Source organism: Rhizorhabdus sp. GW822-FHT03C02 (assembly GCF_058801765.1).
The window spans coordinates 407,961-522,648 of the sequence record NZ_JBXANN010000002.1 but is presented as its reverse complement, the minus strand read 5'-3'; the positions used below and the strand labels follow the sequence as shown (position 1 = coordinate 522,648).

The window sequence follows — 114,688 nt, the reverse complement described above, 5'->3', positions numbered from 1 at the left end:
ACGCCGGCCAAGCGCGAGAATATTGGCGGCCTGGGTGTTCCTCAGATTGCTGAGTTCCTCGACGTCGCGCTTCTCGATCGCCGAGAGCATCTGGGCACCGAAGGACTGGACGGCGGCCGTATATTGGCGTGCCTTTTCGACCAGGAACAGGAAGCGGTAGGGCGGAAGGTCGCCATTGCCGGCGCCGAGCACCTCCTCGATCGAAAGGCCTTCGGCGCGCGCACGCACGAGCAGGCGCGGATCGATCACCGGCGCGAACAAGGCGAGGTCGCGGCGCTGGCCCGCGATGTCGAGACAGTGGCGGATCTTGTAGAGCCGGTCTTCGATCAGCGCGCGCAATGCTGCAAGGTCCGGGTTCGGCGGAACGCAGAAAGCCGCGCCGATCTGCACTACCACGCCCAGGCCAAGCGTGCCGGCCGCGGACGCACCGCTCGCGAGTGGCGAGCCATTGGCGCGGCCCGGCTTCATCGAGCCTTTGCCCGTCTGCCATCCGGCGCCCCGCGTGCGCCGCCAGTCGAGCGCGCCGGTGAGGGGCCTGTCCCTGCGCTGCATGCTGTCGAGCAGTGTTGCTACGGCCGCCGGCACGCCATCGTCGCGGCGGTTGCCGGCTGTCGCGGCAACCGCCGCCGCCGTTCGCCCGGTCGTAGGATCGATCACCGTCGGCGTGTCGAAGAGATGCGTTCCTTTCCGCATCGTCGATCGTTGCGCCGAGATGCCGCTGCGGCGATACTCGACGAAGCGGTTCGCCTGAGCCGACCCAACCTTCCCCCGGGGCGGCCGGGCCGCCCAGTATCGGCTCTCGAGTTCGATCAGAAATTCCGAGCCCTTGTCACTCCCCGCCGACAGCGATGCGAAGGTCGGTGCCTTCGTCTCCTCGCCGCCGCACGGGCCGACCTGTGCGGGACGCGGCCCGAGGATCTGTTCCGCCATCACATAGAGCAAAGTGGCTTCGTTGACGGTCTCGGTGGTGAACTGCTGGAACAGGCTGTCACCCCAGTCGACAAGATTGGTCACATATTTCGTGACGATCGCCTTCTGATAGGCCGACAGGCGGAGCCGGGCGATCGCGTGCGGGTTGAAGGGATCGAGGCGGTAGGCCTCGATCGCCTGATCGTCGGTCAGGATGTCCCGGAGACTCTCGGGTGAGAGCCCGCGAAACCGCGCGAAGCGCCATACCCGGTCGCGTTCCGCCTGTCGCGCGGCTGCGGCGTCGGCCGGTGGGGCGGCTTCGGGAGCGGGCGGCGCGGTGGGGTCGAAGATATAATGATACCAATCCTGGGCGGCGGCGAATTTCTGCCGGCTGCTCAGATGGTCGGCGATCAGGAAGGGAATCTGGAAGAATATCTCGTTGAAATAGACCCCAAGCGCACCGGTGAAATCGACTGGGGTCGACTGAAGGCCTGTGCCTGCCTTCACCTCGGCCGCGGTGCGCAGCAGCGGCCGGTCCTCGCGCAATGCGATCTGGGTGGCGGTATCGAGCAGCGCGTCGACGCCCCCGGCGAACAGCGTGCTCGCCAGCGTCCGCGACAGGGTCGTCCCGAGCCGGCACGATGTGATGCCGGAGGCCACCGGCATCACGAAGGCGCTGTCGCGGTCGTTCTGGAGAATGAGGCCGCCGGCCTCCCAACCCGCATTCACCGGCCCCGCCGCGATCGCGGCGCCGTTGAGCCGCCCGACCGGCTCGCCGCGCTGATTTGGGTCGAGGCCGGCGAGGGTCGCGAAGTAGGAGACGGCCTGCGGTGCGGCGCCGTCGCCCGTCACGAAATCGGCGAATGTGGTTTCGTCGGCAACGACCGCCTGCAAGGCGAAATCGCCCGCCACCACATCGGAGAGGTTGCCCGGCACCTGGGGCAGATAGAGCGACCGCCCCCCACCGTCGGCCGCCACATGCAGCAGCGCCTGTGGGTTGGTCCGGGTGAAGGCGAGGGCGGACTTGAGGTCGGGCGAGAGGGCGATCTGGGTCCGCGCGAACAGGTCGACCTCGTTCAGCGTCTGGAGCCCGGGCGAGGCCATCACCAGCGTGGCGCCGAGCGAGAGCGGGAACACCCGGTTCCAGGCCGGGCCCGTCAGCATATAGTCGTCGCGCGGCGCCGCGTGCGTTTCCTTGACGGCCGCCAGCATCGGCGCCTGATCGACCGTGCTGAAATCGGTCAGCCGGTCGATCGCGACGAGGCCCGGGAGGACGAAGGCGCCGCCGAGCATGGCAAGCGTCTGCGGCGCCGTCCACGACCCGTCGAGCCGCAGCGTGGTGAACTTGGTGGTGATGCGGTGCTTATAGCCCGTGAAGGTCGATGCGCCATTTTCGAGCTGGCTGGTCGGCTGGGTGGCCGACTCCACCCAGAAGAGGTGGAGGCGGCTCTGATGGACGACCGGCGAGACAACGCGGACCGGAATCGCGACATCGATCGGGCGTCGCGCGGAAAAGGTCCTGAGCCGCGCGGGGTCCTCAGCGCCGCCCGCGAAATTCTGGATCGTCCAATAATGATAGTGGGGCGGATCGGCGGTCGTGCAGCCGAAAAGATGGACAACGTCGATATCGGTTCCGAGCTCGTGATAGACCCCGGCGATCCTGAGCCCCGCCACTTCCTCGAAACCGCTGAGATAGTCGCCATAGGCGTCGAGGACATTTTGCGGGTCGAGATCGCGTTGCAGCAGCTTGTCCTCGAGCGTCGCGAACAAGGGCGTCTTGTCGTCGCGCAGTTCGGGCTCGAGATAGTTTTCGGGCCACAGGAACACCTTGCGATTCGCTTCCCAGACCCGGTAGCTGCCACGCCACGACCATTCGGCGACGGGGATCCGCGACGGCGAGACCTGGACATGGTCGAGATCGTCGCCGTCCCGGCGATCCTGTTCGAGGTTCAGCAGGACCCGGGTGACATAGGTCTGCAGCGAGGCCGTCGCCGACACCAGCAGCGAGGTTCGGGCGCAGCCCTCCATCTGCGGATCGATGAGATAATAGGCGTAGAGATCGTCGAGCGTGGTGAAGCGGCCGCCACTTTGGCGGATGACATGATCCGCGAGCGCATCGCGCCGCAGACCGCGGAGCCGGTCCTCGCACGGACCGAGCTGGGCGTCGAACGCCGCGTCGTCTGGATATCGCCGGCGCAGGGTCGCCACCAGCGCTTCCGCCCCCTGGCCGAGCATGGCGGCGTCGTCGCTGGTCAGGAGGGCGAAGGTCTCGGCGCCCAGACCGATCGTCGCCAGGCTTCGCCCGAGGCGCTCCAGCCGGTCGAGCGCGACGATCGCGACCGGCTCGTCCGCGACGAGCCGGTCGAGAAGCGCCGCCGATGCTGCGGCCTGGCCCATCGCCAGGCCGAGCTGTTCATCGGGCAGCACACCGAACCGACTGGCGCCATCATATGCCGTCAGCGCCGCATCGATCGCCGCCGCGGCACCGGGATGAACCGCCTCCGCGCGCCGGACGAGTCCGGCATAGATGGAGACGAGACGTATCGTGGCCGGCCCCGGCAGGCGCGGATCACCGAGTGCGAACAAGGCGGGGTGCGCCGCGACGAAGGCGAGGCGATCGGCGGTGATCGCCTCGTCGCGATACGCGACGGCGAGCCGTGCCATCACCGCCACGACGGCGGACAGCGGGTCCGGCGCCGCCCCCTGCACGGCATCGACGATGGACGGGTCGGCAAGATCGATGCCCGCAAGCGTGAGCAGCGCCGCGACCTTGCGCTCGTCGATGCCAAGCTTTGCTGCCAGCAAGGGAGGCACGAGCCGCGCGACGTGATAGGGCGCGATGACGCCCTGCAATTGCGCGGGCGCGACAGCGAGGCCTGCGGGAATCTCCAGCGACGGCATGGGCGGCGTTCCGGGGCGGAGCCGGAACCGGTCGAGCGGTCGCGCCTCGAACAGCGCCGCATTGGCCGCGACTAGCGCGATCGACATCGCCTCGGTGACGCCGGGCACGAACGCGAACAGCGTTGGCGCGAATTCGAGCGTGCCAGCGCCCGCTATGGTGTCGACGATTCCGGCGGCGACCGCGGCTGGCGTCGCGCCCGCAACCGTCGGCGGCGAGATCCCCGTGGCGATCTCGATGGCGTCGAGCATCAGACCGCTGGTCTGTACCCAGTCATGGGTCGCCAGCAGCGCGGAGAGTGCGGCCAGCGATGCGACGCCGCCCTCGGGCAATTGGGCGAGGCGCGCCAGCAGCAGCAAATCGTCGGCGGATCGCCCCAGCAAGGCCATGAGCCGTGCATGACGATAGAGCAGCGCGAGATTGGCGGCGTCGAGGGCGAAGCCGCGCTTCTGCTCGTCGGCCGCGCCAAGGTCCGCGCCGAGCGCCGGCGCAAGCGCGGCGATCAGGCCGGCCAGGCCGTCTTCGGTCAACTGCGTGCCGAGCATCAGCCGCTGCAGCATGTTGTTCGCGGGCGGCGGCGCGTCCGGCATGCGAAAGGCGGGGTGGACGAATATGAAGCCCGGTTGGGGCAGCAACCCTTCGGTCAGCGCATAGGGACGGCTGTTGAAACGGCGGTCGAACAGCGATGGCTCGCCTGCGGCGTTCGGATCGACCGGAATTGCGCCCCATAGGGCCACGGCCTCGTCGATCGTCAGGCCGAAGCGGCGCGCGATCTGCGCCACCACCGCGACGTCCGCCAGGGCATCCGAGTCGAGACGGGGCGGCTGAGGAAGCGCGCGCTCCGACAATGCCACGTCGAGCGCCGCGGTCGACCAGCCGAGCGCGCGTCGGAGGCGGGTGAACCGGTGCATGAGGTCGAGCGCGGCCGCGCTGAGTCCGGTTGCGCGTTCGATGTCGTTCTGGATGCTTTCCTTGCTGCTCTTGGCCGCCATGATGACGATCGGCTGCGGCACGTTCGCGGAAACGAGCCGGCTGCGCGCGAGCGCGAGCAGTTCGTCATGGTCGAGGCCGATCGACGCCAGCAGCGGCCCGGTTTCGATCGGGGCAAGCTTGTCGCCCTGGGCCGCGCCGAAATCGAGCCCGTAAAGACGGCCGAGATAGGATAGCGAAAGATTGGGTGTCGCCACGATTCCATGCTCGGCGAGCAACAGCCCGAGCGTGGCGGCCACCGGGCCAGGTCCGGTCAAGCCGGTCCAGGCCAGCAGATCAGCGCGCCGCACCCCGAACAGGCCGAGATAGGCATCGACCTGCGCCAGCGACAGGAGGAACGGCGCCTTGAACGAAGCCGTATCCTGGACAAGTGCCTTGCCGTAGACTTCGGCGAGCACCGCGGCCCGGTTGCCAATGTCCAGTCCGGGGTGGCTTCGCAACGCCGTCGCGTTTTCGAGGATCGCGTTGACGATCTCCAGCGTCGGGACGAGCGTTTCGGCGCTCGCGCAGCTCAGCGGGACGGTCCACAGATCGGGTCGTCGAACCTTGAGGTTCAACGCGTGCGCGGCCCGGCTTCCGGCAAAATCCTTGCTCGTGACCATCTTGTCCACGAAGCTCATCAGGTCGACGAAATAGGCGGCCGGCCCCAGGATCGATCGGCAATGGGCGCAGTCGCAGGCGCCGGATTCTCCGAAGAGCTCGGCATAACCCGAAATGGCGCGAAGCCCGTCCGATACATCCTCGAACAGTCCGCCCAGGCCGATCGCGCCGCCCGGGACCGTCAGGTCGATCAGCGATCCCGCCGTCGCGACGACCGTCGCGAGCATGTCCTGCGCCGACGCGAACGCGGTTTTGGCGAGGTCGGGGGCGATCCCGCTGCGCAGCGTGAAGGTCTCGCTCCCTTCCGCAGCCACCGTGATCGCCGAGTGATAGCCTTGTGCGATCAGCGTAGCGGCGACGCCGGCATCGCCGGCCAGCGCGAACATGCGCTGCCGGGCCTTGAGGGTCGTGAGCAGGGCGACGCGGTCCTCGGGGGCAAGCGACGCGTCGATCTCGATCATGTCGGAAGCGTCGGCAGCGGCAAGGTCCGCGCGCAAAGTGTGCAGATCGGGATCGCGGGCCACCACCGCGTCCAGCGGGGCGAGCCGCGCCATGATCGCGCGCGCGACGCGCTCGGGATCGGCGTCCGGTGAAAACAGGGGTTCGAACGCGAAGCCGGGAAAGCTGTTCACCAGCGCCTTCGCCGCCGCGATCGCCGCGGTCGAGTCCGCGTCGTGCGTCGCGGCATCGGGCGTAGAGATGTCGCCTGTCGGCAGGCCCTTGTCCCTGTGTGATAGTGGCAAAACCGTCCGAAGCATCGCCGCCAGCGCATCGGGCGACATCGGCATGGCGAGACGCTGCATCGCCTCGGCCGGAAAACGGCGGCGCAGCCGGACGACGATGACCCCCGCCAGAATGTCGCCCCCCGGTCCAAGCACGCGCGCGATCTGCGCCTCCGGCACCTTCAGCAGGTCGCGGACCGAGCCGATCGTTCCACCGACCGTGTCGAACCGGGCCGCCGCGAGCACGGCCGCCGCGCGGTCGTCGCCATCGGCGAGATGGAACAGCCCGACGGCCAGTCCCATCCTTTGGCCCGCAGCCTCTCCGATCGCACCGGACGCGACCATGCGCCCGAGCATAGCATCGTCGATGTCATCCGCGCGCGTTTCCGCGAACGCGCGCACCGCTTCGTCCGGCAGGCCCGCCGCGGCTGCCAGCGCGGCGGTCGTCCGCCGGCCTATCGCCGAGAGGACCGCGGGATCGAGCGCGACCGGCCGGGAATCGTCCGCGGCCGAAGCGCGCAGCACCGGTGCGATCAGTTCGATCGCGGTCTGCTGGTCGGGCAAGGGCAGCCCGCTATCCGCCATCATGCGGCGCAACGCGATGGTCGGATCCCCGGGCGGCAGCGCGTCGAGATCGAGACGCGCGAGCGCTTCGCGGACGTGCGCCGGGGCCCCGGCCAGGAGGCCGGCGACGCGGGCTGCGCGTGCCTGGGCGGACGCGCGGCGCAAGGCGGCGGCCGCATCCGCGTCGCGGGCCTCGAACTCGCTCGGGCGCAGGGCGCCATTGTCGATGATCGCACGCAGCAGCTGTTCGTCCATGAGCGTCCTCAGGTCGGGGGGACCGGCTGGTCCCATGTCGGCGGGTCGGGCAGGTGGATATGGTCCGCGACCCATGACAGGGCCGAGCGGGCGCCGCGGTAAAGGCCGTAGCCGTAGAGAAGCAGCCCGGGTGAGGCCCAGCGCACGGCCTGGTAGCCGAGCACCGGATTGTTGGGATAGGCCGCGAGAACCGAGGAAAAGGCGTCGAGTGGCGCGACCAGCACATGGAGGAAGCGCCCCGAGAAAATCCGGCCCGTGGCATAGGCACCGGTTTCTTCGGCCCATAAGGCGATCGAGAAGATCGGCAGATTGCCCTTGGTGCGATAGTCCGCCAGCGCAGTCATGAAACCCAGGAACTTGTACACGAAGCGGTGCACATGCTCGTGGAAGAAGGCATCGATGCGATCGAGAACCGAATTGCCGGGCTTGATCGCATAGGTCGTGGCGCGCGACGGCCACCAGCGATTATGGGACCCGCCGGCGACCGGGCGGGTGACCCCGCCGGCCTCTTCGGTCCAGACATTCCAATATTTCGCCCAACGGCTCGTCGGCGTCGCGAGCTCACCGCCGCCACGGCGCATCATGATCCCGCCCGGCGTCAGCCGGCCCATCGCCCAGGCGGTGGCCGCGGTCCGCCCGCCGATCGTCTTGAGCGAGACGACGGTCTTCACCGCATGTGCGAGGAATTTGCGGGTGGCGGCCAGGATCGACTTGATCCCCGCCGACCCACCGAGGCTCGCATAGGTCAGCGCGAGTTCCGCCGCGACCATCACCAGATAGAGGATCTGGCCCAGACTGCCGCGATGATCGCCGAAGCCGCCCGGCATTCCGCCCGAGACGCCGGCGGGATCCTTGCTGCGCTCGAACTGGGTGTAGCCGGCGATCTTCACCGCCTGGTCGAGCGCGGTCATCTTGCCACGCGCCCCCGACTCCGGCTTGGCGCGCTTGGCGGCTTCGTCGCCATGGCCCGCCGCCCCGGCCTTGCCGGCTTCCGGGTTGGCCGCGCCATCGGCGCCAGGGGCCGGAACACCGGGTGGGGCGGCGCGCGATGCTTCGCCGCCCGCGCCCGCGCCGCCCGCGCCAGCAGGGGCCGAACCGGCTGCGCCCGTGGGGCCGCCGGCCGCGGGTCCACCACCCGGGGGCGGTCCGCCTGGTGCGGCGCCGCCGCCGCCCGGAACGGATCCGGACCCATTCATCGCCCCCGAGCCCGCCGGACGCGAGCCACCGTCGCCGGAACCCGCTCCGGCGCCGCCGGGGCCCGCCGATCCCACGCCGCCGGATCCGGTGCCACCCGCGCCCGCGCCGTCGCCGGCACCGCTGCCGGCACCGCTTCCACCGCCGGCATCGGCGGTGCCGCCGCCACCGCTGCCATGCCCGGTCGCGCCTTGGCCCGGGCCGGTCCCGCCGTCGCCACCCGCGCCCTGCGGTGTGTCGCTCGCGGGTGGGATCACCCCTGCCGCTCCGGTCAGACCGGCGCCGGGCGCCTGCTCTTTGGCGCCACCGTCGCCGGGATGGACATCGCCGGCGCCGGGGTCGCCCCCGGTTCCGGTGCCCTTGGCGTCGGCGGAGCCGCCGCCCGCCGCCTTCGCACCGCCGTCGCGACCATCCTGGCCCTGGGCGGGGTCACCGGTCTTCGGCGCGGACCTCGCCGGCGGCGGCCCCGTCGGCGGATGCCGACGCGCGTCGGACGGCCGTGCCCGACCGGGCCCCGTACCGCCCTTGACCGGCCGCGCGCCCGGCGCCGGTCGCTCGCTTCCCGCCCAGGCCTGGAGGTTGATCCCCCCGTTCAGCGCCGCTTCGCGCAGCGGCAGGACCTCGGCGAGCGTACCGATATGGACCTTGCCGGCGCCGCGGTCATAATACCAATGGAGGTCGTGGCGCGCGCGCAGGCTGGCGATCCGGTCGCGGTTCGCCGGACTGGCGAACGCATCCCGCACGGCCTGCGGGATTGCGCCGAAGGTGGCGGTCTCCTCGCCGCGCCGGCCGCTGGTCTGCAGGCCGTCGGGATCATGATAGGTGATCGGATTGTCGTGGACGTAGAGATAGCGATTCCATCCGTCGGCGTCGCCGGCGGGATCCGCGCTGATCCAGCGGCACAGCCAGCTGGCATAATAGCGATGGCCGAAATGGGAGAGGCCGGTGACGTCGTCGCGTTCCTTGCCGGCGAAGCGATAGACCGCGCGGTCGACCTCGCGCAGGTCGTCGGCGGCGATGAACGCGGTGCCGCCATAAGGCAGATATTCGTCATAGGAGATCACCCGTCCCGCGCCGTCGAGCAACAGCTGGGCCGATCCCAGATGGTCAGGCAGGCTGTAGCGGATGCGCGCGGCACCGGGATCGTCGGTCTCCCGCCCCGTGCTGTCGAGCGTCCAGCGATCGATCGTGGCGATCCGCTCGCCCGGCGCCGACACCAGGGCGGTGCGGCGCTCCAGTACGGGCGTGCTGCCGCGCAGGACCGAGCGAATCTCGCAGCCATCCAGATAGAGGGTATCGGTCGCCTCGACGACGCCCGAACCCGACAGCCGTTCCGAGCGCTTACGCACCCTGGTCCCAGACGCATCATAGAGATAATATTCGGCATCGTCCGGCTGTCCGGTGTCGCTGCGATCGATGACCACGGCGCGACGCACGGCGCCTCGCCAGTCCCAGCGAACTGACCGCAGATGCGAGAAGCGGATCATGTTGCCGCCGCCATCGAACGCCGCCTGCGGATCGGCGACGGCCGCCCCGTCGGCATCGATCGCCGGCAGCGACCGGTTCGAGTGATCCGATACCCAGAAGTCGTTCGTCCATGCCGCGCTGGTCCCGACGCGGCGTAGCCGGGTCATGTTGCCCGACAGGTCATAGTCGTAACGCTCGACATAGCGTTCGAGCTGGCCGCCATCGTTGAGCGAAAGACGCCGCGTACCCTTGATGGTCCCGGGCGCTGCGACATCGGTGCGATAGTCGCCGGGCAGCAGCGCCTTGTGCAGCCGTCCGCTTGCCTCGCGCAGACGGTAGAAGCCATCGTAGCGGAAGTGCCGCTCGGCCGGAGTCGTGGCGCCGGCGATGAGCGGCGAGGCGGCGCCCGGCTGGTGCACCCGGTCGACGCTGAAGATGACGTTGCCGACCGGATCATAGTCGAACGCGAGATCCTGTAGGAGCGCAGGTGCATCGCCGCCCCGCTCGCTGCGGATGGACCGCACGCGCCCGGTCTGCGGATCGATCTCGCGGGTCACGGTCACGCCATTGCCGAGCCGGAGCTGTTCGCGCTCGCCGCGGGCATCGAACCGCGCCCCCGCGACCACGAGCAGGTCCGCGACCTTTCCGTCTTCGCTGCTGGCCCGGATCTCGTCGAGCGTTCCACCCGTGCCATAGCTTGTGCTCACGGTGGTTCCGTCCGCCAGGCGGTGCGACAGGATTCGGCCGGCGCCATCATAGCGGGTCCGAGTCTCAAAGCCGAACAGCAGCGACGGCGCGGTCGGCGCGGTCGGCGCGGCCCAGTCGACCGAGGCGGTGATGTCGCCCAGGACTTCGCGCGTGGCCTCGAGCGGCTGGCCGGCAGGATTGCACCGTCGCAGCCGGATCACGCCGGATTCGTCGCGCGCCGCGACCGCCTGGCCGACCAGGTTGCGCGCGGCGGCATCCGGCAGCGCATCGCCATAGTCGATCGACCGTACCCGCCGGGCGGTGGCGCCGGGCTCGGTCATGTCGACATGGACCGGACGGTCGAGCCGGTCGAAGGCCTGGCGGACATGGACGGCCCGCGCGTCCCAGCAATCGACAGGGCGGTCGAGGGCGTCGAGAAACTGGCGCAATTCGCCCGCGTCGCAATGTTCGCTCCCGAGCTCGCGGCCGAGCATGTCCCGCGCAGAACGGCGGGTTACGATCCCGCGCGGGTCGGTGACCGCCGCGACGCCGCCGTCCACCGCATGACGCGTCCGGATCGTCCGGACATGGCCTTCGCCATCAGCTTCCTCGGTGAGGATCGTGCGCCCCGCGGGATCGCAGTGCGAGACCAGCGGCGTGCCGGCATGGGGCGCCGCGCTGTCGACTCCACGACGGGCGGGGTCGCCAGGGGGCAGTGCCGAGCGGAGCAATTGATAGGCGGATCCCTCGACGCTGTCATTGGCGTCATAGGCCGAATGGCTCCAGGCGCCGAACCGGCTCGCCTGCACGCTGCCGTCGGGCGCGTCGGTACGGATATGGCGCCCGGCGGCATCATAGCCAAGGTGCCAGGCGGTGCCGAGCGCGGCGAGTTCGGGCTCGGACTCGTAGCGCCAACGATCCGAGAAGAAGGGCTGATGGCGGCGCACCATCTGCTGCTTGGCATTGAAGACGATATGGCCGGACACGCGCCATCGCACCCCGGTCTCGGCCAGTTCCGGTTCGCCGGACGCGTCGGTCACCAGCTTGCCGTCGCCGTCGCGCGCGATCGCCGGCCCCGCGCCGACCAGCATCTTCTCCTGCAGCGGGCGACCGAAGCCGTCGAGATGGACGACGGCGATGGCGGGCACGCCCGACGAAGGCTTGCCGCCCTCGCCATCGTCGCACAGCGTCTCGCGCGCCAGCGTCGCGATCAATGGCGGCTCGCCGCGAATCCGCCAGCGATCGACGTCGTAGAGCAGGACTGTAGCCGCCTGCTGCACATAGGCCTGCGGCGCTGCCAGCGCGGCGTCGGGACTGGTGTCGGCGGGCGGCGCGAAGGCGTCCAGCGGCGCGAAACCATATGGCCGGACGATACCGGCATCATCGAGCACGCTGCCATGGTTCGATTGCGCGACCGCGATCCCGAGCGGATCATAAAGCGTTTCGGCGACCGTTCCGTTCGGATCGGTCGTGCGCGACGGCGCCATTAGCCGATAGTCGGTTTCGGCCCGACTCACATTGCCCAGCGCGTCCTCGCTCTCGACGACGACGAAGGATCCCTCGTCATATCTTAACAGGCTTGTCCCCCCGTCCATCCGCCGCACCCCGGACAATCGGTGGAAATGCTCGGGACCGTCGTGGATCATCGTCTCGCCGACCTGCCACCAATGGCCGTCGGCGAAGTGATATCCGGTCTCACCCAGCCTCGACGGATCGAGCAACTTGCCGAACAGTCGGTCGAGCAGCGCCGGCGTGAATGCGGCCCGCTCGCCATGATGGATCAGCGTCGGCGCGCCCACCTGCCCGAGGGACAATGCGCTGCCATCGGCCGCGCAATAGTAGTTGCGGGTAAGCCCGAGCCGCTGCGCGACGCCTGCGGCCGGCACGACTGCGTCGAAAGCTGTCGGTGTCGCGAGGGCCGCATCGACCAGCGCAAGCATGACGCCTGGTACGAAGACCCCGGACGAAGGCGCCACGACGCCGGCAAGGTCGAACGTCTCGCTTTCCGTCTCGATCGCCAGTTCGAGGCGGTCGGGACTGTCGATATGGACCAGCGTCCGCCGCATGACGGCGATCGTGAGCCGTCGCTGAAGCGGATCGATCGCCGGCACATCCTCGCGTCGGGGATAGGCGATGTCGCAGCTGATCGAGGGAACACCATAGCCGTCGAGAACAAGCGCCATATGGTGTGCGGCCCGCGGATCCTGCGCATCGCCTTCATAGATCGCCGACAGGCTTTCGCGCATGAAAACCGCGAACGCGGCGCGGGCGCCGGGCAGGGCGGGCTGCAAGCGGCGGATCAGCAGTCCCGACTGTTCGACCGACAACGGCACCGGTGCCAGTTTATCCGCGGCACCGACCGCAAAAACCTCGCTTCGGACGACGCGCCCGCTGCACGCGTCGAGCCCGTCGGCGGCCTCGGCGGGCGTCAGCGCGTCACCGGTCTCGAACGCCTGGGCGGGGCAGCCCAGCGCATGATCGTCGCCGCGCCACATATGCTCGCGCGCCGCGATGCCTTCGCTGCCGAGATGGTACCAGATGCGGGTGCAGCCGGGCGCGGCCAGCGCGATGTCGTCGTCCGGACCGAGCCGCTCGCTGTCGAAGCTTTCGACGAAGCCGAAGCCGCGCATCCGCCGTTCGGTGCGGTCGTAACAGCCGTCATGGTACAAGTAGCGCAACTCGGAGACGCCGCCGCCGATCGCGTCGGAGCGGCGGATGCGTTCGACGACGACGACGTGGCGCGACAGGCGGGTCGACCACGGCCGGCCTTCCCTGGCGTCCCGAAGATAATGGCCGGCTGACGATCCATAGGCGATCTCGGTGCGCATCCCCATGCCGTTGTCGACCGCCTCAATGAGGCCGGGACGGATGCCGTCGGTCAGGCGCAGATATTGCAGCGGTGCGGCGGCGCCGGCGGCATGGGTCGACCAGGCGAGGCACATCCCGTCACCAAGCAGGTCGAGAATGACGGCGGAGGCATGTTGGTCGATGATCGGCAGACCCGCTATCGAACTGCCGGGCAGCAGCATGTTGCCGCAAGCGTTGGTCCAGATTCCGATCTCGCCGTCGCCGAGATAGAGGATGTCGGCGGTGCCGCTTCCGTCCAGGTCGGCGAAGCGGAGCCGGGCAGCATCGAACTGTCCATCTGGCGCGAAGCGCGGTGCCCCGTCCATGACGACGGCTTCGCCGAACCGGCCATGGCCCAGGCCCGGCCAATAGACGACCTGGCCATTGCGCACCAGCAGCTGGTCGACGAGGCCGTCACCGGTCATGTCGATCAGGAAGAAGTCGAGCATCGGGGCGTCGGCCCATGGCACCGTCGTCCCGTCGCCACCGGGACGAATGTCGGCGCCGGCGGCAAAGCCATCGCGTCCGAGCGAGCGGAAGCTTGTCAGCAGATCGGGTCCTCCGATCACCAGCTCGGCGCGTCCGTCGCCATCGAGGTCGATCAGCCGGGCACGCTGCACCGCGTCGAGATGCGGCATTGCCGGAAAGGCACGGAAATCCGCCCAGCAATCTCGGAGCGCGTCGAAGGCATAATAACCCGCGGATCGACCGCCCAGCACGACCAGCGCCGTCCCGCCATCACCGTCGAGATCCTGGAGCGAGACTTGCGCGACGGCATGCGAAGGCCGCTCGACGACGAGCCGGGGCCCGCCAAATCGACCGCCACCTTCGTTGGACCGATAATACCAGGCGTCGGCGGATTCGATCAGAAGGCCCGGCAATCCCTCGCCGTACAGGTCAACGAGACGATAGCGGGGTCCGTCGATGCCATGCGGGACGGTATCAGCTGCAGTTTCGACGGCTTCGAAGGCCGCACCGGGTCGCGGGCGGCTATAATCGAACGTCAGGGGCGGACGTTCACGCGATCGTCCGTCGCGATAGCCGATCCGCCGCAGCGCCCTGAGAATGGTACCCTCCGGCGCCGGGTCATGGTCGAGCACATGCGCCTGGACGAGCACCGGTTCCGGGCCGAGTGCCGCGAAGCGGTGAAACATCAGCAAACGCCGGCACAGCCGCCAGCTGCGGACTTCGAAGCCGGCCGCATAGGACGAGAAGGGGTCGGACCGCGCGGGCCAGGGCCGGTCGGCCGCTGGCCACGGAGCGACAGGGTCATGATCGCCATAGTCGACGACCAGTTCGAAGCTCCAGCTTTGCCCCGGCGGATCGAGCTCGGCCGCGGTGACCGGCACGGCATTTCCCCAGCGCACCCGCTTGAGGTAACGCTGCGCCATCGGCAGCCCCGCCCGCACGCGGCCCGCTTCCTGCGGCGACGTCCGGTCGACCCCGTCGAGGGTCTCTGCGAGATAGTCGTAGCGGATCGCGTTGCCGCGGGCGTCGATCCGCAGGTCCGGCAGCCAGCTCATCACCCGTGCCGTGTCGGCAGGGTCGGCGATGCGTGAAAGGCCGCTTTCTGGCAGGCCGTAGATCGTCAGTCCGCCCTGCGCATCGCGTACGCGCCAGTGGGTGCGGCCCGTTTGCGGGTCAGCAAACTGCTCGATTCGGGCATAGCCGGCTTCGAGCCGCGCCCGGAACCGTCGTACTCGCCACCCATCGCGTTCGACCCAGGCGCCGACCGGATGATCCGCATCGGCATAGGGGATCAGGTCGCCGACGCCGTCGAGCGCGAATTCGTCATGTAGATCGTAGAGCGGCAACCGCCGGCTCATGTTGAGCGATACGCACCCCAGCCCCGCGAGTGCCCAACCCCGACCGAACAGGCCGTTGGAAGCATTCGAGCGAAACACCAACGAAAGATGCGGTGCCGATCCGGCCCGGCCCGTCGCCGTCTCGATCGGGATGCTGAGATTGAGCTGGCCGCTGAAAGGATCTGCGGACAGTTCATGCGCAATGCTGAGCGAGGCGGGAGAAATGCCGGGCGGACCGTTCATGGCAAGTACTCCCGCTTACTTGCGAACCGCACCGTTGAGTCGAGGTTAGTTTTACTTAAGTTCATGGTCAACAGGGACGAATCCATTATTGGCACACCCAGTCGCGACCATTCGGCTTCGCATCGCGGACAAAGTCATGCCCGGCTCCGAGCCCCGTTCTTCGAGAGAGGGCCGACACCGCCGTGCTCTGGCGATCGGCGGGCACATCGGTTCGCGTTGGGTAGGCAGGCTTTAACCGACCAGTTCAAGCCATCTCTCGGTCGAGGCTTGAACATCCGCTCACTCCGGGACCCGTCCTTCGCGTGCAATCCAGCAGCCGGACGGCTGCATGCCGCAAATTTGGGTGACCAAGCCGCAATAGGTGGCGTGCGCTCGTAGGGTGTCGCAAGATGCCGTTCTCATACGGAGGCGATCATGGCTCTAACACGACGTTGGCTTTTGGGATTACTGGCGGTGTCGCCTTTCGCGGGGCGCGCCGCAGCACAGCAGGTGCCCGTCCCGGCCGCCGACGGTGCCCCCGAGACGATTGAACCCTCGCCGCTCGCCAAAGCCAACGTTGCGACTCTGCGTCGCTATATGGCGGCGATGAACAGCGGAGACATTCCGGCAGCCGTCGCCTTCTTCGCGCCGGATACGCGCAATCACGGCAAACCTGTCGGCAAACCGGGTCTGACGCGCGTGCTCACCGATCTGCGAACCATGTTCCCGGATTACCGCCACGAAGCGATGGAGATGACAGCGACGGGAGAGGTGGTCGTCGCGCGCAACAAGGTATCGGGCACTCACAAAGGTGTGGGCAAGATTCCGGTCGAAGGAGGTATGCTCGTAGGCGTCGCGCCGACGAACAAGAGCTTCGTCGTCCAGCACATCCATTGGTGGCGCTTCCGAGACGGGCTGATCGTCGAGCATTACGCGACGCGCGACGATCTCGACATGATGCAGCAACTCGGCCTGCTGCCCAGCCGAGCCAGTTAGTCAGTCTAAATTCCAACGGAGTCGAGCCAATGCTCTTGCGACATGTGACACAGTCCGTGGCAGCAATATTTATCGCAGGGCTCCTGTCACTTTCGGATAGCGCCTCATCGGCACAAGCGCCTGCCAGAGCGCCGGCAGCTTTGGACCACGTCGCGATCTACGTCGCAGATCTCGATCGCAGTGTGGCGTTCTACCGGGATGTGTTTGGCTTTCGCGAGGCACCGGCACCTTTTCCGATCGCAAGATGGATGGTCGCCGGCAATGGCCTGATGCTGCATCTCGTCAAAGGACGCGGCGCGCCCGTTGCCAACTCGAAATGGGATCATATGGCGTTTGCCTGGGGCCCAATGTCGGAGACGATCGCGACGCTTGATGCGAAGAAGATCGTCTGGTCGGACATCCAGGGGCGCCACGAGCCACAGGTTCGTCCGGACGGTGTGAAGCAGATTTTCGTCCAGGATCCTGATGGCTATTGGATCGAGATCAACGATTCGTTGAAGAGATAACGGCGGCATTTTTCGGCTGGCGCCGCTCGTGGCTAGCACCGGCTAGGGTTGCGATGATGGCGCAGCGACGGCCGCGCCGCGCCCACGGCAATCAGGGTTCCGCCCAACTCTCGGATCGAGTCATTGGGCCAATCGCCGCGCCCAGGTAGGGGCAGTCGGTATACCCGTCGGTGCCCCCTAAGGCATGACTTAAATTGAATGTCCGTTGTTTCGCTGGAAGCCGTCATTCCCGCGATGAGCGGTGTATGTCCGAAAAGTCCCAAAACCTGCCATCATCAGCGTGTTACGCAGAATCCGTTGCAAGCAGCGCGCGATAGCCGCCCGCCACCATTCGCCGCCCTTCGCGCACGAGCCGTTGAATCTTAAGCCGCAAATGGTCCGACGCGCCACGCCACTCCATAGCCACCATGGCTCCACCGTACAGCACGGTCGCCAGCTCACGCAGGCTCACGCCCGCCGCCGCTCCGTCGAATGCCTGAAGCATTTGCGCCCAGCGTTCGGCTCTTTGCTCGCGCGGACGCAGCCCGACAGGAAGCCGGCGCCGGTGGGCCAAACATTCAAGGCGCCGCAGGGTCAATATCTGCGGACGGAGCGCGGTGAAGCACGGGATTAACGCGAGAGGCACGATAGGCCCGGCAAGAATTGTCCCATCAACAACATCGACCCTTACGTGGACTCCGCCGAAGCGCAACAGCGTGCGCTCGGCACCTCCACCGTCCCGTTGAACGAACAGCGGCATTCCCAACGTGGCAAAGTCGATAGCCTGGCCCGGGACGCTGCCAGAATTCCGCGCAACGATCCTAACAACATGCGCATCCGCGGCGTCCGTCCAGAACAGCCGCGCCTCGCCCGCCGGGCAATCAGGGTTCTCGGCGAAAAGACAACCCCCAGGGCGCGATCGTGGGGAAACCGTCAGAGAGGATACGGATGCTCCCCTCGGTACGCTCGGAGACCGTGCCGACCCGCAGAACCGCGGCGCGGTAAGCGGGATCACGCCGCACGAACTCCCAAGCGATACCCGCACGGTCGAGCTCCGTGATGTGGCGATAACGGCTGGTATCTTGCCAGTCGCAGGAGGGTTCGGATTTGGGCATCGCAGTTCCTTTCTGTCGCCCCCAGTCCAATCGATCAGCCACGTCGCGCCTTGTCATTGAAAAGCCTCGATTTTCACGCGACTCCGGTTCCTGTTGCCAACCACATCCCGAGTCGAACACTAGGACTGGCGGGCTTTCGGCAGAATTTGGCGGAAATTGCGCAACTTCCGGCGGGCTTTTCGCAGCACCCTGCCCGATGACCCGAGTCGGTCACACGACACCCGACGCTGCTCCACTACGACGCTGAACCTCACCACCACCGGTGGCGCAACCGATTTGCCCGGATCACCGCCATTGCCTAAGGCTCGGACCGTCGGGCGCCGTGAGATAGGGGCGTAGCTGGAGCCAGGGGACGCGGTCGCAACCGCGTCGGCAGCGCTTCGCCTCCGAAGCAACGGGCCTTGCACAGAGGTTCCAACGCCCGACCCCTCTTGCTCCGGAATCGCCCCTGCGCCAGACTCACCCCGCTGTCGACGCCGGTCGGCGGCAGGGGCGTGGAAACCCCTGTGCAGGACGTCGGATGGCCGCATGGAAACATGCGACCGTCGGGACATGCCCGGTCGCGCCTGCGGCCCGGGCCGCTCGATGATGACAAGGTTCCGCGCAGATGCCCGCCCCTCCCATTTCGGCGGAGGCGCATCATGGCGACGGAGAAGGACGGGAAGCGGGAAGGCGACGATGGCGATGTGCTGGTCCGCCGCAGGCTCGAAGGCCATTATCGCGCGCATGCCGGCTGGCTTGGCCGCATGCTCCGATTCCGCTTCGGCGCCCGGCCCGACGAGGCCGAGGATCTCGTCCAGGAAACCTATATCCGGATGGCGCGCTATGCCGACGGCACCCGCGACGGCCAGCCCCGGCTGCTGCTGCTCACGATCGCCCGCAATCTGGTGCGCGACGCGCGTCGGCGGGCGGAGCATCGCTACCAGGCACCCCATGGCGACGGCTTCGCGCCGGGCGATCTGCTGCCGGTCGAGCCGGATCAGGCCGAGCAGCTTCTGCTCAAGCAGATTGTGCTCGGCATCCCCGAACCCTATCGCGATGCCTTCATCCTCTCACGATACACTGCGATGACCTACGAACAGATCGCCACGCATCTCGGGATCACGGTCAAGGCGGTCGAGTGGCGCCTGGCCAAGGCCCTCGAGCATTGCGCGGCGCAGCTGCGCTATTGAGGCGGACGCACCATGGTCGACCAGCCCCCCGATGAAGAAGCCGAGCGCGCCGCCGCCGAATGGCTCAGCCGCCTCAACGGCACGACCGTGTCGACCGAACTGCTCGAGGAATTCTACGCGTGGCGACGGGTGCCGGCGCATGGCGAGGCGTTCGCGCGGATCGAATATCTGTGGGAGCGATCGGGCGACCTTTATGCCGATCGCGACATCGCCTTCGCGGTGCGCGATGTGCTCGGCAAACGCCCGCGGCGCCGGTTGCTTCCGAACTGGATGACCTCGCGCCGATCGCTGCTGGCGGGTGGCGCCGCGACCGCCGCGATGGCCGGACTCGGCTGGGCGTTCTGGCCGCTGCGCTACGAGACCGGGGTCGGCGAGCGGCGCAGCCTGACGCTCGACGACGGCAGCCGGATCGAGCTCAACACCGACAGCGCGGTGGCGGTGCGGCTGGCGGCCGACGCCCGCCGCATTCGGCTCGAACGCGGCGAAGCCTGGTTCGAGGTCGCGCACGACCGCGCCCGACCCTTCTCGGTCGAGGCCGGCACCGCGATCGCCACCGCGCTCGGCACCGGCTTCTCGGTGCGGCGGATCGGCGACATCGACCGGATCATCCTCGCCGAGGGGGCGCTCAACGTCACGTCCGACGCCGATCGCACGGCCCGCCGGCTCGACGCCGGCCATCAGCTCGATGTCCGCGACGGCGTCGCCGGCCCGACCATGCCGGCACCGCTCGAGACCGCGTTCAGCTGGCGATCGGGCAAGATCGACTTTCGCGACACCCCGCTCGCCGCCGCGGTCGCCGAGGTGAACCGCTACAGCCGCCGCCAGGTCCGGTTCGTCGCCCCGGGGCTTGCCACGGTCCCGGTCACCGGCATCTTCGAAACCGGTGATATCGACAGCTTCCTCCAGGCGGTCACCGCCGTGTTCCCCCTCGCCGCGACCCGCGCCGACGATGGCGCGATCCTCCTCGCCCCGCGCTGACGCACCACGCCCCACAGGCGACGGCAGAAATATTTCGAGCCCCAACAGGGGCAGCCCCACCCTGCCCCGTTTCCTGTCAACCGGGGCTGGCGGCGATTGCCGACCGCCCGTCCCCGGATTCTAGACGGGGGGACCGACGACGATCATGCGACAGGCCAAGGGATCAGGGACAACAACGAAAATCATCGCGCTCATGGCGGCGACGATGCTCACGCCGATGCCGGCGACGGCGGCGACACCGCTCGAGCTGCATCTGCCAGCGGCTCCGCTCGACGAGGCGCTCCACAATTATGCCAGACAGACCGGGCGCCAGATGTTCTATCCGAGCGCGCTGGTAGCGGGCCGCCGCTCACCGGCGCTGTCGGGACGGCTGGACCCCGACGAGGCGCTCCATGCGCTGTTGCGGGGCACGCCGATCGCGGTGGTCCGCGCCGACAGCCACATGGTCGTGCTCGCCGAACGCGCAGCCGCGCCGATCGCGTCCAAGCCGGCAGCCCGGCCGACGCCGCGACCGGCCAAGGCCCCTCGCCCATCGGCGGACGCGACGCCACTGCCCGACAGGGCTGCCGACGACAGCGCGACGATCATCGTCACCGGCAGCAATATCCGCGGCCAGACGGCGATCTCGCCGGTGATGACGCTCGACCGCGATGCGATCGACCGCGGCGGGTTCGGCAGCGTCGCCGAGGCGGTCGCGGCGCTGCCGCAGAATTTCGGCGGGACCGCCACCGAGGACAGTCTCGCCACCGCGACCGACCGGACGATCCAGAACACCGGCTTCGGTTCGGGGGTCAATCTGCGCGGGCTCGGGTCGGACGCGACGCTCGCGCTGATCAACGGCCGGCGCGCGGCGGGCTCGGGCGGCAAGGGCGACTTCACCGACCTGTCGTCGGTGCCGCTCGGCGCGATCGCGCGGATCGAGGTGCTGACCGATGGCGCCTCGGCGATCTACGGGTCCGACGCGGTCGGCGGGGTCGTCAACATGATCCTCAAAAAGGACTTCGACGGGGCCGAGACCCGCGCGCGCCTCGGCAGCGTCACCCGCGGCTCATCGCGCGACATCCAGCTCGGCCAGCTCGCCGGCACCCATTGGGCGACCGGCCATATCCTGGCCTCCTATGAATTTGCGCGCCGGTCGCGGCTGCGCAGCGCCGACCGCCGCTACACCGCGACCTCGGACCTGCGCGGCCTGGGCGGGAGCGACTATCGCACGACCTTCTCGATGCCGGGCACGGTGCTGCGCTTCGATCCGGCGCTCGCCACCTATGTCCCGGCCTTCGCGATCCCGGATGGCCAGGACGGCACCCGGCTGACGCGCGCCTCGTTCACTCCCGGCGCCAATTACACCAACCAGCGCGAAGGCACCGACATCCTGCCGCGCCAGACCCGGCACAATGTCTATGCCTATGCCGAACAGGAGGCGGGCTCGGCGCTGACGCTGTTCGCCGAGGGGCGCTACGCCCATCGCAGCTTCGCGCTCGACAGCCCGGCGGCGGTGACGATCATCCCGGTCTCGCGCGCCAACCCCTATTTCGTCAGCCCGACCGGCGCGGCCTCCGACCTGATCGGCTACAGCCTCGGGCGTGAACTGGGACCGGTGCGCAATATCGGCACGGTCGAGACATGGAGCGCGGCCACCGGCGGAACGCTGCGGGTCGGGGGCGACTGGAACGCCGACCTGTCGCTGTCGCGGGCTTCGGAGACGACCAACCTGCACACCGACCATTTCGCCAACACATCCTATCTCTACGAGGCGGCGGGGGCTTTGCCCGACGACCCGGCGACCGCGTTCAGCACTGCGCGCGACGGCTTCTTCAATCCCTATGGCAGCGGCGGCTCGAACAGTGCGGCGATGCTCGACTTCATCGGCGCGGGCTACACCCAGGAACGCGACCGCAGCCGTCTCGACGACGCCGGACTCAAGATCGACGGCAGCCTTGCCGAACTGCCCGGCGGGCGGCTGCGGCTCGCGGTCGGCGCCAATGTCCGCCATGAGCATTTCGAACGAGCCGGCGAGACCTTCTACGACGGCACCGTGCCCTTGCCGCTGATCCCGACCGACGAGGGTCGCACGGTGACCGCCGCGTTCGCCGAAGTGTCGCTGCCGCTGTTCGGCGACGGCAATGCCCGCCCCGGCCTGCGCCAGCTCCAGCTGACCGCGGCGGTGCGCCGCGAGCATTATAGCGACTTCGGCAACACCACGAACCCCAAGCTCGGGGCGCTGTGGTCGCCGGTCGAAGGGCTCGCGCTGCGCGCCAGCTGGGGGACCTCGTTCCGTGCGCCCGCGATCAAGGAGGTCACCGACCCGCTGCGGGCGAGCACCAGCCAGTTCGTCAACGCCACCGGCGGCCGCACCCCGGTGCTGACCCTGAGCGGCGGCAATCCCGGCCTGGCGCCCGAAAAGGCGCGCTCGTGGAGCGCCGGGATCACATGGTCACCGCCAGCGCTGCCGGTCCGTCTCGAGGCGACCTGGTTCCGGACCAGCTTTCGCGACCGCATCGGCAGGCCGGCCTATGAGGACTTTACCCGGACGCTGACCGATCCGACCTATTCGCCTTTCGTGACGCTGGTCGACCCGGTCAACAATCCCGCCGACCTCGCCTCGCTCCAGGCGCTGCTGGCGACGCCCGGCGCCGCGGTGTCGCTGCTCCAGCCGGTGACGACGCTGCGCGCGATCGTCGACGGTCGCTACGTCAACACCGCCAAGACATTGGTCCAGGGCATCGACCTGCTCGCGACCGGCAGTTTCGATCTCGGTTCGGGCAAGGCCACACTCAGCGCCAATGCCTCGTGGCTGCTCGACTACAAGACCCAGGTGACCCCGACCGCACCGTTGCGCGAACGGGTGGCGACGGTCGGCAATCCGAGCGACCTGCGCGCGCGCTCGAGTCTCAGCTGGGACGGCAAGGTGTTCGGAGCGACGCTGACCGCGAACTATGTCCATGGCTACAAGGACGATATCAGCGTCCCCGCCCACCATGTCGCGGCCTGGACGACGCTCGATGCGCAGCTGCGCTACACCCCGCAAGGATCGGGATGGGCGGACGGGCTGACGCTGTCGCTCAGCGTCACCAATTTGCTCGCCACCGACCCACCCTTCGTCAACAGCGCCTATGGGATCGGCTACGACCCCGCCAATGCCGATCCGCTCGGGCGCTTCGCCGCACTGCAGGTGACCAAGCGCTGGTAGACCGCAGTGCGGCCGGTCCGGATCCATAGCTGGCGCCGCCTGCGCGCCGCCGTCGCCATGGCCACCCTTGCCATAGCGACGGCCGGGGCGATGCCTGCCCCATACAGCGTCGCGCTGATGCTCGGCAGCGAAAGCTATGGCCATGTCTGGACCGACCCCGCCGGCCGCTGGGCGGTGGTGGAGCGGCGCCGGCGCTACGACGGCGCCGGCGACTATGGGCTCGGCCCCTTCACCGACCGCCAGCTGTCCAAGCTGATCCGGATCGATCTGGCCGGCGGCGCCCCCGCAGCGCCGCTGTTCGAGCAGGATCCGGCGGCCGGCTATTGGGCCGAGGGCGTCTCGCCCTCGGGCCGCTTTCTGAGCGTGATGGCGTTGCGCGCCCGCCGGCTCGTCGCGGGCATCGTCGACATGACCACCGGAACGCCGCACTGGCTCGGCATCAACCCCGACCTGCCCTTCTCGGCGCCGGGACCGCTGTGGATCGACGACCGCCATCTGCTCTACGTCACCCTGCCCGCCGGGCGGTTGCCGCTGCTGCTCGATCACAATATCGCCACCGAGCAGCGCCGGACCGAGGGGTGGGCCGACCAGACCGGCGGCCGGGTCGCCAGCGTCGACCGGCTCGCCAGCCGACCGGACGGCGATGACGGCCAGACCGAACGCACGCTGGTGCTGGTCGACAGCGCCGGCGGCACCCCCCGTCCGCTGCTGGCCGGCGCGATCGCCGACGTCGCGCTGTCGGCCGACCATCGCTTCGTCGCCGTGGTGCTGACGGCCGAGTTGCAGCCGCCGCCGTCGGGTCCGGTCGGGCTCGCGGTCCAGCCCCGCCGACGCCGGCTGATCATCGTCGACCTCAGAAACGGCGGCAGCTGGGAGCCGTGCCGGTCCTGCGATGTCGCCCCGAACCTGCTGCGCTGGTCGCCCGCCGGTGCGCGGCTGCTGATCTTCGCACGCGCCCGTGCCCAGATGCGTTGGCACGACGGCACATTGCTCGCGATCGACGCCGACAATCGCCGCGCCCAGTCGCTTACCGCGCGCGGCCCGGCCCCCACGCTCGACGAAGCGCAGGGGCCGTTGATAGTAAAGGCGAGTTGGGCCGGTGCGACCCCGGTGATGCTCGGCCACGCGAACGGTCGCGACGACTGGTATGCGCTAGCGCCGGGGCGGCCGCCGCGCCGGCTGACCGCCGCCTTCGCCGCGGCACCGGCCGACCTCGTGGCGACGAAGCTGGATGCGATCGACCTGCGCGACGGCGACAGGCTGTGGCGCGTCGACCTCGCCGGCCGACGCCGGTGGCTCGCCGACGATGTCGCCGCGATCGGCCCCGACACGCTCGATCCCTATCATTTCGGGACCCGCGGGCTTATCAATTCACCGCCCTACGCACTGCCCGTCCCGGTGATATCGCGGTCCGGCCCGCGGGCGGACGCACTCAACCGAATCGATCCGCCGACGGTGGCGCTCGCACCCGGGGCCCGCCTGCTCGCCTTTGCCGCCGCGACCCGGACCGCGGTGACCCTGGAAACGGCGCCGTCGGGCACGGCCAGCCTCATCGTCGAGCGCGCCGATGGCCGTCATCGAATAGTCGATCGGATCAACCGCGCGTTGGCCGAGGTTCGCCCGGCCCCGGCGATCGCGCTCGCCGCCCGGGCGCCCGACGGCACTCTGGTCACGCACTGGCTGCTGCTGCCCGAGCGCCAGGGATCGGCGCGGCCGCCGCTGGTGGTCCTCCCCTATCCCGGCCAGAGCTATACCACCGACACGCCGCCACCGACCGGGCTCGGCCGGGTCCAGGCCGAGGTCAACGCCCAGCTGCTCGCGACGCATGGCTATGCGGTCCTGCTGCCGAGCCTGCCGCTGGCCGCCGACGCGCGCGAGCCTATGGCGGCGATCATTGCCGCGATCGGCGCGGCCACCGACGCGGCGGTCGCGACCGGCCGGGTCGATCCGCATCGCATCGCCCTGTGGGGCCACAGCTATGGCGGTTATGCCGCGCTGGCCGCGGCGACGGGGCCTCGCCGCTTCGCCGCGATCATCGCCTCGGCGGCCCCCGGCGATCTCTCGGCTCTCCACGGCGCGCTCGATCCGCGCGCCGGTCGCGATGCCGCGCACCTGTTCCTGTCCACCCAGGGCTGGGCCGAGGCCGGCCAAGGCCGGATGGGTGGGCCGCCGTGGCACGATCCCGCGCGCTATGCGCGCAACAGCCCGCTGATGCGGCTCGACGCGATCGACACCCCGCTGCTGCTGATCCACGGCGACCTCGACGTGATCCCGATCGAGCAGTCGGAGCGGATGTTCGCGGCGCTCTACCGCGCCGGCAAGGATGTCGAGCTGCTACGCTATGCCGGCGAGGCGCATATGCTCGCCTCGCCAGCCAATATCACCGACATGTGGACGAGGCTGCTGGCCTGGCTCGACCGGCGGATGCGATCAGGTCCATTGCCTGAGCCACGCCTCGACGCTCGCGTAGAATAAAGGCGCACGCGCCTGGTCGGCCTGCATCAGATGATCCTCGTCGAGGACGGCTTCGAGCGCGCGGGGATCGAGCAGCCCGCGCGCGACCAGCGCACCGCCGAGCAACCAGTCGCGCAGGAAGGGCAGGTTCGCGACCACCGCACGATTATAGTAACGCGCGGTCTCGCCCTTGCCGGTGCGATCGGCGATCGCGGGCGGCAGCCAGGGCCGGAACACGTCACGCGCAAGGCCGCGGTCGCGGCGGTCGGGCGCGAGCACCGGCACCGGGATCGCCAAGCAGGCCTCGAGCACGGGCTGGGCGAGCAGCGGGTGCAGCACGGGGGCGACCCGGCCACGGACCGTCGGCAGGAAGAAGAGCTGCGAGTTGGCGATCGCCTCGAGCTGGAGCCGTTTGGCTGGCGGCAGCCGCTCGGCGGTGCGCAGCCATGGGTGGATGAAATAGGCCGGGTCGAGGCCGGCCGCGACCTCGTCCGCCATCAACCGGCGGTCGTAGATATCGGGTGGGCGGCGTGCCCGCCGGCCGAACCGATCGGCAAGAATCATCGCCCAGATTCGCCAGATCGAGCAACCGGCCCGCTCGGCGGCGATCCACGCCATGGTCCCGGCCGATGCCGATCCACGGCGTTCCCGCGCGGCATCGACCGCTATCTCCGGATAGGCCATCTGAAAGAACACCGAATCGCCGCCCTGGCCGGTCAGGATCGCTCTCGCGCCGACCGCCTCGGCAGCGGCCCCGACCATCCCCTCCTGATGGGTGTCGAGCCCGTAGAGCCGCGGCGCGATCGGGGTCGCCATCGCCGGGAAGCCCGTCAGGTCCATCGCCTCCGGCCGGGCGAGCCGCTCCTCGAGCGCGACCCCGACACGCTCGGCGGCGGCGCGGGCGAGCGCGGCCTCGTCGCCCTCCCGATAGGGGGTGGCGAGATTGATCGCAGCGATTCGCTCGGCCGGAAGGACGTCGGCGATGAGGCCGAGGACGATCGCGGAATCGAGCCCGCCCGAGAGCTGGAGCAGGATCTGCGCCTGCCCGGACGCCAATCCGGTGCAGGCTGCGGTGACTGCATGCCGAATCAGCGCCGGAGCGGCCGCCTCGGCGCCGGTCTGCGCGGCGATCGCGACCGGATCCCAGCAGCGGACCGGCGGCACCGGCGCATCGCCGATCCCGACCAGCATGCCGGGCTCGAGCAACGAGACGCCTTCCAGCAGCGAGCGGTGGGTCGCGACGAGCGGATCGGCGATCAGATGCGCGAGCGCCTTATCGTCGACAGCGAGGTCCGCGCCGATGGCCGCAATCAGCCAGCGCGGCAGCAGCGGCGCCACCAGCGCGACCCCGTCATGCTCGATGAGGTGCGCACCGAGCGCGCCGCTCGGGTCGCGCAGAATCTGCCGGAAGCCGCGCCCGTCCGCGAACAAGGCGAGGTAGCGGCCCCAGCCGGCCGCGACGAGCCCGCGCGCCTTGGCCGCCGGTTCGCGCGAAGGCGCCAGACCGGCGAGCCGCGCGGGCTCGAACCGCTCGCCGGCGCCGTCGAACAGGCTTCCGACCATGACGAGATCGCCGAGCGGCGAAGCGAGACACTCGGTTCGGCCCGTGCGGTGCCAGACGAGCAGGCCGTCGCCACCGACCGCCGCACGAACCAGACCGACGGCGGCACCGCGGCGATCGATGGCGTCGCCCAGCCTTCGTATAGCCGCACCCGCCCGGTCGTCGGGGCGGCAACGGACCACCACCACATATTCGAGTTCTTGCGTGTCGTCAGACCCTGACGATGGGGGTGAACCAGCGGCAATGCTCGAGCGTGTCATCAAGGATCACTCCGTCATGCTCGACCCAGCAATGCGCTTCGAACGGGTGGGTCCGGACCGCGAACACCCACGTCGCCGCGAGTCGCCACCGGCTCAGATAGTTGAGCAGCAACAGCGACCGCACGAGACAGCGTCCCGAGCGCGGAACCAGCGGCCTGAGCCGTGCGAGCTGGCGCGCGCGATCGACGACGGCGTCGTGAGAGCAGGTTTCCGCTTGGCGATTGCGCCTTGCCTGGCGGTCGAGCCATTGCGAAGGCGTCCGCCGGCGCAGGTCGATTCGTGTCTGCGCCGCCGCTCTGCCGAGCGCGCCGAGAGCACGCCAGTCGGCCCGAGGCGCCGCGCCGACACCAAGATCATCATCCGCGCGATCGGATGGCGCGCCCGCCCAGCCGGGCTCACCCGGTGCGCCGGTGGCAAGCAGCCCCGCTTCGATCAGACCGGCGAGAGGTTCGACGTCGTCGGCATTCCGCTCGCTCTCGAGAGCAGCATGCAGATCGGCTCCGAAGCGCCGTGGGACGCAGATATAATCATCGCGACGCGCATCGAGGAAGACAGCATCGCCATCGACAAAGGCGAGATGGACGTCGCCTGCGAGTTTGAGCGCGGACATGGCGCGGCGCGCGACGAGCGGCGGCCGGAGCCGCCGCTCCCCGGATCAGCCGACCTGCCGGTTCATCGGCGACCCGTCGAACTCGGGATTGCCCGGCAGGATGTTGGCCCGGGTATCGGTCCGCACCGACCCCGACCGGGCCACAACGACCTTCTCGCGCTTGGTCATCATTCGTCTCCTTCGATCGCTGCCCTATGCAGCCCGTCGAAGGTTCGGCCAGGGCAGGATATACTCAACATATATTCAGGATATATCCGGGGTGAGCGCGATCTTGATGGTCGCCGCAGCCGCCTCGATCCGGCGGCGAATGTGGCGGGTGGCCAGAGTGAGGAGCCGCCGCCCCTCTCGCCCCGCGAACGCGCTGCAAAACTCGTCGCCGATCTGATGCTCGTCAACGTCAGGCGGAGGTTCGGCGCGGCGATAGGGCAGCAGCAGGTGCTCGGTGCGGCCCCAGGCTTCAGCGAGCATGCGATCCTCAACCAGCACGACCAGGGCCGACAGCAGGTCATCGACAGTTCCATGGTCCGCCAGCCGGTCTCGGCGCCCGTCGGTGGCCGTGCGCTGCAGGACCTCCCCAGCGCCGCGGACGAGCAGCAGCCGCATCCGATAAACCTGGACGAGCTCATGGGCATGAAGCACGGGTACGAAGAAGCCAGCGCGCGAGCGCTCGGTCAAAACCCCCTCGCCGACCAGCTGGGCGAGCGCCTCGCGGACCGGAATCGCGCTGAGACGGCAGCGGCGCGCCAGCTCGACGACCGATACCGGCTGCCCAGCACGCAGCGCGCCCGACAGCAAATCACGCAGCACGAAATCGCGCGCATCGGCCTTTCGTGGCATCGCTGAACCTCCATCGACCCGGTGCGATCGAGGCTAGGCTGCCGTGCCGTAAAATCCGCAAATCCGTCATTCCGGATTCAATCGGGCTCGACATCCGCGAAAAATTGTCGCCTCCTTTCCAAGATTTGCCGGATTTCGGCGAATTTTGTCGGGCCGAGCCCCAGGCCGCTGCGTCGGCCGCGCGCGATTGTGGGCCCCCGAAAAGAAACGCCTCTGCAACGGTCACCGTCGTTGCCCGGGGCGCCGGCCGTGACCGATGCTGGACAGGACCGCCTGGCCGCAATCGGTCGTTTGGAATTGTGTGTCGATGGCAGACCGATGAACGCAGACGATCTCGATAAGGCGGAGGAGCGCGCGCATATCGCGCTTATGGCGAAGGCGATACGCGACATTCGCAAGCGACGGCGGATGAAGCCTTCCGAGGTTGCCGCGGCGATGGGCATGGCAATTCGGACCTACGAGCATTTCGAAGCCGGTACCGGCCGCATCACCTATGCGCGAATCCGCCGCTTCGCCGAAGCCACCGACTCCGACCCCGTGGCGATCCTCAATACGGTCGCACTTCGCTCTTCCGACTTCGCGGTTCGCACGGCCGACAACAAGCTGATGACCATCCTGATCATGATGCTGAACCAACTTGAGGAAGAGCTGTCGAGCGACATGGAATATCTCAATGTCCGCGCGCTGATCGGCGCGGTGGATAAACTCAGCAAGGAACTCGTCGATTTTGTCCGGCGGCGCGACCAGTTCGCGGAACGGTGGCTTGAGGAGAAGACTACCAAGGTCGATGGCGCGACCTTCGGGCGGGGGCGCCTCAAGGATAAATGATGGGCCGCGTCTATCGGGAGCACCTCAGGGCTTCTCGCGGCGCTTCCGCCCGGGCCGCCTTGCGTACATCGCCAGACGGGTCGACTAGACGATCCATGACGACCGCGATGGTGGAAAAGCCATGGATCATCGAGACCAGATACTTCGCCTGAAGGCAGTGCTCGCGCGGACCGGCCTGAGCCGATCGACGTTGTATCGAAAGGTCGAGGCCGGCACCTTCCCCCGCCAGGTCAGGATAGCTGAGCGCTGCGCCGGGTGGCGTGAATCCGCGATCTCGGAATGGATGCGAGATCCTTTGGCCTACCAGGCCAACGACAAGCAGTGAAACAACAATAGTGCTGGAGCGCGGGTCAGGCTGCCAACAACGTCATTGGTTCTGGTAGGCCGCAAGCGATCATGTCCGCCCACACAGCCAGCAGCTTCCGGCGCGGCTTGAAATAGCGGGCCCGATTATACGCCCATTCGGACGCCGACATGCCTTGCGGCACGTGCGCGAGCACCATGTCGATGATCAGGCGGTCGCCGTCCCGCTCGAGCTCGGCGGCCCGCTCGTTCAGGATCGTGGAGAAGCTCGCCCTCCAGCCATGCGGCACCATGCGCCCTTTATAGGCGCCACCGCGCATGCGCTTGTACATGCTGCTGACGGCGGAATCGCTCAGCGGGACCTCCCACTTCTTGAGCCCGGGAAAAAGCAATGACCGGAACCCGGAGACCACGCGGAGCGCCCTCAGCACGGCCACAGCCTGCGGCGACAACGGCACGTCATGGCCGAAAGCCTCGTTGCCCTTGTCCTCCACATCCAACTTCATCCGCTGCGCGGATATTCGCCATATCGCATCAGGTGCGGGCTCATGCGGATCGTCCCAATCAATCCCTTCAAACTCGTCCCAGGTGGCGCCCAGGACGACGCCAATCCGCACGGCAGTCAGCGCGACGAGGCGCGATGCCAGCTTGGTGACGATATGCGACCTAGAACGATCCACGTCGCGCTGAAGTTGGATCAGTTCGGGGACAGTCGAGAGCGCCGGCTGTTTGGAACCGCGTGGCGTCTTTTTGAGGCTTTTGCCGATCCGGACCGCCGGGTTGACCTCCGAATCCAGCAGACACTCGCCGATCGCACGCTCGAAGATCGCCATGACATAGCCACGCACCCGCTTGGCGGTCTCGATCGAGCCGCGCCGTTCGATCTTGCGCAACGCCGTGAGGATCATCTTGCCGTCGATCTCGGCGATCGGCTGACGGCCGAACTCGGGATAGATATCCTTCTCGAGCCGGAATTTCACCCGCTTGGCGTGGCTGGTCGACCAACCGGGAAGCCCGTCTTCGAACCAGGCTTCCGCGATCTTCTTGAACGTCGTCTCGGAGGCCGCGATCAGGCTGCGGCGCAGCTTCTCGGCTTCGACTGTGGGATCCTTGCCCTCACGCAGGATCGCACGCGCGTCATCGCGCAGGCCGCGAGCGGCCGCGAGCGTCACTTCAGGATGGAGGCCGAAGGTGAGCAGCTTCTCTTTCCTGGCATAGCGATATTTGAAGCGCCACGATTTCGTGCCTGTGGTGGTGACGAGGAGATACAGCCCGAGCGAATCGCGAAGCTTGTAATCGCGCTCGCCAGCGGCGGCATTCCTGACGGCAATTGCGGTGAGAGACACGATACCCCCAGCCTCCAAAATACCCCCACCGATACCCCCACATCGCTGGGATGCAGTGGAACAAAGTGGGATCAAGTGAGACTGAATTATAGCAAAAAACCCTGCAAAAACAAGGCTTCAGCACTTTTGGGACGGTATGAAAAGGGCAACTGGTGGGCCCGGCAGGACTCGAACCCGCAACCTAGCCGTTATGAGCGGCCAGCTCTAACCATTGAGCTACAGGCCCCAACCAGCGAATGCGCGATAGCGGAGGGAAGGCGCGGCTGGCAAGACGGTGGCCACGCCGCTGCGCCGCCTTTCACAGATTGAGATTGCCGCCGCTGACCACCGCCGCCTGACGGAGCGGAAGGCTCAGATAGAAACGCTGCGAATCGATATCGAGCATGCCCCCGCACGCGATCGCCAGGTTGCGCACCAGCCGCAGCGCGAACCCCAGTCCCAGCACCGGCGCGTCGGGCCAGGCGCCATCCGGATTATAGCCCGGATCGAGCAGCATCTTCTCGTCGCGACCGGCCAGCGCCTGCGGCCGCACCACCGACAGCAGCATGCGCGCGCCGCGCCGCGGGTCGCGCTGCAGATCGACCGCGATCCGTTCGCCCGGTTCGGACATCGCGATCGTCGCCGCCAGCAGCCGCGACAGCATTCGCTCGACCGTCGGACCGTCCGCCGCCACCGGTGGCAGGTCGGGGTCGATCCGAAAGGCGAGCCCGCTCGCCCGTTCCTTCGCCACGCCCTCGAAATCGCCGTGCAGTCGCATCAGGATCGCGGCGGCATGAACCTCGTCGCCGCTCGCGCCGCCCTGCGCCTCGCGGGCGGCGGCGACCATGTTGAGATCCTCGACCGCGCTCAGCAGCTTGCGGCCCTGCTCCAATATGTCCTGCGCGCGGCTGCGATAGGCGGCCGCGGCCGGTCCCTGCACCTGCGCGTCGATCATCTCCGAAAAACCGATGATGGCGTTCAACGGGGTGCGCAGTTCATGCGCGAGATGGCGCAGCGATTCGGTCGGCAGCGGATCACCGGCATGGGCAGGCTCGCTGGGGGCCGCCTTCGCGGTTTCGTCCGGGCGCGGCCGCCGCGCGGTGCCACGATAGCCCCCGAACCGGCTGTCGCGCGGATCGAAGAAGGGCACCGCCGAAATCCGCCATTCGCCGGCGACTGCGCCATCGCCCGCGATCGTCAGGCGCGCGTCGCGGAACGGCGTCCGGCTGCGATAGGCGCCGGCGGCATGGCCATCGACACCATGATCGGTCTGACGCGCGGCGACCGCGATCGTCTCGCCGATCAACGGTTCGCGCGGGGCGCCATGGACCCAGCAGATCACCCCGTCGACACCGGTTTCGAAACGGAAGGATTCGATCGTCACGAACTCGGCGGGATGGTCGGCCATGGTCGCGTGGTCGATCGGCTCGGGCATATCGGGCGCGCTCGGCGCCACCAGCGGAGCCGGCTTGCGCGCCCGAAAATTCTCGATCCGCGACAGGAGATCGCGAATCTGGCTTTCCGACCGGTCATTGGCGGCCTCGACCGGCGGCGGAGCGGGCGGCGCGGCCACGACCGCAAGCGGCACCGGCGGCAAGGACTCGGCAGCATCGGTGCCGACGGGCCCCGTGGCCGGCACGTCGGCCGCGATCTCGGCGATGACCGCCTCGACCGGCGGGGCGATCGCCTCGGGCGCCGGAAGATCGACCGCCAGCGGCGCGATTTTCGCCTCCGCCACCGGCTCCGGTCCCTGAATCATCAGGTCCGACGATCCGAAATGTTCAAGTGCCTGGTTGACCGCGTCGCCCAGATCGCGGCGGTTGCGCAGCATCGTCCGTGCGGTCGGCGACAGGCGCGGCAGCACCGCGAGCCATTCGGACGCGCTCAGGATCGCGTGACCGAGCATCGGCGCCGCGATATGCGGCAGATCCTCGGCGAACATCAGCACCAGGTCGGGTGGTACCCGGCGGCCCGCCAGCCCTCGCCCCGCCGCCAGCCGCAGATCCACCGGAATTTCGGGGCGTACCGACCGCAGGAAATTATAGGCGTCGGTCGTCCGCGGTGCGTCGGCCAGCGGATCGTCGGCATGGTGGCCACGGCCCTGCGCGAGCACGTCGACGACCTGGCGCCACATCACATGTCGCGTCTCCGCCGTCGGCAGTGGCTGCGCAAGCAATGTCGCAAGCATGTCGTCAAACCGCAAACCCGGTCTCCGCCCCAATTCCGGCGCGAACCCTCGTCGCAAGCCGCCGCCGCCAGCATAATCGCCAAGCCGGCTCTCGCAAAGCGCCTTTGCCCCGACATCTCAAGATGCTTTGTTTGTTGCAGACTGCAGAAATTAAATTATGCTTTCGGCATGAATTGGGAAAGGTTTGTGTGATGGCCGATATATCGCTCGATCAGATCGATCGGACGATCCTGCGCGATCTGCAGGATGACGGCCGGATGACCAATGTCGAACTGGCCCGTCGGGCGGGTCTCACCGCCCCGCCCTGCCTGCGCCGGGTGCGCGCGCTCGAGGAAGCCGGCGTCATCGAAAGCTATCATGCCAAGCTCAGCGCGACCGCGCTCGGCTATGGCATCACCGTCTTCGCGATGGTCTCGCTCAAGAGCCAGGCCGAAGAGGACCTCAAACTGTTCGAGGAACATGTCGGCGCGCTGCCCGAGGTGCGCGAATGCCATATGCTCAACGGCGAGATCGACTTCATCCTCAAGATCGTCGCGCACGACCTGCAGGGCTTTCAGCAATTCCTCACCTCGAAGCTGACGACGGCGCCGAACGTCGCCAGCGTCAAGACCTCGCTGACGATCCGCACCTCCAAGGATATCCCCGGCATCCCCGTCGACGGTATTTGAACCGAGGCCAAAAAGAAGGGCCGGGCACCATCGGTGCCCGGCCCTTCTTTTTTGGGAGCCCGTGAATTACGCGGCCGGGTGGTCGAGCAGAACCTTCCAATAGCCTGCCAGCACCTTCTGCGGGCCGCCTGCGGGAACCGCGTCGAACGCCGCGGCCGCACCGGCCTTGTCGCCGGCCTGCGCCAGCGCCGCGCCGAGGCGCAGATTGGCGGTCGCCTTGTCGGCGTCGGGCCGCGCCGCCGCCAGCTTGTAGAGGTCGGCAGCATTCTTGTAGTCGGCATAGCCGTAGAACAGGTCGGCGTTCGACATGATCGACTTGAAGGTCGCCTTGGGGGCCTGCGACGCGGCGACCGCGCCCTTGAGCGATGCCTTGTCGGTCGCGATCTTGGGCTCCGAGATCGCCAGGATCTCACGGGTGTTCTGGCTGGTCGTCGGATTGAGCTTGCCCGCGGCAATGCCTTCCTTGAGCACCGAAACGGCTTCGTTCGGGTATTTCAGATAGGTCGCGACCGCATAGTCGAGATAGGCGTTCTGGGTTGCCAGCGGCAGCACCCCGGCGGCGCGGGCGAGGCGGAGCTGGTCGAGCTGGGCGTCGCCGGTCAGATTGGCCATCTGGTTGTAGATGAACAGCGAATCGTGCCAGTTCTGCTTGGTCGGATAGACCGAGAGCCACGAGGTGGTGACTTCGGCGAACTTCGGCACATTGTTCGATCGCGACGCGATGTCGGCGCCGCGGGCATACCATTCGGTCGGCACCGGCTGACCTGCGGCCGCCTTGTCGTTGATCACCTTCTGCAGGGTCGCGAGCGAATCCTGCGGCTTGTTGTTGCGGAACTGAACGTCGGCCAGACGCGCATAAACGTCCTGATCGGTCGAGCCCGCCGCGACCGACTGCGCATAAGCGCTTTCGGCCTTCGCATAATTCTTCGCGTCATAGGCCCAGTGACCGGCCTGCGCATAATATTGCGCCTTGTCCTTGTCGGGCACCTTGCCGGTGGCGAGCAGATCGTCGAGCGCCTGCGACTTCTTGGCCTGGTCAGTGCCCTTGAGCGCGACGTTGAGGCCGATCGCGGCCGCCATATATTTGTCGTCCTCGGTCGACGCCGCGGCCTTGGCGGCGGCGATCTGCGAATCCGCGGTCGCGAGGTCGTTCTTGGCCAGCGCATCCTGCGCGGCGGCAAGCGCCTTGCGGACCGGCTCGCTCAGCTTGAGCGCGGGCTGGGCGGCGGCCTCTTCCTTCTTCTTGGCGAGCGCCGGAGCATTGACGCCGACCGTCGCGACACCCAGGCCGAGCGCCGCGATCAGTGCATAGCGGGACACAAGCTTCATCCTTCAAGCCTCCTCAACGCGGCCCAAGGGGGCGGCCGCTCGATAAAACACGCCGGTTGACTAATGGGTCCGACCGGCCGGCACAAGCGCGGGCGGAACGATCCGGCCTCGATCGCCATCGACTGGACGCGGACGGCTGAATGCGGATTGAATGGGCATCGGCCGAATCTGTCGCCCGGGTGCCACTCCGCGAGGCTTGCGACGCATATCCGATTTCAATCCCCGCGCGTTATGCTCTAGGGCTTGCCGCATGATCGCCCTGCTCTCCCCCGCCAAATCGCTCGATTATGCGAGCCCGTTGCCGCCGCTCGCGCCCACCACGCCGCGCTTCGCGCAGGAGGCGATCGAGACCGCCGCCGCCGCCGCAAAGCTCGGACCCAAGAAGCTCGCCAAGCTGATGAGCATCTCGGACAAGCTCGCGAAGCTCAACGACGACCGCTACAAGGGCTTCGTCGAACAGGACGAGCGCCCCGCGCTGTTCGCCTTTGCCGGCGATGTTTATGTCGGGTTCGAGGCTAAGAGCCTCGACGAGCCGGCGATCGCCTTCGCGCAGGACCATGTCCGCATCCTGTCGGGCCTGTACGGCCTGCTGCGCCCGCTCGACCTGATCCGCCCCTATCGGCTCGAAATGGGCACGCGCTGGGCGCCCGGTCGCAAGAAGACCCTCTACCAGCTGTGGGGCAACAAGATCTCCGACGTGATCGCCGCCGATCTCCTCGCCGAGGGATCGGACACGATCGTCAACCTCGCCAGCAAGGAATATTGGCACGCGGTCGAGCAGGCGCCGCCCAAGGGCGTGCGGATCGTCACCATCGATTTCCGCGAGGATGGCCCGAGGGGACTGATCTTCAACAGCTTCGGCGCCAAGCGCGCGCGCGGGATGATGGCCCGCTGGATGTGCGAGCACCGCGTCACCCGGGTCGAAGATCTGAAAGGCTTCGACAGCGACGGCTATCATTTCGTCGCCGACGGTTCCGACGATCTGATCTGGCGCTTCGTTCGCACCATCGCCGCGGACTGAAGGGCCCCGACGAAACGAAGCCTATGAATCGCCCGCCGGAATGCCATGGGGGGCCCTCGCCTCGGCGAAGATCTCCCATACCGCCATGAACAGCGCGGCGACCACCGGCCCGATCACGAAGCCGCTGAAGCCGAACACCTCGATCCCGCCCAGAGTCGAGATCAGCACGACATAATCGGGCATGCGGGTGTCGCGACCGACCAGCAGCGGGCGCAATATATTGTCGACCATGCCGATCACGAACACCCCGACCAGGATCAGCACCACGCCCTGCCAGATGTCGCCGCTGACCAGCAGATAGGCGGCGACCGGGACCCAGACCAGGCCGGTCCCGATCGCCGGCAGCAGCGAAAGAAAGCCCATCGCCACGCCCCACAGCACCGGCGCATGAATTCCCAGCGCCCAGAAGGCGATGCCACCGATCAGTCCCTGGACCACCGCCACCACGACGCTGCCCTTGATCGTCGCGCGCACCACCGTGACGAACTTGCCGACCAGCGCGTCCCAGTGATCGCGCCGCAACGGCACCGCGCGGTCGATCGTGCCGGCGAGCGCCTTGCCGTCGCGGATCAGGAAATAGGTCAGGTAGAGCATGATGCCGATCGCCAGCGTGAAGCCGAAGAAGCTCTGGCCGATCACCACCGCCTTGGCCGCCAGCGACTGGAAGCTGCTGGTGATGCCGCTGACCAGCTTGGCCTGCACCGCCGCGAAATCATTGAGGCCCCAGCGATCGAGCATGCCCGATGCCCAATGCGGCAGGATGCTCTGGAACTGCTGGAAATAATGGGCGAAGTCGATCTGGCCGCTGCGGATCATGCCGTAGACGCTGGTGACCTCCTGCAGCAGGAAGACGATCAGCACGATCGCGGGGATGACGACGATCGCCATGATCGCCAGCAGCGTGACCAGCGCCGCGCGGTTCGACCGACCCGGCCAGCGCCGCAGCAGCCGCTCGTTGAGCGGATCGAACAGGATCGCGCAGACCGCGCCCCACAGGATCGGCCCGAAATAAGGCCCGATCACCCAGAAGAACGCGACCGATACGAGCAGGACCAGCAGGAGGAACGTCTTTTCTTCGAGCGCCTGCATGCGGTCGTCCCCTTCGGTGATTGCTGCCCGATAGTGTGGGGACCGGGCCCTCGATTGGCAACCGGCCCGGAACATCGCCTTGCGCCGCCCGTTGTTCCGGCAGACAATATGGGAGTCACCGCCGTGAACAGTCAGGCGCATCCGACCGATCAGGTAACCGACCAGGACAGGGGCAACGGCGTCCACCTCACCACCGAAGAGGCGCGCGCCGGCGCGACCCCGCATATGGCCCGCAATGCCTTGGGCTGGGGGTTGTTCCTGGTGGTCATCGCCTTCATCGCGGTACTGGCTTATTATAATTTCGGCTGATCGCCGCTGGTCTCGCACGACGCGGCCCCGCCGGGCGGGCCGCGATACATAGGAGACTAGCACTTCCGGTCCGCATCCGTTAGGAGCTTGGGTTCGCCTCGCTATCCGCAGGCGCGACAGCACTGACAGATACGGAAAAGCACAACTTGGCCAGCGCCCCGCCGCCCCTCGAAAACGCCGATATTTCACCGATCTCGATCGTCGATGAGATGAAGTCGAGCTATCTCGACTATGCGATGTCGGTCATCGTCGCCCGCGCGCTCCCCGATGTCCGCGACGGCCTGAAGCCCGTGCATCGGCGCATCCTGTTCGCCTCGCAGGAAGGCGGCTTCGTTCCCGGCCGCCCCTATCGCAAATGCGCGAAGATTGTCGGCGACGTGATGGGCAACTACCATCCGCACGGCGATTCCTCGATCTACGACGCGCTGGCCCGCCTCGCGCAGGATTGGGCGATGCGCGCCACCCTGATCGACGGCCAGGGCAATTTCGGTTCGATGGATCCCGATCCGCCGGCCTCGATGCGGTATACCGAGGCGCGGCTGTCGAAGATCGCGATGACCCTGCTTGAGGATCTCGACAAGGACACGGTCGACTTCACCCCGAACTATGACGGGTCGCGCAGCGAGCCGCAGGTGCTCCCTGCCCGCTTCCCGAACATCCTCGTCAACGGCGCCGGCGGCATCGCGGTCGGCATGGCGACCAATATCCCGCCGCATAATCTCGGCGAGGTGGTCAACGCCTGCAAAGCCTATATCGCCAACCCCGAGATCACGATCGACGAGCTGATCGAGATCGTCCCCGCCCCCGATTTCCCGACCGGTGCCCAGATCCTGGGCCTGTCGGGCGCGCGGCAGGCCTATCATACCGGCCGCGGCTCGATCATCATGCGCTCGCGCTATGTCGTCGAGGAAAGCCGCGGCGACAAGCGCCAGATCGTGCTGACCGAAATCCCCTATCAGGTCGGCAAATCGGGCCTGGTCGAGAAGATCGCCGAGGCCGCGAAGGACAAGCGCATCGAAGGCGTTTCGGACATCCGCGACGAGTCGAGCCGGCTCGGCGTGCGTGTCGTCATCGAGCTCAAGCGCGACGCGACCCCTGAGGTCGTGCTCAACCAGCTCTGGCGCCACACCCCGGCGCAGACCAGCTTCCCGGCCAACATGCTCGCGATCCGCGGCGGCCGGCCCGAGACGCTGACCCTGCGCGACATCGTCGAGGCCTTCGTCAGGTTCCGCGAAGAGGTCATCACCCGCCGATCGAAGTTCGAGCTCGCCAAGGCGCGCGACCGCGCCCACATCCTGCTCGGCCTCGTGATCGCGGTGACCAATCTCGACGAGGTCGTCCGTATCATCCGGGCATCGTCGAGCCCGGCCGCGGCACGCGCCTCGCTGCTCGAGCGCGAATGGCCGCGTCAGGAAATCGAATCCTACATCAAGCTGGTCGAGGCGGTCGATTCGATCGGCGATTCGCCGACCTACCGGCTGAGCGATGTCCAGGTTCGCGCGATCCTCGACCTGCGCCTGCACCGCCTCACCGCGCTCGGCCGCGACGAGATCGGCGAGGAACTCGCCAAGCTGGCGGCCTCGATCGCCGAACTGCTCGAGATCCTCGGAAATCGCGTGAAGCTCTATCAGGTGATGGTCGAGGAATTCGACGCGATCCTGCTCGAATTCGCGACGCCGCGCAAAACCGAGATCGCGCCCGCCGGCGACGATATCGACGACGAGGACCTGATCGAGCGCGAGGACATGGTCGTCACCGTCACCCATGGCGGCTATATCAAGCGCACCCCGCTCGAGGCGTTCCGCGCGCAGAAGCGCGGCGGCAAGGGCCGTTCGGGGATGTCGACCAAGGACGAGGACGTCGTCACCGAACTGTTCGTGACCTCGACCCACACCCCGGTCCTGTTCTTCTCGAACCATGGCAAGGTCTATCGCAAGAAGGTGTGGCGCCTGCCCGAGGGCGCACCCCAGGCACGCGGCCGGCCGATGATCAACCTGCTGCCGCTGGCCAATGGCGAGGCGATCACGACGGTGCTGCCGCTGCCCGAGGATGAGGAGAGCTGGGGGGCGCTCCATGTCGTCTTCGCGACCGCGCACGGCAATATCCGCCGCAACTCGATGGACGCCTTCGCCAATGTGCCGTCGAACGGCAAATTCGCGATGCGGTTCGAGGAGGACGCGACCGATCGCCTGATCGGGGTCGCGCTGCTCACCGAGAGCGACGATGTCCTGCTTGCCACCCGCAACGGCCGTGCGATCCGCTTCGAATCGACCGCGGTCCGCGAGTTCCAGAGCCGCACCTCGACCGGCGTGCGCGGCATCACCCTGAAGGATGGCGACGAGGTGATCTCGCTGTCGATCCTCAAGGGTTTCGACGCCACCACCGATGAACGCGACGCCTATCTGCGCGCCGCGCCCTGGAAGGAAAACGACACCGCGCCGACGCTGAGCGCCGATCGCATGGCAGAGTTCGCCGCCGCGGAGGAGTTCATCCTGACGGTCTGCGCCAATGGCTATGGCAAGCGTTCGTCGGCGTTCGAATATCGCCGCACCGGCCGCGGCGGCCAGGGCATCACCAATATCGACAATCTCGGCCGCAACGGCCCGGTCGTCGCCAGCTTCCCGGCGCATAACGGCGAACAGCTGATCCTGGTCACCGACCAGGCCAAGCTGATCCGCATGTCGGTTGGCGACACCCGCGTGATCGGCCGCAACTCGGCCGGCGTGCGGCTCTTCACCGTGGCCGACAACGAGCATGTCGTCGGCGCCGCGCGGATCGAAGAGAGCGAGGAAGAGGCCGAAGCCGATCTGCGCGAAAGCGCCGATGGCGAGATCGCTCCCGACGACAGCGCGGTCATCGGCGACGACCTGGCCGACGGCGGCGAAGGCGAGGATTCGCCCGAATAACCCGGATCATCGCCCCGGTTCGCCGGGGCGATGATCGGTTCGGGGCTCAGAGCCCCTGCAGAACTTTCTCCATCTGATCGACAGGATGCCCGGTCAGGTCCTTGTCGACCTCGGCGACGATCCGCGCCTGGACATCCTTGTGAAAATGGCGCCGCAGTTCGCCGAGCGTGCGCGGCGGCGCGACGATGATCAGCGCCTCGGTCGCGCCCGACCGGACCTTGCTGTTGAGCAAAGCGGCGGTGTCCGCGGCGAAGCGGTCTTCCTCCTGCTGGTGAAAATCGACCTCCTCCATCGTGCTCTGACGACCGCCGACCTGCGACATCGCCCGGCCCGGCGCATCGGTCTTCATGTCGCGATCCTGAAGATCGGCATGCGCACGCTGATCCTCGACGACGAGGTTGGGATATTCCTCGTCGCCCTCATTGCGAAGGAACAGCGATTTACGGCCGTCGGCGACGAGGACGAGGGTGTCGTGGGAAATGCGCATGGGGTTCTCCTGCTCTTTTGCTTTCGCAATCAAGAACGCCCTGCAGGTCGAGCGGTTGCTCGGGCCACCCCGTGCCCGGCTCGCCTGATGCTCAGTAACGCGGGAAAATCTTCCGGATCAGCTGCCCGCGCCACGGCCGGCCATGATAGTTGAAGAAGAACCAGCCATAGAAGGTCACGAAGAACAGCACTATCGGCGCCATCGGATCCCCCTCGCCGCGCATCCGGCGATAGAGCACCAGGTCGGCCTTGCGGCGGTCGCGCTCGGTACCGCCGCCATAGATGCCATAGGCATTGTCATGCGCACGGCACCCGGCGTTCCGATTATATTTGGACCCGTCCATGAAGATGCAATAGTGCCGTTCGGGTTCAGCCATGACACCGAGTAAGCGCCCCCGATGCCCGCGTTCAAGCGAAAAATCTTCTATCTCAGCGGCTTCGATCCACGCGGCGCACGCTATTATCATCAGCTTTTCGCCGAGCAGGCGCCGCTGTTCGGACAGGTCGCGGATCGCACGGTCAGCGTCGGCAAGCGCCGCCGCCAGCCGCCGCATTCGACCGCCTGGACCATCGAAGGCAAGCCGGCCGATGCGTCGGGCGAGGCCGACACCGTCACCGACTATGTCTTCCTCGGCTGGGACGACGTCGTCCGCCACCACTGGGTCAAGAATCCGGTAGCGCTGATCAAGGCGTCGGTCGCGGCCTATTGGAACTTCACCCGGCTGCTCGACTGGCCGATCGTCAATCGCTTCCCGATCGGGGTGCGCGTCGCCTTCTATTATCCGGGGGTCTCGGCGGTGCTGCTGCCGATCCTGCTCGGGCTGCTGCTCTGGTTTCCGGCGGTCGCGCTGCTCGGCTGGCTGTGGGGGATCGCCGCGGCGCTCGTCATCGCCGTCGCGGTCGCGATGTTCATCGTCCGCAAGATCCAGGGCTTCTGGCTGCTGCGCTTCATCATCTTCAACGACATCCTCGCGGGCGACCGGCTGCCTGCCGATGTCGAGCAGCGCATGGCCGAATTCGCCGACATGGTCGACGCCAGCCTCGACGAGGACTGGGACGAGATATTGCTCGTTACCCACAGCAACGGGTCGATCATGGGGGTGCCGATGATGGCGCGGCTGCTCGACGCCCGCGGCGGGGTGCTGCCCGATCGCTTCAGCTTCGTGACGCTGGGATCATGCATCGCGCTGATCGGCTGCCGCAAGGACAGCCACCGTTTCCATGGCCTGCTCGACCGCGTCGGCCAGGGCGATTTCCGCTGGCTCGACATCGGCTCGATCACCGATGGCGCCTGCATCGCCGGGATCGATCCATGCGTGCGCACCGAGCATAAGCGGACGGCGCGGCTGACCCAGCTCAGCCCGCGCTGGTTCAAATATTGCGATCCCGCGACCTATGACGCGCGCCGCCGCAACAAATATGAGGTCCATTTCGATTATCTGCGCAGCTTCGACCGGCTGTCGCCGCTCGATTATATCGGGGTGAGTTCGGGCCCGAGCCCCCTTGCCGCTTCGATCGCCGCCTTCGAGACCGAAAATGCCTGAAACGCCGCGCTTCACCCCACCCTATCCGGTCCCGCACAAGAGCAAGGCATCGCTGCTCAAGCGCTTCCTGACCGGCTGGAACAGCTGGATCCATACGCTGTTCGAGAAGAGCTATACGATGAAGATGGGCGAGATCCGCCTGCCCAGGCTCGATTTCTACATCGCCAACGATCTCGAGGTCGTCGAGCGGGTGATGGACGATCGCGAGAAGGTCTTTCCCAAGCATGAGTTTCTCAACGACCTGCTCGATCCGCTGATCGGCAACAGCGTGTTCTCGGCCAATGGCGAGGATTGGGAACAGCAGCGCCAGATGGTCAATCCGGCCTTCGCCCATACCAATCTCAAGCGGGTCTATCCGGCGATGCAAAGCGCGGTCGACGACCTGCTCGACCAGATCCGCCTGCTCGACCGGTCGAAGCCGATCGAGGTCGATCCGCTGATGACCCATGTCGCCGCCGACATCATCTACCGGACGATCTTCTCGGTGAAGCTCGATGCCGAGAGCGGCGACAAAATCTATCACAGCTTCCACCGCTATCAGAAGAATGTGCAGCCGAGCGCGATGCTCAAGATCTACGGGCTGCCGCTGCTCGGCTATCGCCGCCGGGCGAAGAAGGCCGCCGCCGAGATCCACGCGGTGTTCGGCCCGATCGTCAGGGCGCGCCACGATGCGTGGCATGGCGGCACCGGCACCGCGCAGGAGGACATCCTCCAGTCGCTGCTGGAAGCGCGCCATCCGGTGACCGGCGAGGCCTTCACCTATGAGAAGATCATGGAGCAGGTCTCGACGATCTTCCTCGCGGGGCACGAGACCGCCGCCTCGACGATGACCTGGGCACTCTATCTGCTCGCCGAATGCCCGCATCTCCAGGAGGCGCTCGACGCCGAAATCGATCGCCGATCGGGCGACGGGCCGATCGCCTTCGAGCATCTGCGCGGCATGGACGGGGTGCGCAACCTGTTCAAGGAGACGCTGCGCCTCTATCCGCCGGTGAGTTTCTTCATCCGCGAGGTCACCGCGCCGACGACGATGCGCGACAAGAAGCTGGCACCGGGTGCGATGGTGGTGATCTCGCCTTGGCTGATCCAGCGCAACAGCGACAACTGGAAATGCCCGCACGCCTTCGAGCCCGACCGGTTCGACGATCCCGAAGAGGCCGCGGCCTGCCGCCACGCCTATATGCCGTTCGGCAAGGGACCCCGTATCTGCATCGGCGCGGGCTTCGCCCAGCAGGAGGGCATATTGACCCTCGCCAGCATCGTCCGCGCCTTCCGGCTACGCTACCCGCCGATCGCCAAGCCCGAGCCGGTCAGCCGGCTGACCCTGCGCCCGAAGAACGCGGTACGGTTGTTCTTCGACGATCGGGAAAAAAGGGCTTAAGCGGCCCGCAGATGGGCGACGAAGGTTTCGGTCGCCAGTTGCAGCCCGCGCGCATCGTTGGCCAGCCGACGTGCCGCATCCTCGACATTGCCGGAAAGCGATCCGGCGGCCTTGACCGAACGGGTGACTTCCTCGATCCGCGCGGCCATGTCGCCGGCATCCTCGGCGGTCCCGCTGGCATGACGGCCGATGTCGTTGAACGCGAGTTGCTGGTCGTCGATCGCAGCGACGATCCCGTCGGTCTGCTCGGCCAGTTCGGCAATCACCGTGCTGACATTGGCGAGCGCGCCCTCGACGGCGTCGGCGCGTTCGTCGACGGTGCGGACCAGATCGGTGATCTTCTTGGTGGCGGCGCCCGCCTGACCCGCGAGATTCTTGACCTCGTCGGCGACCACCGCGAAGCCGCGGCCCGCCTCGCCGGCGCGTGCCGCCTCGATCGAGGCGTTGAGCGCGAGCAGATTGGTCCGTGCGGCGATATCGGCGATGATCCCGACGAACGACACGATGTCGGTGGTGCGTTCGGCGAGGGCGCCGAGCGATTCGTCGCCGGCCTCCGAACTGCGCCGCGCCACCGTCGCCAGTTCGCTCTGCCGCGATGCCGAATCGACGATCTGGCGCACCGCGCGGGTCAGCCCCGACATTTCGGCAGCCACCGAACGTGATCGTTCGGTGAGCCCCTGCGCGGTGATGCTGACCTCGCCGGTCTGATGGCCCGCCTCGATCGCGAGGCGGTTGAGGTCGCCCGATGCCGAAGCGAGTTCGTCCGATGCGTCGAGCACCGAGCGGATGACGCCGGCCACCGAATCCTCGAAACGCTCGGCCAGTTCGATCATGTCGCGGCGACGGCGCTGGTCGGCGGCCTGGGCCATGGCGATCCGCGACTGGCGCTCGGCCTCGGCGGCCCGCTCGGCCTTGCGCTGCGCCTCGAGCGCGACCACCGCTTCGCTGCGCGCCGCCTCGGCGGCGTCGGCGGCGGCGCAGGCGCTCTCGATCAGGCGCTGGCTTTCGACCTGCGCGGCCTGCTGGCTGGCGACCAGCGACTTCAGGCGCTGGGCCGCATAGGACAGGAAACTGAATTGGATCAGCAGGATCGCCGCGTGCAGCAGCACCCGGCCGAAATTGCCTTCGCCTTCGAACACCCATTGCGGGCGCACCAGTTCGATCAGCAGATGATGGATTGCGACGGTGACCGTCGCGGCGGCCAGCGGGCGCCAGTCGCACAGGATCAGCAGCGCCCCCAGCACCGCGAAGAAATACATGTGCATGTCCATCTGCCAGGGGTGGCCGGTGAACACGAACAGATAGAGGGCCGGCTGCAACGCGACCATGACCGCGACCGCGATCTGCGCCGGCATGTCGTAGCGATGCTCCCACGCCATCTTGGCAGGCAGGATATTGATCGCGATCCCCAGGCCGATCGCCAGCCCGAGATCGGGGGCGTCGATCACGAGGCCGCAGATCCCCAGGACGAGCAGGCTCAGCCAGCTGCCCGCAACCAGCAGGCGGATGCCGTTGATCTGGATGCCGGCCAGATCGCTGGCGAGCGTCGCCCCGCGCAGCGAGCGGATCGACGACAGATTGCGATACATCGCCATGATCTTGTGATCGGACATGGCATCGACCTTTGCGCGATCGGCTTAAGAAAGCGTCACCGCCGGAACGAAAGGATAAGCAAGCCGGGCATTTTCAGGCGATCGTCACGAAATTTTGCCTTTCCCGGCGCCGATCCGGTAAGGCGCCGCGATGACCCATCAAATCCATATCATCGGCGGCGGCCTTGCCGGTTCCGAAGCCGCGTGGCAGCTGGCCCAGGCTGGCATCCGCGTGCGTCTTTCGGAAATGCGCGGCGTCGAGGGCACCCCTGCGCATCAGACCGACCATCTCGCCGAGCTCGTCTGTTCGAACAGCTTCCGGTCGGACGATCCGACCAACAATGCGGTCGGCGTGCTCCATGCCGAAATGCGCGCGCTCGGTTCGCTGATCCTCCAGTGCGCCGATACCCACCGCGTCCCCGCCGGATCGGCGCTCGCGGTCGATCGCGACGGCTATTCGGCCGCGGTCACCGCCGCGATCGCCACCCACCCGCTGATCGAACTGGTCCGCGAACGGGTCGACGCGCTCCCCGACGGCCCGGTGATCGTCGCCACCGGCCCGCTCACCGCGGCCTCGCTCGCGGCCGGGATCGCCGACGCGACCGGTGCCGACGCGCTGGCCTTCTTCGACGCGATCGCACCGATCGTCCATCACCACTCGATCGACATGGACGTCGCCTGGATGGCGTCGCGCTGGGATAAGGGCGAGACCAAGGATTATATCAACTGCCCGATGACCAAGGACGAATATCTCGCCTTTCATCAGGGACTGATCGACGGCGAGAAGGGCGAGTTCCGCGACTGGGAAAAGGACACGCCCTATTTCGACGGCTGCATGCCGATCGAGGTGATGGCGGACCGCGGCGTCGACACGCTGCGGTATGGCCCGATGAAGCCGGTCGGGCTCGACAATCCGCGCACCGGCCGCTGGCCCTATGCGGTGGTCCAGTTGCGGCAGGACAATGCGCTGGGAACCTTGTGGAACATGGTCGGCTTCCAGACCAAGCTCAAACATGCCGAGCAGGTCCGCCTGTTCCGCACCATCCCCGGGCTGGAAAAGGCCGAGTTCGCGCGGCTCGGCGGGCTCCACCGCAACACCTTCATCCAGTCGCCCAAGCTGCTCGACGGCACACTGCGGCTGAAGTCGCGACCGCATATCCGCTTCGCCGGCCAGATCACCGGCTGCGAGGGCTATGTCGAAAGCGCGGCGATCGGCCTGATCGCGGGCCGCTTCGCCGCGGCCGAATTGCTCGGGCGCCCGCTCGCCGCCCCGCCGATCACGACGGCGCTGGGCGCGCTGCTCGGCCATATCACCGGTGGCGCCGATGCCACGACCTATCAGCCGATGAACGTCAATTTCGGCCTGTTCCCGCCGCTCGAGGGTGCGCGCGGCGGACGCAAGCGCAAGTCCGATCGCAAGGCGATGTATGCCGAACGCGCCGGCGAGGCGCTCAGGGCGTGGATCGCCGCCTGAGGCGGGGCGCCAGCATCCCGACCTCGCGCCGGTAGCGGACATAATCCTCACCGAACAGGCCGGTGAGGTCGCGCTCCTCATAGCGGATCGCGATCAGCATATAGGCCGACATGCCGGCGGCGAGCGCGAGATGGCCGACGCTCATCGCCGGAGTCGCCCAGAAGGCGAGGAAGAAGCCGCTGTACAATGGGTGGCGGACAAGTCGGTAGAGCAAGGGCTGGCGGAATATCGGGTCTGCGGCTGCCCTGCCGCGCAGGTTGAACCAGACCTGCTGCAGCCCGAACAGCTCGAAATGGTTGAGCAGGAAGGTGCTGAGCAGCACCGTCGCCCAGCCGAGCCCGCACAGCGTCCACAGCGCATAGACACCGACCGGCGCTTCGACCCGCCAGACCATCGTCGGTACCGGCCGCCAGCAGGCGAACAGCAGGATCAGCATCAGGCTGGCGACCAGCACATAGACGCTGCGTTCGATCGCCGGCGACACGATCCGGGTCCAGGCACGCTTGAAGCCCTGCCGCGCCATCACGCTGTGCTGGACGCCGAACATCGCCACCAGCAGCAGGTCGATCACCAGCGCGAGCGGCACTGCCGCTTGCGGGCCGACATCGACCGTCCTCGGCACGATGGGAAGATTGGCGAGGAACGCGATCAGATAGAGGAAGGTCGCGAAGAAGATCGCGTACGCCAGAACACCGAAGATGAGATGGATGCCGCGTGCCATTGGCCGTTCCCCCGAACGCAATGAAGCCGTCCCCGCTTCTACCATAGTCGCGACGGCGACGCGACAACGCTTCGTTAACCATGACTCCCGTAAATTAAGGATGATTAATGGGAGACTCTGATTGGGCCTGCAGCGCCTTGTGTACACGACTGGATCTTCGGGGGGCGTCGATGACGTCCGCTCGGCGATCAGCCGTGCCGCGCAGCGCACCGGGGTCGATTTCTCCTATCTGCTCAACCAGGCGAAAAGCGAAAGCGGGCTGAACCCCAATGCCCAGGCCCCCAACAGCTCGGCCGGCGGCCTGTTCCAGTTCATCGACCAGAGCTGGCTCGGCGCGGTCAAGATGTACGGTGCCAAACATGGTCTCGGCTGGGCGTCCGACGCGATCAGCCGCAAGGCCAACGGCCAGTGGACCGTCGATCCGGCGGTCCGCGACCAGGTGATGGGCCTGAAGAACCAGCCCGAAGCCTCGGCGCTGATGGCCGGCGAATGGGCCAGTGACAATGCCGAGGGCCTGCAGGCCGCGCTCGGCCGCCAGCCCCGCGCCGCCGATCTCTATTTCGCGCATTTCCTGGGGCTCGAAGGCGCGACCAAATTCCTCAAGCTCGCCGATGCCAATCCCGATGCCAGCGCCGCGGCGCTGTTCCCCCGCGAGGCGCGCACCAACCGCGGCATCTTCTACGACAACAATGGATCGGCCCGGTCGATGGGCGAGGTCTATGCGCTGATGGCGAAGAAGATCAGCGACGATGGATCGGCGGTCGGCACGGGCACCCCCGGCACCCTCAGCCCGACCCCACCCGGCCTGTCCGCCGATCGAATGCGACTGGCTTATGCGCAGGAAGTCTTCCAGGGCGACGGCACCGCGACACCGGCCACAAGCGACATGCTGGCGATGATGGGCGCCACCAACCGGTTCAACCTGCTCAGGCCGACCCCGCAAACGGCGATGCTCGCTTATACGATGCTGGCCTCGGGCGATGACAACCCGATCCAGAATGGCATGTAATATATATCTATCCATTGCGCGGTCGAAAAACCAAATCTACTCCTTTCGCTGAAATTCCAGCGATCGGAGAAATATTTGCGAATCCTGGTCCTTGCCGGCCTGCTTCCCAATAGTGAGCAGCCGCGGCATGGTATTTTCCTGAAGCACCGGCTCAGCCATCTTGCTGCGACCGATGGTGCACGACTGCATATATTGGCACCGATCCCGTGGTTTCCCTTCAAGGGCCGGATGTTCGGTCGCTATGGCGAATTCGCGAGAGCACGGACCGAACGCTCCACAGGTTCCATTCGCCATATCGGCTATCTCGTCATTCCCAAGATTGGCGCACTGCTGTCGCCGCTGTCGATGGCGATCGCCGCATCCTTCGAATATCGCCGACTGCGCAGGCAGAAACTCGAACCCGACATCGTCGACGCTTATTATCTCTATCCCGAGGGCGTCGCCGCGGCGCTGGTCGCGCTGTGGTTTCGCAAGCCGCTGGTCCTGAGCGCGCTGGGCAGCGATGTCAGCCAGATCGCCCGCCTGCCGCTGTCGGGCGCGTTGATCCGCTGGGCGATCAGGCGGGCATCGGCACGAACCGCGGTATGCCGCGCGCTGATCGACGCGATGATCCCGCTCGGCGCCGAACCGCGAACATCGCACGTCGTCGAGCACGGCGTCGATCTCGACCTTTTCCAACCGCTCGAAGATCGCCCCGCGGCACGGGCCCGGCTCGGCTATCGATGCTTCACCATTCTCTCGGTCGGTCATCTGATTGCGCGCAAGGGCCATGACCTGGCGATCAGGGCGGTCGCCGGATTGCCATCGGTGCAGCTCGAGATCATCGGCTCGGGGCCCGAGCGCGCACATTTATACGGCCTGGCCGGGATGCTCGGCCTGCTCGACCGGGTGAGCTTCGTCGAGGCGATGGATCAGGCGCTGCTCGCCGAGCGCATGGGCGCGGCCGACCTGCTGGTCAATTGTTCCGACCGCGAGGGCATCGCCAATGTGCTGATCGAGGCCATCGCCTGCGGCACCCCGATCGCCGCGACCCCGATCTGGGGTTCGCCCGAGGTGCTGACGTCGGCGAGCATCGGCCTGTTGTTCGATAATCGGACCACCGCGGCGATCGCATGCGGGATCGAAGCGGCGACCGAACGGGGCTGGGACCGTGCCCATATCCGCCAGCATGCGTTACGCTATTCCTGGACACAGACCGCGACCGAACATCGCGCCATCCTCGAACGCGCCCGCGACGATTATGCCATGGCCTGATCTTCGCAATCTCAGTGTTTGGCGGGCGCCCGTGCCTCGGCCGGCAACGCGGTCGGATCGTTCGCGCTGAGCAGGTTCGTCGGCGCCCGGCCTTCGCCACTCGTCCGTTCTGCCGGCTCGTCGCTGTCGGGGCCGCCCGACCAGGCGAGCGTGATCGACATGCGTCGGTTGCGCGGATCATAGAGGTCGTCGGGGACATAGGGCTCGCGGTCGGCGACACCCTCGATCCGCGCAAAGCGGGTGTTGGCGATGCCCGAATCGGCCAGCGCGCGGCGAGTCGATTCGGCACGCCCCGCCGACAACGTCCAGTTGTTGGCGGTACGCCCGGCGGCATAGGGCATCGCATCGGTGTGGCCGCGCACGATGATGTCGTTGGTCGACAGCTTGACGACCTCGGCGACCTGCCGGATCAGCGGGAAAGCTTGTGGAACCAGCTGATCGGTACCGTTCTTGAACATCGCGAAATCGGCCTGATCGACCAGGTCGATGCGCAGGCCTTCACGGGTTTCGACGAAGCGGATATTCTTCGCGAGCGCCTTGAGCGAGGGATCCGCGGCCATCTTCTTTTCGATCGCCGCCTTCATCTGCTGGAAGGCGACGCGGTCGCGGTTGCGCGACTGACCGGCGCCTTCCTTCTCACCGCCGGTCGCGTCCTTGGGCATCGTCAGCGATTTCGAGCCGGTCTGGGTCGACTTGTACGAATATTTGTCCTTGTCGATCAGCGACTCGCCGCCGAACATCCCCTTCCCGCCGCCGGTCTTGTCCTTCATCTGGATCATGGTCGGGGCGAAATAGTCGGCGATGCCCTTGCGCTGCTTCTCGCTGGTGGCGCCGAGCAGCCACATCAGCAGGAAGAACGCCATCATCGCGGTCACGAAGTCGGCATAGGCCACCTTCCAGGCGCCGCCATGATGGCCGGCATGCCCCTCGGCGATGATCTTCTTGATGATGATCGGCCTGGGCTCGGGCTCGTTCTTCCCGCGCTTGGCTGGAGGCTGGGCCATGTCGGTCTCGCGTTCCTGTCAGGAGGTCGGTTAGCGGCCGCGCATGCCGTCGAACACGTCGGCGAAGGCCGGCTGGTTCGAATGGGCGATGCCCGAACGCGCGGCTTCGATGACCAGCGGCAGCGGATGACCGTGGAGCGAGGCGATGATGATCTGCTTGACCACCCCATAGATCGCCGCGTCGGCTTCGATCACCTGGCGGCAGCGGCCGGCGAATGGCGCGACGATGCCATAAGCGAGCAGAATGCCGAGGAAGGTACCGACGAGTGCCGAGCCGATCATGCCGCCGAGGATCGCCGGCGGCTTGTCGATCGAGCCCATCGTCTTGACGACGCCGAGAACCGCCGCGACGATCCCGAGCGCGGGCAGCGCGTCGGCAAGGCCCTGCATCATATCGGCGGGCATGATGTCTTCGTGGTGATGCGTCTTCAGAGCATTGTCCATGACGTCCTCGACCGCGTGCGGATCGAGCGTGCCCGACGAGATCACGACCAGCCGCAGCGTGTCGGTGATCATGTGGATCAGCGTGCTGTCCTTGAGCAGCTTGGGATATTCGGCGAAGATGCTCGACGCCTTCGGATCCTCGATGTGCGGCTCGAGCGCGACCGGCCCTTCGGTGCGCAGCTTCTTCATCAGGCTCGACACCAGGAAGATCGTGTCGAGATAATCCTTCTTGGCGTATTTCGGTCCCTTAAAGACCTTGGCGAAGCCGCCGCCGAACGCCTTGAGCTCCTTCATCGAGTTGCCCGCGACGATCGCGCCGACGCCGGCGCCGCCGATGATCAGCATTTCGTGCGGGATCGCCTCGAGGACTGGCTCGAGATTGCCGCCGGTGATGGCGAAACCGCCGAACACCATCAGCAGCAGGATGACGAGACCGATACCTGCGAACATGAACGCTCACTCCCCACGCAATGACCTGGCCGATGGCCAGCTTCGCAAAATGCTTAGCCGAACGGCGTTAACGGAGCGTCAAGGACAAACCTTATCCAGCTCTGGTGGGACCCGATTAACTCAAAAGATCAAACAAAGTGTTGCGATTGACCCGCGCGAACGCGGCCTGCGCGGCCTGGAGACTCAGGGTTTTCGCATTGAGCTTGAGCACGGTCGACGCGACGTCGGTATCTTCGAGCGACGAACGCTCCTCGGACAGCAGCAGCCCGGCGCTGGCGAGCGAATCCTGCGCTGTATCGAGCCGGGCAGCGCGCACGCCCTGCGCCGAACGCTGGCTGGTGATGTGGGTCTGGGCGAGATCGATATCGGCCAGGCTGGTCGCCGCCCCCGCCGCGCGCAGATCGGGATCGGTCTGCGAGATCGCGGCGATCGCGTCGTCGATCACATCGTTCAGGGTGTGGGTCCCGCCGGTGCTCTTGTCGACATTTCCGAACACGTCCGACGCCTTGGCGGTCGCCGGAAGATGCAGCGTCGCCGAGACCGAGACCAGCAGCGGCGCATCGGCTGGAAACAGCGACTGGCCGGTCGGGGTCTTGGCCGCGGCAAGATTGGTGATCGTCGTCTTGATCTCGTTGAGTTCCTGGACGAGCGCCGCGCGGTCGTTCGGCGACACCGACTGCGAATTGCCGGCGAGGACCAGTTCCTTCACGCGATCGAAGGCATCGGCGACGCCGGTGAGCTGGGTATCGACCTGCGACGCGACCGCCTGCGCGGTCTCGATATTGCGCTTCCAGCCGGTCTGGTCGGCCTGGGCCAGGCGGATTTCCGCAACCCGGGCAGCGGCGATCGGATCGTCGGAGGCGACCTGGATACGCTTCTCGGTCGAGATGTCGCTCTGGGCGCGGGCGATCTGCTGGGCGAGCTTGCCCTGAAGCGCGATCTCGGCGGCGGCGCGATAGCGAGTTGCGGTAATCATTTGATTTTCCTAAATGAAATGATCAATTGAACAGACCCATGATTTCCTGGAGCGTTTCGCGCGCCACCTGGATAATCTTGGCCGACCCCGAATAAGCCTGCTGGAAACGGAGCAACTGGGCCGCCTCGACGTCGAGATCGACGCCGGTGACCTCGTCGACGGCGAGCAGTGCGCCGTCTTTCTGTGCGGACGTCGCCGACTGCGCGGCCTTGGCGGAAGCCACCGCCTGCGAGTGGGTGGCGACGAGCAGCGCCCAGCGTCCCTCGGCGGCGGTCGACGTCCGCGTATCCTTGAGCGCCAGCGCATTGCCGTTGCCGACCCCGCTGGTCGAGGCGGCGGCGATCTTCGCCAGATCGTCGGTGGTCACCGTGATCGTCGCCGCGGTGGTGCCGCTCATCAGGGCGACGCCGGGATTGCCGTCACGGTCGACGCCGTTGGTGTTCCATGTGTTCATGGTGCTGCTGAAATTGGCAGCGATCGCGTCGAGTTCCTGCCGCCGCGAGGCGATGGTGTTCGACACGTCGACCAGGCCCGAAAGCGAACCCGACTGCGGCGCGATCGCGGTCTGCGGACCGGTCCCCGAAGCCACCAGCGAAATGCGACCGTCCCCCCCGGCGATCACACCGATGAAGGCGGGCGAGATCTTGCCGGAATCGACGAGCTTGATCGACGAGTTGCCCGCCAGCGAGACGTTCGCCCGTCCGTCGTCCTCGTAATGGACGTCGACCCCGAACGCGCCCGATATCTGGCTGATCAGCGCATCGCGCTGATCGAGAAGCTGTGCCGCGCCGGCGGTGCCCGAGCCCGCGCGGCGAATGCCGATATTGACCTGTGCGAGCGCCTGGAGCTGGCCGTTGAGCCCGTCGACCGCCGTGCGTGCGGCGGTGATCACCCCCGACGCCGTCTTGTCGAGCCTCTGGGCGACGCTGTTGAATTCTTCGGCGACATCCTGGAGCGCGGTCAGCACCGTGCGCCGGTTGGTATCGCTCTGCACGTCGGTGCTCAGCGATTCGGCGGCGGTGAACACCGAACTGAGCTTCACGCCGAGGCCGACATCGCTGTCGTCGAGCGCGCCTTCGGTGGTCTGCAGCCACTGCGCCTTGGTGTCGTTGCGCGCAGCCTCGGAGATCGAGAGCCGGGCATAAGCCGAACGATAATCGTCATAGACGCGCTGGACACTGCCGACATTCGATCCGCCGAACACCGCCAGCGAACGATATTGATAGCTGCTCGAAGCCGACAGCCCCGATTCCTTGATGGTGACGGTGCGGCGGGTGAAGCCCTCGGTCTCGGCATTGGCGACGTTCTCGCCGGTTGCCGACAGCGCTGCGCGATAGGCGATGACCCCCGAGCGGCCGATAGAGAGAAGGTCGCTCATCCGCCCGCCTTCGCCGTGTCGATCGCCAGCCCGGCGCCGGCATCGCTACTCACCGGCAGGCCCGATACGGCACCGTTCGGCAGGGTCAATGCACCCGAGGTACCGAGCGTCATGCCCGACGAGGATGCCGATGCCGCCGAGGGCGACAGGCGCGCGCCGAACTGCTTCACCAGCAGGTCTGCAATCCCGAACACGCCCTTGTCGGACATGCTGTCGGCAAGATGCGAGTCCTGCATCTGCTGGAACTGGTCGCTGGCGTCGCTACCGAATACGTCGTCGGCCAGCTTCGCCTGGCGCGAGGTCCCGATGATCTGGCGCAGGAAGACCGCCTCGAACTGCTTGGCGACGCTCTTGAGCTTTTCGAGCTCGGTCGCCTTCGCGTCGGTGGTCGAGCCGGTGCCCCCGGCCAGGCTGGAGTTGACGCTGTTGATCATAGCACCACCAGCTCGGCCTTCATGGCCCCGGCCTGTTTGAGCGCCTCGAGGATCGCGACCAGATCGGCCGGCGAGGCGCCGATCGCATTCACCGACTTGACGATGTCGGCCAGGCTGGCGCCGGGCTGGAATTCGAACATCGGGTGGGTGCCTTCGTCGACCTTGATCCCGCTCGACTGCTGGACCGCGGTGCGCCCCTGCGAGAAGGGCGCGGGCTGGATCACCTGCGGCTTTTCGTCGACCTGGACGGTCATCTTGCCGTGGGTGACCGCGACCGGCGAGATCCGGACCGCGCCGTTGATCACCACGGTGCCGGTGCGGGCGTTGACGACCACGCGCGCCGGGGCGTCGGCGGTCTCGACGTCGAAATTCTCGATCCTGCTCATCAGCGCGGCGCGCGATTCGGCGCCCTGCGCCGCCTGGATGCGGATCGTGGTCGCGTCGATCGCCTGCGCGACCGGTTGCCCGAGCCGTCCGTTGATCGTGGCTGCGACCCGCTGCGCGGTGGTGAGATCTCCATCGGCGAGATCGAAGCGCAGTTCGGGCGTGGTCGCAAAGCCGGCATCGACCGCGCGTTCGACCGTCGCCCCGCTGGGGATGCGGCCCGCCGTGGGCACGTTGATGGTGAGCTTCGAGCCGTCGGCAGCGTCGATGCCGAGACCACCGACCGCGAGATTGCCCTGCGCCATCGCATAGATCTGGCCATCGGCGCCGAGCAGCGGCGCCATGATCAGGGTACCGCCGCGCAGCGACTTGGCCTTGCCCATCGCCGAGATCGTGACGTCGAGCCGCTGGCCGGGCTTGGCGAAGGCGGGGAGTTCGGCGGTGAGCATCACCGCCGCGGCATTTTTGAGCGCGGGATTGATCCCGGCGGGAAGCTGCAGTCCGAATCGCGAGGCTACCCCCTTCATGCCGATCGTCGCATAATCGAGGCTGTCGTCGCCGGTGCCGGCGAGACCCACAACGATGCCGTAACCGGTGAGCTGGTTGGCGCGCAGGCCCTGGAAAGTCCCGATATCCTTGATCCGCTCGGCGTGCGCGACACCGCCGCCGACGAGCAGCGGCAGGCTGAGGAGAGCGATGAGAAGGGTACGGAACATCGGATATCAGGTCCTGCTGTTAACCATCGATCTTCAGAATGGGCTAAGAATAGAAAAGAAACGGTTAAGCCACCCCTGCCGGCTGGCGATCGCGATCTCGCCCTTGCCCGAATAGGCGATGCGGGCGTCGGCGACGCGGGTCGACGGCACACGGTTGTCGGGGCCGATATCGGCGGCACGGATGATGCCGGTGACGTTGATATTCTCGTCGCCCCGGTTGAGGGTCAGCATCTTCTGCCCGCGCACCAACATCGTGCCGTTCGGATAGACCGCGGCAATGGTGACGCTGATCTCGCCGTTCAGCTGGTTCGACTGGGCGGCCGCGCCCTTGCCGGCGAAGGTCGATCCCGCGCCGCCCGACAGGTCGGTGTTCTTGAGCAGATGGCTGATCGGCCCGGTGGTCGCCGGATCGACACTGATCTTGCCCGAGCGATCGGTCGAAGCGCTGTTGGCCTTCACCGCCTGGGTCTTTTCGACCAGCAGGATGGTGACGACGTCGCCGACCATCGCCGCACGCGCGCCGTTGGTCAGCGCCGAATAGCCGTTCGCGGCCTGGAAGATCGCACCATTGGCCTGCGGCGCAGCCGGGGCTGGCGCATAGCTGGGCGAATAGTCGACCGGCGCGCGCTTCGATGCATGCGCCGCGTCGACCGCACCGCACATCATGATCGTCGCGAAGACGCCGATGGCGCAGAGCGCCTGCCAGTCGGGCTTAGATGTTCTGATTGACATATTGCATCATATCGTCGGTGGACTTGATCATCTTGCTGTTCACTTCATAGGCGCGCTGGGTCTCGATCATGTCGACCAGCTCCTCGACGATGTTGACGTTCGAGGCCTCGAGCGAACCCTGGCGGATATTGCCGCGGCCGTCGGAGCCGCCCGCGCCGACCTGCGGCTGCCCCGAGGCGGCGGTCTCGGCGAGCAGATTGGTACCGATCGAGTCGAGCCCCTGCGGGTTGGCGAAACGCGCGATCTCGATCTTGCCGAGCTGCACCGCCTCTTCCTGGCCGTTGATCGTGGCGCTGACGGTGCCGTCGGTCGCGATCGTCAGTTTCTGGGTATCGTTGGGCACCTGAATCTGGGGCATCAGCTGATAGCCCTCGGTGTTGACGATCGTACCGTCGGCCGACAGGTTGAAATTGCCGTCGCGGGTATAGCCGATGCGGCCATCGGGGGTCTGGACCTGGAAGAAGCCCGATCCCTCGATCGCCAGGTCGAGCGCGTTGTCGGTGGTCTGAAGCGAGCCCTGGGTGTCGATCTTCTTGGTGCCGTTGATCATCACGCCGGTGCCCAGCGAGGTCCCGGTCGCATATTTCGTCGAGTCCGAGGATGCGGCGCCCGGCGCGGTCATCGCCTGATAGGCCAGCGTCTCGAAGCTCGCGCGATCGCGCTTGAATCCGGTGGTGTTCACGTTCGCCAGATTGTTGGCGATCACCTGCATGCGCATGTTCTGGGCATCGAGGCCCGTGCGTGCGACGTGCAATGCTGCGGTCGTCATCTCACTTCACTCCTATTCCAGCCGCATCAGGTCGGCCGACGATTTGTCGATGTCCTGCGCGGCGCTCATCATCTTGACCTGCATGTCCCAGTCCCGGCTCGCCTCGATCATGTCGACGAGGGTGGCCGAGGTGTTGACGTTCGATCCTTCGAGCCCGCCCTGGCGGACCCGCGCGTCGGGATCGGACGGCAGCGTGCCGCCGCCCTTGACCCGGAACACGCCGTCGAGCCCCTTGGCGATGTCGACGCCGTTCGATCGGACCAGCTTGAGCCGGTCGACCTGCTGGACCTGGCTGGCGTCGCCGCCTTCGGGGATGATCGAGATCGAACCATCGGCCGCGATCATGACCTTGGTGGCGGGCGGGATGGTGATCGGCCCGCCATCGCCGAGCACGGGCATGCCGTCGCCGGTGGTGAGCAGGCCGCTGTCGCTGACCTGCAGGTCGCCGCGGCGGGTATAGCCCTCCTCGCCGCCCTTCGACTGGACCGCGAGCAGCGCTTCGCCGGTCATGGCGACATCGAGCTCGCGACCGGTCTCGACGACCGTGCCTTCGCGCATGTCGGCCGACATCACCTCTTCGGAATTCGACGCTCGCGCGTCGAACCCGTCGCCCTTCAGCCAGAGCGCCTGGCTGGAGGTCATTTCGGAGCGGAAGCCCGGGGTATTGACGTTGGCGAGGTTGTTCGCGGTCGTGGCTTGGCGCGACATCGCCGCGCGCATCCCCGAAAGCGAGCTGTAGATCAGCCGGTCCATGCCTCAGGCTCCCGTCGCTACGATCTTAGGCGCGCAGCTGCACGATGGTTTCGGTCATCGTGTTGGCGGCTTCGATCGCCTTGGCGTTCGCCGAGAAGTTGCGCTGCGCCTGGATCAGCGCGACCAGCTCCTCGGTGATGTCGACATTGGCCTGTTCGAGCGCGCCCGACTGGATGAGACCGGTGCCGTTGGTATTGGCTTCGTTGATCTGCGCTTCGCCCGACGTGCCGGTCGATCCCCATTTGCTGTCGCCGAGCTGGCGCAGGCCTTCGGGGTTCGAGAAGGTCGCGAGGACGATCTTGCCGAGCGCCTGGGTATCACCGTTCGAGAAGGTCGCCGAGACCAGGCCGTTGGCGTCGACGGTGACGTTGTCGAGCTGCCCCGCGGCATAGCCGTCCTGGGTGTAGCTGGTCAGCGTGAACGGCGCCGCCGCCATCTTGGTCGCAGCGGAATAGTCGAGCGCGAAGCCGATCGGGCCGGTGGCGCCGGTCGGGGTGACCTGGTTGGTGGTGATCGTGTTGGGCGACGCACCATTGACCTCGCTCAGCGTACCGAACTGATCGAATTTGAGCGTGATCGGGGTCGCGGCGCCGTTGGTCGCGGTGGTCGGATCCGAGCTGATCTCCTTGTCGCCGATGAAGGTCCGCGCCGTCCAGGTGGTGTCGGTCACCGTCGTCGTCGGCGTGTTCTGCCGGATATAATAGGTCGTCATCGGGAACGCGGTGCCGGCCGCGTCATAGACCGTCGTGGTGGTCGACTGGTTGTAGCTGTTCGGATCGAAGCGATCGAACGCATAAGGATGGGTGCTGGTGTAGACCGAGCGATTGGCCGGGACGTCGGCGTCGGCCGGGAAGGTCACCGCCATATCGACCGACTGGGTCGCGCTCGACGTGCCCGAGGTCAGCGGAAGCTGGAGCGAACGGGTCGAGTTGAGGCCGGTCGCGGTCAGCGTGCCTTCGCTGTCGGTCGGCAGCACCTGGAGGAAGGCGCCGCCGCTGTCGACGACGTAACGGTTGGCATCGACGCGGAAGCCGCCGTTGCGGGTATAGCTGACCTGGCTGTTCGAGGCGGTCGAACGGGTAACGAAGAAGCCCTGCCCCGAGATCGCCATGTCGAGCGAGCGATCCGAATTCTCGAAGCCGCCCTGGGTGAACTGCTGCTGGATGCCGCGCAACCGGGTGCCCTGGCCGGCCGTGGTCGAGGTCTGGAGCGGCGCCGACGAGATGATGTCGCCGAACTCCGCGGCGCTCTTCTTGAAGCCGGTCGTGCCCACGTTGGCGACGTTGTTCGAAATGACCGAAAGTTCGGTCTGCTGGGCCTTGAGGCCGGAAAGCGCGGTATAGAAGGACATGGGGCTACTCCGTTACGAAATCAGGAAAGCTGCAGGGCATCGGCGGGGGCGAGCAGGCCAAGCGCGGTGACGAGCTTGGTGGTGCCGCTGGCGGGCGACTGGACGCCGTTGACGGTGGTCCAGGTGGCCGTGGTCACGTCCATCTGCTGGGCCGAGGCATCCTTGGCGTTGACCGAGACGGTGAGCGGGCCGGCGACGGCCTTGCCGCTTTCGTCCTTGCCGTCCCAATAGAAGGGAACGTCGCCGGCGGGCGCATTGGTCGCGGTGCCGTTGTAGACGACCTTGCCGGTGCTATCGAGCAGGCTGATGCTGAGCTGGCCGGCGGTCTTGGGAATGGTGACATTGCCCGCATAGGAGCCGTCGGACAGCGCGGTCACGGTCTTGGACGAGACCAGCGCCGCCTTGCCGATCCAGCTCGAGGCATCGCCGACCCGCGACGACGAAATGTCGGTGGCGATGTTCTTGAGCGACTGGTTCATCTCGGCGATGCCGGTGGTCGACGAGAATTGGGCCATCTGGGCGACCATCTGGGTGTTATCGACCGGATTGAATGGATCCTGGGTCTGCATCTGGGTGGTCATCAGCTTCAGGAACGCGCTCTGGTCGAGCGTCCCGTTGCTCTTGGCCTTGGTCGTCGTCGACGAGCTGCTCGTCGAACCCGACAGCGTGTCGAGATAGGAGTTACCGGTGGATATCGTCATTTGCCGAGCCTCAACGTGTCGAGAGTGAGCGTCTTTGCGGTCTGCATGACCTGGACGTTGTTCTGGTACTGGCGCGCCGTCTCCATCATCTCGACGAGCTCGGCGGCCTGATCGACGCCCGCGTCCCAGACATTGCCGTCCTTGTCGGCCTTGACGTTGCTGGGGTCGTAGCGCTTGGTGGGTTCGAGGTTCGACGCGACCACGCTGTCGACCTTGACGGTGGCGATGCCCGGGGCATCGGTGACCGATTTGAACACCGGCTTGATCGCGCGGAACGCCTCGGCCTTGCTGCCGGCGACGGTGCCGGCATTGGCGAGGTTCGACGCGGTGGTGTTGAGCCGGACCATCTGCGCCGACATCGCGCGGCTGGCGATATCGAACACCGAAAGATTGTTGTTCGCCATGGCTTATTCCCCCTTCAGCGCGGACATGACCGTGCCGATCCGCCCTTCCAGGAAGGACAGGGTCGAACGATATTTGACCGCGTTTTCGGCGAACTGGTTCTGCTCGGTCGACAGTTCGACGGTGTTGCCGTCGAGCGAGGTCTCGAGCGGGATGCGATAACCGACATTGGCTGAAGCCGCCTGGTCGACGCCGACCTCGGGTCCGCCATTGCGACCGGTCGCCGCATCGAGCGCCTTCGAAAAATCGATGTCGCGCGCCTTGTAGTTGGGCGTCGCGGCATTCGCGATATTCGAGGCGAGCATCGAAAGCCGCTGCGAGCGGAGCGCCAGCGCCTTTCCATGAACGCCAAAAAGATCGTCGGCCATTTTTCTGCGTCGTCCTTCTAAAGTCGGGGTCGATCGTGCCGTTACCATCGTCGGATGGGTGCGACGGCCGTGACCGGACCTGCTTGCCGGGGATGGATGCAACTGCCGTGCCAAATGCCGGAAACGGCCATTCGCATGCTCTTGAACGGGCCGGCGGCAGGTGATCGGCAGCTTCTTGCCGGGGGCGGCAAATATTTGCCGGTCGGCTGCCGGGTGGATCGGATGACGGGAAAATGATGTTCCTTCTCGACCAGATAGCCCGCTATTTCGACCCGTTCGCGATCGCCATCGTGTTCGGCGGAACCCTGCTCGCGACCTTCGCGCGGTCGACCAACGCCGATCTCGGCCGGGCCTGGCGATCGATCGGCATATTGCGCTCGGCCGACCCCGAGGCCGATGCGCTATCGGCCCGCGCCGCGGTCGGGCGGATCAGCGAACTGGTCGAGGTCCGCAGCATCATGTGCGCCGACCGGGTCCAGACCGCGCAGCGCTTCCTCCATCTCGCCGCGCGCCGGCTGTCGGACAGCCGCAGCTCGACCGAATTCACCCGCTGGGCCACCGACGAGATCGACGCGCGCCGCGCCCGTCATGCCGGGGCGATCGGGGTATGGCGGGGGATCGCCGAGACGGCCCCGGCGATGGGCATGATCGGCACGATCATCGGGCTGGTCCAGATGTTCGCGGCCATGGACGATCCTGCGCATATGGGCCCGGGCATGGCGGTGGCGATGCTCACCACCCTTTATGGCGTCATCCTGTCGGCGGCGATCGCGGGGCCGATCGCAGGGCGGCTCGAACGGCTTTCGGAAACCGAACTCGAATGGCAGACCGCGACCTGCAAGCAGTTCGAACTGCTGGTTCGTGCCGAGCTCGATCATGGCGGCGCGCGGCCGAAACCCAATCTGCGGACGGTCGGGTGAAGCGCGAAATCTCGCAGCGCTGGGCGCTGAGCTTCGCCGACCTCGCTTTGCTGCTGCTCGCCTTCTTCGTGATGATGCAGGCTCAGTCGAACGATCGGTTGAAGTTCGCGGCGTCGATGCGCGGCGCCTTTGGCGGCACCGGTCCGGGCGTGCGGATCGACGGTTATCGGGCGGCAGCGATCTTCGAACCCGGCGAGGCGATCCTGACCCCGGCCAGCCGCGCCGCCTTCGCGCGCCTCGGCGCCTCCGCCAGGCGATCGGGCGCACGCGTGACCGTCGCCAGCCAGGGCCATGACACGGGCAGCACCCGGCTCGACGCCTGGGAATTGACCGCCGCGCGCACCGCCGCGGTGGCCCGCGCGATCGGCGCCGGCGGGCTGTCCCAGTCGCTGATCGACATCAGCATCCCGCCGATGCGCCCCGACGGGGAGGCGCGCGAGCAGCGGATCGAGGTACGGCAGACCGGCGGTCCACGGGGCTGATTTCCCAAACTGGCACGGCTTTTGCTTAATTCCGGACAAGAACCGGAGTGAGCTTTGTCCATGAACCGCATCATCTTTCCCCTGATCGCGACGGTCGGCCTGGCATCGGGCCTGTCGGCGCAGCCGGCCCCGGCACAGGGCCTCCCGCCGGCGCAGAATCTCGACCAGCTCGAACAGATCGTGGTGACCACCCTTGGCGCCGATGTCGGCCAGCCGGGCGGACCGATGGTGCCGATCGACCGGCGCATGCGGCTGGCCGATTGCCCGACCGGCATCCAGGTCGATCCGCCGACCGGCAATGCCGTCACCGTGCGCTGCACGACCGCCGGCTGGCGGCTGCGGGTCCCGCTGATGCGGGCGCCGGCGACGGTCGCCCAGCAGGGCAATATGGGGGCCCGTCCCGGCGGTTTCGCGCAGGCAGCGACTCCGGACGTGCGGCGCGGCGACCCGGTGCAACTGGAAGCCCGCGGCGACGCCTTTTCGATCAGCGTCGATGCGACGGCGATGGAGGACGCCACTATCGGCGGGCGCGTTCGCGTCTCAACCGGTTCAAAAGGCGGGACTTTATTCGCTCAGGTGGTCGACATCGGAAAAGTGCGATTGATCGGATTTAAATGATTTGGAAACCTGCCGTTATTAGGCGGTAGAGGTGATAGTCGGCTGAGAAGCCATTTTGAAAGGGCATGACATGATCAATGGGGTAGGCATCAACCCGACCCGCATCGGTCAGGCGAAGGACGTCAAGAAGGTTTCCGAGACCGCCGAGACCGCAGCGGTGTCGACGACGGAAACCGAAGAGACGAAGCCGCAGAGCCTGGTCGCCGCACTGGCCGAAGCCGGTCCGCCGATCGACAAGGACAAGATCGCAGCGATCCGCACCGCGATCGCGCAGGGCCGTTATCCGCTCGACGCCAAGGCGATCGCGCAGAAGATGATCGCGCTCGACCTGCCACAGGGCAAGGCATGACCGACACCGTCCTCGATCGCCTGATCGCGGTCGAAACCCGACTGGTCGCGGCGCTCGACGCCGGCGACGTCGAGGCGATCGAGGCGGTGCTCCCCGATTTCGCGGCAAGCGTCGTCGCGCTCAAGCCCCTCCCCTGGGCCGACATGCCCCATGCCAAGGCGCGAGTCCGCGAAGCGCTGGCCATCGCCGATTCGGCGCGGGTCCGCGTGCGTCTGCTCGCCGACCACAACCAGCAGCGCATGGATCTGCTCGCCGCCGCCGCGGGCCGGTTCGACTGTACCCCCGCGACCTATTCGCGCGCGGGCTGACGCCGTTCTCGGGCCGGACAAGCGGCCCATCCGAAATGATCTTATCCCAGCGCAGGCTGGCATCTCGTGCGGCAGGCCTCACGCGATGCCGGCCTGCGCTGGCGTGACGACGATATCGCTGGGCGATGCCACTGCGATTGGACCTAAGTCTAACGCCTGCCGCAAATTTTTCCGCTTAAGTTTTCCACGCTTCCGGTCGTTATGGTTAAGCCGGCATAACCGTTCGTTAACCACAAGCTGGCATTCCCGATCCGTACTCTCCCGAGGACGATCGAGGAACCGATGGCGACATCCGCGCTCAAGAAGAAAGTCTGGATAGGATCGCTGCAAGGCGCGATCCTGCCGATGGCGACGCTGATGCTGGTCGGCCTGATGGTCGTGCCGATTCCGTCCTTCCTGCTCGACGTCGGCTTCATCACCAACATCATGGTGAGCCTCGCGGTGCTGATGATCGCGCTCAACGCCGCCAAGCCCCTCGACTTTTCGTCCTTTCCCACCGTCCTGCTGTTCACCACGCTGCTCCGGCTGTCGCTCAACGTGGCGTCGACCCGCGTCGTGCTGGTCGACGGCCACAATGGCCCCGCCGCCGCCGGCCATGTCATCGAGGCGTTCGGCAACTTCCTGATCGGCGGCGACTATATCGTCGGCATCTTCGTGTTCGGCATCATCATGGTGATCAACCTGGTGGTGATCACCAAGGGCGCCGGCCGCGTGTCCGAAGTGTCGGCGCGCTTCACCCTCGACGCGATGCCCGGCAAGCAGATGGCGATCGACGCCGATCTCAACGCCGGACTGCTGACCCCCGACGAAGCCAAGAAGCGCCGCCAGGAGGTTGCGACCGAGGCCGACTTCTACGGTTCGATGGACGGTGCGTCGAAGTTCGTGAAGGGCGACGCGGTCGCCGGCGTGATGATCCTCGTCATCAATATCCTCGGCGGCCTGATCCTCGGCGTGATGAGCCACAAGCTGTCGCTGAGCGAAGCCGCCTCGACCTATATCATCCTCGCGATCGGCGACGCGCTGGTCGCGCAGGTGCCCGCGCTGCTGCTGTCGATCGCCGCCGCGTCGATCGTCACCCGGGTGTCCTCGCCGCTCGACCTGTCGGGCCAGATCACCTCGCAGTTCGGGTCCGCGAAGGCGTGGACTCCGGTCGCGGGCATTCTCGGCATTCTCGGCGCGATGCCGGGCATGCCGCATTTCATGATCCTGTCGGCGGCATCGCTGGCCGGCTTCACCGCCTGGAAACTGCGCGGCAAGAAGACCGAGGACGAACTCGACGTCGCCAAGCCCGATCCTGCCGCGGCGACGGTCGCCCCGGCCTCGATCGGCTGGGACGAGGTCTCCGATGGCGCGGTGCTCGGCCTCGAGCTCGGCTATGGGCTGATCGGCCTGGTCGACGAGCGCAAGGGCGCGCCGCTGATGGCGCGGATCACCGGCATCCGCCGCCAGCTGTCGCGCGAACTCGGTTTCGTCGTGCCGCTGGTGCGGGTCCGCGACAATCTCAACCTGCCGCCCAACGCCTATCGCATCACCGTCGCCGGCGTGATCGCCGGCGAGGACGAGGCCTGGGCCGACGAGTTGCTGGCACTCGACAGCGGCGATCTCGAAGGCCGGGTCGAAGGCCGCGAATGCCGCGATCCGAGCTTCGGGCTCGAAGCGGTGTGGATCAGCCCCGAACGGCGCGGCGACGCGATCGTCGCGGGCTATACCGTGGTCGATCCGGCGACCGTGGTCGCGACCCATCTCAACCAGGTGATCGCCGCCGCCGCCGCCGACCTGTTCGGTATGGACGAGGCGCAGCATCTGCTCGATGCGCTCAAGGAGGTCGCCCCGCAGCTGGTCGGCGGCCTCACCCCTGCCCCGCTCAGCCTCGCCCAGATCGCCCAGGCGTGCCGCGCGCTGCTGATGGAGGGCGTCCCCCTCAAGGATTTCCGGCGGATCGCCGAAGCGATGGTCGACGCCGCCGCGATGAGCAACGACGCCCACGCACTGGTCGAAAATATCCGCGCGCGGATCGGCGCGCTGATCGTCCAGACGCTGGTGCCGGTGCGGATGCCGCTGCCGGTGGTGACGCTCGACGCCGGCCTCGAATCGCTGCTCGCACAGGCGGTCCGCGCGAGCCCGGGTGCCGCGCATCCGTTCGAACCGGCGCTCGCCAACCGTATCGTGTCGGCGGTCGCCGAAGCGTCGCAGCCCCTGGTCAACAGCGCGACCCGCTTCGCGATCGTGACCTCCCCGGTCGCGCGCCGCGCGCTGGCGCGACTGCTCAAGCCGCACCTCCCCGAAACCCCGGTGATGTCCTTCCTGGAGATCCCCGACGGCAAGGCGGTCGAAGTGTCGGCGATCGTCGGGGGTACCCCCACCAACCACAATAATGGCGCGCTCGGGCGGCCGATGGAGATGGCGCAATGAGTTTCGCCTGGGAAACCACGCAGGATCGCGGCACCGACCTTCATGACGGGCACCGCGGCGCCCGCGACGACCGGCGCAGCGCCCGGGTGATCAGCATCGCCTGCGGCAAGAGCGGGGTCGGCAAGACCACGATCGCCGCCAATCTGTCGCTGGCGCTGTCGCAGGCTCGCTGCCGCTCGATGCTGGTCGATTGCGATCCCGGCCCGACCGACGCGACCCGCACGATGGGGTTCGACCCGCACGAGTCGATCGACGACGTGATCGGCGGCCGGCTGACGATCGACCAGATCGTCGTCGACGGCCCCGACACGCTGTTCGTTGTCCCCGCCGGCCGTCCCGACCGGTCGGGACGGATCGATCTCGCCGCCCGGCTCAAGCTTGCCGATGCCTTCCGCCCGCACCGCCGGTCGCTCGACTATGTGATCGTCGACACCCCGGGCAGCGCCGATGCCGACACGCTCGACATGGTCGCCTCGGCCGACCTGCCGGTGGTGGTGCTGAGCCCGCGCGAGCAGGGATTCATGGACGCCTATGGCACGGTCAAGCTGCTCGCGCGCGACCATGGCGTCGATCAGATCGCGATCGTCGGCAACATGGTCGACGACGAGGATCAGGGCCGCGAACTGTTTCGCCGGTTTCGGGGCGTCAGTCAGAAATTCTTAGGGAACACGCGCCTAACCTGGCTCGGCGGCGTACCCCGGGACGAACGGGTGCTGACCGCGGCCGCCCGGCGCCGCCTGGTGGTCGACCAATATCCGAACGCGCGCGCCGCCCGCGCGATCGGCGAACTGGCCGGCACGATCGATCGTCTTTCGATCGCGGCCGGCGCGGGTGGCGACTGTTTTTTCGGCATGGAGGCCGTCGGTGTTTTCTGACCCCAAGGATCCGATGCATGTCTATGGCCGCAAGCCGGCCAGGCAGCGGCCAGAGGACCTGGTCCGCACCCACATGCAGTTGGTCCGCAAGATCGCCTGGCATGTCCATGGCCGGGTTTCCTCGGCGATCGACATCGAGGATCTGGCGCAGATCGGCATGATCGCGCTGGTCGAGGCGGCGAACGGCTATGAGGATCGCGGCCACGCCTTTTCGACCTATGCGTCGATGCGGGTGCGCGGGGCGATGATCGACCATCTGCGCCGCCATGCGGCGATGAGCCGCGCGTCGATGCAGAAGCGCCGCCAGATGCTCGCCGCCAAGGCCGATTTCGAGAAGCGCAACGGCCGCCCGCCGAGCGAATCCGAACTGGCGCAGGCGATGGGGCTCGAAGGCCCGGCGATGCGCGCGCTGATCGACGATACCGCGACCACCTATCAGGAATCGCTCGACGAGGTCTATTCGGACCAGTCGATGTGGTTCGCCGATGTCGAGGAGCGGGTCGACGAGACGATCGAGCGCGAGGAACTGGCGAGCGCGCTGGGCGAGCATATCGGCAACCTGCCCGAGCGCGAGGCGATGGTGCTGCAGCTCTACTTCGTCGAGGAGATGAACCTCGAGGAAATCGGGCTGACGCTCGGCATCGGCGCCGCCCGGGTATGCCAGATCAAGAAGGCCGCGCTCGACAAGCTGCGCAAGTCGCTGGTCGACTGGCGCTAGAGCATTTTCAAGTCAGGTGGAATCACCTGACGGCTCGGAAAATGCGGAAAACAAAGACAATTTGAGCATGTTCTGATCAATCCGCTCAGGACATGCTCTAAGTCACCACCACGGGCGATCCCGATCGCCGTGGCACCGGCGGCTTCCGATCGCTATAGGATCGGTCGCCATGCCCGCCCTGTCGCCCCTCAACATCGCCGTCCGCAGCTATGGCGCCGACACCGGTCCCGACCGGCATGACTTCGCCCAGCTGGTGCTGCCGGTATCGGGGATGCTGGCGATCGACGTCGATGGCAAGGCGGGGCGGCTGGACAGCTGGCACGCCGCCTTCGTCGGCCACCGCACCTGGCATTCGCAGGAGAGCGGGCGCCCCAACCGGTCGCTGATCGTCGATCTCGACACCGCCACGATCGACACCGCCCTCATCGACCGCCTGACGTCGCGCCCGCTGCTGGCGGTGACGCCCGCCGCGCATCGGCTGATCGACTATATGGGCCAGTCGATGCGGTCCGGGTCGGCACGTACCGAACTGGCGGGCCACTGGCTGCTGTTGCTGCTCGATGCGCTGAGCGATAGCGCGCCCCGGCCGCGCACGCGCCTCGCCGGGCTGACCGCGGCGATCGAAGCCGATCCGGCCCGGCGCTGGACCACCGAGGCGATGGCGGCACATGCCGGCGTCAGCATCAGCCGCCTGCACGCGCTGTTCCGCGACGAACTCGACGACAGCCCCGCCGGCTGGCTGTGGGCCCACCGGCTGCAGCGCGTCCAGAAATGGCTGATCGACTCCGATCGCACGATCGCCGACCTCGCCTATCGCGCCGGCTTCGCCGACCAGAGCGCGCTGACCCGCGCGATGCGCAAGGCGACGGGGATGACCCCCGCCGCCTATCGCCGCCACGCGCAGGAGACCGGGCCCAGAGATTGCTAGCCTGGGTCAAGACGTCCGCGGCGCTCCGCGCCATCGGGAGCGCATGACCGGACAAGCCAGAATCATCGCGGGAATTTCATGCGGCGTCGCTGCCGGCGCGTTGTGGGGTCTCGTCTTCCTCGCCCCGGCGCTGGTGCGATCGTTCACCCCGCTGCAGATCGCCGCCGGTCGCTACCTTGCTTATGGCGCCTTCGCCGCGATCCTGCTCGCTCCGCGCTGGCGCAAGCTCGCGCCGGCGCTGGGGCCGGCCGAGTGGCGCGCGCTGTTCGGGCTGAGCCTGCTCGGCAACGCGTTTTATTATGTGATGCTCGCCAGCGCGGTCCAATGGGGCGGGATCGCGATGACCTCACTGGTGATCGGCGTCCTGCCGGTGGCGGTGACGATCATCGGCAGCCGCGACGCCGATGCGACGCCATTGGCGAAGCTGTGGCCTTCGCTCGCGCTCACCGCCGCCGGGATCGGCTGCACCGGCTGGGGCGCGCTCGCGCATGGCGGTACGGTCGGCGCCGCCGCGCCGGTCGCCGGCTTCGCCTGCGCGGTCGGAGCGCTGATATCCTGGACGGTCTATGCGGTGTGGAACAGCCGCTGCCTCGATCGGCTGGCGCGGATATCGCCGTCCGACTGGAGCCTGTTGACCGGGGTCGTCACCGGCGCGCAGGCGCTGCTGCTGGTGCCGGCCGCACTGCTGATCGGCGCAAGCAGTCATGACGGGACCGCCTGGCTGACCTTCGCCGCGGTGTCATCGGGGATCGCGATCCTCGCCTCGATCATCGGCAACGCGCTGTGGAACCGGATGAGCCGGCTGCTGCCGCTCACCCTGCTCGGCCAGATGATCCTGTTCGAGACGCTGTTCGCGTTGCTCTACGCCTTTCTGTGGGACCAGCGGCTGCCGACGGTCGCCGAGGGTGCGGCGATGATCCTGGTCGTCGCCGGCGTGCTGAGCTGCGTCGCGGCGCATCGCACCCGGGCACCCCAGCCGGTATGACCGCCCGTCCCGACTTCCTCCGCCGCCAACGGTCTTATACGCGATCTCGAAGATGCTGACGCATCCTCGATCGATTTGCTCAAGCGCCGCACGGGCTAATGCCCAATCCCGATGAGTCAAGCTCACTGGGATTGGGTATTAGGTCAGCCGGAAGCCGCCTTGGGAAGGGTGAAGCAGAAGGTCGCGCCGGCGTCCTCATTGTCATGGGCGGTCATGACTCCGCCATGGGCTTCGACGATCGTCCGGCACAGCGACAGGCCGATCCCCATCCCTTCGGGCTTGGTGGTGGCGAAGGATTCGAAGATGCGCGGCAGGATATCGGGCGATATCCCCGATCCGAAATCGCGGACGCAGATCCTGACGAACCCGGCCTCGTCGGCCGTCGACACCTGAAGCTGCGGCCCGGCTCCGTTCGCGGCCTCGATCGCGTTCTGGAGCAGGTTGAGCATGACCTGCTGGAACTGGACCTGATCGACGAGCACCGACGCCGTCGAACCCAGATCATAGCCGACCTCGACGTCGAACCGGCCGGTGCAGGCGGTGGCGACCGCTTCACGCAGCGCCGGTTCGACCGCGACCGTCTGCTTGTGGATCGGGCCGTTGACCGTCATCGCGCGCAGCCGACGGACGATCGCGCCCGCGCGCAAGGCGCTGGCGCTCGCGCCATCGAGGCATTTCACGATCAGCGGATCGAGCTCTTGCCGGCTCGCGGCGATCGTCGCCGCCGCCATGAAGTTGTGGATCGACGCCAGCGGCTGGTTGAGTTCGTGCGCCAGCGTCGACGACAGCAGCCCCATCGCGTTGACGCGGGCAATATGGATCAGCTGATTCTGGAGCGCATTCACCCGCGCCTGGGTTTCCTGCCGCTCGGTCAGATCCTCGCCCTCGACGAAGACCCCGGTGATCGTGCCGTCGGTCTCGCGGATCGGCCGATAGACCAGGTCGAGCCAGGTTCGCTTGATCGGTCTGTTGTCGATTTCGACCGCGAATTCGATGCCATGCGCGATGAATTCCTCGCCGCTTTCATAGACACGGTCGAGAATGTCGACGAAGCCCTGGGCGATCGCTTCGGGAAAGGCCTCGACCACCGTGAGGCCGATCACGTCGCGCTCGACGAGCCGGGCATAGGCATTGTTGGCGAAGGTGTAGCGGTGATCCGCGCCCTCGAGGAAGGCGATGAAGCTCGGGGTGTGCTGAAAATGCGCATAGAGAAGCTCGCGCTCGCGCTGAACCGCGCGGGCAAGCCGGTCCGCCGCAAGGTCGACCGGCGGCTCGCGATCGCCGGCGCCCGCCGCCCGGCACAGGCGAAAGAAACTGTCGGGGATCGCGTGGGCGCCGCCGGCGGTGCTGATCAGCACGCTGTTCGGCACGCCATGGACCGCCCAGCCGCGATGCCCCGACGACGACAGATAGCCGATCGCCGCCTCGGGAACATGCTCGCGGACCAGTCGCGCGACATTCCAGCCACTGGTCACATCGGCAAGGTCGATATTGGCGATCAGGCCCGACAGTTCCGCACCACCTGCCGCGATCAGATCGACCGCTTCGTCGGCATCGCGGGCAATCCGCGCCACCAGCCCCTGCGCCTCGATCTGGCGCCGCGCCGCCTCCAGGATCAGCGGGTCGCGATCGACGACCAGGACCGAGGTCATCGCACGCTACGCGGCTGATCGGCGGTGACCACCATCCTCTTCCCCCTCGCGCCGTTTTGCGATTCCAACGCGCGAATCAGCCGCCGGTGCCATCGGCGCGATCAGGGATGACCGGCCTCAAGCAGCGGCGCAAGGCACGCCGGCAATCGATTGGCATGATCGGTGACGAGGATATCGGCCGGCCGCCCGGCGAGATGCCGGCGATAGGCATCGATACCGTCCCGAGCGGCAAGTTCGTCGGGCGATCCCGACGGCCCGGCGCTCATCGCATCGCTGATCACGACCGCAACGGCACGGTGCGCCCAGCGAGGCTGGCAATGGCGGCGGAGAATCCTGCTCCGGCCGGCTCACGATATTGTTGCGGCCTACGGAAAGGTCATTTGCGGCACGGCCCTATTATCGCAGTATCGCAATGAGGTTAAGGCGCGACAAGCAACGATCCGGGAGCAGGTGATGACCGAGAAACTGACGAGCGGCGCGCATCATGTCGGGCTGGCGGTGCCCGATCTCGATCGCGCGACGGGCTTCTTCCGCGACACGCTCGGCTGGGACGTCGTCGGCGAAGTCCCGAGCTACCCGGCGGTGTTCGTGTCCGACGGCAGCATCATGCTCACCCTGTGGCGGGTCGCCGATCCCGATCATGCGGTCGCGTTCGACCGGCGGAGCAATGTCGGGCTCCATCATCTGGCGCTCGGGGTCGCCGACGAGGCGGCGCTGCAGACGGTCTACGAACGGGTGAAGGCGCTACCCGACACATCGATCGAATTCGCACCCGAACCGATCCGCGCGGGATCGGCGACCCGGCATTTCATCTGCGCGATGCCGGGCGGGATACGGATCGAGTTCGCCACCCCGTTCGCCTGAGGCTCAGCGGATCGCGCGGGCCCGATAGGCTTCGGGGACGACGAACACCTCGTCGGCACGCGCATAACCACCATCCTTGACCTCTTCGATCAGCACCATCGTATGGCGGCGCGCATCCTCGCCGAAATAGTCGACGAACATCTGGGTCATGCGATGGACGATCTCGGCCTTCTGGGCGATCGTCAAAGCGGCTTCGGGGGTCTTGATGTTGGCGAACGGCATCGACGGTCTCCTTCAGGCGGCGGCGCCGATCATGTCGAGTTCGGCAGCCAGATCGTCGGGGATGGTCAGCGCCGCGGCGGCGATGTTCTGCCGCAGATGGTCGACCGACGAGGTGCCGGGAATCAGCAGGATGTTCGGCGACCGCCGGAGCAGCCAGGCGAGCGCGACCGCCATCGGCCTGGCCCCCATCGCCGCCGCGACCCGATCGAGCCTGTCCGACTGGAGCGGCGAAAAGCCGCCGATCGGGAAATAGGGGACATAAGCGATGCCCGCCCGCGCGAGATCGTCGATCATCGCATCGTCCTCGCGGTGCGCGAGATTATAATGATTCTGCACGCAGACGATCGGGCCGAGATCGCGCGCCTCGGCGACCTGGGCAGGGTTGACGGTGCTCAGACCGATATGGCGGATCAGCCCCTGGCGCTGGAGATCGAACATCGTCGCCAGCGGCGCGGCGATCGAGCCCTCGGCCGGACCGTGCGCCGCCCCCAGCCGCAGATTGACGATATCGAGCCGATCGAGCCCGAGATTGCGCAGATTGTCGTGCACCGCGCGGGTCAGCCCCTCGGGTGAATGATCGGGGTTCCATGACCCGTCCTCGCCCCGGAAGAAGCCGACCTTGGTGACCAGGCTAAGCTGCGCGGGATAGGGCGCAAGCGCCTCGCGGATCAGCCGGTTGGTGACGTGCGGGCCATAAAAGTCCGACGTGTCGATATGGTCGACACCCAGTTCGACCGCGGTGCGCAGCACCGCGGTCGCCGCGGCCTCGTCCTTCGGCGGCCCCATCACGCCCGGTCCGGCAAGTTGCATCGCGCCATAGCCCATGCGGGTGAGCGACAGATCGGTGCCGGCGGGGGTGAAGCTGCCGGCCTCCTTGGCGGTAACGGGCGTGGCGGTAGCGGTCATCGATAGTCTCCGGTTCGCTGATGGTCCCGATATGCGCCCCGGCCATTATGATGATAAGTCAGCATAATCCGCATGGGCTGTTCGGGATTTTGGACAATGGCGACACATCTCGACGAACTGACCGGCTTCGTGGCGGTCGCGCAGGCGCGCAGCTTCCGCGATGCCGCGCGCCGCGCCGGCACCTCGCCATCGACGTTGAGCGAAAGCATCCGGCGGCTCGAGGCCCGGCTGGGGGTAAGGCTGCTCAACCGCACCACCCGCAGCGTGACCCCGACCGAAGCGGGCGCGCGATTGCTCGAGCGGCTGGTGCCGGCGCTGGGCGAACTCGATGCGGCGCTCGATGTCGTCAACGGCTTTCGCGACAGTCCGGTCGGCACGCTGCGGCTCAACGTGCCGTTCAGCGCGGCGAAACTGGTGTTGCCGCCGATCGTCGAGCCGTTTCTGGCGGCGCATCCCGACATCCGGCTCGAACTGACCGTCGAGGACGGCTTCGTCGACATATTGGCGGCCGGCGCGGATGCCGGGATCCGCTATGATGAGCGGCTCGAACAGGACATGATCGCGGTGCCGATCGGTCCGCGGGTGCAGCGTTTCGCGGTGGCGGCGGCGCCCGCCTATCTCGCGGCGAACGGCACGCCGCAGCATCCGCGCGATCTGCTCGGCCATCGCTGCATCCGCGGCCGCTTCTCGAGCGGGGCGATGCCGCCCTGGGAATTCGAGCGCGACGGCGAGACGATGTTCGTCGATCCGCCGGCTTCGATGGTCGTCTCGACCGGCGCGACCGACCTCGCGGTGAGCGCGGCGGTCGCCGGGCTCGGCATGATCATCCTGTTCGAGGACTGGTTGCGCCCCGCGCTCGACAGCGGCGCGCTGCTGCCCGTGCTCATACCCTGGTGGACCGAATTTTCGGGCCCGTTCCTCTATTATCCGAGCCGCCGCCTCATGCCCGCACCGCTGCGCGCGTTTGTCGATCATGTCCGCACGCTGGGAGAGCGGTAGGCGCGTCGCGGAAGCGACTGTTATGATCGGCAACAGATAAGATGGTCTCGATTTTCTGAAAATCGCGGAAAACAGCGAAAATTACAACAAGTCCAGATTAGAACATCTGCTCAATATTCAAGATGAAGATGGCTAATTTTTCATCAACCAAATCTTCACGACTCCCGGTGAAACTACGTAGCTGGGGCAATCAACGCGACACCGTCCAATCAGTTCGAAGCGACGGACAGTCCTGATTTTGTGAACGAGGGTGTAATGAAGAAGGCTATTTTCCTGCTGACCGGCGCGCACTTGCTGGTCGCGGTGCCGGCACTGGCGCAAGACGCCGCGATGCCGCCCTCGCCCGCAAAGGCACCGAAGGACGGCGAAAAATCGAAAGCGAGCGAGAAGGAGGTCTTCTCGACCGGCGTCGCCAAGGGCCGCGACCGGCTCGACAGCGCGACCTCGACCAGCGCGCTCAGGGGCAGCGAGGCCGAGAAGCTGGGTCCCCGGCCGCTCGCCGACATATTGCGCACGATGCCGGGCCTGCGGGTCGAATCCGGGATCGGCGAAGGCAATGCCAACTATACCGTGCGCGGCCTCCCGCTCGCCGCCGGCGGTTCCAAATATATGCAACTGCAGGAAGACGGCCTACCCGCGCTCGAATTCGGCGACATCTTCAACGTCGCCGCCGACGTCTTCCTGCGCGCCGACTTCAACCTGGCCCAGGTCGAATCGATCCGCGGTGGATCGGCGTCGACCTTCGCCTCGGATTCGCCCGGCGGCGTGATCAACCTGATCTCGAAGACCGGCGAAACCCAGGGCGGCGCGATCCAGTTCACCGGCGGGCTCGACTATGACGAGAAGCGGATCGACGCCGATTATGGCGGCAAGCTCAGCGACACGCTGCGCTTCCATGTCGGCGGCTTCTACCGCTCGGGCGAAGGTCCGCGCGACATCGGCTTCACCGGCTACAAGGGCGGCCAGATCAAGGCGAACATCACCAAGCAGTTCGCCAATGGCTATATCCGGCTCTACGCCAAATATCTCGACGATCGCTCGCCGACCTTCGCGCCCTATCCGATCCGCATCACCGGCACCAACGACAAGCCGGTGATCAGCAATTTCAGCAATTTCGACATCCGCAAGGATGCGCTGATATCGCCCTATATCGGCGCGGTGACGACCCTCGACGGCGAGAACAAGCTGGCGAGCTATTCGGTCAAGAACGGCATGCACCCGGTGTCCAAGTCGCTGGGGCTCGAGGCGCAGTTCGACGTCGCCGGCTGGACGGTGAGCGAGCGCGTCCGCTATTCGGCCAATAACGGCGATTTCCTGCGGGTCTTCCCATCGGCGGTCAACACGGTCGCGGCGCTCGCGGCGTCGCAGGCCGGCACCGGCGCCACCGCCACCTACGCGACCGGTCCGAATGCCGGTCAGCCGATCGGTGCGACGGTCAACGGCAACGGCCTGCTCGCCTTTTCCTACATGGCGCAGACCCGCGCCCGCAATCTCGACAACTTCACCAACGACCTGCGCGCCACCCGGGTGTTCAAGATCGGCACCGGCGACCTGACGACGACCGCGGGTCTCTACAAGGCGATCCAGAAGCTCCATGTCGAATGGCTGCATTCGGCGATCGATACCGACGTCGCCGGTGACGGCGACACCGCGATGGTCAACGTCACCAGCGCCACCGGCGTGGCCCAGACCCAGGGCGGCTATTATGCGTATAGCCGCAACGGCAGCAATTTCCGCCGCATCTTCGACGTCAAATATGACGTCACCGCGCCTTATGGCTCGGTGAACTATCATGTCGGCAAGATCGCGATCGGCGGCAGCCTGCGCTACGACAGCGGCAAGGTGAACGGTTCGCTGGTCGGCGCCGATCTCGGCGGCGGGCGCGTCGGCCTGATCTCCTACGACATCAACGGCAATGGCGTGATCAGCGCGCCCGAAACCCGGGTCGCCTTCCTGCCGCTGGGCCAGCCGGCCCCGGTCGATTACAACTATCATTATCTCAGCTATTCGGCGGGCGTGAACTACCGCATCGCCGAACCGCTGTCGGTGTTCGGACGCTACAGCCGCGGCGGGCGCGCCAATGCCGACAAGATCCTGTTCACCCCGGCGGTCAGCACCACCGATGGCGGCGTGCCCAAGGCCAAGGACAAATATGACGAGGTCAAGCAGATCGAAGGCGGCCTGAAATTCCGTCTGGCGAACGCCACGTTCAACGCGACCGCCTTCCGCGCCGATGCCGACGACCATAATGTGCTCAACGGCTCGGCCACCCGCACCATCCGCTCCTACCGCGCCAAGGGCGTCGAGATGGAGGGCGGCCTGCGTTCGGGCCCGTTCAGCATCACTGCGGGCGCGACCTACACCACCGCGAAGATCACCGAGGATCAGCTCGATCCGACGCTGACCGGCAAGGAACCGCGCCACCAGCCCAAATGGACCTTCGAGGCGACCCCGCAGTTCGAAAACGACCATCTGACCGTCGGCGCCAACATCGTCACCATCACCAGCAGCTATGCCCAGGACAGCAATCTGCTCAGGATGCCCGGGTTCACCGTGGTCAACGCCTTCCTCCAGGTGCGGCCGATCGAGCGGGTGCAACTGATGGTCAACGCGACCAACCTGTTCAACAAGGTCGGCTTCTTCGAGATCGCCCAGAGCACGGTGCCGACCAACGGTATCGGCTGGGGCCGCAGCATCAACGGCCGGACGATCTCGGCATCGCTGCGCTACGCCCTGTGATATCCGGCCCGCCGCCGCTCATACCGGCGGCGGGTTGAGCCGCGTAAAGCCCGCCTGGGTCCGGTAGGGATAATAGGGATAGCCCGGCATGGTGTCGCTTGCCGCATCGAGCCGGGCGATCTGGTCGGCAGTCGGCCTCCAGCCGACTGCGCCGAGATTGTCGCGCAGCTGTGCCTCGTTGCGGGCGCCGATGATCACCGACGACACCGTCGGCCGGGTCAGCAGCCAGGCCAGCGCGACCTGCGGCACCGTCCTGCCCGCCTCCCCAGCAACCGCCTCGAGCACCTCGACGACGCGGTAGAGCCGTTCCTCCTCGACCGGCGGACCGAACTGGGCGGTGTCATGAAGCCGGCTCTCTTCGGGAAGCGGCTGGCCGCGACGGATCTTGCCGGTCAGACGGCCCCAGCCGAGCGGGCTCCACACCAGCGCGCCGACCTTCTGGTCGAGGCCGAGCGGCATCAGTTCGCTCTCATAATCGCGCCCGACCAGCGAATAATAGACCTGGTGTGCGACATGGCGCGGCCAGCCATGGCGATCGGCGACCGCCAGCGCCTTCATCAGCTGCCAGCCGGCGAAATTCGACGCGCCGACATGGCGGACCTTGCCCGCGCGGACCAGCATGTCGAGCGCGTGCATCACCTCCTCGACCGGCGTGAAGGCGTCGAAGGCATGAAGCTGGAGCAGGTCGATATAGTCGGTGCCGAGCCGCGTGAGCGCGGCATCGACCGCGCCGATCAGCCGATGGCGCGAGGTGCCGGCATCGTTCGGTCCCTCCCCGGTCGGCAATCCGGTCTTGGTCGAGATCAGCACCCGGTCGCGCCGGCCGCGCAGCGCGGCGCCGTGCACCACCTCCGACTGGCCGTCCGAATAGACGTCGGCGGTGTCGAACAGGGTGATGCCGGCATCGAGGCAGATGTCGATCAGCCGGCGCGCGTCGGCGACGTCGCTATTGCCCCAGGCCGAAAAGAGCGGCCCGGTGCCGCCGAAGGTGCCGGTGCCGAAGCTGAGCACCGGAACCCGGAGACCCGAGGCGCCGAGGGTGCGATAGTCCATGTCGATGCTCCTTATATTAGACGAGGAGGGGTTGTGCCGCGCGGCGCGCTAGCATGATGCTCCACAGCGCGACGGCGAGGCCCGCGGCGGTGACCGCGGCGCCGACCAGCGGCAGCGCGGCGAGGCCCGGGCCATGGTCGATCGTCACCCCGCCCAGCCAGGCGCCGAGCGCGTTGCCGAGGTTGAAGGCGGCGATGTTCAGGCTGGAGGCGAGGGTCTGCCCCTCGGCCCCTGCCTGCTGGAGGACGCGCAGCTGCAACGGGGCGACGGTGGCGAAGGCCGCCGCGCCGAGCAGGCCGATCGCGATCACCGCCGCCGGGCGGCTCGCCAGCGCGGGCGGCATCGCGACGAGCACGACGATCAGCAGCGTGAGCGTTACGACGATCGCCCGATCGAGGTTGCGGTCGGCGAAGCGGCCGCCGAGCAGGTTGCCCGCCGATAGCCCCGCGCCGAAGACGAGCAGGATCGGCGACACCATCGCGACCGGGAGACCGGTGATCCGGGTCAGGATCGGCTGGACGAAGGTGAAGACGGTGAACAGCCCGGCAAAGCCGAACACCGTCATTGCGAGGCCGAGCAGCACCTGCGGCCGCGCCAGCGCAGCGAGTTCGGTGCGGACCGGCGCGGGCGGCGCATCGCTGCCGACATCGCGCGGCACGAACAGCGCCAGCACCGCGAGCGCGACGACGCCGATCGCAGCTACTGCCCAGAACGCCGCGCGCCAGCCGAGCATCAGCCCGATCCAGGCACCGAACGGCACGCCGAGCAGGGTCGCGACGGTCAGCCCGGTGAACATCGTCGCGATCGCCGAAGCGCGCTTGTCCGGCGCGACCAGCCCGGCGGCGACCACCGAGCCGACCCCGAAGAAGGTGCCATGGGCGAGCGCGGTGAGGATCCGCGCCGCCATCAGCAGGCCGTAGCTCGGCGCGAGCGCGCAGGCGATGTTGCCGATCGTGAAGATCGCCATCAGCGTCAGCAGCACCGCGCGACGCGGCATATGCCGGGTGGCCAGGGTCAGCACCGGCGCGCCGACGAACACCCCGAGCGCATAGCCCGAGATCAGCAGGCCGGCCGCCGCGACGGTCACCTGCATCGTCGCGGCGACCTGGAGCAGCAGCCCCATGATGATGAATTCGGTGGTGCCTATTCCAAAGGCACCGGCGGCAAGCGCCAACACGGCCACGGGCATCGAATATCTCCGGATCGGATCGAGGCCCGGATATGGCCGAGGGCGGCATGATGAATTAGATGGCGATCAAGACCATCATCTGTGAACCAAGGTCACAATATGCCGCGATCCGACATCAACCGCGCCGCCGAGATGGAGATTTTCGTCCGGATCGTCGAGCTTGGCGGCTTCACCGCCGCGGCCAGGGCGTGCGGCTTCACCCCGTCGGGGGTGAGCAAGCTGGTGTCGCGGATGGAGGCGCGGCTGGGCGCGCGGCTGCTCAACCGCTCGACCCGGCGTATCACCCTGACCGCCGAGGGGCAGGCCTTCCATGCGCGCGCCGCCCGGATCCTCGCCGATATCGACGAGGCCGAACGCGAGGCCGCGGCGGGTGCGACCCCGCGCGGTCCGCTGCGGGTCAACAGCAATATCCCGTTCGGCATGCGCTATCTGATGCCGCTGATCCCCGATTTCCTGGCCGCGCATCCCGATATCCGCCTCGACATGATCCTGTCCGACACGGTGATCGACCTGATCGAGGAGCGCGCCGATGTCGCGATCCGGATCGGGCCGATGCGCGATTCGAGCCTGGTGGTGCGCAAGCTCGGTGCGAGCCGGATGGTGATCGTCGCCTCCCCCGCCTATCTGGCGCGCCACGGCACCCCCGACAGCCCTGCCGACCTGGTGCATCATCGCGGGATCGGCTGGACCTTCGCGCGGACGATCGGCGGCTGGCCGTTCCGGCACGACGGCCGGATCGAGGAGCGGCTGCCGCCGACGGTGGCGCGCGCGAGCGACGGCGACGTCGCCCGGCTGTTCGCGCTCGGCGGGGTCGGCCTCGCGCGCCTGGCCCGATTCCATGTCGGCCCCGATATCGCCGCGGGCACGCTGGTGCCGGTGATGGAGGCGCTCAACCCCGGCGATGGCGAGGATATCCACGCGGTCTATCTGGGCGGGGCGAGCCCGGTTCCGGCACGGGTCAGGGCGTTCGTCGATTTCGTGGCGGAGCGGTGCAGGCTGCCCGGGGGATTAATTTAAACCTTCTCACTTGATGGGAGTGAAGGACAGCCGCGCTCAGATCCTCCCTACGCGTAGCGTGGGGAGGGGGACCATCCGCAGGATGGTGGAGGGGTTTTCTGCGCTATCAATGTTGCGCAGACCCCTCCACCGCTTCGCGGTCCCCCTCCCCAAACCTACGGTTTAGGGAGGATCTGCAAGGCTTAGTCCGATGTGTGATCCGATAAGAGAGGAAAGTAGAACTGCCCCTCAGAATTCGGCGCTCACCCCGAAGGTGAAGGTCCGCCCGCTGGTGGTGTAGACCTCGGTGCGCTTCGCGGTCAGGTCAGCGAACTGTTCGATCGGCTCGTCGGTGAGGTTGATGCCCTCGACCACCAGTCGGATGCGCGGGGTGATGTTGTAATGCGCCTGGAAGTCGACATTGTTGGTCGCCTTGATCGCGTCGCCGACATTGCCGCTGGCGCCCGCGCTGATCAGATAGCGGCTGCGATAGGCGTCGGAGACCCGCACGCCCCAGTTGCGCCCCTCATAATAGAGCGTCGCATTGGCCGCCCATTTCGACAGGTTGAGCAATGGCAGGGTCACCGTGGCGCCGTTGATCACCGCCTTCTGATGGCCGTCGAAGCGGGTGCCGTTGACCACGATGCCGAGATGCTTGAGCGCGCCGGGCAGGAAGGTGAAGTCGTGCTGGAACGCCGCCTCGATCCCCTTGATGTCGGCGCCCGGCCCGTTGATCGGCTGCGACACGTCGAAGATCGTGTTGGCGTCCTGGCCCTGGATCAGCAGCGACAGCGGCAGGCCGGTCTCGCTGTAGGGAACCTGCTTGGTGGTCGGGGTCGTGAAGCTGTCCATATTCTTGTAGAAGACGCCGAACGACAGGAAGCCGTGCCGGTCCATATAATATTCGACCGAGCCCTCGACCGAGGTCGCCTTGTACGGCTTCAGAAACGGATTGCCGAAGCTGACGCTGCCGCCATTGGGGCGGGTGGTGATCGAGCCGGCGGCGGCGAGATCGCTGAGCGCCGGCCGGTTGACGTTGCGATTGGCGCTGACCCGCGCCACCACGTCGCTGGCGACGTCGAGCGCGATATTGGCCGCGGGCAGCCAGCCATGGCTGTTGGTGGTGATCGCCACCGGCTGCAGGGTGGTGACGCCGTTCACCACCGCGGTCAGATGCCCCGACGAGGTCAGGTCGGTCGAATAATAGCGGATGCCGGCATTGGCGCGTAGCCGCATCCCGCCGACAAAAGTGTCGAGATCATATTGGGCGAAACCCGCCCAGGTCTTTTCCTCGACCCGATAGTCGCTGCCCGCCTGGAGATATTTGGCGCTGAGATCGCGCGGATCGCCGACATAAGCATAGATGCCGTCGACGTCGCCGACGATATAGGGGATCAGCGAATCCCGCCCGATCACCTGCTTGAGGTCGTTGGGGATCGCGATGTTGGCGGGGACGTTGTGGAAGACCTTGTTGACATACTGATAGCCGCTGTTGGTGAAATGCTTATATTCGCCGCCGACCTTGAAGGTCGAGCTTTCGGCGAGTTTGTAGGCGGCGTCGAGCTTGCCGTTGGCATATTTGTTGGTGATCTTGTTTTCCTGCACGTCGAGCCGCTGAAGCGACCAGAGGCTGGGGTTGGTCAGGTCGATCCCATAGCTGTTGACCGGGATGCGCGGGCGGGTGTCGAAGCTGAACGCCATGTTCTTGGCCTCCATGAACACCTTGTCGAACACCGGCTGGCTGAAATCGGATTCCTCGAAACCGGCGAGACCGGTGAAGCTCAGCCGGTCGCTCGCCTGCCAGCTCGCATTGGCCACCGCCTGGTAGAAATCGGTGTGGTTGCGGACGATGTGATGCTCGGAGCGCTGGTCGATGCCGGTATAGCTCGCCGCACGCAGCGTATCGCCGTCGATCACCGCCGACTGGATCACCTGGGTGCCGCCGATCGGCGACCCGGTCAGCGCGTTCGATCCGGCCGAGGCGATCGCATAGTCGTCGCGATGGTCCTGCAGCCGACCATAGAGCAGGTCGATGTCGAGCTTGAAGGCGTCGCCCGGATGATATTGCAGCGCCGAGGTGATGCCGAGCCGCTTGCGGTCGGTGTACCAGGTCGACGGCGACTGCGCGGTCGGCGCGAAGATATTGCCCGACTGCAGCAGCGCGTTGGTGGCGGCGTCGATGTTGGGGCCGATATTGGCGGGGTTATATTTGACCTTGCCCCAGCCCCAGTTGCGATAACCGAACTCGTTGCTCTTGATCTCGCTATAGGCGACCGACACCAGCGCGCCGAAATCGCCCCAGCGGCCCGAGGCGAGCGCGACCAGGCGCGGAGTGACCCCGCTGGTGTTGTCGTTGGTCTGCCCCTTGGCCGACACCACGAACCGGGTGCCGGCATAGTCGAACGGCTTGGCGCTGAAGAGTTGGACGGTGCCGGCGATGCCGCCTTCGTCCTGTTCGGCGGCGTAGCTTTTCTGGACCGAGACATGGTTGAACAGCTCGGAAGCGAACAGGCTGTAATCGAACGAGCGCGACCGGCTGACCGCACCGCGATTGTCCATGCCCGAGGCGGTGTTGCCCATCACCTCCATGCCGTTGAGCTGGGTGCGGGTGAAGTCGGGGCCGAGGCCGCGCAGGGTGATCTGGCGCCCCTCGCCCGAATCGCGGGTGATGGTGATGCCCGGGATGCGCTGAAGCGATTCGGCGAGATTGAGGTCGGGAAAAGCGGCGATATCGGAGGCGAGGATGTCGTCCTGCGCACCGACCGCGCCCCGCTTGAGATCCTGCGCGATCGCCAGGCTCTGGCGATAGCCCGAAACGACGATCTCGGGGCCGGTATCGGCATTGCCGGCGATGGTGGCCGACGCCGGGGTCGCGTCAGCGACGACGATCGGACCGCGCACGATCTGCGCAACCGGACGGACCGTTGCCGACGCCGGCTTGAGCACCGCCACCGCACCACGGATCGAGGCCGACAGGTTGGTGCCGCGCAGCAGCTGGTCGAGCGCCTCGCGAACCGTGAAGGCGCCGTGCACCCCGCCGGTCCGCTGCCCGGCGACCGCGGTCGGCGCCACCACCACCTGCACGCCGGTGACCTGCGAGAATTGCGAGATGCCCGCGCGCAGATCGGTCGCGGCGATGTCGAACCGCATCTGCTGCCCGAAATTGCCGTCACCCGCCGCGGCCTGCGCCGCAGCCGGAACCGCGAGCGCCATCGCCAGCGCCGTCAATGAAATCGCCTTGGTCCGGTTCATGTCGTCCTCCTTGCAGAGCGCATCGCAGCGCCTTGCAGGGAAAGACGGGCCTCGATCGGTAGCAGGACAAAAGAATTTTGTTGCGGTGCAGCGTCGAACTTATGACGGTTTTGCGTCATCGCCCGCCACGGGTTCGAGCCTTATCCGATCGCCCGCGCGCACCACCGAAAAGCCGTAGGCCTCGCCGATCGCACCGAGCAGTTGCGCCGGATCATCGAGCTTGAAACGTCCCGAGAGGGTGATGTGGGCGAGCGACGCAGGCGGCGGCAGGATCAGCGGACCGCCGCGGCGGTTGAGCGTGTCGACGAGATCCGCCAGCCGCATCGCTTCGGTGTCGAGCCAGTTCTGCCGCCAGTCGAGCTGCGAGGCGTCGAAGCGCACCGGCTTTTGCGCGCCGCTGCGATCGAAGCGCGACCGCCAGCCCGCCGGCACCACCACGCTGCCCTCGACCAGATCATGATCTCCGAAACGGACCTTGCCGCGATAGACCGCGAGCTTGACCTCGTCATGCGCCATGTCGATGTCGAAGGCGGTGCCGAGCACCCGGGTCGCCGACGCCCCGGCATGGACGACGAACGGGCGGTCGGGTTCGTGGGCGACGTCGAAATAGGCTTCGCCGCGTTCGAGCTCGACCAGCCGCTGGCCGCGATCGATGACGATGTTGACGCTGGTCGCGCCTTCGAGCTTGAGCCGGGTGCCGTCGGCAAGCCGCAGGTCGAGCCGCTCGCCGCGTGCGGTCGCATAATGGCGCGGCACGGTCCCGAATATGCCGCCCTGCCACGCCCCGACACCGACCAGCACCGCGAGCGCGGCCGCGCCGCCCGCCATCATCGCGCCGCGGCGCGAGCGGCGCATTGCCCGGACATCGGCATCGGACAGCCGCCCGATCGCCGCGACCCGCGCCAGCGCTTCGGCCAGCGCCGGATCGTCGAGAATCGGCGCATCGCCATCGGCGACGGGGCGGTCGGCGGCAGCGCGATCGCGATCGGCATGATCGATCATCGCCGACCTCCCGCCGGCAGCCCGCGCCGTTCGAGCGTCGCGCGCAGATCGGCGAGCGCGCGGGTGCAGTGCTTCTCGACCGCGGCGATGCTCAGGCCGAGATCGGCGGCGATCGTCGCACAGGGCAGACCGTCGAGCCGGCGGCGCAGGAACACCTCGCGGCGCAGCGGCGGCATCACCCCCAACGCGCGGACCAGTATCTCGACCCGCTGGCGATAGTCGAGGATCTCCTCGGCGCGCGGCTGCGGACAGGCGAGCGTATCGGCGAGCTCGGTCGTTTGCGGCGCGGCACGGCGGCGGCGGAAATGGTCGTGGACAAGATTGCGCGCGATCGTGAAGCAGAAGGCCCCGACATCGGCGACCGGCCGGGTGCGACGATAATCATAAAGGCGGACATAGGTTTCCTGGACGATATCCTCGCCGGCGTCGCGATCGCGCAGGCGGCCATCGACGAAGCGCTGGAGCGCCTTGCGCAGTTGCACCTCTTCGCCATCGCCGGGGCGCCGCCTGGCGATCAGCCCGATCTCGTTCATCGACGCCCTTTCGCGTGCAGGCTTGTCCGGAAAAGCTTCCTCGGCGGCTGCGCTAGGCCGCTTCGATGAAGCCCGCATGACAGTCGCCGCCCGGCCCGCAATTTGCGCCGCGCCATCATCGATCTGACATGAGCCAGCCCTAAGCCCCGTCGGTCATGGCCGATGAAGGGACGTCGATGGGATTTCGGATGATGGTTGTCGCGTTGCTCGCACTGGGTGCGGCCGGTTCCGCCCATAGTGCAACGGACAAGCCCGATTTCAGCATCGGCGCGATCGCAGACGCCCAATATGCCGCCGCCCCCGACAACGGCCAGCGCCTCTATCATACCACCCCCACCAAGCTGGCCGCCGCGGTCGCCGACTTCAACCGGCAGAAGCTGGCGTTCGTGGTCCATCTCGGCGACTTCATCGACCGCGACTGGGCGAGCTACGACACGCTGCTGCCGGTCGCGCGCAAGCTTCGGCACCCCTGGCATTTCGTGCTCGGCAATCATGAATTCGCGGTCGACGACGCGCACAAGCCGCAGGTGCCGGCGAAGCTCGGCATGCCCGCGCGCTATTACAGCTTCACCCATCGCGGCTGGCTGTTCCTGGTCACCGACGGCAACGACCTGAGCAGCTATGCCTGGGCCGAGGGCAGCCCCGAGCATGACCGGAGCATGGCCGCCCATGCCGCGCTCTATGCCGACAGGCCTTTGTGGGACGGCGGGATCGGCGACGCGCAGATGCGCTGGATCGACACCGAACTGACCCGCGCCGACCGCGAAGGGCTGAAGGTGATGATCTTCGACCATTTCCCGCTCTACCCCGAAAATCCGCACAATCTGTGGAATGCCGGGGCGGTGATGGCGCTGCTCGAGCGGCATCCCTCGGTCAAGATCTGGCTCGACGGCCATAATCATGACGGCAATCAGGGCGCCCGCGCCGGCATTCACTATGTCAACCTGAAGGCGATGCTCGATACCGAGGAGACATCCTATGCCCGGCTCGAGTTCTTCGGGGACCGGGTGGTGGTGCATGGGACCGGACGCCAGCAGGACATGGTGCTGCCGCTGCGATGACCGCGGTTTGACAGCGGACCCGCTACCGCAATACCCTCGAAAATCAGCTATTTCGGGGGTTTTCGTGAAGCTTTATCGTCTTGCCGCGGCCAGTGCGGTCGCGATGTTGGTTGCCGGCGGCGCCAGTGCCGCCGAGCCGCGGCCCGACCAGCTCGCCTTTCGCGATCTCTACCGGGAGCTGGTCGAGACCGACAGCTCGGTCGCGACCGGAAGCTGCACCCTCGCTGCCGAGAAGATGGCGGCGCGGCTGAAGGCGGCGGGTTTCGCCGACGATCAGCTGACCCTGTTCAAGGCCGACCAGTTCCCGCTCGACGGCGGGCTGGTCGCGGTCCTGCCCGGCAGCGCGAAGGGCGCCAGGCCGATGCTGCTGCTCGGCCATCTCGACGTGGTCAATGCCCGGCGAGAGGACTGGGAGCGCGATCCGTACAAGTTCATCGAGGAAGGCGGCTATTTCTATGGCCGCGGCACCGCCGACATGAAGGCGATGGTCGCGACCTGGGTCGACACGCTGATCCGCTTCAAAAAGGAAGGCTACAAGCCCAGGCGGACGATCAAGCTGGCGCTGACCTGCGGCGAGGAATCGGGCGGGCGGGTCAATGGCGCGCAGTGGCTCGCCGAGAAGCGGCCCGAACTGATCGCCGCCGAGTTCGCGCTCAACGAGGGCGGCGGCGGCGACACCGACGGCCATGGCAAGCTGCTCACCCAGTCGATGCAGGTCGGCGAGAAATCGAACCGCAGCTTCGAACTGCAGACGGTCAATGCCGGCGGCCACAGCTCGATCCCGATCGACGACAATGCGATCTACGAGCTCGCCGATGCGATCGAGAAGCTGCGCGGCTATAAATTCCCGCTGCGCTTCAACGACACCAGTCGCGCCTATTTCGCCAAGGCGGGTGCGACGCGCACCGACGCGATCGGCCAGGCGATGGTCAAGCTGGCGGCGAACCCGGCCGACCATGCGTCCGAGACGCTGGTCTCGACCGACCGCACGCTCAATTCTGTGCTGCGCACGACCTGCGTGGCGACGATGCTCGAAGCGGGGCATGCGGTGAACGCCTTGCCGCAGCGGGCAAAGGCGACGGTCAATTGCCGGATCGTTCCCGGCGAGGATGGCGACACCACCCGCGCCGCGCTGATCGCGGCGATCGGCGATCCCAAGGTGACGGTGACGATGGTCGGACGGCTGCGCCCGGTCGCGGTGCCGCCGCCGCTCGATCCGAAGATCATGGGCCCGGCCGAAAAGCTGGTCGCGCGCTATTTCCCGGGGGTGCCGCTGATCCCAACGATGTCGACCGGCGCCACCGACGCCACCTATCTCGCGCCGATCGGCATCCCGACCTATGGCGTACCCGGTATCTGGGGCGACCCCGACGGCAATGGCGCGCATGGCCTCAACGAGCGGATGGAGGTCAAGTCGGCCTATGTCGGGCGCGATTTCCTCTATGATCTGGTCAAGGCCTATGCCGACAAGCCCTGAAGCCGCTGATCTGCGCAGCCGGCCGGCGCCCCGACGGGTGCCGGCCGGCCCCGCCGCTCAGAAGTCGAACTTCGCGTTGACCCCATAGGTCCGCGGCGCGCCGAGCACCTCGGTGATGCCGGTGGCGGTGGCGAGGTCCTGCACGGCATAATCGGTGTCGGTCAGATTCTTGACCCACAGCTCGATCCCCCAATGGGTGTTCGGGCGATATTCGATCGAGCCGTTCAACAGACCATAATGGCCCTGCCGCGCGAGATTGTCGGGCTCGAACACATAGCCGCTATTATAGCTGTAGACGCTCGACAGCCGCAGCTGGCCGGTATCGCCGACCGGGATCTTGTAGCTCGCGCCCAGGCTCGCCGCGAATTTCGGCGCGAGCGGGGTACGGTTGCCCGACACGTCGCCGAAGCAGGTGGTGTAGCCGCCGGTGCGCGGGCCGGCACCGAGCACGCCCGGATCCTCGGTGCCGCGCAGATTGGCGGGACAGGTCGCCGGGTTGGGATAGATGATCGGCGCCTGGAACGGCGCGCCCGGCCCGCCGAAGGTCGCATAGCGCGACTTGAGCGCGGTGAAGCCGCCGAAGATGTTGATCTGGCTGGTCGGCGCCGCCTGGAACTCGGCGTCGAAACCATCGACCTTCACCGTCGCCGCGTTGAGCAGCAGATTGGCGCCAGGATTGGCCGCCGCCGCCGAACGCACCTGATAATTGTCGATGTCGTAATGATAGGCGGCGAGATTCAGCCGCAGCCGGCGGTCGAACACCTGCGACTTGAGGCCGACCTCATAGGCCATGATGAACTGCGGTTTCACCGGCGGGCTGGTCGGGCTCTGCAGGCTGTAGGCGCCCGCCTTGAAACCGCGGTTGACCGATCCATAGACGTTGATGTCGTCGGTCAGTTCCTGACGCAGCGACAGACGATAGGTGAACTCGCCATATTTGAGGGTCGATTTGACGTTGGTCTTCGCCAGTTCGACCCCGGTCAGCAGCATCGGCGTCTGGTTGCCGTCGAACTTCCGGATATCCTTGGTGTAGCGCAGCCCGCCGGTCAGCTTGGTGGTCGGCGTGATCGCATAGCTCAGCTCGCCGAAACCGGCATAGCTGTCGGTGTTCAGGTCCGAGACGATGTGGATCTGGCGCAGGCTCGACGCCGCGAACGCCAGACCGTTCTGGAGCTGGTCGGTGCCAGCCTCCGAACGCAGGAAGAAACCGCCGACCTGCCATGACAGCGGTCCATTGCCGTTCGAGGCGAGCCGCAATTCCTGCTGATAGGTGCGCGACAGCGCGACATAGTCGATGTTGACGAGGTTGGCCGGCCCGCCATCGACGTCGAAATTGCTGTGGTTGCGGTTGCGGCGCATCGCCGAGATGCTGGTGAGATCGGCAAAGCCGAGATCGGCCTCGGCGGTCAGGCTCAGACCCCAGATCCGCAGGCGGGTCAGCGCCGCCTCGTTCGAGGTCGTGTCATGGCCGCCCGGCGGCAGATTGCCGCCGGTGCCGACGGTGCCGTCGGCGAGCCGCCAGCCCAATCCGAAATTGTCCTTGCTCTTGAAATAGTCGCCCGACAGCGTGAGCTTCACCGTCTCGCCGGCATGCGCGACCGTCTTCGAACGCACCCCGCCATATTCGCCGAGCTTGTTCCTGGTGTTGCGGGTGAGGTTGCGTCCCCAGCCATCATCCTGATGCGAACCGGTCAGCGCGATGTCGCTGCTGATCGTGTCGGAGAGCGGGCCGCCGACATAGAGCTGGCCGCTGACCGTGTCGTAATTGGCATAGCCGAGCTGGCCGTCGACGACGAGATCCTGGCCGGGTTCGCGGGTGATGATGTGGATCAGGCCGCCGGTGGCGTTGCGCCCGAACAATGTGCCCTGGGGTCCTTTCAGCACCTCGACCCGGTCTATATTGTTGAAATTGTTGATCGTCTGACTGAGGTCGCCGAGATAGACGCCGTCGACATAGATGGCGTTCGCGCCTTCCTCGCCCGCCGCGGCATTGGTGGTGCCGACCCCGCGGACGAAGAACAGGCCGCTCGGGCCCGATCGGGTCATCTGCACGCTCGGCACGATCTGCGGCAGGTCCTTGGTCGCGTTGACCCCGGCATTTTCGAGCGCGCTTGCGGTGACCGCGGTGACCGCGATCGGCACCGCCTGGAGATTTTCCGAGCGGCGCTGCGCGGTGACGATGATCTCCTCGAGCCCCTCCTGGGGCGGCGCCTGCGGTGCCGCGGCCGGTGCCGTCGTCTGGGCGTGGAGCGCTGCGGGGAGTGTGCCGAGCAGTGCCGTTCCCATGAGCGCGCCGAGCCCGATGCCGCGCGACGATGTCCTGTCGAATGCCATGTCTTCCCCTCTCCAGTCGTGACGACCGCGCCGGTCGATCGGCGGCGATCGGTCCGTGTCGGGCCGTCGGCGGGGACATGCCGGCATGGAGATTTTTTCCATGGCACCCTCCCGCTTCCGGTCGTTATATTTTATGGACCGAGAGGGGGAATAATGAGTCGAAAGCTTTCATGTCAACAGCCGACAGCCCGCGTACCGCAGAAAACCGCGGCCGCGTGATGATGACACAGGATATCGATGCCGAATCGGCGGGCCGGTCAGGGTGCGGCCACGCGCTCCAGATAGCCGTGGAGGAACATGTCGACCCGCTCGAGCAGGTCGGCGTCGGTCGGGGTTTCGCCGGGATGGCCGAGCGCCGCGCGGAAGCCGCGGGCACCGACCGCGACATCGTAGAAGATGCCCGCCGCGCGATCGAACGGCGCCGGACGGATCAGGCCGTTCGCGGCCATTTCGGTGAAGATATCGGCGATCGCCCGGTCGAGCCGGACCTTGCCGTCGGCAACCACCGTGCCCACCAGCTGCGGCGAGCGAGTGCTTTCGACCATCACCGCGCGTTCGAGCGCGATCAGTTCGCTGTTGAAAGCATGGTCGACGAGCTGGCGCGCCATATGCGCGAGCACCGCGCGCGCCGTGCGGCCCTCGACCGGGATGTGGAAGGCGAATTTCGGTCCCTGGACCTGCATCTTGGCGCAGGCCGCGCGAAACACCGCATTCTTGTCGCCGATCAGTTCGTAGATCGTCCGCTTGGTGACTCCGGCCTCGCGGCCGATCGCCTCGAGCGTGGTTTCGGCGAACCCCTCGGCGAAGAACATCCGCGCTGCGGCATCGACAATCCGCAGGCGGCGCGCCGCGACATCGGATTCGGGCAGCGGCGGCCGGCCGCGCGGGCGGGTGGCGGTCGGGGGATCGAGTGGAGCGGGAACGGCTGGTGTCACGCCGCCAGTCTAGGCGCTTGGCGCCGCCGCTTACAACCTTGTGATGATGGCATCGAACGGCAACGACAATCGGAGAGAGCATGAACGACGACACCCCCACCAGCCCCCGCACGCCCCGCATTCCGCTGATCCCGCCCGACCGGTGGACCGCCGAACAGGACGCGGCCTATGCGGTGATGGACTCCTCGGCGACCAAGCGGCTCGGCGCTTCGGCGCATCTGACCACCGCGATGGCCAATCATCCCCGGCTGGCGGCGGCCTTCTACACGCTCGGCCGCCACATATTGCTCGATTCCACCCTGTCCGACCGGCTGCGCGAACTCGTCACCCTGCGGGTCGGCTGGCGACACAAGTCGGGCTATGAATGGTATCATCATGTCCGCTCGGGCAAGCGCATCGGGTTGACCGACGCCGAGATCGACGCGGTCAAGCAGGGCGCCGATGCCGCGCTCTGGTCGCCCGCCGACGCCTGCGTGCTGCGCGTCGCCGACCAGCTGATGGCGACCTCGCGGATCGACGACGCGCTGTGGGCCGAGGTGACCCGCCGTCTCGACCGGCAGATGGCGATGGATCTGGTGTTCACCGTCGGCCATTATGTGCTGACCGCCTGGGCCACCGCCGCGTTCGGGATCGAGGTCGAGCCGGGGTTCGAGACCCCCGAGCATCCGCTCGAATAGGATCCGCCCACGGCCGACACCGTGCAAAATGTCCGGCTCGCATAGCTTCGGCCCGCAATCATTGCTTTCGGCCATTGCCCGTCCCGGCCGCCCGCCTAAGTTCGGCCTGCGCCACAGGCCGCATGGCCGGGCGACGAGGGAGGATGATGGGCAGAGCCGCGAATTTGCTGGACCGGGCGCGCGCCACCGCCTCGCTCGACCATTTCGGCAACGACGGGTTCCGCGAAGGGCTCGAACGGCTGGTCGATGCGGTCGACCGCGAGGCGCGGCTGACCGACATGGGCCATGCCGGGTTCGACGCGCAGATCGTCGATCTGCTGGTCAACCGGCTGCAGGTCGAGGACTGGTACCGGCGCCATCCCGAGATCGACGAGCAGGAGATCGTCGCGCCGCTGATCGGCCTCGGCCTGCCGCGGACCGGGTCGACCGCCCTGTCGCACATGCTGGGCGAGGATCCGGCCGCCCGGTCGATCCGGGGCTGGGAGGCGCAGATGCCCTGCCCGCCTCCCGAAACCGCCCACCAATATGACGATCCGCGCATCGCCCGCGCCGAAGTCGCGATGGAACGGCGCGCGCGGATGTTCCCGCGGATGACGGCGATGCTGCCGAGCACCGCGACCTCGCCCACCGAATGCCAGACCTTCATGGGCTATGACTTCAAGACCCAGCTGTTCCAGGCGTTCGTCGAGATTCCCTCCTATGTCGAATGGCTGACCTATGAGGCCGACCTGGTCCCGACCTATCATTATGTGAAGCGGGTGCTGAAGCTGCTGCAATGGCGCTGCCCGCCGACCCGCTGGCGGCTGAAGAACCCCTCGCACATCCTGTTCATCGACGCGCTGAACGAGGTGTTTCCCGACGCGCGCTTCTGGATGACCCATCGGCCGATCGAGGCGGTGCTGCCGTCGGTGTGCGATCTCTATCTCGAACTGCATCAGGCGTTCAGCGCATCGGTCGACAAGGCCGCGATCGCCGCCAAGAATGTCGAATTCTGCGAGGTCGGCATGCGGCGGATGATCGCGTTTCGCGACGCCGGGCACGACGCACGCTTCTTCGACATCCAGTTCGCGGCGTTCCAGGCCGAACCGGTCGAGGTGATCGCCGATCTCTATCACTTCGCCGGCGAGACGCTCGGCGCAACCGCCCGGGCACGCATGCAGGCCTGGCAGCAGGCCAAGCCGCTCGAGGCGCAGTCTTATGCCCGCACCCCGATGGCCGAATTCGGGCTCGACGCCGACGGGATGCGCCACCGCTTCGCCTTTTACGCCGACCGTTATGCCCCCGCGGCCATGCCGACATGAGGAGACCCGAGCGATGACGACATCCCTGCCCGCCGACTGGAGCGGCGGCCTGTCCGCGGACCATGAGCTGGTGTTCCCGAGCCAGCCCGCCGATCCCGAGATGCGCGAGAGCATGTCGGTCTGGCTGTTCGAGGAGAATGGCGCCTTCGGCTTTCCGCGCTTCGGCATCGAGGCCGAGGCGAGCAGTTGGGACAATCGCCGGGTCCAGGGCAATTTCGCCTTTGCCGACGGCCGCATCCTCAACGGCGCCGGCATGGGTGCCGCGCATTCGCCGTTCGGCCCCGACGGCCGGCCGACCGTGCTCGGCGCGGGGCCGCTCAGCTTTCGCTGCATCGAACCCTTTCGCAAATGGGTGACGATCTTCGACGGGACCGTGGTCGACGGCACCGTCGACCAGCAGATCGCCGGCACGCTCGACCGCAGCCGCACCACCACCGCGCGGTTCGAGGTCGAACTCGAAATGGTCACCCCATGCTGGGTCCAGGACAACAGCCCCGAAAAGGTGGCGAAACTCTCGGAGGCCGATCGGATCGAGGCGGAGAGCATGGGAATCGGCTGGCGGCTCGAGCATCAGTTCCGCGGCCAGGGCAGCTTCACCATCGACGGCGCCACCCACGATTTCAAATGTCTCGGCACCCGGATCAAGCGGCAGAGCGTGCGCCCGCTCGGCGGGTTCCGCGGCCATTGCTGGCAGGCAGCGGTGTTCCCCGACGGGCGCGCCTTCGGCTATATCGCCTATCCGCCACGCGCCGACGGCAGTTCCTATAATGAAGGCTATGTCTATCAGGACGGCCGGATGTACCCGGCCCGCGCGACCCGGATTCCCTGGCTGCGGCGGATCGTCGGCGCCGGCGACGATGCCTCGCTCGAGCTCGAATATGAAGGCGGCACGATCAGCGTCGGCGGCGTGACCGCGCTATCGACCTTCCGCGTCGGCAATCCCGATATCGGCGGACTCAACCTGCAGCAGGGTGGGGTGCGCTATTCGTGGGACGGGCAGACCGCTTTTGGCATGATCGAGCGATCGTCGCACGAAAGCCTGACCACGATCGGCTGACGGTTCAGGCCGCGACGCATCCCATCCGGGGCGCCGCGGCCGGCGCGTGCAGGTGCGGCAGGGCGTCGGGGCCGGCTCCGGGATATTCGACGACCGGCGGCGTATCGCCATGCGCCTTGTCGAGATAATAGCCGGCGAGAAAATAATGCGCGCGCGCCGCCGCGGGATGCGCCGCCGCCCGCGCCAGCGCGAGCTCGGCTTCGGCACGATCAAGATAATAGTCGCCGTTCTCGTTCATGCCGGACTCGGAGTGCTGGGACGCCTTCCTTAGCCCGCAATCATTCCAGGCGTTCTTATCCTATGTTAAGGAATCACCACTGGCCGGGCCGTCGCATCGCGACTTTGAAACGATGCGGCGCAACCGCCATCGACCACGCACCGGCAGGTTTATCGGCGGCGGCATCCGGGCCGCGTTTCGGGTCTCGCGCTCGCGCTGTCTCTGGCTCGCTGATCACGCGCAGAAAATCGCCCGGATTTTCCCGCCAATCATTCGAACTGTCGCACTTTATCAGAAAAAATCCGGCTGCCTTTCTTTGGCGCAATTTCGGAACATCGGAAGCGGTGGTTCGATTATATGCTATTCGCGACCGCTTTGGTCATATCGGCTCATTCCGATTTGATGCGACATGGTCTATATTTGCCGATGTCGATAATGACGATGTTTCTCTACCCACTCGATCAAAGCCGAAAACCAATACTCACATTTGTGCAAACGATGGCCTATAGGGGCCGTCCACAACGAAAGGGTCGCACCTTATGACTGAAATTTCCGAAGCCTCCGATCTCGTCGCCATCACGGCCGATATCGTCGCGGCACATGTCTCGAACAACAATGTCGCGCTCGGCGACGTCCCCACGCTGATCGCCAATGTCCATGCTGCGCTCGCCGGCCTCGGCACCCCCGCCGCCGAACCCGAAGCCGCGCAGGAGCCGGCGGTGTCGATCCGCTCGTCGATCAAGCCCGACTATATCGTCTGCCTCGAGGACGGTAAGAAGCTCAAGATGCTCAAGCGTCACCTGATGACCCATTATCAGATGACCCCCGAGCAATATCGCGCCAAGTGGAAGCTGCCCGCCGACTATCCGATGGTCGCGCCGTCCTATGCCGCAACCCGCAAGGAGCTCGCGCTCAAGATCGGCCTGGGTCGCAAGCCCGCGCCGGTCGTCGCCCCCGCTCCCAAGGGACGCCCGCGCAAAGTCGCTCCCGCCGAGTGATCGCGCCGCATCCGCGATAAGATCAGGCCGGGGTCACTCCCGGCCTTTTTTTACGCTTTAGTTTGCCGCATTTTCCGAGCCGTCAGGTGATTCCACCCGACTTGAAAATGCTCTATCGGCCGGACAGGCGGTCTTCGACATGGCCCAGCTTGGTGGCGATGACGGTCAGCGCGTCGGACACACTGCGCTGCTGCTCGGCGACCGCCTTGAGCGCGGTCTGGTCGGGGTCGCGCTGGCCGATCGCGTTGCGCAACCCGTCCATCTGCGCGTTGAACTGGTCGACACGGAGCGGCGCCGACGCGGTGGCCGCCGCCTGGACCTTGTACAGCTCGATCTGCCGGGTGCGGAGCTTTTCGAGATCGCCGATCAGCTTGCCGACCGCGACGAGCTGGACCTGGCGCTCACGCGCGTCGGCCACCACCAGCGAAGCCTCGTTGACGGTGCGCACCGCGACCAGCAGCCCGATCGTCGACACCAGGCTCGCGAACACGCCGAGCCCGGCCGCCACCGCCGGCAGCATCTGCCAGCGCGACGGCTTGACCGGGACGGCGGGCGCCGCGGCGCGCAGCGGCGCCGACGTCAGCGCGTCATGCGGCATCGGCGGCAGCGGCGCGATATCGAGATCGTCGATCGAGGTATCGGCGAAGCTGGGCTCGCGGGCGAACGCCGGCTCCTGCGCGAAGGCCGACAGCATGTCGTCATCATCGTCGTCGGTCGTCGCCGACTGCTGCGAGACGGACTCTTCGTCGTCCTGCGAAAAGGCCAGCGAAGGCGTGAGGCTGAGCCCTTCGAGCGGATCGACGGCGACCGCCGCCTGATCCTTCTGGCGGGCGACATCGCTCTCCAGATCTTCGAGCGCCTTCAGCGCCTCGTCGAATCCGCCTGTGCTTGCGTTCATGATGCTGGTTCCGGACGTCTGTGGTTTGCAGCCTATGTGCCGGAAAGAGGTTAATATCGGCTCTATGGCGGAACCAGGCGAAGCCAAGGATCGCCAGACTCAAAAAAATACCCCCGGCGTGGATATCCACGCCGGGGGCATGTCGGGCGGCGGAGGTGTTGCGCCGCGCGATCGGTCCTGCTTAGCGCAGCAGGCTCAGCACGTTCTGCTGGCTCTGGTTCGCCTGGGCGAGCATCGCGGTCGAGGCCTGCGAGAGGATCTGCGACTTGGCGAGCGCGGTCGATTCCTGCGAGAAATCGGCGTCCTCGATGCGCGAACGCGCTTCCGACAGGTTGGTGACATTCGCGGTCAGCACGTTGACGGCGGCGTCGAGGCGGTTCTGGGTCGCACCGAGCGTCGCACGGGCGGTCGAAACCTGGGTGACCGCGGCGTCGGCGGCCGTGATCGCCGACTGGGCGTTGCTGGTCGTGTCGACCTTGAGCGTCGTCGCATAGAGCGCCGCAACCTTGTCGAGGCCGTCGATCGCGACCGTCGTCGTGCTGTTAGTCGCATCGATGCCGGTCTGGATCGCGAAGCTGGTGCCGGTCGAGGCAGCGCTGAACAGGGTGTTGCCGTTGAACTTGGTGTTGGTGACGACGTCGGTCATCTGCGCCTGCAGCTGCGAGACTTCGGTCTGCAGATTGGCGCGGTCGGACGAGGTGTAGGTGCCGTTGGCCGACTGCACGGCCAGTTCGCGGATGCGCTGCGCCATGTTGCCGACTTCGTTGAGCGCGCCTTCCGCGGTCTGCGCCAGCGAGATGCCGTCATTGGCGTTGCGGACCGCAACGGTCATGCCCTTGATCGACGAGGTCATCGAGGCGGCGATGGCGAGGCCGGCGGCGTCGTCCTTCGCGCTGTTGATGCGCTTGCCGCTCGACAGCCGCTCCATGGCGGTGCTGAGCTGCTTGTCGGCGAGACGGCTCGCATTCTGCGACCGAAGCGACGAGACATTGGTATTGATGACGCCCATTCGAAATCCTTTCACTACGCAACACGGCGAGGAAGGGTCAGCCCATCTTCGCCACGACTGCTGTAACGACGGACCGGCACGGACCTTTAACGAAGGGTCGCGCTTTTGCCGGACGCGGCCAGGAAACCCCGGTTTTGCGGGGTTTCCTGCCGGAAGGATTTTCGGGCCTCGCGGGTGCGGGGCACATGATGCGGGCTATTTTTGCGTGGCGGTTCCGAAGTGTCCGGTTTTCGATCGGAAGGCCCCCGGCGCAGGGGAACGGAGCGCCGGGGGCCGGTAGGCGGCCTGTTTGGGGGCCGCTTACTTCAGAAGGCTCATCACATTCTGCTGGCTCTGGTTCGCCTGGGCGAGCATCGCGGTCGAGGCCTGGGCCAGGATCTGCGACTTGGCGAGCGCGCTCGATTCCACCGAGAAGTCCGTGTCCTCGATGCGCGAGCGCGCTTCGGAGAGGTTGGTGACATTCGCGGTCAGCACGTTGACCGCGGCGTCGAGGCGGTTCTGGGTCGCGCCGAGCGTCGCACGGGCGTTCGAGATCTGGGTGATCGCGGCATCGGCGGCGGTGATCGTCGACTGCGAGGCCGACGCGGTATCGACCTTGATCGTCGTCGCATAGAGTGCCGCGACCTTGTCGAGGCCGTCGATCGTGATCGTCGTCGTGCTGTTGGTCGCGTCGATACCGGTCTGGATGTCGAAGCTGGTCGCGACCGAGCTCGAGCTGAACAGCGTGTTGCCGTTGAACTTCGAGTTGGCGATGACGTCGATCATCTGGTTCTGGAGCGCGGTGACCTCGGTCTGCAGGTTGGTGCGATCGGTCGAGGTGTAGGTGCCGTTGGCCGACTGGACCGCGAGTTCGCGGATGCGCTGCGCCATGTTGCCGACTTCGGCCATCGTGCCTTCCGCGGTCTGCGCCAGCGAGATGCCGTCATTGGCATTGCGGATCGCGACGTTCATGCCGCGCACCGACGCGGTCATCGACGAGGAAATGGCGAGGCCGGCGGCGTCGTCCTTGGCGCTGTTGATGCGCTTGCCGCTCGACAGCCGCTCCATGGCGGTGCTCAGCATCTTGTCGGCGATGCGGCTGGAATTTTGGGAACGCAGCGAAGAGATATTGGTGTTGATGACGGTCATGAGATTGGTCCTTCTCGGTAACAAGTTGGCGATCTCGACCCAATGGCCTTCTCGCCCCGATCCAGTTAACGGCCGTCCTTAGCGGCGCTTTAACCAGAAAAATTCACCACGATCGATTTTTCAATCAATCGACTGATTAAACACGATTTTATTTCGTTTTTCCGGCTCTCGCGCGCGCATGTGCGATCGCATGCCCGCACGCATATGCACGTGTCGCGCCCGTGCATCTTTCGGTTGGCCCGGATCGGGGGGCGTTAAGAGTTTCGTAGTTAATTCCGCGGTAAGCATGTCTCGCAACGAATTTGGCGAATGGCCGGGTTTGGAGGAACGAGATGAACGCGATCGGCATCAGCGAGAAGGCAAAGGGTTCGCACCCCACCCTCGTCACCTGGCTGACGGGCGCCGGCATCGAGACCGCCCCGGCCGATCCCGCCACCGCCCCGGCGCGCGACAGCGTCCGCATCCTCCACGTCACCGAACGTCCGCTCGCCCGCCAGCACGACATCCTGATCGACTTCGCCGACGGCACCCCGACCCTGCGCCGCGCCAGCGTCGGCCGTCCGACCACGGTCGTCTTCGGGTTCGAGGACATGCCGTTCGGCCATGCGCTGATCGCCGAGCTGATCCGTCCCGCGATCATGCCCGCCTGCGGCGAGCCCGCCAGCGCGCAGTTCCTGAAGATGGCCGCCCGCATCGCCACCCGCGACGCGACCGTGTTGCTGCTCGGCGAAACCGGCACCGGCAAGGAAGGCGTCGCCCGCTATATCCATGCGATGAGCCCGCGCGCGGCCAAGCCGTTCGTCGCGGTCAACTGCGCCGCACTCCCCGACACGATGCTCGAGGCGATCCTGTTCGGCCATCAGAAGGGCGCCTTCACCGGCGCGTCGGGATCGGGCGAAGGCTTGTTCCGCGCGGCCGAGGGCGGCACCCTGCTGCTCGACGAGGTCGCCGAACTGCCGCTCGCGCTCCAGGCGAAACTGCTGCGGGCGCTCCAGGAGCGCGAAGTGCTGCCGGTCGGCGCCACCGCCCCGGTCGCGATCGACGTGCGGATCATCGCCGCGGGCAACCGCGATCTCGCCGCCGAGGTCGAGGCCGGACGCTTCCGCGCCGACCTCTACTGGCGGCTCAACGTCATGCCGCTGACGACGAAGCCGCTCGGCGAGCGCCGCCAGGACATCCGTGCGATCGCCGCCGCGCTGCTGCTGCGTCACACCCAGGTCAACGAGGATTTCGCCTGGCCGACCGCCAATGCGCTCGACCGGCTGATGGCGCATGGCTGGTCCGGCAATGTCCGCGAGCTCGAAAATGTCCTTCAGCGCGCACTGCTGATGCGCGACGGCGACCGGATCGAGGCCGCCGATCTGATGATCGAGACCCTCGCCGCCGCCCCTGCCTTCCGCCCCGCCGCGATCGAAACCGCGCCGGTCGCCGTCGACCCGTTCGCGCCGATCAGCCTCGCCGATGCCCGCCGCGCCGCGCAGGCCCGGGCGATCGAGGAAGCGCTCAACGCCACCGGCGGCCACCGGCTGCGCGCCGCCGAGCGGCTGGGCATCTCCGAACGCACGCTGCGCTATCGCATGGCCGATCTGCGCTCGGCCGTGGCGGCCTGAGGCGGTTTAGATGACCACGATAAACACCTCCAACCTGCTGGCGATGCGCAATGCCATCCTCCAGCAGAACAGCGCGCTGCAGAAGGCCGCGGCCTCGCCCGCGCCCAATATCGTCGGCGGCGTCAGCCAGGTCGGCAGCACGACCCAGGCGCCCGATACATTCGCGAACACGCTGCGCGGCGCGATCGGCGAGGTCAACAACCAGCAGGCCAAGGCCTCGGCGATCTCCGAAAGCTACGAGCGCGGCGAGACCACCGATATCGCCGCGGTCATGCTGCAGCGTGAAAAGGCCAATGTCGGGTTCCAGGCGACCCTGCAGGTCCGCAACAAACTCCTGTCCGCCTACAAGGACATCATGAGCATGCCGGTATAATCGATGGCTGATATCGCACTCTCCCCCGAACCGAACCGCAACCTGCCGTCGGGCCCCGTGCCCGCGATCGGCACCGCGGCGATCCTCGAGCGCCTCAAGGGCCTCACCAGCCAGCCGGCGGTCCAGCGCAGCCTGCCGATGATCGGCCTGGTGGCGCTGCTCGGCGTCGCCGCGATGCTGTGGATGACGATGTCGGGCGCGCCGCAGCGCGATCTGTTCGCGGGCCTCGGCGATGCCGACAAGGCGGCGGTCGCCGACTCGCTCAAGGCGGCGAACATCCCTTATCAGATCAACCGCGACACCGGCGCGCTCTCGGTTCCCGAGAACGACTTCTACCAGGCGAAGATGCTGCTCGCACAGCAGGGCCTGCCCAAGTCGGCCCCCGACGGCGACGCGATGCTCAACACGCTTCCGCTCGGCGCCTCGCGCGCGGTCGAAGGCGAGAAGCTGCGCGGCGCCCGCGAGGTCGACCTCGCCCGCACGATCGAGGCGATCGACGCGGTCGAGACCGCCAAGATCCACATCGCCGCCGAACAGCCCAGCGTCTTCATCCGCGACACCGCCAAGCCGCAGGCGTCGGTGATGCTGCGGCTGCGCGCCGGCCGCGCTTTGTCCGAATCGCAGGTCCAGGCGATCATCCACCTCGTCGCCTCGTCGGTCCCGGGCCTCTCGCCCGACGGCATCTCGGTGGTCGATCAGGCCGGCCGGCTGCTCTCCTCCTCGGGCAACGACCCGCTGAGCGAAGCCTCGAACCGCCAGGTCGACATCCAGAACAAGATCGAGCAGCGCTATATGGAGGCGCTCGACAAGATCCTCACCCCGATCGTCGGCCCCGGCAACTACACCGCCGAGGTCCATGCCGATGTCGACTTCACCGAAAGCCAGGCGACCCGCGAAAGCTATCCCAAGGACACCCAGGTGGTTCGCCAGGAACAGGGCGGCTGGACCGGCGACAAGAGCGCCGAGGCGCAGGGCATCCCCGGCGCGCTGTCGAACCAGCCGCCGCAGGCGAGCCAGGTGACCGCGGCCCCGCAGCAGACCGTGCCGGCCCCCGGCACCACCGCCGCGGCCGAACAGGGCAAGACCTCGGAACAGTATAACCGCACTTATGAACTCGGCCGCGAAGTCTCGGTCACCCGCAACCCGATCGGCACCGTCAAGCGGCTGTCGGTGGCGGTGGCGCTGCGCGAGGGCGGCAAGAAGTTCAGCCGCGCCGAACTGGCCTCGATCGAGACGCTGCTCCGCGGCGCGGTCGGCGCCGACCAGGCCCGTGGCGACGTGGTCGCACTGTCGGCGCGCAGCTTCGCGGTCGAGCCCGACGCCGCCGTCGTCGCCAAATGGTGGGATGCGCCCTGGGTGTCGACGCTGGCGCGCAATGTCTCCGCGCTGTTCGTGGTCGCGCTGCTGATCTTCGGCGTCGCCAAGCCGATGCTCAAGAAGCGCTCGACGATCATCGCCGAGCAGAAGGACGAAGCGGTCAAGGCCGCGATCGCCTCGGGCGGACCGATCCCCGACGACGCCAGCCCCGAGATCCGCGGCGAGATCGCCTCGCAGCTCGCCCGCGAAGCGCTGGTCGATCCCAACAAGCCCGTCACCCTCGACATGATCGAGGCGACTCCGGGCTATGCCAATCGCGCCGAACTGATCCGCAACTTCGTCCGCCAGGATCCCGACCGCGCCGCGCTGGTGGTCCGCGATCTGATCCGCGCCGACATGCCGAAGGCCGACGCCAATGGCTGACGAGACCCCGTTCGACGCCGAAGGCGCGACCCCGACCGAACCGACCGGCAGCGAAGCCGCCGCGATCCTGCTGATGCTGCTCGGCGAAGAGGAAGCCGCGACCGTGCTCAGCCGGCTCGATCCCGACGAGGTCCAGCATCTGGGCGGGGCGATGTTCGGGGTCGCCGACATCACCGAGACCGAAATCGACGGCGTGTTCGACGTGTTCGTCGAGCGGGCGCGGGTTCGCACCACGCTGGGCGGCTTCGGCGCCGACCGCCAGATCAAGGGCATCATGCACAAGGCGCTCGGCCAGGAGAAGGCCGACCAGGTCCTCCAGCGCATCACCCCGGTCAAGCATGTCAACGCGCTCGAAAATCTCAAATGGATGGACGCGCCGACGATCGCCAACCTGATCGAGCACGAACATCCGCAGATCGCCGCGCTGGTGCTCGCCTTCCTCGATCCGCAGGTCGCCGCCGACGTGCTCCAGCTGCTCGCCGAGGATATCCAGGCCGATCTGGTCTACCGGGTGGCGACGCTCGGGCCGGTCACCGAACAGGCGCTCAACGACGTCTCCGAACTGCTGAGCCGCCCGACCACCACCTCGGCCTCGGCCTCGACCACCAAGCGCGGCGGCGCCGGCGAGGCGGCCAAGATCGTCAACTCGTCGCGCAAGGCCGCCGAACAGCGGATCATCAAGGCGCTGCAGAAGCTCGACAAGACGATGGCGCGGACGATCGAGGACGAGATGTTCATCTTCGACAATCTGATGAACGTCAGCGAAAAGGATCTCGGCACGCTGCTGCGCGCGGTCGACAGCGACATCCTGGTGGTGTCGCTCAAGGGCGCCGACGAGAAGCTGCGCGCCAAGATCTTCGGCTGCATGTCGAGCCGCGCCGCGCAGACGATCCAGGACGAAATCGCCGACCGCGGCCCGATGCGCCTCGCCGAGGTGCAGGAAGCCCAGAAGAACATGCTCGGTATCGCCCGCAAGCTGGCGACCGACGGTGCGATCAGCCTTGGCGGAAAGGGCGACGACTATGTCTGACCTGTGGCATCCCGAACTGCTCCACGGCGCGACCCGGGTCGACGCCTGGGCGCGGCCCGCCTCGACCGGCGCGTTCACCCCGTGGAGCGAGGCCGAACATCCGAACCGGCGCGCCGCCGATCGCGGCGGCTTCCGCGCCCGCCATGCCGGCGCGCCGCGCCCGCAGCCGGTAGTCGAGCCCGAGATCGAAGCCGAACCCGAACCGATGATCGACATCGAGGCGATCCAGGCCGAGGCCTTCGCCGCCGGCTTCCAGCAGGGCCGCGAAACCACTGCGATGGAACTCATGGGCGAACGCAAGGCGGTCGCCGACCTGATCCGCGCGGCCAAGGCGCTCCAGCCCGAAGCCGCCGGCCCGCTGGCCGCGGTGCTCGCCGAGACCGTCGCACGGCTGGTGCGCCAGGTCGTCGGCGAAGCCGTTATCGACACCGAAACCCTCCACGAGCGCGCGCTGTCGATCGCCGAGATGGTCGGCGCCGAATCCGGCCCGGCCCGCCTGCGGATGCACCCCGACGACATCGCCCGGCTCGACGGTCACGACCTGCCGGTGGCGCTCGCCCCCGACCATCATCTCGCGCATGGCGCGATGGTCCTCGAAACCGGCGAGGGCTGGATCGAGGACGGCCCCGAGGTTCGCCTCGCCAAGCTGCGCGCCCAGCTCGACGCGATGGGACTGCCCCGTTGAGCGATACTGTGAGCGAATCGACCCTGCTCGCCGAACGTGCCGGCACGATGCTCGCCGGCATCTCGCTCGACCAGGCCGGCCCGCGCCGAATCGGCAAGCTCGCCGCCTATGACGGGCTGATGCTCGAGGCGACCGGCTTCCCGATGCCGGTCGGCTCCAACGCCCGCGTCATCGACGCCGACGGCCATGCCGCGCTCGCCGAGGTCGTCGGCTTCCGCGGCGACCGCACCCTGCTGATGGCGCTCGACGCCGACGCGCCGCACAGCGCGGGTGCGCGGGTCGAACCCGATCGGCGTGGCGGCAATGTCGATGTCGGCGAGGGCCTGCTCGGCCGGGTGATGGACGCGCTCGGCAACCCGATCGACGGGCTCGGCCCGATCGCGACCTCGGCGCGCTGGCCGCTCGCCGGCCGTCGCGGCAATCCGCTCGACCGCGCCCGGGTCACCGAACCGTTCGACATGGGGGTCCGCGCGATCAACGCGCTGCTCACCGCCGGCGTCGGCCAGCGGATCGCGATCGCCGCCGGCTCCGGGGTCGGCAAGTCGGTGCTGATGGGGCAGATGATCGCCGGTGCCGAATGTGACGTCATCGTCGTCGGGCTGGTCGGCGAGCGCAGTCGCGAAGTCAGCGACTTCCTGGCGACCAAGCTCAACGGCAATGTCCGGCAGAAAAGCGTCGTCGTCGCGGTGCCCGCCGACCATCCGCCGGTGCTGCGGCTGCGCGCCGCGATGCGCGCGACCGCGATCGCCGAATATTTCCGCGACCAGGGCAAGCGCGTACTGCTGCTGATCGACAGCCTGACCCGCGTCGCCCATGCCCAGCGCGAGATCGGGCTCTCGCTCGGCGAACCGCCGACGATGAAGGGCTATCCGCCTTCGGCCCTGGGCCTGATCCCGCGCCTCGTCGAGCGCGCCGGGGTCGATGCCAATACCGGCGGTTCGATCACCGCGCTCTACACCGTGCTCGCCGATGGCGACGACACCGACGATCCGATCGTCGACACCGCCCGTGCGATCGTCGACGGCCATATCATCCTGGCGCGCAGCCTCGCCGAACAGGGTGTTTTCCCGGCGATCGACGTCGGCAAGTCGCTGAGCCGGGTGATGAGCGACATCGTCACCCCCGAGCACCAGCAGGCCGCGCAGATCCTGCGCCGGCTCTGGTCGGTCTATGAGGAAAATCGCGACCTGATCCTGATGGGCGCGTACCGCGAAGGCAGCGATCCGATCGTCGACATCGCGATCGCGCGCCACGACCAGATCCTCGAATTCATCGGCCAGGGCCAGAAGGACCGGGTCGATTATGACCAGGCGGTCGCGGCGCTCCTCGCGAGCTTCGGCGGATGAAGGCCGCCGCCGCCAAGCGCGCGCGGGTCGCCCGCGTCCGCGCCGCCCAGCACCTGCTCGCCGCGGCCGAGGCCGTCACCGCCGAAGCACGGCTCGATCAGCTCGAGGGCAATGCCGCCAAGCTCGTCATGCTGCGCGACAGCCTGACCGTCGCCGAAGGGCCGACCAATGGTGCGACTCTGCAGAATCGCGGCGAGCTCGCCGCGCGGCTCGACCGGGCGCGCCACGGCATGACCGATGCGATCGCCGGCGCCCGCGCTACCGCCGCGCAGCGGGCGCAGATGCGGGTCGAAGCCCGCCAGAAACAGGAAGGCGCCGCCAAGCTGGACGCGCGCATGGCCGAAGCGCTCGATGCCTGGCTGGAGAGCAAGCGCGCGGTTCCGCACCGGCGCAGGCCGGCGGCGGGCTATTGAAGGGGGACAAGACCAGATGACCATCGCCACCGTCTCGACATCGCTGCTCGCGCTGACCGCCGCCCCGGCGAAGGCTTCGGTCGCCGGGGCGGCGCGCCCCGCCGATCCGGCCCGCGCCTCCGGCGCCAGCGGTGCTTCGGGCGATACCTCCGCCACGACCCATGACTTCGCGAAGCTGGTCGCCAGGCCGCGCGCCAACGGCAAGACCGAGGCGCGCAGCGGTGGCGAGGGCAAGGCGCCGGCCGAAAAGAGCGACGCCGCCAACGACGATGGCGACGAGGACATGATCGATACCGCGGCCGTCGACGGCAGCGCGACCACGACCCCGACCGTGCCCGCCGCCCTATCCGCCGATCCCGATGCGATGGCCGCGGCGATGCAGCAGGGCGTGAGCGCGGTCCTCGCGTTGATCCAGGTTCCGGTCACGCCGCCGCCGTCGACGACCACCCCGGGCGACAGCGTCGCATCGGCCGGTACTGCGACCACCGCGGCGATCTCGGCGATGCCGACGATGCCGGCCATGCCGCGGATGACCGCTCCCGTGATCCGGACGCCGATCGCCACGGCCACCGCCCAGCCGGCGATCCCGACCGTGCCCGCCGAACAGCCTGTCGCGGCGAACGTGCCGGTTGCCCCGGCCGGCGAAAGCGTGCCGGCGCCCGCCGAGGAGGCCGCCGCCCCCCCGATGCCTGCAGCGATCCCCGACGTCACCGACGGCGATCAGCCGGCCCCGCCCCCGGCTCCGGTAACCAGCAAAACGCCGCTCGCCCGCGACATCGCGTCGCTGCTCAGTGCGCTCAAATCGAGCTTCACCGGACCGTCCGCGCCCGTTTCCACCCCGGCTCCCCTGCCCCCGGCAGCACCCGTGGCCGCCCCCGCGGCGGTCGCCCCGGCCGCCAATGTCTCGATGGCCACCACGACACCGGCAGTTGCGCGCGACGAAACGGTTCAGCTACCGACCAGCGCGCAGCCGGCATCGGCCGCGCAGACCGCTGTCGCCGCACCCGCCGCCGCTCCGGTCCTCGCGACCACGCCTCCGCCAGCGCCGGTCGTCACGGCCGATGATGGCTCGGCACCGACCGTCCCGGCCGCAACCGCAGGCCAGGCATCGCCCCCGACGGCGCCCGCCCCGGCGCAACCGGTCGCGGCCCCCGCGCCACCGGTCGCCGACAGCGTTGCGCCCCAGGCCGCCGACGCCGTACGCCCGAACGACGGCCCCGCCATCGCCACGGCGAACACCGAGGCGCCCGCGCCGCGCCGCAACGAGCGCGCCGGGCATGACCGGCCGCGCGACGAGACGGTCGACGACCGGCCCACTGTCGATCTGCCCACGATCGACCAGTCCGCCGCGACCGATCCGGCTGCGTTGCCACAGGCGGCAACCACGGCACCGGTAGCATCCACCGACGGCAAGGCGATCGACGCCGCCGCCATGGCACAGGCCAATGCGTCCAGTCCGACCGAACAGGCGGTCGCCCGCCATCTCGATCTCGCCCACGACACCCAGTGGATGGACCAGCTCGCCAAGGACATCAGCCAGGCCGCCGCGACCAACGGACAGTTGAAATTCCACCTGAATCCCGAAAATCTCGGATCGCTGGCGATCGAGGTGCGCAACAGCGCCGAGGGGACGTCGATCCGGATGACCACCGAGACCGACCATGCCCGCACGATCATCGCCGACGCCCAGCCGCGGCTGATCGCCGAGGTTCGCGCCCAGGGTCTGCGGGTCGCCGAATCGCACGTCGATCTCGGTAATCAGAACGCCTCGGGCAGCACCGCCGGTCAGCAGCAACAGCAGCAGCGCCAGTCCGCGTCAGACAATCATAAACCTTTTGCCGCTACACAGACGGTGACGCGCGACGAGTCCGCCGATTCGCGGACCCGCGACGATGACGAACGTTACGCCTGACCGACAGGACAGAGATCATGAGTAAAGACGCTCCCGCGCCCGATGCCGCGCCCAAGAAGAAGGGCAAGCTCAAGGGCATATTGATGATGCTGATCATGGCGATCGTCTTCATCGGCGGCGGCGTCGGCGCAGGTCTCTACGCGGCGGGCACCGGGCTGGTCGGCGGCAAGCATGCCGAGGAAAAGCCCGAGGATCCGAATGCGCCCAAGCTGGTCGCCAAGGAAGGTGCCGAGGGCGAAGGCCATGGCGAGGGCGGCGAGAAGCCGTCGCTGCCGATCGGCCTCGAATCCGAGCAATCGCCCGATCCGACCAAATATAAGGCGACCTATTACACGTTCGAGCAGCCGTTCACCGCGAACCTGCGCGACTCGGACAGCTTCGCCCAGATCGGCCTGTCGGCATCGACCTATTATGACGCCAAGGTCGTCGACAATCTCAAGAACAACGAGACCCCGATCCGCTCGGCGATCCTGATGGCGATCTCGCAGCAGGACAGCTTCTCGATCTCGACTCCCGAAGGCAAGCTGGCGCTCCAGAAGGCGCTCAAGGACACGATCAACGACGTGCTCCGCAAGCAGGAAGGCTTTGGCGGAATCGACAATGTCTATTTCACGAGCCTCGTGATCCAGTAGGCGATCGTTTCCGGACGGTATTTCGTCATCCCGGCCCCCGGAACGAGGTGAAGCCTCGATCCGGGGGCCGGGATGACGCATTTTGGGGCATCGCCCGTTACCGTATCGGCAAATATTATCGCGCCGCGACAATTCATTAACCACATTCGGGCTAGGGTTCGATTCGAAGGCGGCAACGCCGATCCACCGAATCAGGGCCAATCCAGCACCCATGACCCGCGCCAGTTCCAGTCTTGCCGCAGACGAGGTCGCCGCGCTGATGAGCGAGATCGGCGATCTGAGCTTCGGCGAAGCGCAGGACGAATCGGCCCCCGCCCCGCTCGCCGCCAGGACCGCCACCAATAGCGGCAGCGCCGCTTCGCCCTTCGCGCTCGGCCGCGCCAAGGACAGACCGACGATCAACCTGTCGCTGATCGAGCGCATGAACGAGCGCCTCGCGCGCCGGCTGCGCGACGTGATCGAACCGATCGCCCAGGCCCGCGCGCGGGTCGAGGCCAAGGCGCTCGAAATCTGCACCTTCGACGAATGGCAGCACCGCCAGCCCGATTATATGAGCCTCACCCTGTACCGGGTCCGCCCCGGCAAGGGCATGATGATGATCGCGGTCGAGCCGGCCTTCGTCGCCAACATGGTCGACGCCTTCTACGGCGGCACCACCGGCGGCGTCAGCGTCAAGGACGGCGAATTCACCCCGGCCGAGGACCGGCTGCTCACCCGGCTGGTCGGCGGCATCAGTGATGTGCTGCGCCGGACCTGGGGCGATTTCTACCCGCTCGACATGCAGCGCAGCACCCATGAGACCAACCCGATCTTCGCGTCGATGATGCGCGGCGACGAACCGGTGGTGGTCCAGCGGATCGCGATCAAGCCGCGATCGACCCGGCTGACCCATGTCGAGATCCTTTATCCGCTGGCGCTGCTCCAGCCGATCGAGGAAGAACTCGCCACCCGCGTCCATGCCGATCCCGAGGATGACGGCGACCTGCAATGGCGCGGCAAGCTCGCCGGCGCGCTCGACAATGTCACCCTGCCGGTCCGCAGCGTGCTGGCGCGGCCCGAAATCACGGTGGCGCAGCTGATGGCGCTCAAGGCCGGCGACGTGATCCCGATCAAGCTGTCGTCGACGGTTCCGCTGCTGGTCGGCAACCGCCGCTTCGCCGAGGGCACGATCGGCGAACAGGAAGGCCGCGCGGCGATGATGATCGAAAGCATTGGAAAGGACTTCTTCAAATGAGCGACATGGCCGACCTTCCGTCGATGGGCGCGACGATCGAGCCCGTGGGCCGCGACAATTACCGGTTGCTCGCCGATATCCCGCTGCGGCTGTCGGTCGAGGTCGGCAGCACCTCGATGCGGCTCGCCGACCTGATGGAGCTCGCCGCCGGCAGCGTGGTCGAACTCGACCGCCAGGCGAACGAACTGCTCGACATTCTCGTCAACGGCACGCTGATCGCCAAGGGCGAGGTAGTGACAGTCAACGGAAAGTTCGGGATAAGGGTGGTCGACGTGGTCGCCACCGATGCGCGACTGTCGGGGATAGAACGCCGCGCATGATGCTCGATTACCTGTTGCGATTGCTCATCCTGGTCCCGCTGGTCGGGGGTATGGCCTTTGGATCGCTGTGGCTGTGGCGCAAGCTCCAGCCCGGCATGGCGATCGGCAACCGGCAACGGGCGGTGAAGATCATCGATGCGGTGCCGATGGGCGCGACCGGCCGCCTCGCGGTCGTCGAATTCGCCAACCGCCATATCCTGATCTCGGTCTCGCGCGGCCGGATCGAGAAGATCGCCGAAGCGCCGGTCGACGGCGTCTTCATCCTTCCCGACGAGGATTGATCGGCTAACCGACGATCCTGATTCGCTGCCAGGTCGCGACAGAAACCCCTTCGCGCATTGCCGGCTCGAACCGCCAGTTGCGGCGTACATCGTCAAGGATAGCCGGATTCATCCCCTGCCGGTCCACCTGGGTGGAAAAATAGGCTCGTTGGGCCCGGCCCGATGTCCCGATCAGGGCGCAAATCTCTGTCCCCGCCGGCGCGGCGATATCGAAGGGATGGCCGATCACCGTCGCCGAAGAATATCCGGTGACATAGTTCCCGCAAATATCCGCAGCCGTCCGGCCGGTAGCTACGCCCGCGCCGGTTGCAGATGGCGGAATGATGTAAGCTGCGCGGTCGAAAATATGCTCCGGCGGATAGCTCAGGCACAGGCATTTCACATATTCACGCGACGCAGATGTGGTCACAGTCAGAAGCGCGGCAAGAAACAGCATATTGACGAGCGTCGATCCCGTCGCTGCACCAAGCCTGTTCGCGATCTCCATGACCATAATCTATCAACGGCCCGCCATTCGGCAAAGACAATGTTGATCACCCTCAGCGTCGGCTCCGCAGCTTGAGCAGCGCGAACGGGATCACCAGCAGCATGGTCGCGGCGACCGCCAGATAGGGCAAGGGCTGCCAGGCGGCATACATCAGCACCCCGACCGATGGACCGAACACGAAGACGATGCCGTTGACCGCGGTGACCTTGCCCGCGATCGATCCCTGCTCATGGTCGCCGACCGCCAGCGACGCGCCAGCGGTGAAGCCGGGGCGCAGGAAGCCGAAGCCGAGCGAGGCGACCGCGAAGGCGAACATGATCGCATGCTGGTCGTGCGACAGCGCGATCCCGGTGCATCCGACCGCGACCAGCAGCGCCCCCCAGACGATCAGCTGACGCGGACGCATGTCGAGCCGCGGGATGAACCCCCATTGCGCGAGCAGCGACGCCACCGCCCCCGCCATCAGCACCGTGCCGACCACCGGCTGCGCCGCCAGCGGAGTCGCGCGGAGCCGGTCGATCAGCAGGAACGCCATCACCTGGTTGGCGATCGCCTGGGCGTGGCCCGAGACCAGCCCGATCATGAACCAGCGCCGGACCCGAGGATCGAGCAGGCTGACCTCGGCCCCCGATCCGTCGAGGGGAAGTTCGAGGTCGGAAGGTTCGGCCCCGAGCTCGAGTTCGGCCGCCGGCAGCACCGATTCGCGCGCGGCCGCCGACGAGTCCCTGAGCAGCAGCAACACCGCCGCGAGCAGCGGCAGGCCGAGCAGCGCGAACATGAACGGCGGGCCGGCCAGGCCGATCCGCGGCAGGATCAGGAAGGGGGCGAGCGCCGGCCCCAATATCGTGCCGAGCCCGAACGCCGAGGCGAGCAGCGCCAGCGCGCGGGTGCGATCGGCGCGCGAGGCGCCCGCGACGATCAGCGCCTGCGCCGCCGGCGACGCCGCCGACCCGAACGCGCCATACATGCTGCGCCCGAGCATGAATCCCGCAAAGGCGAGGCCACCGCCGACGAACCCGAGCACGCCCGCCGACAGCGACATCCCGCACAGGATCAGCGAGATCATGAAGCCGCCGAGGCCGGTCAGCACCATCCGCTTGGCGCCGTAGCGGGCGAGCCGCCGCGCCCAGATCGGCGCCGAGATCGACCAGATGAACGCCGAAAAGGAGAAGGCGACCGCGACCGTCCAGTCGGGCATGTGCAGGCTGCGGCCGAGCGCCGGCAGCACCGACTGCAGCCCGGTATTGCCGATCGACAATGTGAGCATCACCGCGAACAGCAGCCATTGGTCGCGCTTCCCCGCCGGGACCAGCCCGCTTATCCGGCCCGCCAGCACCGCGATCAGGCCCGGGCGCCGACCCCGACCGCGTTGCGATGCAGTGCCGCGAGCACGGTGCCGACGATCGATTCGGCATCGAGGCCGGCCTCGGCATATTGTTTCTCGGGCTTGTCATGCTCCTGGAAGATATCGGGCAGGCGCAGCGTGCGCAGCTTGAGCCCATTGTCGATCAGGCCATGATCCGAGGCGAGGGTGAGGACATGCGCGCCCAGGCCGCCGATCGCACCCTCCTCGACGGTCACCGCGACGTCATGGGTGGTCAGCAGCCGCTCGATCAGCGCCTCGTCGAGCGGTTTGGCGAAGCGCAGGTCGGCGACGGTGGTCGACAGGCCGAGCGCCTCGAGCTGCTCGGCGGCCTTCAACGCCTCCTCGAGCCGGGTGCCCAGCGACATGATCGCGACCTGGCGTCCCTCGCGGACCAGCCGGCCCTTGCCGATCTCGAGCCGCTCGGGAACCGCGGGAATCGTCACCCCGGTGCCGTTGCCGCGCGGGTAGCGCAGCGCGATCGGACCGCTGTCGTGGAGCGCCGCAGTATGGACCATATGGGTCAGCTCGGCCTCGTCGGCCGCCGCCATCACCACCATGTTGGGCAGGGTCGCCAGATAGGTGACGTCGAAGCTGCCGGCATGGGTCGACCCGTCGGCGCCGACCAGCCCGGCGCGGTCGATCGCGAAGCGGACCGGCAGGTTCTGGATCGCGACGTCATGGACGACCTGGTCATAGGCGCGCTGGAGGAAGGTCGAATAGATCGCGCAGAAGGGCCGCAGCCCCTGCGCGGCGAGCCCGGCGGCGAAGGTCACCGCATGTTGTTCGGCGATGCCGACGTCGAAGATACGCTCGGGAAAGGCGAGCTGGAACTTGTCGAGCCCGGTCCCCGACGGCATCGCCGCGGTGATCGCACAGATCGTCGAATCGCGCTCCGCCTCGGCGACCAGCGCCTGGGCGAACACCCCGGTATAGCTGGGCGGTCCCGGCGGCGCCTTGGCCTGCACCCCCGAGATCACGTCGAATTTCTGGACGCCATGATATTTGTCGGCCGCAGCCTCGGCCGGGGCATAGCCCTTGCCCTTCTGGGTCACGACATGGATCAGGATCGGGCCGTGGTCGCCGTCGCGGACATTTTCGAGGATCGGCAGCAGATGGTCGAGATTATGGCCGTCGACCGGGCCGACATAATAAAAGCCCAGTTCCTCGAACAGGGTGCCGCCGGTCGCCATGCCGCGCGCATATTCCTCGGCCTTCTTGGCGGCATCGTGGATCGGCCGCGGCAGCCTCTGCGCGACCCGCTTGGCGAAACCGCGCATCGACAGGAAGGGCCGCGACGAGACGATCTTGGCGAGATAGGCCGAGAGCGCGCCGACCGGTGGCGCGATCGACATGTCGTTGTCGTTGAGGATGACGATCAGCCGGTTGCCCGCCTGCTTGGCATTGTTCATCGCCTCATAGGCCATGCCCGCCGACATCGCGCCGTCGCCGATCACCGCGATCGCGCGGCCCGGCTGGTCGGCCAGCTTGTTGGCCACTGCGAAGCCCAGCGCCGCCGAGATCGATGTCGAGCTGTGCGCGGCGCCGAACGGATCATATTCGCTCTCGGCGCGCTTGGTGAAGCCCGACAGGCCGCCGCCCTGACGCAGGGTGCGGATACGATCGCGCCGGCCGGTGAGGATCTTGTGCGGATAGGCCTGGTGGCCGACGTCCCAGATCAGCTTGTCGTTCGGCGTGTCGAACACATAATGCAGCGCGACCGTCAGTTCGACCACGCCGAGCCCGGCACCGAGATGCCCGCCGGTCACCGAAACCGCCGATATCATCTCGTCGCGAAGCTCGTCGGCGAGTTGGCGCAACTGCGACGCATCGAGCGCACGCAGGTCTGACGGGAGATTCACCTTGTCGAGAAGCGGTGTCACGGGACTCTGACTCATCCCGACCCCTTAGCCCCGTTGGGGAGCGGATGGTAGATTTTTAAGCGGCGTCGCCTTCGGAGCAGTCGCTGCAGCAGCCGCGCACCTCGATCACCGGACGCAGCTTCGAAAAGCCGGCCTTTTCCGCCGACCCGCGCACCGCCGACGACAGCCGGTCGTCGTCGACATGGCTGACCCGGCCGCAAATATCGCAGACCAGGAAGATGCAATCATGTTCGCAATCGGGATGCGCATTGACGATATAAGCGTTCGCGCTTTCGATCCGGCGCGCCAGATTGGCCCCGACGAAGACGTCGAGAATCCGGTAGATGCTGTTCGCGGCGACCCGGCGCCCGATCGCGTCGGAGACCTTCTCGGCGAGATCATAGGCCGACACCGGCTTGCTCGCCTCGCTGAGCGCCGCGAAGATCGCGGCGCGCATCGGCGTCCATTGCTCGCCCGCCCGCTCGAACGCATGGCGCGCGGCATCGGCAAGCGATTCGCCCTCATGGAGCCGGTGGTCGTGCGCAGTGGCCATAAGGGGAAGTTAGGGCCTGCCGCCCGGTGCGGCAACCCCCGGGGCTCGGCGATCAGCCTGCGTCGATCCGCCGCATGAGGATGCCCGGCTGATAAGGCAGGTCCGCCAGCATTTCATGCGTGACCGGCCTCGCCTTACCCTGGTCGAGCGTGAAGCAACGCAACCCGAGATGCGCGATCTCGTCGATGAAAGTCTGAACGTCGAAGCCGGCCGCCGCGATCTGCCCCGGCGACCATTCCATCACGATCGCGATATTGCGGTTGGCCCGGATCGTCTCGCGCGCGCCGGCGAGCACCAGCGGCTCGGCGCCCTCGACGTCGATCTTGATGAAGTCGACCCGACCCTGCAGTCGCCCGGCGAGATCGTCGATGCGCACGCTCGGCACCGTGAAAGGCTGAGCCGGCGGTTCATCGTGGAAGGTCGTGAGATGTTCGCCGACATCGACGATGCTCGTATTGCCCGATCGCGAAACCCGCCGATACAGCGTCAGCCCCGCATCATTGTCGCTGGCGGCGGCGCAGACGATTTCGGCCATGGTCTGAAAGGCGTTTATGAAGATGTTGTCGCGGGCCAGATCCGCGATCTTCCGGTCGGCCTCGATCCCGATCACCCGCCCGCCCGGGCAATATCTCGCCATCAGGCACG

General features: G+C 67.1%; 98 protein-coding genes and 1 tRNA gene (2 of these 99 only partly in view). 50 read left to right on the top strand and 49 right to left on the bottom strand.

Annotation, left to right across the window (positions count from 1 at the left end; translation table 11 throughout):
* Positions 1–3,144 carry the 5' portion of a Tc toxin subunit A-related protein gene (locus AC1RM6_RS09590; RefSeq protein ID WP_493100617.1) on the bottom strand. The gene continues 1,782 nt to the left of window position 1, outside the view, so 3,144 of the gene's 4,926 nt are visible here — the first part of the coding sequence; the start codon lies at positions 3,142–3,144; its stop codon lies beyond the left edge, outside the window.
* Between the two features lie 3,803 nt (positions 3,145–6,947).
* Entirely contained in the window at positions 6,948–15,182 is an 8,235-nt protein-coding gene (locus AC1RM6_RS09585) for a SpvB/TcaC N-terminal domain-containing protein (RefSeq protein ID WP_493100478.1), read from the bottom strand.
* A 414-nt stretch (positions 15,183–15,596) separates the two neighbouring features.
* Between AC1RM6_RS09585 and AC1RM6_RS09580 the strand changes: the two genes are divergently transcribed.
* Together AC1RM6_RS09580 and AC1RM6_RS09575 are read left to right on the top strand one after the other, a co-directional pair.
* Positions 15,597–16,157: an ester cyclase gene (locus AC1RM6_RS09580; RefSeq protein WP_493100476.1), complete on the top strand. Its 561-nt coding sequence runs from the start codon at positions 15,597–15,599 to the stop codon at positions 16,155–16,157.
* Positions 16,158–16,213: 56 nt separating this feature from the next.
* The gene (locus AC1RM6_RS09575; protein WP_493100474.1) at positions 16,214–16,663 is read left to right on the top strand and encodes a VOC family protein; all 450 of its coding nucleotides are present in this window, start codon (positions 16,214–16,216) and stop codon (positions 16,661–16,663) included.
* Between the two features lie 283 nt (positions 16,664–16,946).
* Here AC1RM6_RS09575 and AC1RM6_RS09570 read toward each other — a convergent pair whose 3' ends face one another.
* Together AC1RM6_RS09570 and AC1RM6_RS09565 are read right to left on the bottom strand one after the other, a co-directional pair.
* Complete coding sequence (locus AC1RM6_RS09570) at positions 16,947–17,402, bottom strand: DUF2285 domain-containing protein (RefSeq protein WP_493100472.1); 456 nt, start codon at positions 17,400–17,402, stop codon at positions 16,947–16,949.
* Positions 17,403–17,523: 121 nt separating this feature from the next.
* The gene (locus tag AC1RM6_RS09565; RefSeq protein WP_493100470.1) at positions 17,524–17,757 is read right to left on the bottom strand and encodes a transcriptional regulator domain-containing protein; all 234 of its coding nucleotides are present in this window, start codon (positions 17,755–17,757) and stop codon (positions 17,524–17,526) included.
* 641 nt (positions 17,758–18,398) lie between these two features.
* On the opposite strand from AC1RM6_RS09565, the gene AC1RM6_RS09560 reads away from it, so the two are divergent.
* The 4 genes from AC1RM6_RS09560 to AC1RM6_RS09545 all read left to right on the top strand — a co-directional run bounded on the left by AC1RM6_RS09560 (position 18,399) and on the right by AC1RM6_RS09545 (position 25,572).
* Complete coding sequence (locus tag AC1RM6_RS09560) at positions 18,399–18,929, top strand: RNA polymerase sigma factor (RefSeq protein WP_493100468.1); 531 nt, start codon at positions 18,399–18,401, stop codon at positions 18,927–18,929.
* A gap of 12 nt (positions 18,930–18,941) precedes the next feature.
* Positions 18,942–19,907, top strand: coding sequence for a FecR family protein (locus tag AC1RM6_RS09555; RefSeq protein ID WP_493100466.1), 966 nt, complete (start codon positions 18,942–18,944; stop codon positions 19,905–19,907).
* A gap of 205 nt (positions 19,908–20,112) precedes the next feature.
* On the top strand, positions 20,113–23,097 hold the full coding sequence (locus AC1RM6_RS09550) for a TonB-dependent receptor (RefSeq protein WP_493100464.1): 2,985 nt from the start codon (positions 20,113–20,115) through the stop codon (positions 23,095–23,097).
* Positions 23,098–23,187: 90 nt separating this feature from the next.
* Positions 23,188–25,572, top strand: coding sequence for a S9 family peptidase (locus tag AC1RM6_RS09545; protein WP_493100462.1), 2,385 nt, complete (start codon positions 23,188–23,190; stop codon positions 25,570–25,572).
* On the opposite strand, the gene AC1RM6_RS09540 is transcribed toward AC1RM6_RS09545, so the two are convergent.
* The 4 genes from AC1RM6_RS09540 to AC1RM6_RS09525 all read right to left on the bottom strand — a co-directional run bounded on the left by AC1RM6_RS09540 (position 25,528) and on the right by AC1RM6_RS09525 (position 28,819).
* Complete coding sequence (locus AC1RM6_RS09540) at positions 25,528–27,300, bottom strand: asparagine synthase-related protein (RefSeq protein WP_493100460.1); 1,773 nt, start codon at positions 27,298–27,300, stop codon at positions 25,528–25,530. The genes AC1RM6_RS09545 and AC1RM6_RS09540 overlap by 45 nt on opposite strands.
* Before the next feature lie 22 nt (positions 27,301–27,322).
* Positions 27,323–27,982 (bottom strand): lasso peptide biosynthesis B2 protein, encoded by a 660-nt coding sequence (locus AC1RM6_RS09535; RefSeq protein WP_493100458.1) that lies wholly within the window; start codon positions 27,980–27,982, stop codon positions 27,323–27,325.
* Positions 27,983–28,027: 45 nt separating this feature from the next.
* A complete protein-coding gene (locus tag AC1RM6_RS09530; protein WP_493100456.1) occupies positions 28,028–28,150 on the bottom strand; it encodes a hypothetical protein in 123 nt (40 codons plus the stop codon).
* A gap of 75 nt (positions 28,151–28,225) precedes the next feature.
* Positions 28,226–28,819, bottom strand: a complete 594-nt coding sequence (locus AC1RM6_RS09525) for a GntR family transcriptional regulator (RefSeq protein WP_493100454.1) — start codon at positions 28,817–28,819, stop codon at positions 28,226–28,228.
* 249 nt (positions 28,820–29,068) lie between these two features.
* On the opposite strand from AC1RM6_RS09525, the gene AC1RM6_RS09520 reads away from it, so the two are divergent.
* Together AC1RM6_RS09520 and AC1RM6_RS09515 are read left to right on the top strand one after the other, a co-directional pair.
* Complete coding sequence (locus tag AC1RM6_RS09520) at positions 29,069–29,647, top strand: helix-turn-helix domain-containing protein (RefSeq protein WP_493100452.1); 579 nt, start codon at positions 29,069–29,071, stop codon at positions 29,645–29,647.
* A 121-nt stretch (positions 29,648–29,768) separates the two neighbouring features.
* Positions 29,769–29,972 carry a helix-turn-helix transcriptional regulator gene (locus tag AC1RM6_RS09515; protein ID WP_493100450.1) on the top strand — a complete coding sequence of 68 codons (204 nt, stop codon included), beginning with the start codon at positions 29,769–29,771 and terminating at the stop codon, positions 29,970–29,972.
* Between the two features lie 25 nt (positions 29,973–29,997).
* Here the strand turns inward: AC1RM6_RS09515 and AC1RM6_RS09510 are convergent, their stop codons facing one another.
* The 3 genes from AC1RM6_RS09510 to AC1RM6_RS09500 all read right to left on the bottom strand — a co-directional run bounded on the left by AC1RM6_RS09510 (position 29,998) and on the right by AC1RM6_RS09500 (position 33,409).
* On the bottom strand, positions 29,998–31,296 hold the full coding sequence (locus AC1RM6_RS09510; RefSeq protein WP_493100448.1) for a tyrosine-type recombinase/integrase: 1,299 nt from the start codon (positions 31,294–31,296) through the stop codon (positions 29,998–30,000).
* Between the two features lie 150 nt (positions 31,297–31,446).
* Positions 31,447–31,522 (bottom strand) — tRNA-Ile (locus tag AC1RM6_RS09505).
* Positions 31,523–31,594: 72 nt separating this feature from the next.
* On the bottom strand, positions 31,595–33,409 hold the full coding sequence (locus tag AC1RM6_RS09500) for a sensor histidine kinase (protein WP_493100615.1): 1,815 nt from the start codon (positions 33,407–33,409) through the stop codon (positions 31,595–31,597).
* Between the two features lie 245 nt (positions 33,410–33,654).
* Here AC1RM6_RS09500 and AC1RM6_RS09495 point away from each other — a divergent pair, with 245 nt between their 5' ends.
* On the top strand, positions 33,655–34,131 hold the full coding sequence (locus tag AC1RM6_RS09495; RefSeq protein WP_493100446.1) for an Lrp/AsnC family transcriptional regulator: 477 nt from the start codon (positions 33,655–33,657) through the stop codon (positions 34,129–34,131).
* Between the two features lie 66 nt (positions 34,132–34,197).
* On the opposite strand, the gene AC1RM6_RS09490 is transcribed toward AC1RM6_RS09495, so the two are convergent.
* A complete protein-coding gene (locus AC1RM6_RS09490; protein WP_493100444.1) occupies positions 34,198–35,460 on the bottom strand; it encodes a tetratricopeptide repeat protein in 1,263 nt (420 codons plus the stop codon).
* A 250-nt stretch (positions 35,461–35,710) separates the two neighbouring features.
* On the opposite strand from AC1RM6_RS09490, the gene yaaA reads away from it, so the two are divergent.
* Positions 35,711–36,481, top strand: coding sequence for a peroxide stress protein YaaA (yaaA, locus tag AC1RM6_RS09485; protein WP_493100442.1), 771 nt, complete (start codon positions 35,711–35,713; stop codon positions 36,479–36,481).
* Between the two features lie 21 nt (positions 36,482–36,502).
* Here the strand turns inward: yaaA and AC1RM6_RS09480 are convergent, their stop codons facing one another.
* Positions 36,503–37,570 carry an AI-2E family transporter gene (locus tag AC1RM6_RS09480; RefSeq protein ID WP_493100440.1) on the bottom strand — a complete coding sequence of 356 codons (1,068 nt, stop codon included), beginning with the start codon at positions 37,568–37,570 and terminating at the stop codon, positions 36,503–36,505.
* Between the two features lie 108 nt (positions 37,571–37,678).
* On the opposite strand from AC1RM6_RS09480, the gene AC1RM6_RS09475 reads away from it, so the two are divergent.
* Together AC1RM6_RS09475 and gyrA are read left to right on the top strand one after the other, a co-directional pair.
* A complete protein-coding gene (locus AC1RM6_RS09475; protein ID WP_493100439.1) occupies positions 37,679–37,879 on the top strand; it encodes a hypothetical protein in 201 nt (66 codons plus the stop codon).
* Positions 37,880–38,025: 146 nt separating this feature from the next.
* Positions 38,026–40,785 (top strand): DNA gyrase subunit A, encoded by a 2,760-nt coding sequence (gene gyrA, locus AC1RM6_RS09470; protein WP_493100437.1) that lies wholly within the window; start codon positions 38,026–38,028, stop codon positions 40,783–40,785.
* A 46-nt stretch (positions 40,786–40,831) separates the two neighbouring features.
* Here the strand turns inward: gyrA and AC1RM6_RS09465 are convergent, their stop codons facing one another.
* A complete protein-coding gene (locus AC1RM6_RS09465) occupies positions 40,832–41,272 on the bottom strand; it encodes a host attachment family protein (protein WP_493100436.1) in 441 nt (146 codons plus the stop codon).
* A gap of 91 nt (positions 41,273–41,363) precedes the next feature.
* The gene (locus tag AC1RM6_RS09460) at positions 41,364–41,648 is read right to left on the bottom strand and encodes a hypothetical protein (protein ID WP_493100434.1); all 285 of its coding nucleotides are present in this window, start codon (positions 41,646–41,648) and stop codon (positions 41,364–41,366) included.
* Positions 41,649–41,669: 21 nt separating this feature from the next.
* On the opposite strand from AC1RM6_RS09460, the gene AC1RM6_RS09455 reads away from it, so the two are divergent.
* Both AC1RM6_RS09455 and AC1RM6_RS09450 read left to right on the top strand, forming a co-directional pair.
* Positions 41,670–42,815: a hypothetical protein gene (locus AC1RM6_RS09455; protein ID WP_493100432.1), complete on the top strand. Its 1,146-nt coding sequence runs from the start codon at positions 41,670–41,672 to the stop codon at positions 42,813–42,815.
* Positions 42,808–44,196, top strand: coding sequence for a cytochrome P450 (locus tag AC1RM6_RS09450; RefSeq protein WP_493100430.1), 1,389 nt, complete (start codon positions 42,808–42,810; stop codon positions 44,194–44,196). Before AC1RM6_RS09455 ends, AC1RM6_RS09450 begins: the two co-directional genes overlap by 8 nt.
* Here the strand turns inward: AC1RM6_RS09450 and AC1RM6_RS09445 are convergent.
* Positions 44,193–45,809, bottom strand: a complete 1,617-nt coding sequence (locus tag AC1RM6_RS09445; RefSeq protein WP_493100428.1) for a methyl-accepting chemotaxis protein — start codon at positions 45,807–45,809, stop codon at positions 44,193–44,195. The two genes, AC1RM6_RS09450 and AC1RM6_RS09445, sit on opposite strands and share 4 nt — an antisense overlap.
* A gap of 130 nt (positions 45,810–45,939) precedes the next feature.
* On the opposite strand from AC1RM6_RS09445, the gene trmFO reads away from it, so the two are divergent.
* On the top strand, positions 45,940–47,262 hold the full coding sequence (gene trmFO / locus AC1RM6_RS09440) for a methylenetetrahydrofolate--tRNA-(uracil(54)-C(5))-methyltransferase (FADH(2)-oxidizing) TrmFO (RefSeq protein ID WP_493100426.1): 1,323 nt from the start codon (positions 45,940–45,942) through the stop codon (positions 47,260–47,262).
* On the opposite strand, the gene mddA is transcribed toward trmFO, so the two are convergent.
* Positions 47,240–47,983, bottom strand: a complete 744-nt coding sequence (mddA, locus tag AC1RM6_RS09435) for a methanethiol S-methyltransferase (RefSeq protein ID WP_493100424.1) — start codon at positions 47,981–47,983, stop codon at positions 47,240–47,242. The genes trmFO and mddA overlap by 23 nt on opposite strands.
* 139 nt (positions 47,984–48,122) lie before the next feature.
* Here mddA and AC1RM6_RS09430 point away from each other — a divergent pair, with 139 nt between their 5' ends.
* Positions 48,123–48,992, top strand: a complete 870-nt coding sequence (locus tag AC1RM6_RS09430) for a transglycosylase SLT domain-containing protein (protein WP_493100422.1) — start codon at positions 48,123–48,125, stop codon at positions 48,990–48,992.
* Positions 48,993–49,067: 75 nt separating this feature from the next.
* Positions 49,068–50,246 carry a glycosyltransferase gene (locus tag AC1RM6_RS09425; RefSeq protein ID WP_493100420.1) on the top strand — a complete coding sequence of 393 codons (1,179 nt, stop codon included), beginning with the start codon at positions 49,068–49,070 and terminating at the stop codon, positions 50,244–50,246.
* An 11-nt stretch (positions 50,247–50,257) separates the two neighbouring features.
* Here AC1RM6_RS09425 and AC1RM6_RS09420 read toward each other — a convergent pair whose 3' ends face one another.
* The 13 genes from AC1RM6_RS09420 to flgB form a co-directional block, all read right to left on the bottom strand.
* The gene (locus tag AC1RM6_RS09420; protein ID WP_493100418.1) at positions 50,258–51,250 is read right to left on the bottom strand and encodes a flagellar motor protein MotB; all 993 of its coding nucleotides are present in this window, start codon (positions 51,248–51,250) and stop codon (positions 50,258–50,260) included.
* A 30-nt stretch (positions 51,251–51,280) separates the two neighbouring features.
* Positions 51,281–52,144, bottom strand: a complete 864-nt coding sequence (gene motA / locus AC1RM6_RS09415) for a flagellar motor stator protein MotA (RefSeq protein WP_493100416.1) — start codon at positions 52,142–52,144, stop codon at positions 51,281–51,283.
* A gap of 115 nt (positions 52,145–52,259) precedes the next feature.
* Positions 52,260–53,120 (bottom strand): flagellin N-terminal helical domain-containing protein, encoded by an 861-nt coding sequence (locus AC1RM6_RS09410; RefSeq protein ID WP_493100414.1) that lies wholly within the window; start codon positions 53,118–53,120, stop codon positions 52,260–52,262.
* A 22-nt stretch (positions 53,121–53,142) separates the two neighbouring features.
* Complete coding sequence (flgK, locus tag AC1RM6_RS09405; protein WP_493100413.1) at positions 53,143–54,498, bottom strand: flagellar hook-associated protein FlgK; 1,356 nt, start codon at positions 54,496–54,498, stop codon at positions 53,143–53,145.
* Complete coding sequence (locus AC1RM6_RS09400; RefSeq protein WP_493100412.1) at positions 54,495–54,932, bottom strand: rod-binding protein; 438 nt, start codon at positions 54,930–54,932, stop codon at positions 54,495–54,497. The genes flgK and AC1RM6_RS09400 overlap by 4 nt, the downstream gene beginning before the upstream one ends.
* Positions 54,929–56,032 (bottom strand): flagellar basal body P-ring protein FlgI, encoded by a 1,104-nt coding sequence (locus AC1RM6_RS09395; protein WP_493100411.1) that lies wholly within the window; start codon positions 56,030–56,032, stop codon positions 54,929–54,931. The genes AC1RM6_RS09400 and AC1RM6_RS09395 overlap by 4 nt, the downstream gene beginning before the upstream one ends.
* A 33-nt stretch (positions 56,033–56,065) precedes the next feature.
* Entirely contained in the window at positions 56,066–56,764 is a 699-nt protein-coding gene (locus tag AC1RM6_RS09390) for a flagellar basal body L-ring protein FlgH (RefSeq protein WP_493100410.1), read from the bottom strand.
* A complete protein-coding gene (gene flgG / locus AC1RM6_RS09385; protein ID WP_493100409.1) occupies positions 56,745–57,533 on the bottom strand; it encodes a flagellar basal-body rod protein FlgG in 789 nt (262 codons plus the stop codon). The genes AC1RM6_RS09390 and flgG overlap by 20 nt, the downstream gene beginning before the upstream one ends.
* Before the next feature lie 12 nt (positions 57,534–57,545).
* On the bottom strand, positions 57,546–58,286 hold the full coding sequence (gene flgF, locus AC1RM6_RS09380) for a flagellar basal-body rod protein FlgF (RefSeq protein ID WP_493100408.1): 741 nt from the start codon (positions 58,284–58,286) through the stop codon (positions 57,546–57,548).
* Positions 58,287–58,311: 25 nt separating this feature from the next.
* Positions 58,312–59,637 carry a flagellar hook protein FlgE gene (locus tag AC1RM6_RS09375; RefSeq protein ID WP_493100407.1) on the bottom strand — a complete coding sequence of 442 codons (1,326 nt, stop codon included), beginning with the start codon at positions 59,635–59,637 and terminating at the stop codon, positions 58,312–58,314.
* 20 nt (positions 59,638–59,657) lie between these two features.
* The gene (locus AC1RM6_RS09370) at positions 59,658–60,338 is read right to left on the bottom strand and encodes a flagellar hook assembly protein FlgD (protein ID WP_493100406.1); all 681 of its coding nucleotides are present in this window, start codon (positions 60,336–60,338) and stop codon (positions 59,658–59,660) included.
* Entirely contained in the window at positions 60,335–60,742 is a 408-nt protein-coding gene (gene flgC, locus AC1RM6_RS09365; protein WP_493100404.1) for a flagellar basal body rod protein FlgC, read from the bottom strand. Before flgC ends, AC1RM6_RS09370 begins: the two co-directional genes overlap by 4 nt.
* A 3-nt stretch (positions 60,743–60,745) precedes the next feature.
* Positions 60,746–61,108 carry a flagellar basal body rod protein FlgB gene (flgB, locus tag AC1RM6_RS09360; protein ID WP_493100402.1) on the bottom strand — a complete coding sequence of 121 codons (363 nt, stop codon included), beginning with the start codon at positions 61,106–61,108 and terminating at the stop codon, positions 60,746–60,748.
* Positions 61,109–61,341: 233 nt separating this feature from the next.
* On the opposite strand from flgB, the gene AC1RM6_RS09355 reads away from it, so the two are divergent.
* The 10 genes from AC1RM6_RS09355 to AC1RM6_RS09310 all read left to right on the top strand — a co-directional run bounded on the left by AC1RM6_RS09355 (position 61,342) and on the right by AC1RM6_RS09310 (position 69,703).
* On the top strand, positions 61,342–62,028 hold the full coding sequence (locus AC1RM6_RS09355) for a motility protein A (protein ID WP_493100400.1): 687 nt from the start codon (positions 61,342–61,344) through the stop codon (positions 62,026–62,028).
* Entirely contained in the window at positions 62,025–62,510 is a 486-nt protein-coding gene (locus tag AC1RM6_RS09350; protein WP_493100398.1) for an OmpA family protein, read from the top strand. The genes AC1RM6_RS09355 and AC1RM6_RS09350 overlap by 4 nt, the downstream gene beginning before the upstream one ends.
* 60 nt (positions 62,511–62,570) lie before the next feature.
* Complete coding sequence (locus AC1RM6_RS09345) at positions 62,571–63,128, top strand: flagella basal body P-ring formation protein FlgA (RefSeq protein WP_493100396.1); 558 nt, start codon at positions 62,571–62,573, stop codon at positions 63,126–63,128.
* A gap of 70 nt (positions 63,129–63,198) precedes the next feature.
* Positions 63,199–63,477, top strand: coding sequence for a flagellar biosynthesis anti-sigma factor FlgM (flgM, locus tag AC1RM6_RS09340; RefSeq protein WP_493100394.1), 279 nt, complete (start codon positions 63,199–63,201; stop codon positions 63,475–63,477).
* Positions 63,474–63,785: a hypothetical protein gene (locus AC1RM6_RS09335; RefSeq protein WP_493100393.1), complete on the top strand. Its 312-nt coding sequence runs from the start codon at positions 63,474–63,476 to the stop codon at positions 63,783–63,785. The genes flgM and AC1RM6_RS09335 overlap by 4 nt, the downstream gene beginning before the upstream one ends.
* A 282-nt stretch (positions 63,786–64,067) precedes the next feature.
* Positions 64,068–66,197 (top strand): flagellar biosynthesis protein FlhA, encoded by a 2,130-nt coding sequence (flhA, locus tag AC1RM6_RS09330; protein WP_493100391.1) that lies wholly within the window; start codon positions 64,068–64,070, stop codon positions 66,195–66,197.
* Entirely contained in the window at positions 66,194–67,072 is an 879-nt protein-coding gene (locus tag AC1RM6_RS09325; RefSeq protein ID WP_493100389.1) for a MinD/ParA family ATP-binding protein, read from the top strand. The genes flhA and AC1RM6_RS09325 overlap by 4 nt, the downstream gene beginning before the upstream one ends.
* Positions 67,073–67,085: 13 nt before the next feature.
* Entirely contained in the window at positions 67,086–67,790 is a 705-nt protein-coding gene (locus AC1RM6_RS09320) for a FliA/WhiG family RNA polymerase sigma factor (protein WP_493100613.1), read from the top strand.
* Between the two features lie 169 nt (positions 67,791–67,959).
* Positions 67,960–68,718, top strand: coding sequence for a helix-turn-helix transcriptional regulator (locus AC1RM6_RS09315; protein WP_493100387.1), 759 nt, complete (start codon positions 67,960–67,962; stop codon positions 68,716–68,718).
* Between the two features lie 43 nt (positions 68,719–68,761).
* Positions 68,762–69,703, top strand: coding sequence for a DMT family transporter (locus tag AC1RM6_RS09310; RefSeq protein ID WP_493100385.1), 942 nt, complete (start codon positions 68,762–68,764; stop codon positions 69,701–69,703).
* Between the two features lie 143 nt (positions 69,704–69,846).
* On the opposite strand, the gene AC1RM6_RS09305 is transcribed toward AC1RM6_RS09310, so the two are convergent.
* Entirely contained in the window at positions 69,847–71,355 is a 1,509-nt protein-coding gene (locus AC1RM6_RS09305; protein WP_493100383.1) for an ATP-binding protein, read from the bottom strand.
* Between the two features lie 107 nt (positions 71,356–71,462).
* On the opposite strand from AC1RM6_RS09305, the gene AC1RM6_RS09300 reads away from it, so the two are divergent.
* Positions 71,463–71,771: a hypothetical protein gene (locus tag AC1RM6_RS09300; RefSeq protein WP_493100381.1), complete on the top strand. Its 309-nt coding sequence runs from the start codon at positions 71,463–71,465 to the stop codon at positions 71,769–71,771.
* A 37-nt stretch (positions 71,772–71,808) separates the two neighbouring features.
* Entirely contained in the window at positions 71,809–72,219 is a 411-nt protein-coding gene (locus AC1RM6_RS09295; protein WP_493100379.1) for a VOC family protein, read from the top strand.
* Positions 72,220–72,222: 3 nt separating this feature from the next.
* Here the strand turns inward: AC1RM6_RS09295 and AC1RM6_RS09290 are convergent, their stop codons facing one another.
* On the bottom strand, positions 72,223–72,441 hold the full coding sequence (locus tag AC1RM6_RS09290; protein ID WP_493100377.1) for a tautomerase family protein: 219 nt from the start codon (positions 72,439–72,441) through the stop codon (positions 72,223–72,225).
* A 12-nt stretch (positions 72,442–72,453) separates the two neighbouring features.
* The gene (locus AC1RM6_RS09285; RefSeq protein WP_493100375.1) at positions 72,454–73,347 is read right to left on the bottom strand and encodes an aldo/keto reductase family oxidoreductase; all 894 of its coding nucleotides are present in this window, start codon (positions 73,345–73,347) and stop codon (positions 72,454–72,456) included.
* 96 nt (positions 73,348–73,443) lie between these two features.
* Here AC1RM6_RS09285 and AC1RM6_RS09280 point away from each other — a divergent pair, with 96 nt between their 5' ends.
* A complete protein-coding gene (locus AC1RM6_RS09280) occupies positions 73,444–74,346 on the top strand; it encodes a LysR family transcriptional regulator (RefSeq protein ID WP_493100373.1) in 903 nt (300 codons plus the stop codon).
* Between the two features lie 255 nt (positions 74,347–74,601).
* A complete protein-coding gene (locus tag AC1RM6_RS09275; RefSeq protein WP_493100371.1) occupies positions 74,602–77,085 on the top strand; it encodes a TonB-dependent receptor domain-containing protein in 2,484 nt (827 codons plus the stop codon).
* 18 nt (positions 77,086–77,103) lie between these two features.
* Here AC1RM6_RS09275 and AC1RM6_RS09270 read toward each other — a convergent pair whose 3' ends face one another.
* Positions 77,104–78,138 (bottom strand): aldo/keto reductase, encoded by a 1,035-nt coding sequence (locus AC1RM6_RS09270; RefSeq protein ID WP_493100369.1) that lies wholly within the window; start codon positions 78,136–78,138, stop codon positions 77,104–77,106.
* A 16-nt stretch (positions 78,139–78,154) separates the two neighbouring features.
* Positions 78,155–79,327 (bottom strand): MFS transporter, encoded by a 1,173-nt coding sequence (locus AC1RM6_RS09265; protein WP_493100367.1) that lies wholly within the window; start codon positions 79,325–79,327, stop codon positions 78,155–78,157.
* Between the two features lie 99 nt (positions 79,328–79,426).
* On the opposite strand from AC1RM6_RS09265, the gene AC1RM6_RS09260 reads away from it, so the two are divergent.
* On the top strand, positions 79,427–80,344 hold the full coding sequence (locus tag AC1RM6_RS09260; protein ID WP_493100365.1) for a LysR family transcriptional regulator: 918 nt from the start codon (positions 79,427–79,429) through the stop codon (positions 80,342–80,344).
* Between the two features lie 228 nt (positions 80,345–80,572).
* Here AC1RM6_RS09260 and AC1RM6_RS09255 read toward each other — a convergent pair whose 3' ends face one another.
* The 3 genes from AC1RM6_RS09255 to AC1RM6_RS09245 form a co-directional block, all read right to left on the bottom strand.
* Complete coding sequence (locus AC1RM6_RS09255; RefSeq protein ID WP_493100363.1) at positions 80,573–83,575, bottom strand: TonB-dependent receptor; 3,003 nt, start codon at positions 83,573–83,575, stop codon at positions 80,573–80,575.
* Between the two features lie 99 nt (positions 83,576–83,674).
* Positions 83,675–84,577: a FecR family protein gene (locus tag AC1RM6_RS09250; RefSeq protein ID WP_493100360.1), complete on the bottom strand. Its 903-nt coding sequence runs from the start codon at positions 84,575–84,577 to the stop codon at positions 83,675–83,677.
* Entirely contained in the window at positions 84,574–85,110 is a 537-nt protein-coding gene (locus AC1RM6_RS09245) for an RNA polymerase sigma factor (protein WP_493100358.1), read from the bottom strand. The genes AC1RM6_RS09250 and AC1RM6_RS09245 overlap by 4 nt, the downstream gene beginning before the upstream one ends.
* A gap of 188 nt (positions 85,111–85,298) precedes the next feature.
* Between AC1RM6_RS09245 and AC1RM6_RS09240 the strand changes: the two genes are divergently transcribed.
* Together AC1RM6_RS09240 and AC1RM6_RS09235 are read left to right on the top strand one after the other, a co-directional pair.
* Positions 85,299–86,171, top strand: coding sequence for a metallophosphoesterase (locus AC1RM6_RS09240; RefSeq protein WP_493100356.1), 873 nt, complete (start codon positions 85,299–85,301; stop codon positions 86,169–86,171).
* Between the two features lie 103 nt (positions 86,172–86,274).
* Positions 86,275–87,648, top strand: coding sequence for a M20/M25/M40 family metallo-hydrolase (locus tag AC1RM6_RS09235; protein WP_493100611.1), 1,374 nt, complete (start codon positions 86,275–86,277; stop codon positions 87,646–87,648).
* 57 nt (positions 87,649–87,705) lie between these two features.
* Here AC1RM6_RS09235 and AC1RM6_RS09230 read toward each other — a convergent pair whose 3' ends face one another.
* Positions 87,706–89,982: a TonB-dependent receptor gene (locus AC1RM6_RS09230; RefSeq protein WP_493100354.1), complete on the bottom strand. Its 2,277-nt coding sequence runs from the start codon at positions 89,980–89,982 to the stop codon at positions 87,706–87,708.
* A 257-nt stretch (positions 89,983–90,239) separates the two neighbouring features.
* A complete protein-coding gene (locus AC1RM6_RS09225; RefSeq protein WP_493100352.1) occupies positions 90,240–90,917 on the bottom strand; it encodes a TetR/AcrR family transcriptional regulator in 678 nt (225 codons plus the stop codon).
* Positions 90,918–90,997: 80 nt separating this feature from the next.
* Here AC1RM6_RS09225 and AC1RM6_RS09220 point away from each other — a divergent pair, with 80 nt between their 5' ends.
* The 3 genes from AC1RM6_RS09220 (at position 90,998) to AC1RM6_RS09210 (ending at position 93,952) form a co-directional block, all read left to right on the top strand.
* Entirely contained in the window at positions 90,998–91,594 is a 597-nt protein-coding gene (locus tag AC1RM6_RS09220; protein WP_493100351.1) for a carboxymuconolactone decarboxylase family protein, read from the top strand.
* Between the two features lie 146 nt (positions 91,595–91,740).
* Positions 91,741–92,895, top strand: a complete 1,155-nt coding sequence (locus tag AC1RM6_RS09215) for a sulfotransferase family protein (protein WP_493100349.1) — start codon at positions 91,741–91,743, stop codon at positions 92,893–92,895.
* A gap of 13 nt (positions 92,896–92,908) precedes the next feature.
* Positions 92,909–93,952 (top strand): DUF7064 domain-containing protein, encoded by a 1,044-nt coding sequence (locus AC1RM6_RS09210; RefSeq protein WP_493100348.1) that lies wholly within the window; start codon positions 92,909–92,911, stop codon positions 93,950–93,952.
* A gap of 4 nt (positions 93,953–93,956) precedes the next feature.
* Here the strand turns inward: AC1RM6_RS09210 and AC1RM6_RS09205 are convergent, their stop codons facing one another.
* Positions 93,957–94,190, bottom strand: coding sequence for a hypothetical protein (locus AC1RM6_RS09205; protein WP_493100346.1), 234 nt, complete (start codon positions 94,188–94,190; stop codon positions 93,957–93,959).
* 518 nt (positions 94,191–94,708) lie between these two features.
* Between AC1RM6_RS09205 and AC1RM6_RS09200 the strand changes: the two genes are divergently transcribed.
* Positions 94,709–95,167, top strand: coding sequence for a Ros/MucR family transcriptional regulator (locus AC1RM6_RS09200; RefSeq protein WP_493100344.1), 459 nt, complete (start codon positions 94,709–94,711; stop codon positions 95,165–95,167).
* A 112-nt stretch (positions 95,168–95,279) separates the two neighbouring features.
* Here the strand turns inward: AC1RM6_RS09200 and AC1RM6_RS09195 are convergent, their stop codons facing one another.
* The 3 genes from AC1RM6_RS09195 to AC1RM6_RS09185 form a co-directional block, all read right to left on the bottom strand.
* Positions 95,280–96,065, bottom strand: a complete 786-nt coding sequence (locus tag AC1RM6_RS09195; protein ID WP_493100342.1) for a hypothetical protein — start codon at positions 96,063–96,065, stop codon at positions 95,280–95,282.
* A 181-nt stretch (positions 96,066–96,246) separates the two neighbouring features.
* Positions 96,247–97,074 carry a flagellin N-terminal helical domain-containing protein gene (locus tag AC1RM6_RS09190; protein WP_493100340.1) on the bottom strand — a complete coding sequence of 276 codons (828 nt, stop codon included), beginning with the start codon at positions 97,072–97,074 and terminating at the stop codon, positions 96,247–96,249.
* Positions 97,075–97,374: 300 nt separating this feature from the next.
* Positions 97,375–98,202 carry a flagellin N-terminal helical domain-containing protein gene (locus tag AC1RM6_RS09185; protein WP_493100338.1) on the bottom strand — a complete coding sequence of 276 codons (828 nt, stop codon included), beginning with the start codon at positions 98,200–98,202 and terminating at the stop codon, positions 97,375–97,377.
* 332 nt (positions 98,203–98,534) lie between these two features.
* Here AC1RM6_RS09185 and AC1RM6_RS09180 point away from each other — a divergent pair, with 332 nt between their 5' ends.
* The 12 genes from AC1RM6_RS09180 (at position 98,535) to AC1RM6_RS09125 (ending at position 109,778) form a co-directional block, all read left to right on the top strand.
* Complete coding sequence (locus tag AC1RM6_RS09180) at positions 98,535–99,812, top strand: sigma-54 interaction domain-containing protein (RefSeq protein WP_493100336.1); 1,278 nt, start codon at positions 98,535–98,537, stop codon at positions 99,810–99,812.
* Positions 99,813–99,822: 10 nt separating this feature from the next.
* Positions 99,823–100,185 carry a flagellar hook-basal body complex protein FliE gene (gene fliE, locus AC1RM6_RS09175; protein WP_493100334.1) on the top strand — a complete coding sequence of 121 codons (363 nt, stop codon included), beginning with the start codon at positions 99,823–99,825 and terminating at the stop codon, positions 100,183–100,185.
* A gap of 3 nt (positions 100,186–100,188) precedes the next feature.
* A complete protein-coding gene (fliF, locus tag AC1RM6_RS09170; protein ID WP_493100332.1) occupies positions 100,189–101,925 on the top strand; it encodes a flagellar basal-body MS-ring/collar protein FliF in 1,737 nt (578 codons plus the stop codon).
* Positions 101,918–102,955: a flagellar motor switch protein FliG gene (gene fliG / locus AC1RM6_RS09165; protein ID WP_493100330.1), complete on the top strand. Its 1,038-nt coding sequence runs from the start codon at positions 101,918–101,920 to the stop codon at positions 102,953–102,955. The genes fliF and fliG overlap by 8 nt, the downstream gene beginning before the upstream one ends.
* Positions 102,948–103,640 (top strand): FliH/SctL family protein, encoded by a 693-nt coding sequence (locus AC1RM6_RS09160; RefSeq protein ID WP_493100328.1) that lies wholly within the window; start codon positions 102,948–102,950, stop codon positions 103,638–103,640. Before fliG ends, AC1RM6_RS09160 begins: the two co-directional genes overlap by 8 nt.
* A 47-nt stretch (positions 103,641–103,687) precedes the next feature.
* Entirely contained in the window at positions 103,688–104,986 is a 1,299-nt protein-coding gene (locus AC1RM6_RS09155) for a FliI/YscN family ATPase (RefSeq protein WP_493100609.1), read from the top strand.
* On the top strand, positions 104,983–105,399 hold the full coding sequence (locus tag AC1RM6_RS09150; protein ID WP_493100326.1) for a hypothetical protein: 417 nt from the start codon (positions 104,983–104,985) through the stop codon (positions 105,397–105,399). The genes AC1RM6_RS09155 and AC1RM6_RS09150 overlap by 4 nt, the downstream gene beginning before the upstream one ends.
* 16 nt (positions 105,400–105,415) lie before the next feature.
* A complete protein-coding gene (locus tag AC1RM6_RS09145; RefSeq protein WP_493100324.1) occupies positions 105,416–107,311 on the top strand; it encodes a flagellar hook-length control protein FliK in 1,896 nt (631 codons plus the stop codon).
* A 17-nt stretch (positions 107,312–107,328) separates the two neighbouring features.
* Positions 107,329–107,943 (top strand): flagellar basal body-associated FliL family protein, encoded by a 615-nt coding sequence (locus AC1RM6_RS09140; protein WP_493100322.1) that lies wholly within the window; start codon positions 107,329–107,331, stop codon positions 107,941–107,943.
* A gap of 211 nt (positions 107,944–108,154) precedes the next feature.
* A complete protein-coding gene (locus tag AC1RM6_RS09135) occupies positions 108,155–109,177 on the top strand; it encodes a flagellar motor switch protein FliM (RefSeq protein ID WP_493100320.1) in 1,023 nt (340 codons plus the stop codon).
* Positions 109,174–109,497, top strand: a complete 324-nt coding sequence (gene fliN / locus AC1RM6_RS09130) for a flagellar motor switch protein FliN (RefSeq protein WP_493100318.1) — start codon at positions 109,174–109,176, stop codon at positions 109,495–109,497. Before AC1RM6_RS09135 ends, fliN begins: the two co-directional genes overlap by 4 nt.
* Positions 109,494–109,778: a flagellar biosynthetic protein FliO gene (locus AC1RM6_RS09125; protein ID WP_493100317.1), complete on the top strand. Its 285-nt coding sequence runs from the start codon at positions 109,494–109,496 to the stop codon at positions 109,776–109,778. The genes fliN and AC1RM6_RS09125 overlap by 4 nt, the downstream gene beginning before the upstream one ends.
* Before the next feature lie 4 nt (positions 109,779–109,782).
* Here the strand turns inward: AC1RM6_RS09125 and AC1RM6_RS09120 are convergent, their stop codons facing one another.
* The 5 genes in view from AC1RM6_RS09120 to AC1RM6_RS09100 are tightly spaced (at most 52 nt apart) and all read right to left on the bottom strand, a layout consistent with a single transcriptional unit that may run on beyond the window.
* Entirely contained in the window at positions 109,783–110,265 is a 483-nt protein-coding gene (locus AC1RM6_RS09120) for an energy transducer TonB (RefSeq protein ID WP_493100315.1), read from the bottom strand.
* Between the two features lie 52 nt (positions 110,266–110,317).
* Positions 110,318–111,601 carry an MFS transporter gene (locus AC1RM6_RS09115; protein WP_493100313.1) on the bottom strand — a complete coding sequence of 428 codons (1,284 nt, stop codon included), beginning with the start codon at positions 111,599–111,601 and terminating at the stop codon, positions 110,318–110,320.
* Positions 111,602–111,606: 5 nt separating this feature from the next.
* Entirely contained in the window at positions 111,607–113,526 is a 1,920-nt protein-coding gene (gene dxs / locus AC1RM6_RS09110; protein WP_493100311.1) for a 1-deoxy-D-xylulose-5-phosphate synthase, read from the bottom strand.
* A gap of 40 nt (positions 113,527–113,566) precedes the next feature.
* Entirely contained in the window at positions 113,567–114,043 is a 477-nt protein-coding gene (locus tag AC1RM6_RS09105; protein ID WP_493100309.1) for a Fur family transcriptional regulator, read from the bottom strand.
* 52 nt (positions 114,044–114,095) lie between these two features.
* Positions 114,096–114,688, bottom strand: partial view of an FkbM family methyltransferase gene (locus AC1RM6_RS09100; protein ID WP_493100307.1) — the 3' portion only. The gene runs 346 nt beyond the window's last position; the window shows 593 of its 939 coding nt (coding positions 347–939); the start codon falls outside the window, past its right edge — the gene reads right to left on this strand; the stop codon is at positions 114,096–114,098.

What these genes read in the sequence shown, in the direction of transcription:
- AC1RM6_RS09515 (WP_493100450.1), top strand. Translation starts at nt 29,769, where the DNA reads ATGGATCATCGAGACCAGATACTTCGCCTGAAGGCAGTGCTCGCGCGG.
- AC1RM6_RS09410 (WP_493100414.1), bottom strand. Translation starts at nt 53,120, where the DNA reads ATGATTACCGCAACTCGCTATCGCGCCGCCGCCGAGATCGCGCTTCAG.
- AC1RM6_RS09305 (WP_493100383.1), bottom strand. Translation starts at nt 71,355, where the DNA reads ATGACCTCGGTCCTGGTCGTCGATCGCGACCCGCTGATCCTGGAGGCG.
- AC1RM6_RS09220 (WP_493100351.1), top strand. Translation starts at nt 90,998, where the DNA reads ATGAACGACGACACCCCCACCAGCCCCCGCACGCCCCGCATTCCGCTG.
- AC1RM6_RS09270 (WP_493100369.1), bottom strand. Translation starts at nt 78,138, where the DNA reads ATGGACTATCGCACCCTCGGCGCCTCGGGTCTCCGGGTTCCGGTGCTC.
- AC1RM6_RS09255 (WP_493100363.1), bottom strand. Translation starts at nt 83,575, where the DNA reads ATGAACCGGACCAAGGCGATTTCATTGACGGCGCTGGCGATGGCGCTC.
- AC1RM6_RS09135 (WP_493100320.1), top strand. Translation starts at nt 108,155, where the DNA reads ATGACCCGCGCCAGTTCCAGTCTTGCCGCAGACGAGGTCGCCGCGCTG.
- AC1RM6_RS09580 (WP_493100476.1), top strand. Translation starts at nt 15,597, where the DNA reads ATGGCTCTAACACGACGTTGGCTTTTGGGATTACTGGCGGTGTCGCCT.
- AC1RM6_RS09495 (WP_493100446.1), top strand. Translation starts at nt 33,655, where the DNA reads ATGGCCGATATATCGCTCGATCAGATCGATCGGACGATCCTGCGCGAT.
- AC1RM6_RS09195 (WP_493100342.1), bottom strand. Translation starts at nt 96,065, where the DNA reads ATGAACGCAAGCACAGGCGGATTCGACGAGGCGCTGAAGGCGCTCGAA.
- AC1RM6_RS09215 (WP_493100349.1), top strand. Translation starts at nt 91,741, where the DNA reads ATGGGCAGAGCCGCGAATTTGCTGGACCGGGCGCGCGCCACCGCCTCG.
- AC1RM6_RS09450 (WP_493100430.1), top strand. Translation starts at nt 42,808, where the DNA reads ATGCCTGAAACGCCGCGCTTCACCCCACCCTATCCGGTCCCGCACAAG.
- AC1RM6_RS09400 (WP_493100412.1), bottom strand. Translation starts at nt 54,932, where the DNA reads ATGATCAACAGCGTCAACTCCAGCCTGGCCGGGGGCACCGGCTCGACC.
- AC1RM6_RS09445 (WP_493100428.1), bottom strand. Translation starts at nt 45,809, where the DNA reads ATGTCCGATCACAAGATCATGGCGATGTATCGCAATCTGTCGTCGATC.
- AC1RM6_RS09525 (WP_493100454.1), bottom strand. Translation starts at nt 28,819, where the DNA reads ATGCCACGAAAGGCCGATGCGCGCGATTTCGTGCTGCGTGATTTGCTG.
- AC1RM6_RS09125 (WP_493100317.1), top strand. Translation starts at nt 109,494, where the DNA reads ATGATGCTCGATTACCTGTTGCGATTGCTCATCCTGGTCCCGCTGGTC.
- AC1RM6_RS09355 (WP_493100400.1), top strand. Translation starts at nt 61,342, where the DNA reads ATGATGTTCCTTCTCGACCAGATAGCCCGCTATTTCGACCCGTTCGCG.
- AC1RM6_RS09370 (WP_493100406.1), bottom strand. Translation starts at nt 60,338, where the DNA reads ATGACGATATCCACCGGTAACTCCTATCTCGACACGCTGTCGGGTTCG.
- flhA (WP_493100391.1), top strand. Translation starts at nt 64,068, where the DNA reads ATGGCGACATCCGCGCTCAAGAAGAAAGTCTGGATAGGATCGCTGCAA.
- AC1RM6_RS09335 (WP_493100393.1), top strand. Translation starts at nt 63,474, where the DNA reads ATGACCGACACCGTCCTCGATCGCCTGATCGCGGTCGAAACCCGACTG.
- AC1RM6_RS09300 (WP_493100381.1), top strand. Translation starts at nt 71,463, where the DNA reads ATGACCGGCCTCAAGCAGCGGCGCAAGGCACGCCGGCAATCGATTGGC.
- flgM (WP_493100394.1), top strand. Translation starts at nt 63,199, where the DNA reads ATGATCAATGGGGTAGGCATCAACCCGACCCGCATCGGTCAGGCGAAG.
- AC1RM6_RS09180 (WP_493100336.1), top strand. Translation starts at nt 98,535, where the DNA reads ATGAACGCGATCGGCATCAGCGAGAAGGCAAAGGGTTCGCACCCCACC.
- AC1RM6_RS09240 (WP_493100356.1), top strand. Translation starts at nt 85,299, where the DNA reads ATGATGGTTGTCGCGTTGCTCGCACTGGGTGCGGCCGGTTCCGCCCAT.
- flgK (WP_493100413.1), bottom strand. Translation starts at nt 54,498, where the DNA reads ATGAGCGACCTTCTCTCTATCGGCCGCTCGGGGGTCATCGCCTATCGC.
- fliE (WP_493100334.1), top strand. Translation starts at nt 99,823, where the DNA reads ATGACCACGATAAACACCTCCAACCTGCTGGCGATGCGCAATGCCATC.
- AC1RM6_RS09395 (WP_493100411.1), bottom strand. Translation starts at nt 56,032, where the DNA reads ATGTTCCGTACCCTTCTCATCGCTCTCCTCAGCCTGCCGCTGCTCGTC.
- fliF (WP_493100332.1), top strand. Translation starts at nt 100,189, where the DNA reads ATGGCTGATATCGCACTCTCCCCCGAACCGAACCGCAACCTGCCGTCG.
- fliG (WP_493100330.1), top strand. Translation starts at nt 101,918, where the DNA reads ATGGCTGACGAGACCCCGTTCGACGCCGAAGGCGCGACCCCGACCGAA.
- AC1RM6_RS09320 (WP_493100613.1), top strand. Translation starts at nt 67,086, where the DNA reads ATGCATGTCTATGGCCGCAAGCCGGCCAGGCAGCGGCCAGAGGACCTG.
- AC1RM6_RS09375 (WP_493100407.1), bottom strand. Translation starts at nt 59,637, where the DNA reads ATGTCCTTCTATACCGCGCTTTCCGGCCTCAAGGCCCAGCAGACCGAA.
- AC1RM6_RS09140 (WP_493100322.1), top strand. Translation starts at nt 107,329, where the DNA reads ATGAGTAAAGACGCTCCCGCGCCCGATGCCGCGCCCAAGAAGAAGGGC.
- AC1RM6_RS09285 (WP_493100375.1), bottom strand. Translation starts at nt 73,347, where the DNA reads ATGACCGCTACCGCCACGCCCGTTACCGCCAAGGAGGCCGGCAGCTTC.
- AC1RM6_RS09465 (WP_493100436.1), bottom strand. Translation starts at nt 41,272, where the DNA reads ATGCGCATTTCCCACGACACCCTCGTCCTCGTCGCCGACGGCCGTAAA.
- flgF (WP_493100408.1), bottom strand. Translation starts at nt 58,286, where the DNA reads ATGGACCGGCTGATCTACAGCTCGCTTTCGGGGATGCGCGCGGCGATG.
- AC1RM6_RS09120 (WP_493100315.1), bottom strand. Translation starts at nt 110,265, where the DNA reads ATGGAGATCGCGAACAGGCTTGGTGCAGCGACGGGATCGACGCTCGTC.
- trmFO (WP_493100426.1), top strand. Translation starts at nt 45,940, where the DNA reads ATGACCCATCAAATCCATATCATCGGCGGCGGCCTTGCCGGTTCCGAA.
- AC1RM6_RS09585 (WP_493100478.1), bottom strand. Translation starts at nt 15,182, where the DNA reads ATGAACGGTCCGCCCGGCATTTCTCCCGCCTCGCTCAGCATTGCGCAT.
- dxs (WP_493100311.1), bottom strand. Translation starts at nt 113,526, where the DNA reads ATGAGTCAGAGTCCCGTGACACCGCTTCTCGACAAGGTGAATCTCCCG.
- AC1RM6_RS09530 (WP_493100456.1), bottom strand. Translation starts at nt 28,150, where the DNA reads ATGACCAAGCGCGAGAAGGTCGTTGTGGCCCGGTCGGGGTCGGTGCGG.
- AC1RM6_RS09420 (WP_493100418.1), bottom strand. Translation starts at nt 51,250, where the DNA reads ATGGCCCAGCCTCCAGCCAAGCGCGGGAAGAACGAGCCCGAGCCCAGG.
- motA (WP_493100416.1), bottom strand. Translation starts at nt 52,144, where the DNA reads ATGTTCGCAGGTATCGGTCTCGTCATCCTGCTGCTGATGGTGTTCGGC.
- yaaA (WP_493100442.1), top strand. Translation starts at nt 35,711, where the DNA reads ATGATCGCCCTGCTCTCCCCCGCCAAATCGCTCGATTATGCGAGCCCG.
- AC1RM6_RS09390 (WP_493100410.1), bottom strand. Translation starts at nt 56,764, where the DNA reads ATGTCAATCAGAACATCTAAGCCCGACTGGCAGGCGCTCTGCGCCATC.
- AC1RM6_RS09490 (WP_493100444.1), bottom strand. Translation starts at nt 35,460, where the DNA reads ATGAAGCTTGTGTCCCGCTATGCACTGATCGCGGCGCTCGGCCTGGGT.
- AC1RM6_RS09185 (WP_493100338.1), bottom strand. Translation starts at nt 98,202, where the DNA reads ATGACCGTCATCAACACCAATATCTCTTCGCTGCGTTCCCAAAATTCC.
- AC1RM6_RS09545 (WP_493100462.1), top strand. Translation starts at nt 23,188, where the DNA reads ATGCCTGCCCCATACAGCGTCGCGCTGATGCTCGGCAGCGAAAGCTAT.
- AC1RM6_RS09280 (WP_493100373.1), top strand. Translation starts at nt 73,444, where the DNA reads ATGGCGACACATCTCGACGAACTGACCGGCTTCGTGGCGGTCGCGCAG.
- AC1RM6_RS09555 (WP_493100466.1), top strand. Translation starts at nt 18,942, where the DNA reads ATGGTCGACCAGCCCCCCGATGAAGAAGCCGAGCGCGCCGCCGCCGAA.
- AC1RM6_RS09150 (WP_493100326.1), top strand. Translation starts at nt 104,983, where the DNA reads ATGAAGGCCGCCGCCGCCAAGCGCGCGCGGGTCGCCCGCGTCCGCGCC.
- AC1RM6_RS09325 (WP_493100389.1), top strand. Translation starts at nt 66,194, where the DNA reads ATGAGTTTCGCCTGGGAAACCACGCAGGATCGCGGCACCGACCTTCAT.
- fliN (WP_493100318.1), top strand. Translation starts at nt 109,174, where the DNA reads ATGAGCGACATGGCCGACCTTCCGTCGATGGGCGCGACGATCGAGCCC.
- AC1RM6_RS09565 (WP_493100470.1), bottom strand. Translation starts at nt 17,757, where the DNA reads ATGCCCAAATCCGAACCCTCCTGCGACTGGCAAGATACCAGCCGTTAT.
- AC1RM6_RS09250 (WP_493100360.1), bottom strand. Translation starts at nt 84,577, where the DNA reads ATGATCGATCATGCCGATCGCGATCGCGCTGCCGCCGACCGCCCCGTC.
- AC1RM6_RS09210 (WP_493100348.1), top strand. Translation starts at nt 92,909, where the DNA reads ATGACGACATCCCTGCCCGCCGACTGGAGCGGCGGCCTGTCCGCGGAC.
- AC1RM6_RS09205 (WP_493100346.1), bottom strand. Translation starts at nt 94,190, where the DNA reads ATGAACGAGAACGGCGACTATTATCTTGATCGTGCCGAAGCCGAGCTC.
- AC1RM6_RS09160 (WP_493100328.1), top strand. Translation starts at nt 102,948, where the DNA reads ATGTCTGACCTGTGGCATCCCGAACTGCTCCACGGCGCGACCCGGGTC.
- AC1RM6_RS09155 (WP_493100609.1), top strand. Translation starts at nt 103,688, where the DNA reads ATGCTCGCCGGCATCTCGCTCGACCAGGCCGGCCCGCGCCGAATCGGC.
- AC1RM6_RS09145 (WP_493100324.1), top strand. Translation starts at nt 105,416, where the DNA reads ATGACCATCGCCACCGTCTCGACATCGCTGCTCGCGCTGACCGCCGCC.
- AC1RM6_RS09235 (WP_493100611.1), top strand. Translation starts at nt 86,275, where the DNA reads ATGTTGGTTGCCGGCGGCGCCAGTGCCGCCGAGCCGCGGCCCGACCAG.
- AC1RM6_RS09560 (WP_493100468.1), top strand. Translation starts at nt 18,399, where the DNA reads ATGGCGACGGAGAAGGACGGGAAGCGGGAAGGCGACGATGGCGATGTG.
- AC1RM6_RS09310 (WP_493100385.1), top strand. Translation starts at nt 68,762, where the DNA reads ATGACCGGACAAGCCAGAATCATCGCGGGAATTTCATGCGGCGTCGCT.
- AC1RM6_RS09290 (WP_493100377.1), bottom strand. Translation starts at nt 72,441, where the DNA reads ATGCCGTTCGCCAACATCAAGACCCCCGAAGCCGCTTTGACGATCGCC.
- AC1RM6_RS09230 (WP_493100354.1), bottom strand. Translation starts at nt 89,982, where the DNA reads ATGGCATTCGACAGGACATCGTCGCGCGGCATCGGGCTCGGCGCGCTC.
- AC1RM6_RS09345 (WP_493100396.1), top strand. Translation starts at nt 62,571, where the DNA reads ATGAACCGCATCATCTTTCCCCTGATCGCGACGGTCGGCCTGGCATCG.
- mddA (WP_493100424.1), bottom strand. Translation starts at nt 47,983, where the DNA reads ATGGCACGCGGCATCCATCTCATCTTCGGTGTTCTGGCGTACGCGATC.
- AC1RM6_RS09500 (WP_493100615.1), bottom strand. Translation starts at nt 33,409, where the DNA reads ATGTGGCGCCAGGTCGTCGACGTGCTCGCGCAGGGCCGTGGCCACCAT.
- AC1RM6_RS09245 (WP_493100358.1), bottom strand. Translation starts at nt 85,110, where the DNA reads ATGAACGAGATCGGGCTGATCGCCAGGCGGCGCCCCGGCGATGGCGAA.
- AC1RM6_RS09275 (WP_493100371.1), top strand. Translation starts at nt 74,602, where the DNA reads ATGAAGAAGGCTATTTTCCTGCTGACCGGCGCGCACTTGCTGGTCGCG.
- AC1RM6_RS09200 (WP_493100344.1), top strand. Translation starts at nt 94,709, where the DNA reads ATGACTGAAATTTCCGAAGCCTCCGATCTCGTCGCCATCACGGCCGAT.
- AC1RM6_RS09570 (WP_493100472.1), bottom strand. Translation starts at nt 17,402, where the DNA reads ATGCCGCTGTTCGTTCAACGGGACGGTGGAGGTGCCGAGCGCACGCTG.
- AC1RM6_RS09190 (WP_493100340.1), bottom strand. Translation starts at nt 97,074, where the DNA reads ATGGGCGTCATCAATACCAATGTCTCGTCGCTTCGGTCGCAGAATGCG.
- AC1RM6_RS09480 (WP_493100440.1), bottom strand. Translation starts at nt 37,570, where the DNA reads ATGCAGGCGCTCGAAGAAAAGACGTTCCTCCTGCTGGTCCTGCTCGTA.
- AC1RM6_RS09295 (WP_493100379.1), top strand. Translation starts at nt 71,809, where the DNA reads ATGACCGAGAAACTGACGAGCGGCGCGCATCATGTCGGGCTGGCGGTG.
- AC1RM6_RS09550 (WP_493100464.1), top strand. Translation starts at nt 20,113, where the DNA reads ATGCTCACGCCGATGCCGGCGACGGCGGCGACACCGCTCGAGCTGCAT.
- flgB (WP_493100402.1), bottom strand. Translation starts at nt 61,108, where the DNA reads ATGGCCGACGATCTTTTTGGCGTTCATGGAAAGGCGCTGGCGCTCCGC.
- AC1RM6_RS09260 (WP_493100365.1), top strand. Translation starts at nt 79,427, where the DNA reads ATGCCGCGATCCGACATCAACCGCGCCGCCGAGATGGAGATTTTCGTC.
- AC1RM6_RS09475 (WP_493100439.1), top strand. Translation starts at nt 37,679, where the DNA reads ATGGGAGTCACCGCCGTGAACAGTCAGGCGCATCCGACCGATCAGGTA.
- AC1RM6_RS09105 (WP_493100309.1), bottom strand. Translation starts at nt 114,043, where the DNA reads ATGGCCACTGCGCACGACCACCGGCTCCATGAGGGCGAATCGCTTGCC.
- flgG (WP_493100409.1), bottom strand. Translation starts at nt 57,533, where the DNA reads ATGACGACCGCAGCATTGCACGTCGCACGCACGGGCCTCGATGCCCAG.
- AC1RM6_RS09315 (WP_493100387.1), top strand. Translation starts at nt 67,960, where the DNA reads ATGCCCGCCCTGTCGCCCCTCAACATCGCCGTCCGCAGCTATGGCGCC.
- AC1RM6_RS09265 (WP_493100367.1), bottom strand. Translation starts at nt 79,327, where the DNA reads ATGCCCGTGGCCGTGTTGGCGCTTGCCGCCGGTGCCTTTGGAATAGGC.
- flgC (WP_493100404.1), bottom strand. Translation starts at nt 60,742, where the DNA reads ATGGCGAACAACAATCTTTCGGTGTTCGATATCGCCAGCCGCGCGATG.
- AC1RM6_RS09455 (WP_493100432.1), top strand. Translation starts at nt 41,670, where the DNA reads ATGCCCGCGTTCAAGCGAAAAATCTTCTATCTCAGCGGCTTCGATCCA.
- AC1RM6_RS09535 (WP_493100458.1), bottom strand. Translation starts at nt 27,982, where the DNA reads ATGTCCGCGCTCAAACTCGCAGGCGACGTCCATCTCGCCTTTGTCGAT.
- AC1RM6_RS09460 (WP_493100434.1), bottom strand. Translation starts at nt 41,648, where the DNA reads ATGGCTGAACCCGAACGGCACTATTGCATCTTCATGGACGGGTCCAAA.